Origin of the sequence: Nonomuraea sp. H19 (assembly GCF_052068215.1) — a bacterium.
In the GTDB taxonomy this organism is placed as follows: domain Bacteria; phylum Actinomycetota; class Actinomycetes; order Streptosporangiales; family Streptosporangiaceae; genus Nonomuraea.
On sequence record NZ_JBQHCV010000003.1, the window covers coordinates 115,344 to 228,550 of the forward strand.

The window sequence follows — 113,207 nt, forward strand, 5'->3', positions numbered from 1 at the left end:
ACCTCCTGGGAGGAGCACACGGCACTGATCGACGCCATCGAGGCGGGCGACGAGCGCCGTGCGGCGAAGATCATGCGGGAGCACACCGAGCACACCCGCGCCTCGTACATGGAGCAGCGGGAGAACGAGCCCGCCCAGCCCGCGCCCCAGCCCGTGCGCCGGCGCCGCCGCACCGCGGGATGACCTGATGTTCACAGTAATCGACATGCTCCGAAACACCTCGGGCAGAGGATGGGGAGCAGCACGGATAGGAGGTGCACGACCATGAAGGCGTTCTTCCGCTTTCTCCTTGGTGATCCTCTGGGCCAGTCGGCAGACGGCCGGGCGATCGGCGTCGGCCTGAGCGCGGCGCTCAAGAAGCACTACTCGGCCGACGACGCCGAGCGCTACCTGCGGCAATGGGCCAGCGAGCACGACGTGCGCAAGACCCCGCGGCACTGAGCCGCCGCACGCGACAGCGGCACCGTACGAAGCCGGCGCTGTACCCACGCGAGCGCCGTATCCCCGCAAGCGCAGCACCCACGCGAGCACAGCACCAGAGCGGGTGCCGTACCCACGTGCCGAGCCGCGGCAGGGGCCGACTCGGCACCCCCACCGCGGCGTGGTCAGCGCTCCGCCGGCGCCGGTTCTTTCACCTTCTTCGCGTCGCGGGCCGACTTGAGCAGGCTCAGCACCGTGGTGACGGCGAGGGTGCCGACGATGACGCCGAGAGACACCAGGATCGGGATCTCCGGCGCCCACGACACGCCGTCGTGGTGCAGCGCCTCCAGGATCAGCTTCACCCCGATGAAGGCCAGCACCACCGACAGCCCCTTGCTCAGATAGACGAGCCGGTCCAGCAGCCCGCCGATGAGGAAGAAGAGCTGCCGCAGCCCCATGAGGGCGAAGGCGTTGGCGGTGAAGACCAGATAGGGCTCCTTGGTGAGCCCGAAGATGGCCGGGATGGAGTCGAGCGCGAACAGCAGGTCGGTGGTCCCGATGGCGACCATCACGATCAGCATCGGGGTCACCATCCTGCGTCCGAGGTGCACGGTGAGGCGGGCGCCGTGGTAGGTGTCCGTGGTCGGGAGCACCCGGCGCACCGTGCGCAGGGCGATGTTCTCGGAGAACTCCGCCTCCTCGTCCTCGTGACCGATCAGCTTCCACGCGGTGTAGACGAGGAAGGCGCCGAACACGTAGAACAACCAGTCGAACCTGGTGACCGCCTCCGCTCCTGCCGCGATGAACGCGCCCCGCATGAGCAGCGCCAGGACGATGCCGATGAGCAGCACCTTCTGGCGATACTGCCGTGGCACGCGGAACCGGCTCATGATCAACAGGAACACGAAGAGGTTGTCCACGCTGAGCGAATACTCGGTGATCCAGCCGGCGAAGAACTCCCCGCCGTGCGACGGACCGGAGAGCGCCAGCAGACCGATGCCGAACGCCACGGCCAGGCCGACGTAGAACGACACCCAGCCCACGCACTCCTTGAAGGAGGGCTCGCGCGGGTTGCGTGCCACCAGCCAGAAGTCGAACGCGAGGATGAGACCGAAGCCGCCTATCGTGGCCAGCCAGACCCAGACGGGCAGGTTCAACGCCGGGCTCCCTTCCTCGCGCGCAGTGCCTCGGCGTGCCGCACGTAGGAACCGAGCAGCAACTCGGCGCGCGGGTTGACGCCCGCGCGGCGCAGCAGCCAGTACGGCATGAGGCGTTCGTGCAGCCAGACGAAGCCGATGGCGAATCCGAGAGCCACCATCGCCTGGTAGGCGAGGAAGCCGAACACGCCGTCGGCCAGGCCGATCCCGGTCAGGCTCTCCTGGACCAGCCGGGACAGGGGGAAGGCCGCCATCCAGTACAGGCCCGCGGGGCCGAAGGTGCCCGGCCGGAGCACGCCGTGGCCGAGGAGCACGCCGTGCATCCCGCCGAAGAGGGCGAGCGGCACGGCGAGCGCGAGGGCCGACAGCGTGGCCATACCGGTGGGCGCCCCCGCGAACAGGGTCAGCCCACCGGCCATGGCACCGGCGACGGCTCCGATGGACGCCCCGGGCAGGGCGAGCTCGAGGCTGTGCCGTCCGTCCATCAGCCCACGACCACGCCGAAGGCGAAGAGGCTGTAGAACAGCATCCCGAGGTAGAACACCGCGCCGAACCCGATGATCACGTTGGTCCACCACTTGGGCCGGATCGCTTTGGGCAACATGCGGTTGTTCACCAGCAGCAGCGTCACGCAGTACGCGCCCATCGCGAACGTCGACAGGAACGCCAGCGTGTCCAGGATCCCGCTCGGTCCGTCGGCCGGGCCGAACAGCAGGATGAGGATGCCGAATATGATCACGCCCCAGAGGAAGCCCGCGTACAGATGCGACATACGCAGCTTCTTCGCCCCCGGGACGAAGTTGTAGGTCATGTCGGCCTGGCCACGGGAGAAGGAGTCGAACAGCCCCAGCGTCGCGTTCAACCCGATCAGCGCGATGAACCCGAGGAAGACCGCGCCGAGCACCGAGCTGCCGGCCGAGGAGACGGCGTCGGCCATGGCGGTGAGCGCGACCTCCCGGTCCTCGTTCCTGATGACGTCCTGCACGCCCGGGTTCTGCCGCACCGCCGCCTGCGCGATCACCGTGAAGGAGATCGTGACCAGCATGGTGATGCCCCAGAACAGCAGCAGGGCGTCGAAGGTGACCCAGCGCCGCCAGCCCCGCCACTTGGCCATCTCGGCCGGGTCCTCGGTGTCGAACATGAAGCCGCGCGAGGGCATGGCCTCTTCCTCGCCCGCGTGCCGCAACCCGCGCACCTTCGGGATATGCGCGCCCATGCCGGCCCCGGAGTCACGCAGGTGCAGCGTGTACCACATCTGCTGCATGCCCGAGGGTCCCGCGAACGCGCACGCCCCCACGATCACCGGGAACCAGGCCGCCGACATGGCCTCAGGCGGCAGGTAGCCGATGGAGAACATGCCGGTGATCGTGGAGACCACGTCCGCCCAGGAGCCGACCATGGCCGCGACCACCGCCGTGCCGAGCACGAGCGTGCCGATGAGCAGCGACAGCACGTTCTCCAGCACGTTGTAGATCACCTTGGCCAGGCTGAAGACCACGCCGACCAGGACCAGCCCGATGATCGCGGTCACCATCCAGGGGATCCCGGTGATCTGCTCGAACGCCGCCGCACCCGCCGACAGGTGTCCCGGCCAGATGTAGACGGCGATCGCCACGATGAAGAAGAACCACATCAGCGGCTTGAACACGCGGGCCGCGCCGGAGAAGATGCTCTCCCCCGTGGCCATGGCGTAGCGCGCCATCTCCAGCATGACCACGGCCTGCAGCGTCACCCCGATCAGGAACAGCCACCTGATCTCGGGCCCGAACAGCAGCACCAGCCTGGGCCACATGTACGACTCGCCCATGCCCACGCCCAGCGCGACGAGGAAGACCGTCGGCCCGAGAATGTGCACCGAGGGTGGTGCGTCCGGGAGCTTCCTGATGGGCATCGGCTCGAGCCGGCCCGCTTTCCATACTCGTTGATCCTCGACCGGCGGCGTTGCCGTCACCGGGGGTGTGTTCGATGTGTCCACCTACGGACCTCCTGGGGGGTTGTTGCCTTTCGTGCGCTGCCCCGAATAGCCCCCTCGCCTGATTGCTACGCCTGGCTCTAGCGCAACAGTCCGGCAGCCCTGGCCCAGCGGTATTTCGCACCGAGGACCGCAACGGGCTTCTCCGTCGTGTACGGGTACGCGACGACGCCATGCTCGAACAGGTACTCGCTGGCCTCCTCCACCTCGGTGTCGCCGGCCAGCGACGCCACGACCGGCTTGACGTTGCCCTTCGCCCGTTCCTCCGCCACCACGCGGGCGATCAGCTCGGCGAAGACCATCGGCGGCGTCACGATCGTGTGCCAGTAGCCCAGGACGAGCGCGTGGATGCGCTCGTCGGCCAGGCCGAGCCGGACCGTGTTCGCGTACGTCGCGGGCGGCTCGCCGCCGGTGATGTCGATGGGGTTGCCGGCCGCGCCGAACGGCGGAATGTAGGCGCGGAAGGCCGCGTCCAGGTCCGGCGGGATGTCCATGAGCGTCAGTCCGGCGTCCACGCACGCGTCGGAGAGCAGCACGCCCGAGCCGCCCGCCCCGGTGATGATGACGACGTTCTCGCCCTTGGGCGCGGGCAGGATGGGCAGCGCGCGGGCGTACTCCAGCATGTCGTTGAGGCCCGGCGCGCGCACCACCCCGGCCTGGCGCAGGATGTCGTCGTAGACCTTGTCGTCGCCGGCCAGCGCCCCGGTGTGCGACCCGGCCGCCCGCGCGCCCATCGCGGTACGCCCGGCCTTGAGCACGATGACCGGCTTCTCCTTGACCACCCGGCGGGCCGCATCGACGAAGCCGCGCCCGTCCTTGAGGTCCTCCAGGTGCATGGCCACGGCCCTGGTGTTGTCGTCCTGCTCGAAGAACGTCAGCAGGTCGTCCTCGTCCACGTCGGCCTTGTTGCCGACGCCGACGATGGCGGAGACGCCCATCTTGGTGGTACGGCTGAAGCCCAGGATGGCCATGCCGATGCCGCCGCTCTGCGAGGTCAGCGCCACGCTGCCCTTGACGTCGTACGGGGTGCAGAACGTCGCGCAGAGGTTTTCCGGCGTGTAGTAGTAGCCGTAGATGTTCGGGCCGAGCATGCGCACGCCGTGCCGCTTGGCGATCTCCACGATTTCCTGCTGGCCTTCGACGTTGCCGGTCTCGGCGAACCCGGACGGGATCATGACGGCGCCCGCCACGCCCTTCTTCCCCGTCTCCTCCAGCGCCGCCGCGACGAACTTGGCCGGGATCGCGAACACGGCCACGTCCACGTCGCCGGGCACGTCCGAGATGCTCTTGTACGCGGGCAGCCCCATGATCTCGTCGGCCTTCGGGTTGATCGGGAAGATCTGGCCCTTGTAGCCGCCGTTGATGAGGTTGCGCATGACCGAGTTGCCGATCTTGCCGGTCTCGGCGGAGGCGCCGATCACGGCGACCGAGCGCGGCTTGAAGATCCGCGTCATCTGCCGCAGGATCTCCTCCCGCGGCAGCCGCCGGACCTCGGCCGGCTTGTCGCCGATGAGGATGCGCACGTCGGCGGCGACCGCGCCGTTCGCGTCGGCGAAGACCGGGTTGAGGTCGACCTCGACGATCTCGGGGAAGTCGGTCACCAGTCTGCCGACGCGCTCGATCAGCGCCGCGAGCGCCTCCCGGTTGGCCGGCTCGGCACCACGGGCCCCACGAAGCACCTCTGCTGCCCTGATGTCGTTCAGCATCCCAAGCGCATCATCACCCGAAACCGGGGCAAGCCGGAAGGTCACGTCCTTGAGTACTTCAACGAGGACACCGCCCAGGCCGAAGGCGACGACCTTGCCGAAGGTCGGGTCGGTGACGGCGCCGACGATGACCTCGTGGCCGCCGCCGACGAGCTGCTGCACCTGGATGCCGTCGATCGTGGCGTCGGGGTTGTAGGCGCGGGCGTTGGCCAGGATCGTGTCGTAGCCCTCGCGTACTTCCCCGGCGGTCTTGAGCCCGACCAGCACGCCGCCGGCGTCGGTCTTGTGCAGGATGTCGGGCGAGACGATCTTCAGTACGACCGGGAGCCCGATCTTCTCGGCGATCTCCGCCGCCTCGGCCGCCGACGTGGCGAGCCCTTCGCCGGGGGTGGCGATGCCGTAGGCCTCGCACAGCTTGCGCCCCTCGGGAGCCGTCAGGGCGGTGCGCCCTTCGGCGAGCGCCTTGTCCAGTACGTCCCTGATCACTAGATGACTCCGTTCGACTTGAGCTCCGCCAGCTCGTCGGCGCTCACGCCGAGCTCGCCGTAGATTTCCTGGTTGTGCTCGCCGAGCAGGGGCGGGGTATGGACCTCGACCGGCGAGTCGGACAGCTGCAACGGGCTGCCGACGGTCACGAACTCGCCGCGCTGGGGATGGTCGACCGTGACGACGATGCCCTCGTCACGCAGCGACGCGTCCTCCACCAACTCCTTGGTGGACAGGATCGGCCCGCACGGGATGTTCTCGGCGTTGAGCCGGTCCAGGACCGTCCACTTGTCGTGGCGGATCGTCCACTCCTCGATGAGCTGGAACATCTTGTCCAGCTTCGACAGCCGGGCCTCCGGCGTCGCCCATTCGGGGTCGTCGGCCAGCTCGGGGCGGCCGATGATGCTCGAGATCGGCTTCCAGCCGACCGGCTGGACGATGACGTAGATGTAGTCGTTCGGGCCGCCGGGGGCGCAGCGCACCGCCCAGCCGGGCTGGCCGCCGCCGCTGGCGTTGCCCGAGCGGGGCACCTCGTCGCCGAAGGTCTTGTTCGGGTATTCGCGCAACGGGCCGTGCGCCAGCCGCTGCTGGTCGCGGAGCTTGACCCGGCACAGGTTCAGCACGGCGTGCTGCATGGCCACCTGCACCCGCTGGCCGCGGCCGGTCTGCTCGCGCTGGTAGAGGGCGGCCAGGATGCCGGCGACCGCGTGGATGCCGGTGCCCGAGTCGCCGATCTGGGCGCCGGTGGCCAGCGGCGGGCCCTCCTCGAAGCCGGTGGTGCTCATCGAGCCGCCCATCGCCTGGGCGATCACCTCGTACGCCTTGAACTTGGCGTACCGGCCCGGCCCGAAGCCCTTGATCGAGGCGTAGATCAGACGGGGGTTGAGCTCCTGGAGGCGCTCCCAGGAAAAGCCCATGCGGTCGACCGCGCCCGGGCCGAAGTTCTCCACCAGGATGTCGGCGGTCATCACCAGGTCGGTGAAGATCTGCTTGCCGCGCTCGCTCTTCATGTTGAGGGTGATGCTGCGCTTGTTGCAGTTGAGCATCGTGAAGTAGAGGCTGTCGACGCCGGGCACGTCGCGCAGCTGCTGCCGGGTGATGTCGCCGGTCGGAGCCTCCAGCTTGACCACGTCGGCGCCCAGCCAGGCGAGCAGCTGGGTGGCGGACGGGCCGGACTGGACGTGGGTCATGTCGAGGACGCGGACACCTTCGAGTGCCTTCATGTCGAGATTCCCCTACTTGTACATGGTCTGGTTCATGGTTCCGGGGGCGTAGACCTCCGGATCCACCCATACGTTGATCAGCGAGGGCTTGCCCGACTCCCTGGCCCGCTCCAGCGCGGGACGGATCTCGGCCGGGTCGCGCACCTCCTCGCCGTAGCCGCCGAGGAGCTTGGCGAAGTCGCCGTAGCGGATGTCACCGAGGGTGTTGCCGACGCGGGCACGGTCCTCGCCGTACTTGGCGGCCTGGCCGTACCTGATCTGGTTCATGGACGAGTTGTTGCCGACGACGCCGATGAACGGCAGGTCGAAGCGGACCATGGTCTCGAAGTCCCACCCGGTCAGGCTGAAGGCGCCGTCACCGAACAGGCACAGCACCTCCTTGTCGCGCCGCGCCTGCTTGGCAGCCATCGCGAAGGCCATGCCGACGCCGAGCGTGCCGAGCGGTCCCGGGTCCATCCAGTGACCGGGCGACTTGGGCTGGACCACCTGCCCGGAGAAGGTGACGATGTCGCCGCCGTCGCCGATGTAGATCGTGTCCTCGGTGAGGAACTCGTTGATCTCGTGGACGAGGCGGTACGGGTCGATGGGCTGGGCGCCGGACAGCTGGCGGGGCAGCCGCTTCTCGTACGCCTGGGTCTCGACGGCACGCAGCTCGTCCATCCACTCCTTGCGCTTGGTGGCGGCGTTCTCGATGCGGCCGCTCGCGGCTTGGGTCGCGGCGGAGAGGATGAGGCCGGCGTCGCCGACGACCCCCAGGTCGATGTCCCGATTTTTGCCGACAGTGCGGTAGTCAAGGTCGATCTGGACCACGGTCGCGGTCGGCGAGAGCCGCTTGCCGTAGCCCATCCTGAAGTCGAACGGGGTGCCGACGATGATGATCAGGTCGGCCTCGGTGAAGGCGTACCTGCGGCTGAGCTGGAAGTGGTGCGGATCGCCGGGCGGGAGGGTGCCGCGTCCTGAGCCGTTCATGTACGCGGGCACGTTGAGGCTTCGTACGAAGTCGATGGCCGCGTCGGTCGCCCGGCACGTCCAGACCTGGCTGCCGAGCAGGATGCACGGCTTCTCCGCGTGCGCCAGCAGGTCCGCCAGCCGCTCGATCGCCTCGGGATCGCCCTGCTGGCGGGTCGAGGCCCGGTAGTGCCCGGCCTTCGGGATGCGGGCCTTGTCCAAGGGAACCTTCGCGTCCAGCACGTCCCGCGGGATCTCCAGGAACGACGGTCCCGGCGCGCCGTGGTAGCACTCGCGGAAGGCCATCGACACGATGTCCGCCACTCTTTCCGTGCTGGGCACCGTGGCGGCGAACTTGGTGATCGGGGCCATCATGTCCACGTGCGGCAGATCCTGCAGTGAGCCCATCTTGTGCTGGCTCAGCGCGCCCTGGCCGCCGATGAGCAGCATGGGGCTCTCCGCGCGGAAGGCGTTGGCCACGCCGGTCACCGCGTCCGTCGTGCCCGGTCCGGCGGTGACGACCGCGCAGCCGGGCTTGCCGGTGATGCGGGCGTACCCGTCGGCCGCGTGGGCGGCCACCTGCTCATGGCGTACGTCGATGACCTCGATGCCCTCATCGACGCAGCCGTCGTAGATATCGATGATGTGGCCGCCGCAGAGCGTGTAGATCACTTCCACGCCCTCGGCCTTGAGTGCCTTGGCTACGAGATGACCGCCAGAGATCGTTTCCGACATCATGCCACCCTTTCCCGGCGACTGTCTTCCGCATACTGCATACCGTATGAAGGCAATGGTTACTCCGTCCCGATCGGCCTGTCTAGCCCCCTGAGGGCAACTCGATCAGCTCCACCCGCTCGCCGGTCCACCCCGGCGGGACGACGGCGAGGGCATCCGCCAGCGCCGCTCCCCAGAGGGATCCGGGCCGGTCATGCCCCACGGGCACGGCCCCCCGGCCCGTTCTCCTGACCGGTACGAGACGGGTGTCGCGCGGGTGCGCCCGCACCGTCCCAGCCAGCACACTCATCTCCTTGCCCGCCACCCCGCCCGGCGCGCCGGGCTCCCTTCCCGCCGCCGCGGTCGGCGCGCCCGGTTCCTGTCCCGCCCGTGCCCCCGCCCCGCCCAGGCCGCGCAGGATCGGGGCGAGCAGGGTGAGTGATGCGGCGAGCGCCGCGAACGGGTTTCCCGGCAGGCCGACGACCAGCGGACCGCCCGGAAGCCGGGCGAGCAGTTGCGGATGTCCCGGGCGCACGGCCACGCCGTCGATGAGCACGTCGGCGCCCAGGTCGCCGAGCACGCCGCGCAGATGATCGGCAGGCCCCTTGGACGAGGCGCCGCACACGACGATCACATCAGCGACGGCGATGTCACCAGACGGCGGCGGGGCGGTGGGGAGCAGGGTGGTGAGTGCGGTGCGGAGCGGGGCGGCGCCGTCGGACAGGCGGATCGTGTCCGTGACGCGGCCTACCGCCCACTCCGCCAGGCCCGGCAGGAAGGGGCCGATCGCGTCGCGGACCCGGCCCGGCGCGGGGAGCCCTTCGTGCACGACCTCGTCGCCCGTGACCAGCACCGTCACCCGCGGCCGGGGCCGTACCAGCAGCGCGTCGTGGCCCAAGGCGGCGGCGAGTCCGAGCGCGACCGGCGTCACCACCGCGCCCGCTCCCAGCACCACCGTGCCCTCGGGGATGTCCTCACCCCGCCGCCGGATGTGCCGCCCCGCCTCGGCGGGACCGTCCACCCACACCGGATGGGCGGCATCACGCATCTGCGGCACCCCGGCGGGCCCGGCCGGCGGCGCCCCGCCCGCACGCGCCGGCGGCGGCACCACATCCGCCTGCTCATAAGGCAGCACCGCCGACGTCCCCACCGGCACCGGCGCGCCGGTGGCGATCTCCACACCCTCTCCCGACCGCAAGGCGCCCTCGTAAGCAGCACCCCCGGCCAGGACGCGGCCGACGACCCGCCAGGGACCGGCGCCCGCCACCGCGTAGCCGTCCATGGCCGCCACGTCCACGCCCGGCACGGCCACCAGTGCCGCCAAAGGCTCGGCCAGCCGGCACCCCAGCGCTTCTGACAGCGGCACCGGCAGGGGCTCCAGCGGGCGAGCCGCCCGCTCCGCCACGGCCCGCGCGGACTCCCACGACATTGCTTCCACCAGTGGTCCATGCCGCACAACGGTCATCGGAAACGCTCCTTGACCCGCGTTTTTCCATACTGTATACCGAATACAGATCCGACGCGAGAACGGAGCGCAGCATGAAGGTCGCTGTTCTTGGCGCCGGCGCCATCGGCGCATACGTGGGGGCCGCCCTCCACCGGGCGGGAGTCGAGGTGCACCTCATCGCGAGAGGCGAGCACCTGGAAGCGATACGCCGCGCCGGTGTGCGGGTGCTCACCCCCAGGGGCGACTTCACCGCCCATCCCCATGCCACCGACGACCCCACCGAGGTCGGCCCGGTGGACCACGTCTTCCTGGGCCTCAAAGCGAACAGCTACGCCTCCGCGGGCCCCATGATCCAGCCGCTCCTGCACGAGACCACGAGCATCATCGCCGCGCAGAACGGCATCCCGTGGTGGTACTTCCACGGGCTCAAGGGCCCCTATGAGGGCTACCGCATCGAGAGCGTCGACCCGGGCGGCGCGGTGACGGCCGCGCTGCCGCTGCACCGGGCGATCGGCTGCGTCGTGTACGCCGCCACCGAGATCGAACACCCAGGCGTGATCCGCCACCTGGAAGGCACCCGCTTCTCCATCGGCGAGCCGAGCGGCCTGCCGTCCGAGCGCTGCCTGTCCTTCAGCCGGGCCGCGATCGCAGGCGGCCTGAAGTGCCCCGTCGAGCCCGACCTGCGGCGCGACGTCTGGATCAAACTCATGGGAAACATCGCCTTCAACCCGATCAGCGCGCTGGCCAGGGCGACGATGGCCGGGATCTGCCGCCATGACGGCGCCAGGGAGCTCGTCGTGGCCATGATGCGGGAGACGGTGGAGGTGGCCGGGCGGGTCGGCTGCGATCCGGGGATCTCCATCGAGCGCCGGCTGAGGGGCGCGGAGAAAGCGGGCGAGCACAAGACCTCCACGCTCCAGGACCTGGAGAAGGGCAAGCCGCTGGAGCTGGACGTGCTGCTGGCGGCGGTGGTCGAGCTGGCCGACCTGACCGGCGCCGAGGTCCCGACGCTGCGCGCGATCCACGCGGTGAGCGACCTGCTCAACGAGAACCTTGTCCGCGCGGTCTAGCTCGGAATACCGTAGTCTGTATACAGAATGGAGGGATCATGAGCTATGACCGCCTGACCCATCCACTGGTGCGCGAGAACGGCGTGCTGCGCAGAGCGACATGGGATGAGGCGCTGGAGCGAGCGGCCGAGGGCTTTCGCCGCAACGTCTCCAGGCACGGCCCCGACAGTTTCGCGATGTTGTCGTGCGCCCGCTCCACCAACGAGATGAACTACGTCGGGCAGAAGTTCACCCGCGTGGTGATCGGCACCAACAACGTGGACTCCTGCAACCGCACCTGCCACGCGCCGAGCGTGGCGGGGCTGTCGGCGGTGTTCGGCAGCGGTGGAGGCACCTCCTCATACCAGGAGGTGGAGGACACCGACGTCATAGTGATGTGGGGTTCGGCGGCCCGCAACGCCCATCCCATCTTCTTCCAGCACGTGCTGAAGGGCATCCGCAACGGCGCCCGGATGTTCGCCGTGGACCCGCGCCGCACCGGCACCGCCCAGTGGGCGGACCTGTGGCTGGGGCTCAACGTGGGCACCGACATCCCGCTCGCCCACGCGATCGCCAGGGAGATCATCCACGCCGGGCTGCACAACGAGGCGTTCATCGAGCGGGCCACGGTCGGGTTCGAGGAGTTCAAGGAGTCCATCGAGCCGTGGACGCTGAGCGTGGCCGAGCAGGTCACCGGCGTGCCCGCGGCCGCCATCCGGGAGCTGGCCCACGCCTACGCCCGCGCCGACCGCGCCCAGCTGTGCTGGACGCTCGGCATCACCGAGCACCACAACGCGACGGACAACGTACGGGCGCTGATCAACCTGGCCCTGCTGACCGGCCACGTCGGCCGCTACGGCTCGGGCCTTTCGCCGCTGCGCGGTCAGAACAACGTGCAGGGCGGCGGCGACATGGGCGCCATCCCCAACCGCCTGCCGGGCTTCCAGGACATCCTCGACCCGGACACCAGACAGCGCTTCGAGAGCGCCTGGGGGCGGGAGATCCAGCCCCGCTACGGCTACAACCTCACCCAGATGCTGGAGGCGATGGCCGAGGGCAAGGTGACCACCTGCTACCTGATCGGCGAGAACCCGGTGCAGTCCGAGGCCGACTCGCTGGCCTGCATCAAGCGCCTGTCCATGCTGGACCACCTGGTCGTGCAGGACATCTTCCTCACCAAGACCGCCCAGATGGCCGACGTCGTGCTCCCGGCCAGCGCCGCCTGGTGCGAGGCGGACGGCACCTTCACCAACAGCGAGCGCCGGGTCCAGCGGGTGCGCAAGGCCCTGGACCCGCCGGGCGAGGCCCGCGACGACATCTGGATCATGTGCGAGATAGCCCGCAGGCTGGGCCACGACTGGCGCTACGACGGCGCCGAGGAGGTCTGGAACGAGCTGCGCGCGCTGTCCCCGCAGCACAGGGGCATGACCTACGAGCGGCTGGCGGAGCTGCAGGGCATCCAGTGGCCGTGCCCGTCCGAGGACGCACTGGAACCGCCCTACCTGCACGGGCGGCTGTGGGAGAGCGATCCGGTCAAGCGGGGCATCCCGGCGCCGTTCGCGGTGCTGCGGCACTCACCGCCGGTGGACCTGCTGGACGAGGAATATCCGCTGCGGCTGACGACGGGCCGGCGGCTGGACTCGTACAACACCGGGGTGCAGTCGTCCGGGTTCGCCTCTCCCCTGCGCCGGGGCGAGACGATCGAGCTGTGCCCGGAGGACGCCGAGCGGCTCGGCGTGGTCGCGGGCGAGGAGGTACGCATCAGCTCGCGGCGCGGCACGGTGATCGCGCCGGTGTACATCGATCCCGCGTTGCGCCCCGGGCTGGTCTTCATGACCATGCATTTCCCTGACGAGGTGGACACCAACGCGCTGACGATCGAGGCGACCTGCCCGATCGCGGGCACGGCCGAGTTCAAGGCGGCGGCCGTACGCGTCGAGAAGCTCGTCAAGGCCGGGTGACCCGATGGACTTGAGATTCCGCGGCGCCGATCCGTCCGACGAGGAGCGCGCGGCCGTCGACGCCCTGCTCGGACCGCCCGCCACCGCCTGGGAGGGCGGCACGAGGACCGAGGCGGACCTGCGTTTCGCCGCCCGCGCCGAGCCCCAGCGCGACCTGCTGCTGCCGGTGCTGCACGCGGTCAACGACCGGGTGGGGTGGATCAGCGAGGGCGCGCTCGACTACATCTGCCGCCGGCTCACCGTGCCGCCCGCCGAGGCGTACGGGGTGGCGACGTTCTACTCGCTGTTCTCGATGGAGCCGCGGCCCAAGCGGGTGCTGCACGTGTGCACGGACCTGGCCTGCCAGGCGAAGGGCGCGGAGGACGTACGCAAGCGGGCGCTGGAGCGGTTCGGCCCGCCGGGGACGGCGTGGCACGAGAGCCCCTGCCTGGGCATGTGCGAGCGGGCCCCGGCGGCGCTCGCCCTGGAGGCCGGGCAGCCGCCCGGCGCCCAGGTGTACGCCCCGGCGACCCCCGACACGATCACCACCGTGACCGAGGCCCCGCCTAGCTCCAACGGCAGCGCGCCGAGCGTCACCGTCACCGGCGAGACCCCGGTCAAGGCGGCCGTGCCGCAGGCCGGCCAGGACGGGCTGGTGCTGCTCAGGCGGGTCGGCACGGTCGATCCCGCCAGCCTGGACGACTACCGGGCGGCCGGCGGCTACACCGCGCTCAGAAGGGCGTTCGAGCTGGGCCCGGCCGGGGTGATCCGCGAGGTGCTGGAGTCCGGCCTGGTCGGCAGGGGCGGGGCGGCCTTCCCGACCGGCCGCAAGTGGGACGCCACCGCCCGCCAGCCCGACCATCCGCACTACCTGGTGTGCAACGCCGACGAGAGCGAGCCCGGCACGTTCAAGGACCGGGTCATCATGGAAGGTGACCCGTACGCGCTGGTCGAGGCCATGACGATCGCCGCCTACGCCACCGGCTGCACCAAGGGATACCTGTACATCAGGGGCGAATACCCCCGGGCGACCGCCCGCCTCCAGCACGCGATCGCGACCGCCCGCGCGCGAGGGCTGCTCGGCGACGGCATCCTCGGCAAGGGCCTGTCCTTCGACATCGAGCTGCGCAGGGGCGCGGGCGCGTACATCTGCGGCGAGGAAACCGCGATCTTCAACTCGATCGAGGGGCACCGCGGCGAGCCGCGCAGCAAGCCGCCGTTCCCCGTGGAGAAGGGCCTGTTCGGCAAGCCGACCGTGGTCAACAACGTCGAGACGCTGGTCAACGTGCTGCCGATCCTGGAGCGCGGAGCGCAGGCGTACGCGGCGGCCGAGCCCAAGCTGTTCTGCGTCTCGGGCGCGGTCGAGCGGCCCGGCGTGTACGAGCTGACCTTCGGCACCACGTTGCGGGAATTGCTGGACATGACGGGGACCACCGGCACCACCAGGGCGGTGCTGCTGGGCGGCGCGGCCGGGGCGTTCGTCACCGACCTGGACATCCCGCTCACCTTCGAGGGCACCAGGAACGCCGGCGCGACGCTCGGCTCCGGCGTGGTGCTCGTCATCGACGACACCGTGGACCTGAAACGGCTGCTGCTGCGCATCGCGGAGTTCTTCCGCGACGAGTCGTGCGGCCAGTGCGTGCCCTGCCGGGTGGGCACCGTACGCCAGGAGGAGGCCCTGCACCGGCTCTCGCGCCGGGTCGACGACAGCGATCTCGTGCTGCTGCGCGAAGTCGGCCAGACCATGCGCGACGCCTCGATCTGCGGCCTCGGACAGACCGCCTGGAACGCCGTCGAATCGGCCATCGACCGCCTGGGAGTGTTCAAATGATCCCGCTCCAGCCGCCCCGGCGGCTCATCGACGTCGAGATCGACGGCGAGGCCGTACGGGTTCCCGAGGGCTCGACGATCCTCGACGCCTGCCACACGGCGGGCAAGGACGTCCCGACCCTCTGCTACGGCGACACGCTCACCCCGAAGAACGCCTGCCGCGTCTGCGTCGTGGAGGTGGAAGGCGCCAGGACGCTGGCGCCGGCCTGCTCCAGGAAGGCCGAGCAGGGCATGAAGGTCGGCACCGAGACCGAGCGCGCCAGGCAGAGCCGCAAGGTCGTGCTGGAGCTGCTCGGCTCCTCGGTTGACCTGTCCACCACCCCTCGGGCGGCCGAGTGGGCCGAGGAGTACGGCGCTGACCCCGCCAGGTTCGGCGACGACGCGGCCACGGTCGAGCAGCCCGCCAAGGTGGACAACGACCTCTACGTACGCGACTACAGCAAGTGCATCCTGTGCTACAAGTGCGTGGACGCCTGCGGCGACCAGTGGCAGAACACCTTCGCCATCGCCGTCGCGGGCCGGGGCTTCGACGCGACGATCTCCACGGAGTTCGACGCCCCGCTCACCGACTCGGCCTGCGTCTACTGCGGCAACTGCGTCGAGGTCTGCCCCACCGGCGCGCTGTCGTTCAAGACCGAGTTCGACATGCGGGCCGAGGGCACCTGGGACGAGTCGAAGCAGGCCGAGACCACGACGATCTGCAGCTACTGCGGGGTCGGCTGCAACCTGACCCTGCACGTGCAGGACAACAAGATCGTCAAGGTGACGTCGCCGCACGACAACCCGGTCACGAAGGGCAACCTGTGCGTCAAGGGCCGCTTCGGGTACGGCTATGTCTAGGGGCCGTTGATGTCCAGGGTCGCCGTCAAGCGGCGCATCCTGCGGGTCAAGGCCGCCGCCCGTACGCCCAAGATCGACTCGCTGGCCGCCGAGGAGCCGCTGGAGATCCGCCTCGACGGGACTCCGCTGACGGTCACCATGCGGACCCCGGGTGACGACTTCGACCTGGCCGCCGGATTCCTGGTCAGCGAGGGTGCCGTGGGCGCGGCGGACGACATCGCCACGATCCGCTACTGCGCCGGCGCGACCGTGGACGGCGGGAACACCTACAACGTCCTCGACGTACGCCTCGCGCCCGGCGTCACGCCGCCCGCGCCGCGCAACTTCTACACCACCTCCTCCTGCGGCGTCTGCGGCAAGGCGTCGCTGGAGGCGGTGCGCACCGTGGCCCGCTGGAGCGCCGCCGACGACCCCGTCGAGCTCCGGCAGACCACCGTGGCGAGCCTGCCGGACCGGCTGCGTGCGGCCCAGCGGGTGTTCGACAGGACCGGCGGCCTGCACGCCGCCGGCCTGTTCACGGCCGACGGCGAGCCGTTGTGCGTCCGCGAGGACGTCGGGCGGCACAACGCCGTGGACAAGCTGCTCGGCTGGGCGCTCAGGAACGGGCGGCTCCCGCTGCGGGGCACCGTGCTGATGGTGTCCGGGCGGGCGTCGTTCGAGCTGGTGCAGAAGGCCGTCATGGGCGGGATCCCCGTGCTCGCCGCCGTCTCCGCGCCCTCCTCGCTGGCGGTCGAGCTGGCCGCGGAGGAGGGGCTGACGCTCATCGGGTTCCTGCGGGGCGACTCGATGAACGTCTACGCGGGCGAGCGGCGACTGAACATCACTCCGGGCGCCGGCAATGGCTCTGCCGTCGCACGCCCACCGGGGTGATGGCGGGATGCCGCGCGTGATTCACGTGCGGGCGGGTCGCTGGACGCGGCCCACCGGACGGCGTCACAGAGCCCCCGTGCGCCGTCCGGCATCCCTGCTCATGGCCTCCACTCCGTGGAGGCGGGCTCGGTCGCCCAACGCCGCTGTGTTCATGGCCTCCACTCCGTGGAGGCGGGCTGGATTTTGACAACCGTTTTCATTTTGACGCATACTGACTCACATGATGTCAGGATTTTCCCGGTCGTGTGCTGCCGGTCTGCTGGCCGGAGCCACCCTGCTCACCCTTGCTGCCTGCGGCTCAGGCTCGGCCGAGACCGCCGAGACCACCGAGAGCGCCGCGTCCGGCGGCAAGCCGAATGTGGTCGCCGCTTTCTATCCGCTCCAGTGGCTGACCGAGCAGGTCGGGGGATCCGACGTGCAGATCACGACGCTGACCGCGCCCGGCGTCGAGCCGCACGACCTTGAGCTGGGCCTCCAGCAGGTCTCCGAGATCAAGGACGCCGCCCTCACCGTCTACATCAAGGGCGTGCAACCGGCCGTGGACGACGCGGTCGACCAGGCCAAGAGCTTCGACGCCGCCACCGCCGTCACCACGCTTCCGGCCGGGGATCACGCGGAGGAGGAAGAGGGGCACGCCCACGAGGAGGAGGTCTCCTACGACCCCCACATCTGGCTCGACCCCTCCCGCCTGGCCACCGTCGCCACCAAGCTCGGCGAGCGCATGGCCGCCGCCGACGCCGCGCACGCGCAGGCGTACAAGGACCGCGCCGCCAAGACGGCGGCTGCGCTCGGCGCCCTCGACCAGGAGTTCACCAAGGGCCTGAGCTCGTGCAAGACCAAGACGCTGGTCACCGCGCACGAGGCGTTCGGCTACCTGGCCGACCGCTACAAGCTCAAGCAGGTCGGCATCACGCTCGACCCCGAGACCGAGCCGTCGCCGGCGCGCATCTCCGAGGTCGCCAAGCTGGCCAAGACCGAGGGCGTGACCACGATCTTCACCGAATCCCTGGTCAGCCCGAAGGTGGCCGAGGTGCTCGCGAACGAGGTCGGCGCGAAGACGGCCGTGCTCGACCCGCTGGAGAGCAAGCCCTCCGGGGACTACCTGTCCGCCATGCGCGATAACCTCAAAACCCTACAATCTGCACTGGGGTGTACTGCATGAGTGAAACGGCCTTCGCGATGACCGGTGGCCGGGTCTCCTTCGATGGCAAGCCCGTCCTTCGAGGGATAGACCTGACCGTCCGCACCGGGGAGGTCGTTGCCCTTTTGGGCGCCAACGGCTCGGGCAAGTCGACGCTGGTCCGCGCACTGCTCGGGCTCACGCCGCTGAGCGGCGGCACGACATCGGTGTACGGCACGCCGCCCGCCAAGTTCCGCGAGTGGTGGCGCATCGGCTACGTGCCGCAGCGGCTCCAGGTCGGCGGCGGCGTGCCGGCCACCGTACGAGAGGTCGTGGCCTCGGGCCGCATCGCCCGGCAGCGCCGGCTCCGCTGGACCAGCGCGGCCGACAAGGCGGCGGTGGCCGCGGCGCTCGAGGCCGTCAGGCTGGCCGACCGCGCCGGTGACCCCGTTCAGTCGCTGTCCGGCGGCCAGCAGCAGCGGGTGCTCATCGCGCGCGCTCTGGCCGGGGAGCCGGACACGTACGTGATGGACGAGCCGACCGCGGGCGTGGACGCGGAGACGCAGCAGTTGCTCGCCGACACGCTGTCGGGGCTGGTGCTCGGGGGCAAGACGGTGGTGCTGGTCGCGCACGAGCTGGGCCCGCTGGAGCCGCTCATCACGCGCGGCGTCGTGATCCGCGAGGGGCGCGTCGCGCACGACGGCCCGCCGCCGCGCCCCGAAGGCGAGTGCGCGCGGCCCGGTCACGACCACCAGCATCCGCATGCCGTGGAGACCGTACCGGGACCGCTCACCGGGTGGCAGGGGGAACCAAGGTGATATTCGAGCTGCTCCAGGAGAGCCTCTTCCAGCTCGCGCTGGTGGCGGCACTGCTGGTGGGGTTGTGCGCGCCCGCGGTGGGGACGTTCATCGTGCAGCGCCGGCTGGCGCTGCTGGGCGACGGTGTCGGCCACGTGGCGCTGACCGGCGTGGCGCTGGGTTTCCTGACCGGCACGGCGCCGGTGCTGACCGCCGTGATCGTGGCCGTCATCGGGGCCGTGGCCATCGAGCTGGTCAGGGCGCGCGGGCGGACCAGCGGCGACGTGGCGCTGGCGCTGCTGTTCTACGGGGGGATCGCGGGCGGCGTCATGCTCATGGCCATCGCGCCCGGCGGCAGCAACGCCAAGCTGAACTCCTATCTGTTCGGCGCCATCGCCAGCGTCACGCCGCAGGACATCTGGATCATCGGCGCACTGGCCGCCGCCGTGATCGCGGTGGTCGTGATCTTCGGCAGGGAGCTGTTCGTGCTCTGCCAGGACGAGGAGATGGCCAGGGCCAGCGGCCTGCCGGTGCGCTTCCTCAGCCTGCTGATCGCCGTCACGGCCGCGCTCACCGTCGTCATCGCCATGCGCGTGGTCGGCCTGCTGCTGGTCAGCGCGCTGATGGTGATCCCGGTGGCGACGAGCCAGCAGCTCACTCGCGGGTTCCGCACGACGATGGCGCTGGCCATGCTGTTCGGGGTGCTGGCCTCTGTGGGCGGGTTGCTCGTCTCGACCGTGTCCGCGAAGGTGCCTCCGGGGGCCACGATCGTGCTTCTTGCCCTCGCCGGCTTCGTCCTGGCCCTCGGGGTCGGTAGATTCGTACGGCGAGGCCGTACCGAGGAGTCATCATTGAGCCAGCGACCAGGGATGCGCGTCAAGGAGGTCGCATGACGACCAGACGCGATGCCGTGCACGACACCCTCCGCAGGAGCGAGGGTTTCCGCAGCGCGCAGGACGTCTATGCCGAGATGCGCCTGCACGGCGCCAAGATCGGCCTGACCACCGTCTACCGCGCGCTGCAGGCACTGGCCGACGGCGGCCAGGTCGACGTGCTGCGCACCGACGACGGCGAGTCCGTCTACCGGGCGTGCGCCAGCGACGCCCATCACCACCACCTGGTGTGCCGCCGTTGCGGGCACACCGTGGAGGTGGCCGGGCCGGCGGTCGAGCGCTGGGCGGAGGCGGTCGGCGGCGAGCACGGCTTCACCGAGATCACTCACACGGTCGAGGTCTTCGGCACGTGCTCCTCCTGCTCGGCGTCGGCCAAGGTGGGCTGAGGGCGGCGGGAGCCGTACAACACGCCCAGCACGATCACCGCACACCCGGCGAGCTGCCACGGAGACGGGCGCTCGCCGAGCACGGCCGCCGAGAGCGCCACGGTCGTCATGGGCTGGATGAGCAGCAGCAGGGCGGTGAGCGCGGCCGGCTGTCTGGGCAGCGAAAAACTGATCAGCGACCACCCGAGCACCTGCGGGCCGAGCGCGAGCAGCAGCAGCCACCCGTGCGCCGGCCAGCTCGGCGTGAAGTCGGCGCCCCCGAACAGGGGGCTGAGCACCGCGATCATCACGGTGGCGACGACGGTCGCGTGCGCGAGCGGCCCCGCGGCCCGGTCGGAGCCGCCCTTCATCAGGAGCAGGAACGCCGCGTAGGCGACGGAAGTGGCGATCCCGGCGAGCACCCCCATGACGGGATCGCTGCCGTACGCGGCGCTGTCGAACACCCCGGAGATCAGCACCACCCCGCCGAACACCACGGGGGTGCCGACCATCAGCCGCGCCGACGGCCGCTCCCGGAACAGCGCCCACGCGGCGAACGCCACGATGAACACCTGCAGGTTCCCCAGCACGGTCGCCAGCCCCGCGCCCACGTAGTCGATGGCGTGATGCCAGAACAGCAGGTCGAGCGCGAACGTCACGCCCGCCACCCAGGCGACGGCCACGCCTCGGAACGGCAGCGGGCCCAGCCTGCGCCGCTCCAGCCAGGCCAGCAGGAGCATCGGCGGCACGGCGTACGCGCAGCGGAACAACGCGGACGTCGCCGGCGATACATCGGAGAGCCGGACCAAGGGGCCGGAGGTGGAGATGACGAGCGCACCGATGACCGCTATCAGCACGATACGGCGATGTGCACTCACAGAAACCCCCGAACGCCCACACACCAGATACAGTTCGACCACGCTAGATCCCGGCGCGGACAGGAGTCAACATGCCGTTTGGCCATGACATGGTGCATTCTTTGGCGACCGTTGTCGACCTTGTCAACACCTCGCCCTCCACAGGCGGCGAGGAGGGCCTGGCCGGCCTGGCCGACTTGCGGGCGTTCGTCGAGTCCCGCCAGGTCAGCGGCGTGGGCCGGCTCACGCCGCGCGACCTCGGGCAGGTGCGGATGGTCCGCGAGGCGTTCCACCGCGTCTTCACGGCCCCCGACCAGGCGACCGCCGTACGCACCCTGAACGCGCTGCTGTCCGAGACCCGCATCACCCCCCGGCTCACAGAGCACGACGGCCACGCGCTGCACGTCCACTACTTCGCCACGGACGCCTCGCTGGCCGAGCACGTGGCCGCCGACTGCGGGGTGGCCCTGGCGCACCTGCTGGTGGAGGGCGAGGCCGAGCGCCTGCGCACGTGCTCGGCCCCGGACTGCGAGCGGGTCTTCGTCGACGAGTCCCGCAACCGGTCCCGGGTCTACTGCGACAGCCGCACGTGCGGGAACCGCATGCACGTCGCCGCCTACCGCGCCCGCCGCCGCGCCTGACAGCGGCTTCCCGGGAAGCCGCGCTTCACCCGCCCATGACCTCCGGGAGGCGATTCTGGAAGTCGAGGATGCCTACCCAGGTCGGACGCAGGGCGATGCGGGCCATCGTGGTGTCCGGATGGTCGGCCTGGGCGACGTAACCGGCGCCGCCCTCCTCCCCGAGATGTTGAACCTCGCGCGCCCGGAGCTCGAACTCGGCCGCCGAGACCCGCCGGCTGCCCGTGCAGGCGGTCAGCAGCAGTAACGGCACGAGGAGCAGTGCCCAGATCGTCCTACGCAAGAAACCCCCGCAGTGGCCGCCGTACTGACGCCCCCTTGGTCAGACCTTGTTGGGGACCGCCCCGCCATAGCGCCTGTCGCGCTTGGCGTAGATCTCGCACGCCTCCCACAGGTCCCTGCGGTCGAAGTCCGGCCACAGCCGGTCCAGGAACACCATCTCGGCGTACGCGGACTGCCACAGCAAAAAGTTCGAGAACCGCTGCTCGCCCGAAGACCGCACGAACAGGTCCACCTCGGGGATCTCCGGCTCGTCCAGGTAGCGGGCGAACACCTTCTCGTTGACCTTGGACGGCTTGATCCGGCCAGCCGCGATGTCCCCGGCCAGCTTGACCGCCGCCTCGACGATCTCGGCCTGCCCGCCGTAGTTGACGCAGAACTGCAACGTCAGCTTGCGGTTGGAGACGGTCATCTCCTCGGCGGTCTGCAGCTCGGAGATGACGCTCTTCCACAGCCGCCCCGGCTTGCCCGCCCAGCGCACGCGCACGCCCATGGCGTTGAGCTCGTCGCGCCGCCGCCTGATCACGTCGCGGTTGAAGCCCATGAGGAAGCGCACCTCGTCGGGTGAGCGCTTCCAGTTCTCCGTCGAGAACGCGTACGCGCTCAGATAGGGAACCCCCAGCTCCAGAGCGCCCTCGATGACGTCGAACAGCGAGGCCTCGCCTGCCTTGTGCCCCTCGGTGCGGGGCAGGCCGCGCGCCTTGGCCCAGCGGCCGTTGCCGTCCATGACGATGGCCACGTGCCGGGGCACCAGGTCACGCGGGATCGGCGGCGGCGTCGCGCCGGACGGATGCGGGGACGGAGGTCGTACGTTCACACGGGCTCCCTTTCGACGTGTCGGAGAGAGCGTATTCCGTGTTCGAGGTGCCATTGCAGATAAGCGGCCACAAGGCCGCTGCACTCGTTGCGATGGCGCGCCTCAGAGGCGTCGGCGGTGGCCCAGTCGCCGCGCAGCAGCGCCGTCATGAGCCCGATCGTCTCCCCCGCGGGTACGGCGGAGCCGGCCGGGCGGCACGCCCCGCACACCACGCCTCCGGCGACGATGGCGAACGCCCTGATCGCCGGCGCCCGGCACTTGGCGCACGCGTCCAGCGCGGGCGCGTAGCCGGCCACCGCCAGGGAGCGCAGGAAGTAGGCGTCCAGCACCAGCCTGGCCTCGTGCTCCCGGTCGGCGAGCGTGCGCAGCCCGCCCACCAGCAGCAGGAACTGCCGCAGCGCCGGCTCCTTCTCCCCGTGCGTCAGCCGGTCGGCCGTCTCCAGCATCGCGCTGCCCGCGGTGTAGCGGGGATAGTCGCCAGCCAGCCCTTCGCCGTAGGGCCTGATCGTCTCCGCCTGGGTGACGGCGTCGAGCGTGCGGCCGGTGTGAAGCTGCAGGTCGACGTGCGTGAACGGCTCCAGTCTGGCCCCGAAGCGCGACGTCGTCCTGCGCACGCCCTTCGCGACGGCGCGGATCTTGCCGGTGCGCTTGGCCAGGATCGTGACGATGCGGTCGGCCTCGCCGAGCTTCTGCGTACGCAGAACCACGCCTTCGTCACGGTAGAGACTCACTCGGACATCTTACGGCCACGCGCTATACCGGCGGGGAGGGCGTTACGGGCATGCTCTGTTGACGCGACTTTGCGTGACCCTCACTACACTTTTACGTCTGTCCCGCATTACCCGTTGTTCAACCCCCCGCTTACTGCCTGAAAGGGAGTCATGACCCGCGTGGTCCTGCTGGGCGCCTCGCCCGGCCCCGACACCTCTCCGACCGGCCTGAGGCTGGCCGCGCTGCCCGGCGAACCGACCGTGGCCGAGCGGCTGCGCAGCCAGCTATCCTCCCTGGATCCGCAGCTCGCCACGATCGCGACAGGCGACGTGGCCGCCGCCCTTCGTGCCCTGGCCGACGTCGCGGAGTCCGCAACGGAGAGCCTGCTCATCATTCCGGACAACTCCGTCGTCCACGACGAGCTGATCTACCAGATCACCAAGACCAAGCGCGGCGCGCTGGCGCTCGTGGCGAAAGAGCCGCGTCCGGAGACCGCCGAGGAGGAGGCTCAGGAGGACAGCGTCCCGATCGACGAGGCCGAACCGGAGATCGGGCTCAGCCGCGTCGAGGGACTGCCCGTACGCGCTCGCGTCGGCAAATCCCGCGTGGTGTCGGTGGGCACCGCGCATCACGGCGTGACCCGGCCCAACGCGGTGATGCTCGGCCCGTTGCACATCAGCGCGCGCAACGCGCCCGTGCTGGCGGAGACCTGCCGGCAGCTCGCCGCCATGGCCCACACCTTCGGCGCGGACGACGACCTGGTGCAGCTCGTCGTGTTCGGCCTGGTGCGCAACGGCGTGTCGGTCGGCATCCGCGGCCGCCGCGACCTGTTCTACCGCCGGGTCACGACCCAGGAGGAGGTCAACGAGGCCGGGGCCGAGATGGCCGGCATGGACGAGGACCGCGCCCGGCTCAACAACGCGGTCAAGGGCGCCGACGGCTTCTTCACCACCTACTTCGTCTCCACCTACTCCCGCTACATCGCCCGCTGGGCGGCCCGTCGCGGGCTGACGCCCAACCAGGTGACGCTGATCTCGATCGCGCTCGGCGTGGCCGCGGCCGTCTGCTTCGCCACCGGCGACCGCCCGTGGATGGTGCTGGGCGGCGTGCTGATCTACTTCGCGTTCGTCTTCGACTGCGTCGACGGGCAGGTCGCCCGCTACGCCCGCAAGTTCGGCGTGCTGGGGGCCTGGCTGGACGCCACGTTCGACCGGTTCAAGGAATACGTGGTCTTCGCCGGCCTGTCCATCGGCTGGGTGGTCTCCGGCAACAGCGACAGCATCTGGATCCTGGCGCTGGCGGCACTCGGCCTGCAGTCGGTGCGTCACCTGCTCGACTTCTCCTTCGGCGTCGCCAACCGGCGCAAGCCGCCCGCCAAGCTGCCCACGGTGGCGCTGGACGCCCCCGACGACCGCGATCTGCGCCAGGCGCTCGTACGCCGCAAGGTGGAGCGCAGCCAGGGCCTGCGGGGCGTGCTCAAGATGTGGACCAAGGCGGGCAAGTTCCGCGCCGTTCACTGGGCGCGCAAGATGATCGTGTTCCCCATCGGCGAGCGGTTCGCGGCCATCGCGATCACCGCCGCCTTCTTCGACGCCCGGGTCACCTTCCTCACGCTGGTGATCTGGGGCTCCGTCGCCGCCGCCTACACTCTCACCGGACGCCTCATGAGGTCGCTCGTATGATCACCCAACCGCAGGCCATGGCAACCCCCACGCCGGACCCCGACGAGGAACGCCGCCGCATCCAGACCGCCCGCCTGCTCGCCTATCGCGACGACGGCCCCCTCGTCCACGCGCTGGCCGGCCGGCTGGGCCCGGGCCTGCCGCCCGTGCCGGCCACGCTCGCCGCCCTCCTGGCCGTGATCGCCATCACGGCCACGGGGCTGCTCCAGCCGGGCCCGATCCTGTTGCTGCCTGTGGCGATCGCCCTGCTGCTGATCCTGCCCACGGCGCCACGTAACCATTTGGGGCGCTTCGACTGGCTCACGCCGCCGCTGCTGCGCGGCACCGAGTTCCTCACCGTGATCGTGATCGGCCTCGCGGCCGATGCGCCGAAGTGGTTGCTGTTCGTGCTGGTGTACGTCGTGGGCTACCACACCTACGACACCGTTTACCGGACCCGGCAGAGCATCTGGCCGCCCGCCTGGGTGTTCCACGCGGGGCTCGGCTGGGAGGTGCGGCTGCTGATCATCGGCGTCGGCGCGGCCCTCGATGTGCTGACGCCCGTGCTGGCGGTGCTGACGGCGTACTTGTTCGTGCTGTTCGCGGTGGAGAGCGTGACCAGTTGGGTCCGCCTCGACAAGGCCTCCGCCCAGGCGGGCGCCGACGCCGAACAGGACCTGGAGGCCTCCCCGGAGGACCAGTTGGAGCAGGCCACCGGCGAGGCCGAAAAGGGCTGAGGTTTTCCTTCTCCTCTACGGCGCCGCACGTCTCGTGCGGCGCCGTACGTCTTATCGCACCGGTATCGCACAAGGCGTGCGAGTCCGCCATCCCGGGCAGTGAGCGCTTAGTCTGGGGATTCAGGACACTCGGGCCGGGGCTCCGGTCCGGACCGGAGCCAGGAGACGCGGGATGGCGTTCTTGTCGCGGCTGTTCAAGCGGGGCGATCCGCTGGCCGAGCGCGAGGAGGCGCATCGCCAGGGCATGCGGGACGCCCGGCAGCACCCCTTGGGCGAGTTCACCGATCCCGACTTCCAGCCCGCGTACGTCACGGAGATCCGCGCCCGGGCCCGCGAGCAGATCACCCAGGTCGACCGGCGGCTGGCGGCCACCCGTACGGCGCTGCTGGAGCGGGCGCTGGGGGCGCGCGAGGCGATCCTGCGGGAGCTGGGCAGGAGCGACACACGGCCGGAGCCGGCCGCCCACGTCAACGGGCACTCCCCCGCCGGAGAAGAGGACGGGTTCATCTCGATCGAGGAGGCCAGGGCGCGGCGGGTGGAGGCGCGGCGGCGGGCCCTGGTCGAGGAGACGAACACCGACGTGCAGCGGGCCAGGGCCCGCATCGAGCACCTCACCCAGGAGTGGGAGAGCGCGCTGATGGAGCGCGACCACGAGGTGGAGGCGGTGCACGCCAGGGCCGAGCAGCTCATCGCCGCCTACAAGGGCGGCGTGTTACGGGCGCACCCGCGCAAGGAGGAGATCCCGTCCCTGTGGAAGGGCGAGGTCATCGCCCAGGCGGCCACCGGTGACACGCCTACGGCGATCTCGGGACGGGATGAGATCGGGCGGATCCTGCGTGAGGTCGAGGACCGGATCGAGGTGTGGCATGCGGAGGTCATGCCACGGGAGCTGACCGGCGAGCCGCGGCGCCAGATTTCCCCGCCCCGCGCGGATGAATCGGCCGACGGCCTCGCCCCAGACGACCACGACGCCTCGGCCGACGGCCCCGCCCCAGACGACCACGACGCCTCGGACACTGCGACCGCCCCGGACACCCGGAACGCCTCGGACGCCGGAGACGCCCTGGAAACCCGGAACGCTTCGTACGCCGGAAACACCCCGGACGCCCGGAACGCCTCAGACACCGGGACCGTCGCGAACGCTTCGGATGACACAGACGGTGGCGGGACCTCGGAGCGGCGACAGGAGGGCGTGTGAGGGCGGAGCACGAGGGTGGCGAGGGGACCCCGTGGCGGCGGCCGGGGGCCGCGCGCCGGGTGATGGCGGCCTTGGCGGCGCTGCCGCTGCTCACGGCCGGGATGACGGGGTGCGGGACCGAGGCCCGTGCCGTCTGCGGTGTGATCGTGGATTCCACCAGCTATGCCGATCCCGCCACCTCCAGGAACGACGTCACCTCCAAGCTGCCGCCCTTCGCCCAGGGCTGTGACTGGATCGGGTTCGCGGCCGTCACGGGAAGCTCGGAGAGCAGCACGTGCCGCCAGGACCCGGTGCCCATCGCCGCCACCCAGGCCGAGAACCCCAATGACAATCCCGTCGTCGAGGACCGCGTCCGGGCGCACCGCATCAAGGAGGTGCTGCCGAGGGCGCTCACGTTGTTCGACTGCCCGGCGGATGGCGAGGGGTCGGATGTGCTGGGAGCCCTGCGTTACCTGGTCAAGCAGCTCAGCGCGCAGCGGCAAGCGGACAAGGCGCATCAGATCATGGTGTTCAGCGACCTGATCAACAACCGGGGCGACCTGAACATCAACAAGCTGGACCTGAGCGAGGGCGCCCGCGAACAGAAGATCAAGCAACTGCGGGACGCCCGGCTGCTGCCCGACATGACGGGCTACAGCGTGGTCGTCCACGGCTTCCTGCGCGAGAAGACGTCGAGCCCCGACCGGTTCCCGCTGCTCGAAGGGTTCTGGCGGGAGGCGTTCGAGTCGGCGGGCGCGACCACGGTGGACCTGCTCTGAGCCCACCGGCTGAAAACGCTCTCCAATGCCGCGCTGCCGCACGCTCTTGCGGGAATGTTGACAGCCCGTAAAGGCTGTGCTCACCTTGAGAGAGCGCTCTCTCAAGCGTTCCGCACCCCCCATGGAGCGACGATGACAACAGCAATCGGGCGCAGGCGTCGCCTGGCGTTGGTGGCCGTGGTGCTCACCGCACTCACGGGCCTGCTCGTCCAGGCGGCCGTCAGCGCCTCGGCCGCCGTCCCGCCCACCCCGTCCGGCTGGTCGCTGGTCTGGTCCGACGACTTCAACGGTGCCGCGGGCACCCTCCCCTCGTCGAACAACTGGATCATCGACACCGGGCACTCGTACCCTGGCGGACCGGCCAACTGGGGCACCGGCGAGGTCCAGAACTACACCTCCAGCACCGCCAACCTCAGTCTCGACGGCTCGGGCAACCTGCGGATCACGCCCCTGCGCAGCGGCTCCGGCGAGTGGACCTCAGCCCGCATCGAGACCAGGCGGGCCGACTTCAAGCCCGCCGACGGGCGCATCCTGCGCATCGAAGGCCGGATCCAGATGCCGAACGTGACCGGCGACGCCGCGCTCGGCTACTGGCCGGCGTTCTGGGCGCTCGGGTCGCCCTATCGCGGGAACTACTGGAACTGGCCGGGCATCGGCGAGTTCGACATCATGGAGAATGTCAACGGCATTAACTCCGTCTGGGGCGTGCTCCACTGCGGCGTCAACCCGGGCGGGCCGTGCAACGAGACCACCGGGCTGGGCGCCAGCCGCACCTGCCCCGGCTCGACCTGCCAGTCGGCCTACCACACCTACCGCTTCGAGTGGGACCGCAGCGTGAGCCCCAACCAACTGCGGTGGTACGTCGACGGCCAGCAGTTCCACAGCGTGAGCCAGGCTCAGTTCGACGCGGCGACCTGGACCGGCATGACCGGCCACGCGGGCTACTTCCTGTTGCTCAACGTGGCGATGGGCGGGGCGTTCCCCAACGCTCTCGGCGGCCAGACGCCGACGGCGGCGACCGTGCCGGGCCGGCCCATGATGGTGGACTACGTGGCGGTGTGGCAGAGCGGCACCGGCTCCGGCCCGACCGATCCTCCGGGAGGCGTCGACGCGCGTTCGACCATCCACGCCGAGCGCTACCAGGCCCAGTCCGGCACCATCGTCGAAACGACCACCGACACCGGCGGCGGGCAGAACGTCGGCGCGATCTCCAACGGCGACTGGCTCCGCTACGACGGCGTCGACTTCGGCACCCAGGCGGCCCGGCAGTTCAGGGCCAGGGTGGCTTCCGGGGCGGCCGCCGGGGTGAGCGGGCTGGTCCAGGTGCGGCTGGACAGCCCCACGGCCGCGCCCATCGGCGACTTCGCCATCGCCAACACAGGCGGGTGGCAGAGCTGGCGTACGGTGCCGGCCAACATCTCGGGAGTGACCGGGACGCACACGGTGTACTTGACCTTCAGCAGCGGGCAGCCCGCCGACTTCGTCAACGTCAACTGGTTCACCTTCTCGACTTCCTGACGCCTGCCCTGTGGAGTCCCGCCGCGGCCGCTGCGGGACTCCACGGTCTCGAACTCGCGGTTAGCATCGAAGCAGGATCCGCTGTTGGAGGCCCGATGCGCTTCGTTCGCCGGAAACAGGCCGAATCCTTCGAGCCTGGCGAGGTCACCCGCATCACGCCTGCCGTCGCGTACGACGGCGACCTCTACCACCTGCCCGACTGGCCGCAGCGGCGCGGCGAAGAACGCGAGCTGGGCCGTACGCACGCCGCCGAGGGCCAGATCGACACGCTCACGCTGCAGACCGGCAGCGTGCCTCGCTTCCATGAGCTGGAGGACGAGCGGCTGGCGGAGCTGGCCGAGCTCGACGAGCGCAGCGAGCAGGAGCTCCAGCGGGCGCGCGCCGAGTTCGAGTCCCAGAAGATCAGGCTCGCCGAGTCGCAGCGCACGTTCGCCGAGGCGCGCAAGGCCCTGGAGGACAGCCAGCGCCGGGTCACGGAGCTGGAGCAGCCGAGCAGGCGGCCCGGCGACGGCCGGCCCAGCTCCATCGCGATCTCCGGCAGCCACTGGCCGCTCATCCGCCGCTGGCTGCCCGCCGCGCTGCTGTTATCACTGCTGGTGATCGTCGAGGTGCCGATCCTCTACCAGGTCATCCTGAGCTGGGGCGACAGTGTCGCGATGACCGCGCTGCTCGCCGCCGGCGCCGCGTTGATCATGCTGGTGGCGCCGCATATGTACGGCAGGGCGTTCCGGGCCTGGCAGGAGCACGGCAGCTCGGCCAAGGGCCGGTGGCTGCTGATCGGGGTGGCGCTCGTGTGGCTCGGCCTCATCGTGGCCGTGGCCGTCCTGCGCCGGGACGCGCTGGTCAAGCCGCTGGTCGTGGACGGGCAGGAGATCGGGCCGACCTCGGAGGGCGTGGGCCAGCTGCCCACCATGATCCTGCTGCTGGCCCTGCTGATCGCCACCGCCCTCATCGCCGCCGACCTGGGACGCCGGATGCACAATCCGAACGACCGCCGGCTGCGCGAGTTCCGGGCCAAACGCGACGCCGAGGCTACGGCCTGCGCCGCCGCCCAGGCCGCCTACCAGCGCGACGCTGGATACGCGGAGAGCATCGCCCAATATCTCCAGGCGGTGGACCGCCGCAAGGCCGGCCGCCTGCGCCGGCTGGACAGCGGCTTCGACAGCCTGGCCACCGCGTACCTCGGGGGCGTGGTGGAGGGGCTGCGGGATCCGGAGGCGGCGAGCTGGGCCGAGCGCATCGTCACGCGCCGCCGCACCCGCTCCTGACCGCGTGCGGCTCAGGCGGACTCCCTGATCACGAGGCGGGTCGGCAGCACGACGGACTCGGTGTGGCGGCCCTCCAGCCGGGACAGCAGCAACCGTGCCACCGCCAGCGCCTGGTCGGCGACGGGCACGCGGACGGTGGTGAGCCCGGGCGTGGTGGCCGAGGCGGCGTCGATGTCGTCGAAGCCCACGACCGCCAGGTCCTCCGGCACCCGCCGCCCGGCCTCCCGCGCCGCCTGCAGCGCCCCGATCGCGAGCTGGTCGCCGGCGGCGAAGACGGCGTCCAGCGCGGGATGGTCCTCCAGGAGCTGCCGGGTGGCGGCCGCGCCGGACGACCGGCTGAGGTCCGCGGGCGCCAGGAAAGGCTGCCGCCCGGCGCGCCGCAGTGCCGCCCGGTGGCCGGCCAGCCGGTCCTGCGCGGCGACCAGGTCCATGGGGCCGCAGATCATGCCGATGTGGCGGCACCCGCGGGCGAGCAGGTACTCGGTCGCGGCCTGCGCGCCGCCGGCGTTGTCCACGTCCACGTACGGCACCATCGAGGCGATCTGGGGCTTGCCGAGCAGCACGATCGGCACGCCGGTGCCGGAGAGCCGCTCGGCCAGTGTGTCGCCCCTGTCGGGCGGCAGCAGCACGACGCCGTCGACCAGCCGCGCCTCCACGTGCTGGACGATGCGCCGCCGGCTCTCGGCCGTGTCGGCGACCATGAGGGTGATCTGCTTGCCCGCGCCCTCGAGCATGCTGGTGACGTACTGGACGACGGCGGCCGTCAAATGGTCGCCGCCCTGCCTGGGGACGGACAGGACCAGCGCGATCGTGTTGGTGCGCTGGGTGACCAGGCTGCGGGCGGCCGCGTTGGGGACGTACCCCAGCTCCTTGACCGCCTGCAGCACCGCCGCGCGGACCTCGGTGCTCACCGACCCCTCGCCGTTGACCACGCGCGAGACCGTGGCCCTGGAGACGCCGGCGCGGGCGGCCACGGTCTCCAGGGTGGGGCGCTTGGGGCGGGTCTCGATCAGGCCGTTGCGCCTGATGACGTCGCGGTACCACAGCGCGCTGTCCTTGACCCGCCGCCGCTGCGTGGCGAAGTCGACGTGGACGAGGCCGAACTTGCGCTGGTAGCCGTCGGCCCATTCGAGGTTGTCGAGCAGCGTCCAGACGAGGAAGCCGCGTACTCTGGCGCCTGCCTCGATGGCCGCGCGCACGGCACGCAGGTGCTCTTCTATGAAGCTGATGCGGTCCTGGTCGTGGATGCCGTCACCGGTGACCACGTCGACGAAGTCGGCGCCGTTCTCGGTGATCATCAGGTCGGTCTCGGGGAACTCCGTGGCCAGGCGCCGCAGCAGCAGGGACAGGCAGCCGGGGACGATGGGCCAGCCCATGGCGGTGACCGCTGTCGGGACCGTGCAGAACAGCACGCCCTCGCTGCCCGGGAAGGACGGGTCGGCGGGCTCGCTGGGCTGCGCCTGCACGACCAGAGGGGAGTAGTAGTTGACGCCGAGCAGGTCGACGGGCTGGGCGATGAGCTCCAGGTCGCCGTCGCGCACGTGGCCGAGCCCGGTGGTGCGGTCGATGATCGGCAGCAGCTCCGCCGGGTAGGCGCCGCGCAGCATCGGCTCCAGGAACTGCCGGTTGGCCAGGGTGTCGATCCTGGCCACGGCCTCGGCGTCCTCTTCCGTGAGCGCCCTGCCGAAGTCGCTCACCTGGGCGGGGGTCAGGACGGGCGAGACGTTGACCAAGGCACCCACCTTCGCCGCGCCGGCCGCGTGCAGGGCCTGGGCGCCGAGCCCGTGCGCGAGCAGCAGATGATGGGCGCTCAGAAAAGCGTCGGCGGCCGATTTCCGGCCTGGCGCGTGAATTCCGGAGCCGTAGCCGAGAAAGGCCGCCACCCACGGCTCGTTCACCGTGAACCACGTGCCGACCCGATCCCCGAGCCGCTGGTGAACGGCGGCGGCGTATTCGGCGAAATGGTGGGCGGTATCGCGGTTCGGCCAGCCGCCGGCGTCCTCCAAAGCCTGCGGCAGGTCCCAGTGGTAAAGCGTGGCATAAGGCGTGATACCCGCGCCGAGCAGCTCGTCGAGCAGCCGATCGTAAAAGTCGAGCCCGGCCTGGTTCGGCTTGCCGGATCCGTCGGGGAACACCCGCGTCCAGCTCACCGAGAACCGGTAGGCGGCCATTCTCAGGTCCTTCATCAACCGCACGTCGTCGCGATAGCGGTGGTAATGGTCGCACGCCTCGGCACGGTCGGCGGAAAAGGTGTCCCAAATGGAAAGGCCGCGACCGGCTGCGGACGTGGCGCCCTCGATCTGGAAGGCCGAGGTCGACACTCCCCAAATGAATCCCTCGGGGAAGGTCGCGGTAGTCTTATCGGTGGAGCTCATAACGGCGAATGCCTCCGTGAACGTCAGAGCGTCCAGTCTCCCGCGCGCCGCTCGTCGCGCGCCAGCCAGGTCAAGCGGTATACAAGGCGCGTGGAACTGGACCGGCTCGATCGTGACATCATCGCGGCGCTCGTCGACGACGCCCGCGCGACCTACGCGGAGATCGGCCACCAGGTGGGACTGAGCGCGTCGGCGGTCAAGCGGCGGGTGGACCGGCTGCGCGAGAGCGGGGCGATCACCGGGTTCAGCGCGCGGGTGGCGCCGCAGGCGCTCGGGTGGACGACCGAGGCCTACGTGGAGCTGTTCTGCCAGGGAAAGACCAAGCCATCGGACATCGCGCTGGCGGTGGCCAGGCACCCCGAGGTGGTGGCGGCGGCCACGATCACCGGCGAGGCGGACGCGTTGCTGCACATCAGGGCCACGGACGTACGGCATGTGGAGCGGGTGATCGAGCGCATCGCGGCGGAGTCGTTCGTGGTGCGGACCAAGAGCTCCATCGTGCTGTCGCGGCTGGTGGACACCCCTCCAGGAGCCCGTACGCAATAGATCGCGCCCTCGCGGCCGAGAGACGCAACAGACCCGCGCGGACACGCAATGTCAAGCCCTTGGCCTGCGGAAACATGCGTTCTTAGGCTGTCTCCGTCCCCTCTGAATGGGATATCCACCCATAAACCTCGACGGAGAACTGCATGCCCAAACACTTCCTCATGTGCCGTCCGGAGTACTTCACGGTCGAGTACGCCATCAACCCGTGGATGCACCCCGAGACCGGCGCCGACCGCGACGTGGCGGTCCGGCAGTGGGAGGGCCTGAAAGCGGCGTACGAGGAGCTCGGGCACCAGGTGAGCCTGATCGACCCGATCGAGGGGCTGCCGGACATGGTGTTCGCCGCCAACGGCGCGCTGGTCGCGGGCGGGCGCGTCTACGGCGCCAGGTTCGCCTACCCGCAGCGCGGCGCCGAAGGCCCGGCCTACCTGCGCTGGTTCGCCGAGCGCGGCTACCCGACGCTGGAGCCGCGGCACGTCAACGAGGGCGAGGGCGACTTCCTCACGCTGGACGAGGTCATCCTGGCCGGCACGGGCTTCCGCACGGACGTGGCCGCCCACCAGGAGGCGCAGGAATACCTGGGCCGCCCGGTGATCTCGCTGACGCTGGTCGACCCGCGGTTCTACCACCTGGACACGGCGTTGTTCCCGCTGGACGGGCGCAACGTCGTCTACTACCCGGAAGCGTTCTCCGCGGGCAGCCGCGAGGTGCTGCGCGCGATGTTCCCCGACGCGGTGCTCGCGACCGCCGAGGACGCCGAGGTGCTGGGGCTCAACGCGGTCAGCGACGGCACGAACGTGGTCATCAACGCCGAGGCGTCGGACCTGCAGTTGGAGCTCAAGCGACGTGGGTACGAGGTGATCCCCGTCGAGCTGTCGGAGCTGCGCAAGGCAGGCGGGGGCCCCAAGTGCTGCACACTGGAGATCAGGGGGGAGAACTGACATGACCAGCAGCGCAGAGCTGATCGAATTGAGCGAACGCCGCAGTGCGCACAACTACCACCCGCTGCCCGTCGTGATCCACGAGGCGCACGGCGCCTGGGTCACCGACGTCGACGGCAAGCGATACCTGGACTGCCTGTCCGGCTATTCGTCGCTCAACTTCGGCCACGGCAACCAGAAAATCATCGAGGCCGCGCAGGAGCAGCTCAAACGGCTGACCCTGACCAGCCGCGCCTTCTACCACGACCAGTTCGCGCGATTCTGCGCCGGGCTCGGCGACCTCACGGGCAAGGACCTGATCCTGCCCATGAACACCGGTGCCGAGGCCGTCGAGACCGCCATCAAGGTGGCCCGCAAGTGGGGCTACGAGGTCAAGGGCGTGGAGCCGGACCAGGCCAACATCATCGTGATGGAGAACAACTTCCACGGCCGCACCACCACGATCATCAGCTTCTCGACCGACCCGGAGGCGCACGACAACTTCGGCCCGTACACGCCGGGCTTCCGGCTCGTGCCGTACGGCTCCATGGACGCGATCAGGCAGGCCGTCGACGCCAACACGGTGGCGGTGCTGGTGGAGCCGATCCAGGGCGAGGCCGGGGTGCTGGTGCCGCCGGACGGCTACCTGAGCGAGATCCGCGCGCTCTGCTCCGCCGAGGGCATCCTGATGATCGCCGACGAGGTCCAGTCAGGGCTGGGGCGTACCGGGCAGACGTTCGCGTGCGACTACGAAGGCGTCGTGCCCGACATGTACGTCCTGGGCAAGGCGCTGGGGGGCGGCGTCGTACCGGTGTCGGCCGTCGCCGCGAACCGGGACGTGCTCGGCGTCATCCACCCGGGGCAGCACGGGTCCACGTTCGGCGGGAACCCGCTGGCGTGCGCGGTCGGCATCGCCGTCATCGAGATGCTGAACACCGGCGAGTTCCAGGCCAGGGCCGCCAAGCTGGGCGAGGTGCTGCACACCCGGCTGCGCGAGCTGATCGGCAAGGGCGTGATCGAGGTGCGCGGGCGCGGGCTTTGGGCGGGCGTGGACATCGACCCGTCGCTGGCCACGGGGCGAGAGGTGTCGAGGGCGCTGATGGAGCGGCGTGTCCTGGCCAAGGACACGCACGGGTCGACGATCCGGCTGGCCCCGCCGATCGTCGTCTCCGAGGACGATCTCCTCTGGGCGATCGACCAGCTCGCCGACGCCCTCTACGCCCTCAAAACCCACGACCATTCTTAGTTTTCACGGCGGTGCCGGGCCCATCCGACCGCCATACGTGGCTGGGCCCCGTCCAGGGAGACGGTTCTCCGGTTCACGGGCCCGGGCGCCGTTACGGCGCCCGGGCACCGGCTAATGGGTCACTCGTCGGCCGGAGGCGTTTCCACCGGGTCCTCCACCGACAGCGACTCCGTGGGTCGGTTCTCCGCCGGGCGCGGCGTTACTGTCCGCGTTATCGTCGGCGTCGGGCGCGGCGTTACTGTCCGCGTTATCGCCGGCGTCGGGAACGACTCGTCTGGCGTGGGCGTGCCGGTCGGGGCAGGCGTGGCTTCCGGTTGGATGCGGTCGCAGACCACCGCGCCCTCCGTCAGCGGGGCCTTCGGCAACTCGTCCACCACCGAGACGTTGAGCTGAGCCGTCAGCGCGAGGGTGCTGCCTGCGGGGGCTCCCACGCCCTTGTCCTCCACCACCGTCTGGCGCTCGCCCAGGAACATGTGCGTGGCCGGATCGAAGATGGCCTGCGTGAGCGTGCCCTGCGGGTTCATGCGGCCCAGCGCCACGCCCTTGCGGCCGGCCGAGTCCGCCACCCCCTCCACCGCTTGGACGCCGGGGATCGACTTGGCGGCCTCGAACAGCGCGTCCCGCTGGGCCTCGGGCACGTACTTCTCCCTGACGAGGTCCATCACGTAGATGAACGCCGCCGCGTCCTTGTCGACGTTCTTGCCCTCGCTCACCTGTCCACTGCTCGCCTGGTAGACGTGGTCCCGCATCGCGGCGGGGTCGGCGGGCAGCGTGCTCAAGTAGGCGTAGTCCGTGCGGAACTGCGGGAAGTTGGGGCAGACGGGCAGAACGCTCCAGCTGGAGGGCTCCTTTGTAGCGAACTCGGGCAGCTCCCGGCCCGGCCACGGCTGGGGCTCGCGGTTCTCGATCATCAGCAGCCCGTCCTTGCGGGCGTCCACCGACTGCCAGATCTTCCGGTGTGTCCGGTAGAGGTGGCGGGACTCCTCCCCCTTCTTGCCGATGGAGAACGAGGGGTACATCGTGTCGGACTCGATCATGATGTACTGGCCGGGCTGGGGATTCAGCTCGTCGGCCACGGCGGCCGACTGGGTCAGCGAAGTAGCGGGGCCGCCGGCTCCCTGGTTGGACAGGGTCATGGTCACGCCGCCGACCAGCGCGACCGTCGTTCCGAACGCGGCCGCGGCCTGCCAGCCGAAGCGCGGCAGGCGAAACCGGCCCCCGTTGCGCCGGAGCCCGGCCTCCGCCAGCAACAGCTTCCGCGCCTGCGCGCGGGCCTCGGCGCGGTACGGCGGCGCCGCCGGCCGACCCTCGGCGAACATGCGGATCTCGTCGTCATCCATGCTGGCGCTCCTCTGCTGCGAAGGGGTCGATGCCGCCGAGCGTCCTGCGTAACTTGACGCGGAGCCTGTGCAGCCGGGAGCGGACGGTGCCGACGGGCACGCCGAGCGCGAGCGCGGCGTCCTCGTACGTCAGGTCCGCCCAGGCCACCAGCAGCAGCAGGTCGCGCTCGCTCGCGCTGAGCCGGGTCAGCGCCTGGGCCAGCCGGGGCTGGAGCTGCTCGGCGGTGACCCGCTCGGCGCTGCGGTCGTCGAACGTGCCCGGGCGCTCCACGCTGACCTTGGCCATGGCCGCGGTACGCCGCCGCTCTGCCCTGCGGTGCTGGGCCACGACCTTGGTCGCGATCCCGTACAGCCAGGGCCTGGCGTCCGGCCAGGAGCGGTCGTAGCGGGCCCGCCCCCGGAACGCGACGAGGAACACCTCCCCCGTCACGTCCTCGGCCAGCTCCGCCCCGAGACGCCGGGCCGCGTACCTGTGGATCTCGTCGGCGTGCCGGTCGAACAGCGCCGCGAAACTCTCCGGGTCGCCGATCGAATGCCCGATCAGCGTCGAGTCGTCCAGCGTCTCAGGCACATCCTGAACACCCACCACTGTGCCGGTCCTCTCTCATGCGGTCACCCCGTTCTTGGCCGCAGGAGAGAGGCCGGTTCCCACTATTTCGCCAACCGCCACACTTCCATGCCCTCAGGCCCCTCCTGCCTGGCGAACCCGGCGGCGGCCAGCTCGGCGTACAGCCGATCCCTGACGGCCCAGTGGCTCTCGGAGATCACCTCGTCCTCGCTGATCACCACGCCGCGCTGCCTGATCCGATAGACGAAGCGCGAGGTGACGCTCTCGCCGGTGACGTCCAGGACCTGCCCCGCGATCTCGTATGTGTGCCTGCCGACCCGGTAGGAGCCCATGTCCTGCAGCCCGCCGGGGACCGGCGTGGACCGCTCGCGCCAGTTGAAGGCCAGCAGCCCGCCGGGCGCCAGCTGCCGGCCCAGCACCCGCCACAGCTCGGCCCGCTGCCCGGCATCGAAGCTCTGCAGCACCGAGATCATCACGATGGCTTCGACCGGCTCGTCCACCTCCACGTCCAGCGCCCCGCACGGCAGGACGGTCACCCGGCCGAGCAGCTCCGGATCCTCCGCCAGCCGGTTGACCAGGACGGAGCGCATGCCCAGCGACGGCTCGACGGCGTAGATCTCCGCGGGCGTCTCGCGGGCGATCAGGCGGGTGATCAGGCCGGTGCCCGCGCCGATCTCGATGACGCTCCGCTCCACGCCCTTCAGCAGCGGCGGCAGCAGCTCGCGGACCAGCGGCACGTGCCCGTCTTCGTGCCACAGGTCATAGAAGGGCACGGCGAGAGAGTAGTGATCTTCACTCATAAAGCTGAACGATAACCATTTTCATGACAGCCGTACAGAGTCGATCGGCTTGACCGTGCCGCCGCGCGACTCGTACCAGGTCACCTGGTCGGGGAGAGTCAGGGTGGCGAGGGCGTTCTGGAACCACGGACCCTTGGTGATCCGCCACCTGAACGGCGGCCGCGGGATGCCCGCCAGCCGCGCCAGCAGACCGCCCACCAGCGTGGCGATCGAGAACTGGGTGAACACGTTGGCCCAGCGCAGCAGGCGGCTCAGCGGGTTGCGGATCGGCGAGCAGACGATCTGGTAGACCCGCCCGGGATTGGCCTTGGCCAGGTAGGAGTAGTGGACGTCGCCCGAGAGGATCAGCACCGGCTTGCCGAGCCCGATCAGCAGCCGGGCCAGGTCGTCGAACGAGCGCCGGAACGCGGCCCAGTGCTCCAGGTCGATGGCCTGCCGGAATGCCTCCGACCAGCGCCGCACCGTCGCGCCCCACTTGCCGTCGCTCAGGGCCTCGTTCCAGTTTTGCACCCCGTGCACGCCCTCGGGCAGCAGGAACGGGATCGAGGAGCCGATGATCAGCCGCTCGGCCGGCGCGGACACCTGCTCCTCGAGCCAGGCCCACTCCGCCGGGTCCAGCATGCGGCGCTCGCCGGGCGTGAGCTGCCTGGCGCACCGGGTGTCGACCATGATCAGCCGGGCCGGGCCGAGCTCGCGGGCGTAGCTCCAGCGGGTGCTACTCGGCTCGGCGTCGGCCTTCTCGGCGAAGGCGTCTAACGCGTCGCCCCCATCACGGCCACCGTCGAGCAGCGTGCGCAGCAGCGGGTCGGCCGCGCGCTCGGCGGGCGAGAGGTTGCCCAGGTGCTGATAGATCCAGTACGCCCCCAGCCCCGCGACCACCCGGCGGCGCCACCAGCTCGTCCCGGTCATCCGCTCGCGCCAGGGCTGCGAGGTGTTCCAGTCGTCGCGCAGGTCGTGGTCGTCGAAGATCATCGCGGTCGGCACGGTGGACAGCAGCCAGCGGATCTCGGGCTCGGTCCACGCCAGGCGGTAGAGCTCGGCGTACTCCTCGAAGTCGGCGATCTCCCCCTGCGGCGGGGTGCTCCGGCGCGCCTGGATGTAGGCGAGCATCTCGGGCGAGGGGTTGTCGGCGTAGACCTGGTCGCCCAGGAACAGCAGGAGGTCCGGCCACTCCTCCTCGTCCGCGCCCGCGAGGTGGCCACTGTAGGAGCGCAGCACGTCGTCACCGTGGGTGAGCACGTGCGCGGCGTCGTGCGGCACGCTGGTGCGGCACGATCCGAACGCCAGCCGGCGCGCCCCGTCGGCGGGGAGCAGCCTGATCCGGCTGGGCGGGCGACCCGCCAGGGGCCATACCTGCTCCCCGCCGATGCTGACCGAATAGGAGGCGATATCCTGGGTGAGCTCGGCGAGATCCACGATCGCATAGTGGTGACCGTGCACGGTGAAGGTAGGCGACCGGTAAGCCCTGCCGTCCGCTTCGACGGTGACCGTGCCGGGTTCGGCGGTCTCCACCCAGATCGAGGCGCTGTCGGAATCGACGTATCGCAGCATCGGCCCCACCACGAGTGCGGGCATCCCACCCCCCGGATTCGATGTTTCGGTACACACTTGCCCGCACAGCCTGCCAGAGTGGCACGGTCCACAGCATCTCGATCAACGGCTGGATTTTTACGAACAGCTAGGCAAGGTCAAACGCCCCACCCTAGGATGATCGTCACAACAACGCCCAGAAGTGGAAGGCAATGGCGCTTTCCCTGCAAATAGGGCGTAAATACCAGGGAGGAATCTCTTCCATGAGCATCATGGTGCCGTCAAAGACGCCGGCCCTGATCACCCCGGGCCGCCAGGCCCTCGACTCCGCTCTCCATCAGCTCGGCCAGGCGGCCGAGCACCTCGGGCTCGACGATGGGCTCCGCACGATGCTGGCCACGCCCCGCCGCTCGCTGACCGTCTCGGTCCCGGTGCGGCGCGAGGACGGGCGCCTGGACGTCGTCCAGGGCTTCCGCGTCCAGCACAACGTCTCGCGCGGCCCCGCCAAAGGCGGGCTCCGCTTTCATCCGAGCACCGACCTCCACGAGGTCACCGCGCTCGCGATGTGGATGACGTGGAAGTGCGCGCTGGCCGGCATCCCGTACGGCGGCGCCAAGGGCGGCGTGGCCGTGGACCCGGCCGGGCTCACCACCCGCGAACTGGAGCGGGTGACCCGCCGCTACGTCAGCGAGATCCTGCCGCTGATCGGCCCGGAGAAGGACATTCCCGCGCCCGACGTCGGCACCGACGAGCAGACCATGGCCTGGATCATGGACACCTACAGCGTCAGCGCGGGCTACTCGGTGCCCGGCGTGGTCACCGGCAAGCCGATCACGCTGGGCGGCTCGCTCGGGCGCGCCGGCGCGACCTCGCGTGGCGTGCAGATCGCGGCGCTGTCCGCGCTCGGCCGCTCACCCGAGGGCGTGACCGTGGCCGTGCAGGGCTTCGGCAAGGTGGGCGCCCTCGCGGCGCAATACCTCGCCGACGCGGGCTGCAAGGTGGTGGCCGTCTCCGACCTCACGGGCGCCGTGTACTGCGCCGGCGGCCTCGACGTCTCCCGCCTGCGCACGTGGGCGGCCGAGACCGGCGGCGTGCGCGGCTACCGGCACGCCGACGCGTTGTCCCACGGCGACCTGTTCGAGCTCGACGTGGACGTCCTGATCCCGGCCGCGCTCGAAGGCGCGATCACCGAGGCGAACGCGCCGCGGATCCGGGCCCGGCTGATCGTGGAAGGCGCCAACGGCCCCACGACGCCGGAGGCCGACGAGATCCTGGCCGCGAACGGCACCGTGGTCGTGCCGGACATCCTGGCCAACGCGGGCGGGGTGATCGTGTCCTACCTGGAGTGGGTGCAGAACATGCAGGCCTACTCCTGGAGCTCCGGGGAGGTCGAGGCCAAGCTGCACGACCTCATCGAGAACGCGTTCTCGGAGGTGAAGTCGCTGGCCGCGGCCCGCGGCCTGACGCTCAGGCAGGCGGCGCACGTCATCGGCGTGGGCCGCGTGGCCGAGGCCCACCAGATGCGCGGGCTCTATCCCTGATCGCGACGGGGCCTGACCGCCCGGGGTTCGATGCCCCGGGCGGTCAGGCCTGTTGACCTTTTCAGTAGCGATCTTTGGCTCTAAGGTGCGAAACGCCCCCCGCATTAGGAGCCGTGCATGAGCACAATCGAGCAGTTCGGCTACCGGCAGGAACTGAAGCGTCCCTTGGGCTTCGCCGATCTGATGATCCATGGCTTGATCTTCATGGTGCCGATCGCACCCTTCGGCGTTCGCCGGCGGGCCGTGGCTGCCGGTGCTGACGGCCGTCGCGTGGGCTTCGCCAACTCGCTGGTCGACTTCGGCGCGGCGCACCTGATCGTCCCCGTGCTCGGCTTCATCGTGCTGGTGGCCGTCGTGTTCAACCAGAACGTCCACACCCAGTGGGCCGGCGGCCTCTGGCCGGCCGCCGGCCTGATCATCCTTGCCATCACCTACGCGATCGGCCGCAGGCCCGCCCTACCCACGGAGGTCAAGTGAACGTCGTGTCCTACCGCCCCTCGCCCGAAGAGCTGAGCTACACCTTCGGCGGGCGCCCGCCCCTGGGCAAGGTACGTCCGGGCACGATCCTGGAGTTGTACACCGAGGACTGCTTCGGCGGCCGGGTCCAGAGCGTGGACGACCTGCCGTCGCAGGTGTGCGAGTTCCCCTACCTGAACCCCGTGACCGGCCCCTTCCATGTGGAGGGCGCCGAGCCGGGCGACACGCTGGCGCTGCACTTCGTCAAGATCACACCGGCCAGGGACTGGGCGGTGTCCACGACGTTCCCCCACTTCGGCGCGCTGACCGGCACCCACACCACGGCCACCCTCCAGCCGCCGCTGGAGGAGCGGGTCTGGCGCTACGACATCGATCTGGACAAGGGGGTCGCCGTCTACCACGCCCGCAACAGCGACTTCAGCGTGGAGCTGCCGCTCGATCCGATGCACGGCACGGTCGGCGTGGCCCCCGCCGCCAACGAGGCCCGCATGACCATCACCCCTGACGCGCACGGCGGCAACATGGACACCCCCGAGCTGCGCGCGGGCGTCACCGTCTACCTCGGGGTCAACGTCGAGGGCGGGATGTTCGCGATCGGCGACGGGCACGGGCTGCAGGGACACGGCGAGGTGTGCGGCACCGCGGTGGAGTCGGCCATGAACACCGTGGTCGCGGTCGAGCTGATCAAGGGCGTGGCCACGCCGTGGCCGCGGCTGGAGGACGACCGGCACCTGATGTCGACGGGTTCGGCCCGGCCGCTGGAGGACGCGTACCGGATCAGCCAGCACGACCTGGTCACCTGGACGTCGGAGCTGACCGGGCTGGACACGCTGGACGCGTACCAGCTCGTCAGCCAGGCGGGGCAGGCGCCGGTCGGGAACGTGTGCGACACCAACTACACGATGGTCGCCAAGATCCCGAAGGCCTATCTCGGGAACGCGGCCGTCTACGAGTCGGCCCACTCCCGCCTGCGGGCGCTGGGGGCCGAGTACACGGGCTGATGCCTGCGGGAAACCTGCTCCGCTGCGGCGAGCAGCCGCCAGATCAGCAGGTTTCCCGTTGGTAAACCCGGATGTCGCAGGTCAGGGCACTGATCATCTTCGCCGTACAGTGGGATGGTGCTCAGGTTGGTGCTGTCCCTCGTCCTGATCGATCCAGCCGTCGTCACCGAGGTGTCGCAAAGAAACGTCCCCGTTCCCCGCATACTGACCCCCGACGGCGACCGCCTGGGCTACGCGCCGGTCCCGCGCCCCTACACGGGGCCGCGGCGGCTCACCGGAGTGCTGATCGGCCGCGATCCGGTCACGCGGCGGGACGTGGTGTGCGGGGGCACGGTGATCGGCTCGCGCAGCCGCAGCCTGGTGCTGACGGCGGCGCACTGCCTGTATCACAACGGCAGGCTGCTCAAGCACCTCACCTTCCTGCCCGGCTACGACCGCGGGCGGCCGCGGCTGGGGGTCTGGCCGATCGTGGACACCTGGGTGCCGGCGCGGTGGCGGAGCAGGCCGTACTCGGCCAAGCTGCTGCCGTACGACATCGGCCTGGCCGGGGTCGTACGGCGCAAGGACCCGCTGGAGGAGGTCACCGGGCGGGGCCTGCGGCCACTGCCGACCACCAGGGGGACCGCGCTGCGCGGTCTGGAGCTGCTCGGCTACCCGGCGGGCAAGGGATACCCGGGCCTGCGGCTGTACCGGTGCCTGGCCGACGCGGTCGAGGGCGTCTCCAAAGGACCGGGGCTGATGGTCACCCGCAACTGCCACGCCGCCGCCGGCGGCAGCGGCGGGCCCGCGCTGTACGGCGGCGCGGTGGCGGGCGTGGTGTCGTCGTCCAGCCCGCTCAGCGACGCGAAGGGCTACACCGTGCTGACAAGGCTGGGCGACGGGCCGTTCAAGCGGATGTTCGCCAGGGCCGACCGGGCGATGGAGCTCAGGCCGTCCGGCTGACGATCTCCTCGCAGAGAGCGTGGGAGGCCAGGGCGTCGTCCGCGTCGATCCGGCGCCCCTGGCCGACGGCGGTGAGGAACTCCAGGCAGAGCTGCTCGATGCCGCGCTGCCTGGCCACCGGGACCCAGTCGGGCCGCCTGGTGAGGACCTCGCCCCCGCGGTAGTCGATCACGTCCCCGAGGTTGACCACGCGCCGCTTGACGCCGTCGCCCATGACCTCGCAGGACTCCTCGCTCGCGCCGCTCACCCGGTTCATGACGCCGATGGCGGTGAACCCGTCGCCGGACAGCTCCAGCACGATGTGCTCGATCAGGCCGTCCTTGACGCGGGTCCTGATCGTGGTGCCGGTGACCGCGCCCGGTGCGAGGAACCGGAGGGTGTCCGCCACATGGATGAAGTCATCGAATATCGCCCGGCGAGGGGTGTCGGGGTGGTTGTCGCGGTTCTTCTCCATCAGCACGAGGTGCCGCGGCAGGGCGGCGAGTGCCGCGTATCCGGGGGCGTGACGCCTGTTGAAGCCGACCATCAGCGATCTGTCCTCGGTCTTCGCCAGCCGTACGAGGCGCTCGCTTTCCTGGAGCGTGTAGGCGATCGGCTTGTCGACGTACACGTGGATCCCGGCGGTGAGCAGCGACTCGACGATCTCCGGGTGGGCGTCGGTCGCGGCGTGCACGAACGCCGCCTCCACCCCGGCCTTGATCACCTCGTCCACGCTCGTGAACCGGCGGGCGATCCGGTAGGCGTCGCCGAGCCGGTCCAGACGGGCGCTGTTGCGGGTGCACAGGTGCAAGTCGAGGGCGGGCTGAGCGGCCAGCACTGGCAGGTACGCCTTCTCCGCGATGTCACCCAGGCCGATCATGGCAGTCTTCACACCTCGAGCGTAGCCTTGAGCGCCTGGTCAAGCGGGGTAGGCGCGACACCGAACGTCTCCTGGAAGGCCGAGGAGTCGAGCACGTAGGGCGCGATGAACTGGTATCGGGTGTGCTTGAGCTCGCCGATCATGGGCTGGAACAGGCCGATCGTCCGCACCAGCGGCCAGGGCAGAACGATCATCCGGGGCGCGGGCCGGCCCAGCAGCGCGGCCATCCGCTCCCCCAGCTGGCGGAACGTCTGCGGCTCCGCGGTGGGCACGTGCCAGGCCCGGCCCCAGGCCCGCTCGTCGCGCCCGGCGGTGATCAGCGCGTCCGCCACGTCAGGCAGGTACGTCCAGCTGTGCGGGATGTCGGCGGGCCAGACGAGCTGGACGGTCTTGCCTGCCTTGAGCGGCACGAGGAACCGGTCGCCCAGGTAGGACTGGTCGGTGGCCCCGGGCCCGAAGTAGTCCGAGCCGCGTACCTCGGTGACCCTGATCCGGCCCGCCTCGTGGGCGGCCAGCGCGTCGGCCCACATCTTCGCCCGTACCTGCGCCTTGGGGCTGGTGGAGGCGAGTGGCAGGTCCTCGGTCATGGGGACGGAGACGGGACCGTACGGGTAGAGGTTGCCGAGGATCGTGTAGACGGCGCCGCTCGCCTCGGCGGCGGCCAGGAACGACTCGGCCATGGGCGGCCAGTCGGTGAGCCAGCGGTGGTATTGCGGGTTGACGCAGTTGTAGAGGACGTCGGCCCCCTTGGTGACCTCGATCAGCTTGGCCTTGTCGGCCACGTCGGCGGCCACCCTGACCGCTGCCTCGGGTCCGCTGCCCGAGCGGGTCACGACGATGACCTCGTGTCCCTGTGCGAGGAGTTTGCCGGCGAGGTGTGTGCCGACCTGACCGGAACCGACGACGACGTGCTTGCCCATGATCAGACCTGCTTCCAGACGAGACGGAGTACTGCGTTGAGGATGAAGAGCGCGTAGAAGACGACAGCCGGGGTCACCAGGCCGGAGGCGTAGAGCGCCACGGCGCCGCCGCCGAACCAGAGGATCTCCAGCGCGGCGCGGGCCAGGCCGGTGAGCGGGAACACGGCGTTCGTGCCGCCACCCGCCCCGAACAGCGCCCATGCGGCCACGAACAGCGCCGGGCCGCCCAGGCCGACCAGCAACTTGATCGCCCAGTTGGGGCTGAGCGTGAAACCCCAGTAGCCCACGGAGATCAACACGCCGAGCTCAAGGAAGAACATGAGGGCGGCGTTGACGTTCTTCGCGATGTCGAGCATCGAGGGCCTCCGAGGGGGTGACTGCCGTTCGCTTACGAGAGCAATGCTCTCTCAAGAGAGCGATGTTCGTCAAGAGCGGTGCTCTCGTTTCTTCTCACCGCTCTGGTAACCTCGGGTTCATGACAGCGAGCCGTACCGCCAGAGAACGCGTCAGGGCCGAGCTCACCAGGGAGATCACCGACATCGCGCGCCGCCAGCTCGCCACCGAGGGCGCCGGCGGCCTGTCACTGCGCGCGGTGGCGCGGGAGATGGGCATGGTCTCCTCGGCCATCTACCGCTATTTCCCGAGCCGTGACGACCTGCTCACCGCATTGATCATCGAGGGCTACAACACGCTCGGCGAGGCCGTGGAACAGGCCGACGCCGGCTGCCCGCAGGACGACTTCCTGGGCCGATGGCTGGCCGTCTGCCACGCCGTGCGCGACTGGGCGCTGGCACACCCGCACGAATACGCCCTGCTGTACGGCTCACCGGTGCCCGGCTACCAGGCCCCGCAGGACACGATCGCCGCGGCCCTGCGGGACACGGTCGTGTTCGGCCGCATCCTGTCGGAGGCCCACCAGGCGGCGGCTCTCACCCCCGCACAGCCGGCCCCCTCTTCCCCGCCCTCGCTCCGCGAGGACGCGGCCGCCGTCCGCACCATCATCCCCGACGTTCCGGACGATGTGATCTTCCGCGGCGTGACGGCGTGGACGACGCTGTACGGCTGGCTCAGCTTCGAGCTGTTCGGGCAGTTCAACAACACCATCGAGGATCGCCGCACCGCCTTCGAACACTCGATGCGGCTCATGGCCGCGCTGATGGGGCTTGCTCCGTGAGACTCACTAAGTTCAATGGGCGCCTTCGTCGCGCCGATCACCCTGGCGCCGGTGCTGCCGCTGCCGTCGATCGCGGCACGCGCACCGGCGCCGGCGTCCGCCGCGCGCACCGCCCGCCCTCGCGTGAGCAGCGGCATCAGCAGGAGCCAGGCCACCGCCTTCCCGGGAATCACGCGAATCATGCCGCCAGTTCGCGGACGCGTTATCGGGCGCGGGCTGAAGACCCGTAGGGTTGGCCCGATCTTGTCGGGATGTGGACTGATGGGCATGGATATGCCGAACGTGAAGCCAGCAGTGATCGCTGGGCGCTATGCGCTGGTCGAGCCGATCGGCCGAGGCGGCATGGCCGAGGTATGGCGTGGGCACGACCACAAGCTGGACGTACCCGTCGCCATCAAGATCCTCGATCCACTGGTCGGCGGCATCGCCGCCGCCGAACGGTTCGCCCGGGAAGCCCGTGCGGCGGCCCAGATCATGCACCCCAATGTGGTCACGGTGCTGGATGTGGGCCAGGACGGGAGCCGCCGGTTCCTGGTGATGGAGCTGCTCACCGGTCGCAGCCTGGCCGCCGAGCTGGACGCCCGCGGACCACTGACCGTCACCGAGGCTTGCACGCTACTCGCCCAGGCCGCGGCCGGGTTGGACGCGGCCCACCGCGTCGGTGTGGTACACCGCGACGTCAAACCGGCCAACCTCCACACGACGGGAAACGGCAGACTCAAGGTCGTCGACTTCGGCCTCGCACACGTCGCCGGCGAGGCGGCCCGGCTCACCACGGTCGGCAGCATCGTGGGCACCGCCGCCTACCTGGCCCCCGAGCAGATCGACGGATCCGGCGGGCAAGCCGCCTGCGACCTGTACGCGCTGGGCTGCGTGGCCTACGAGGTGCTGTGCGGACAGCCGCCCTTCACCGGATCGCCGCCAGAGCTGGTCTACCAGCACGTCCACCAATCACCCCGCCCGCCCAGCACCCACCGGCCGGACATCCCGATCGAGTTGGAACGGCTGATCCTGGCCATGCTCGCCAAGAACCCCGCCGAACGTCCAGCCAGCGCCGAGCACGTACGTCAGGTGCTGGCCGCCGTCGCCCACGCGCCACGCGCCGGTGCGTGGCACGCCGGTCAGCCGGAGCGCACGGCACCCGCGCCGGCACCGGTCACGGCTCGCGCCGCAGACACCGCCGTCCTCGACGCCCCGCTGCTCGGCCCACCGCTCGCCGAGCCGCCGTCACCAGAAGGGCGCCGCATGCTCGTGCAGCTCGCAGTGGCCCTCGCGGTCATCGTGATCGCCGCCCTGGGCACGGTGGCCGTCTTCTCCGACTCCGGGGACCGCTCCGCGGTTGCGCCCCCGTCGGCGGCGCCCTCGAATGCCATCCGCGAGTCCGGGCATTCACTTCCGCCGGCCACCGCCACCTCGGCCGCCAAGCCCGCCAGACGACAAACTCCAACTCCAACGCCGACGCGGTCCACCGCACAGGGCCCGTGGAGCTGGCTGGCCGGTCTCGATCGCGCCGTGAGTGCCCAACAGGGCCGCGGCGGAATCGACCCGAAGCTGGCCGACAGGGCGCACAAGAAGATCCGGGAGGCCGCCAAGAAGTTGGCCGAGGGCAAGAACACCGAAGCCCGGGAGAAGATCCAGGAACTGGGCCGCGACCTGATGGAGGCGCGCCGCGAAGGGAAACTCGCCGACGGCCCCTTGATCACTTTCCTCAACCGTTCCGGCCTGACTGCGGATTACGACAACGACGACGACAACGAAGACGACGACGACGACGACTAGCCAAAGCGATCCTTCTGGCCGGGGCCGAACGTTGCGACGGCGGTTCCGCCTTACCGAGCCACCTATCCGAGTTAGTACGCGGCCGACGGTACGACGATGAAAGCACCATGTACCGGCGAGCTTCGCACGCGGGGTCTCCTATGCGAATCAGGTCCTCCCCAGTAAAGGGAATTGGACAGGCAAACCGAGCTGGACATTTCGTGCGATAGCGCCGATTATCGTCCTATAGCCGCTCGCCGCCATATCGCGAGGCAATAAGCGACCAGCCCTTGTTCAACGCACAAGACAGAAAGGACGCGTTGAACGCTCAGAGGCAGTGCAATGGCGGGATCAGCGGCTGTCTCCGCCCCTCAACCGGATGAACAGACTCCTGGCGGAGTGGGCGATTCTCTCGGCAAGGCGAGCTCATCTTACGAAAGGGGGCCAGCATGCACGGCAAGCGAAACTTGATCTTGCTTGGTGCAGCCTTCCTCACCACTCTCACCCTAGGACCAGCCGGGGCCGGCCACGCCTCCGCCTCGGCGGACTCCGCAAAAGCGACGAGCGCCGAGGTCTCCCCTGCCGTACCGGCGGCCGAGATATCGCAGAGCAAACCGTGCAAAAAGGAATGTAGGCAAGGATACAAACTCGGCCACAGCAGAGGCTATCAAGCCTGCCTCAGCGGCGGCCAGATGACACAGATAGGGATAGGCGGGTCGCCCGAGTTCATGCGCGGATACAACATGGGGTTGAACAAGGGGCTTCAAGCCTGCAATCGTTAGCCAGAAGCCAAAAGACTGCTGATCGTGACGCGAATTGGTCCGCATCGAGAGATGAGGGCCAGGCTCTCGGTAGCGTCCACGGTCAGCCTGAACCCATGAAAGGGACGTACGCCGGCGGCCGGCGTACGTCCCATCTGCATGCCGGGGTAGGGCGCTTCCCCGAGCAGGCGCTGAGCACCGAGCCGCCGTCCGTGGGCTATGAGATTGAGTCAGTGCGTGTTCGAGATGGGTGATCAGCATCACCGGACCGCCCGTTGAGCAGGTCCTCCGTAGCCACTCGGCGATTCGATGATCATTTGACATCGGTGTTACCGGGCCTCTTCCAGACTCACCGCAAGGCCGAAGTGGTCGCTGGCCCAGACACCGTTCACAGGCTGGTTGAAGATTTGCCAGCAGTCCTCCGGGCGTAGCGTTGGGCCGTTTCCGCGGCAGCGGACGAAGAGGTAGTCAATGCGCCTACCCGCCTCCAGCGGCCAGTTTCCGCTCTTCACGAGGGGATTGACAGGAGTGAAGGTGTGTCCCGGATCGTGTGGATGGGCCCACTGCCATACATCGCGGTAGGCCACGCTCATCCCCTGAAGGGATTGCAAGCCACTCCAAAAGCGGATGCTTGCCTCCTCTGGCGGCGCGTCGAAGTCTCCGGCCACCACCACGTGCAGACTCCGATCACCAAGCACCTCCTCGATCAGCGTCGCAAGCCTGGACGGCCTGCAGTTCACGCTCAGCTCGACGACCGCGGAGAACGTCGCGGCGGCCACCGCCCTGGGGACCAACGCCGTCCGGTTCCTTTGCTAGGGTGACTTTAGATCTAAACTCAAGGAGGGATAGGCATGACGCGCACGATCGTGGTCAGCGGCGGTGGCACCGGCATCGGCAAGACGGTGGCGGCGCGCTTCGCCGCAGACGGGGACCGGGTGGTGATCATCGGCCGCCGCGCCGACGTGCTGGAGAAGGCGGCCAAGGAGATCGGCGGCACGACGCTACCGGCCGACCTGAGCGAGCCGGCCGAGGTCGAGCGTGTGCGCGCCGACCTGGCCGAACGCTTTGGCACGATCGACGTGCTGGTCAACAGCGCAGGCGGCAACGTCGAAGGACACGGCGGGCTCGACGGCGTCGCGGAGCGGTGGACGGGCAACTTCCGGGCCAACGTCCTGACGTCGGTGCTGGCGACCGAGGCGTTCCGCGACCTGCTGAACCCGTCCGGGCGGATCGTGTTCATCAGCTCGATCGCGGCCTTCCGGGGCTCGGGCGGCACCTCGTACGGCCCGATGAAGGCGGCCCTGCACCCCTACGCGTTCGACCTCGCCGACGCCCTCGGGCCGCGCGGCATCACGGTGAACGTGGTCGCCCCGGGGTTCATCGAGGACACCGAGTTCTTCGGCGGCACCCTGGACGACGAACGCCGCGCGATGCTCATCGCGCAGACCCACACCGGCCGGGCCGGGACGCCGCAGGACATCGCCGAGACCGTGCACTGGCTCGCCTCACCCGGCGGCGGGCACGTCACCGCCCAGATCATCCAGGTGAACGGCGGGGCCGAACGTGGCCGCTGAGCCGCCGCGCGACGGCGCCGACGCCATCCAGGACGCCTGGCGGCGCGAGCTGCCGGGAGTCCCGGTGGAGTCGATCGGGGTCATCACCCGGATCTGGTGGGCCGCCAAGGTCTTCGGCGACGAGCGCCGCCGTCTCCTCGCGAACCTGGGCGTGGACGTCGCGACGCTGGATCTGCTCTCCACGCTGCGGCGCTCCGGCCCGCCGTACCGGATGAGCCCGGGCGAGCTGGCCGATGCGTGCATGGTGACGCGCGGCGCGACCACCCAGCGCGTGGAACGGGCGGTCAGGGCCGGGCTGGTCGAACGGACCACCCCCGGGTCGGGTTACCACGCGCGCGCGATCACCCTCACCGACGCGGGCAACGCCCTGCTCGACCGCGTCGTCGCCGACCTGCTCGCGGCCGAGGACCGCCTCGTCGGCCACCTCGCACCCGAACGCCGCGAGCAGCTCGCCGACCTGCTGCGCGAACTGCTCGCCGGACTCGGCGGCCCGAGTCTGACCGGGCAGGTCGGAGACTGAACCCGCAAGTTCCGGTGTGGCCTCCGTCCGTCGAAACAGCCGTCAGCAGATTCACCGGTCGCCCTGTCGAGCTGGCCCCTGGCGGACGTCGACGATCGGCAGGAGGGGCGTGGTGGCCGCGGCGAGCTGGCAGGGGGTGGGGCCTGCTGGAGTGGGAACGTCGGCTAGGCGCTCAAGAAGCTGATCCAAGAGCGGCTTGACTGTCGTCCACGGCAGCCCGTTCATCATCGGTGACAGGGATGGCAGCAGCATGCGCTGCAGGTTGGACTTTGCCTCGAGGAGTTGTGCTTCGGAGGAGTCCTTCGGGGTGTAGAAGGCCCGCGATGGCTCGGCCGCGTGGTGAGCTCTCGTACGAACACCGCCACGTGCGCACGATTCGCAGTCGCCGGTTCGACGCCCTCACGTTCACAGACCTCGAGATACTCAGCCAGCCCGCGAGCGCCCGCCCCAAGTTCGTCCAGATACGCAGCCACCCCGTGGCCAACTCATGCCGTCGCAGGATCGGCCACTTCTCCTCGGGAACAACAGCTCGCAACAGTTCTCCTTAGCTACCGGCGAGACCGTACCGAACATGATCGCCGGGTAGGCCTGATTCCAAGTAACTGACAGCAGATCCGTGGGCAGGTAGCGCCAGGGACAACCGGAGCGCACCACATACAAGATCGTGTTGACGATCGCCCTGCGCGTCGGTCAGGTCCGAGGGATAGCAACGGAGGCATCCGGCCACCCTGACGGCATCTACACCCGTCGTCACGCCACCACACCGAACATGAATGATCTTCTCAAAAACGCACTCAGGCCGTGCCTTCTGGATCATGGAGCAAGGTCACGGAGCCAACTCCTGCTCGAGGCCACCGTCTATGAGGTTGGGAGGAACAGCCCGGATGGCGCACCAGACGGTACGGCCAAACCCACGGCCGTGCTCTCGCACCCCCCACTCGTGGGAGATCTCACTAATGATCAGCAGTCCGCGGCCGTCTTCCGCCTCCGGCTCCTCCCGGAGGTGGGGCGCGGAGAATATGGAACCGGGGTCACGTACCTCCACGTATACCACTCCTTCCGACGCGGTGACGGTGAGGCCGATGAGGTCGTACGGCCTGGCATTGGAGTGCCGAAGCGCGTTCGTCAGGAGCTCGGACGCGGCCAGCACGACATCGTCGACAGAGGGGTGGTCCTCTCCCAGCCACCTACGCAGTTCGGAGCGTGCGCGCGAGACGGACTCGCGAATGCCCGCCAGATGGATCGAACCGATGACCCTCGGCTCGGCTCTCGCTGATTTCATCACTTCACCCACTCGAAGGAGTCGATCTCGACCTACCTTCCACCATCCCAAGCTTTAGCTACACTCTGTAGTCAGTTGACTTCGACATGCCATCAACCGTTCCAGTGAGACCTGCGTTGAAACGATGGCGATCCCCCGGGAGGTCAGGTGCCGAAGGAAAGCGAGCTATGCCCCGCCGACTCGCCGACTGCACTCTTCGGCTTCGAACTGCGGCGACACCGCAAAGCCCGAGGCTGGTCCCAACTCCGCCTGTCGAAGCAGGTGTCCTACTCCGTCGGCACGATCAGCATGATCGAGACAGCCAGGCGGTCACCGACGGAGGAGTTCGCCCGCCTCTGCGATGAGGCACTGGAGGCAGAGGGAGCACTGATGCGACTCTGGCCGATGGTCAGCCACGCATCAGCTCCGCCGTGGTTCCGGCCATGGCTCGACGTCGAGGCCACTGCGGAGGCGATCCGAACCTGGGAACCGCTCGTCGTCCCCGGCCTGCTCCAGACCGAGGACTATGCCAGAGCCGTGCTGAGCGGCGATGTCGGCGTGACACCTGAACAGATCGAGGAGCATGTGATCGCCCGCATGGAGCGCCAGAGCATCCTCAGGCGCCCAAAACCACCTCTGCTGTGGATCGTGATCGATGAGGCGATCCTACATCGCCCGATCGGAAGCCCCACCGTGATGTCGGCGCAGCTCGCCCGCCTTCTCGAAGCGGGCCAAGCTCCCCGGATCACGATCCAAGTTCTCCCCCTCAATGCCTACTCCACAACCGGTCTTGCCGGCGGATTCGCCATCGCGCAAGCTCATGGGGTCTTCGACACGGCGTACGTTGAATCCGCCGGAATCATGAGCCGAGTAACAGAGCGACCAGAAGACGTTAGCGTCCTAACATACCGATATGAGGCGATTCGCTCCGACGCACTACCCCAACGCGAATCCCTAGATCTGATCAAGGAGACGCTGCAGCGATGGACGAGCTGACCCGGGAACTCAACACAGCCACGTGGCGCAAATCCACCCGATCAGGGCCCGACGGCGGCAACTGCGTGGAGGTCGCCGAACTCTCCGGCGGACGCCGAGGCGTCCGTGACAGCAAGAACCCGACTGGACCAGCGCTAGTCTTCACCCATGGTGAATGGGACGCCTTCATCGGCGGCGTCAAAGCCGGCGAGTTCGACTAACCCATACCGGCCACCCAGCGAGGAAGGCGCCCCCGCCCTCACCCAACACCCTTAGACCTGGGTGAACGGCCAGCAGTTTCTGCTGGCCGTCCGTCCAGCAGTCGACCGTTGAATGCCGCATTCAGCAGGGATGCCCTAGGGCGGCGGCGTACTCATCTGCCACGACTACTTTCCCAAGACTGGTCCTGGGCATCGCGATCAGCCAATGGCGTGTTGTCCCAGTTCTTGAGTGTCTGATCGAACGAAGTGAGCACGACGTCGATGGCGAGCCACAGCCCTTTGGCCTGGCGTTAGCGCGGCCCACCGAGTCGCCCGCCGAAGGATAGGCGTCGGTCTCCGTTATCAGACACGTACCGAGGTCGATGTTCAGCGCCTTGAGCCCGTTCGTCGCATGGGAGAAGGGCACCTCCAGCTTCCTGGCGTATGGCTTGGCCAGTTCGGTGCCGTCATCGTGCGTTGATAGACGTCCGCTTGACCTCCACCACTGCGACCGGCAGGTCGGGCGGTATTCGAGCGCGTTTCACTTGATGTCAACGAATAGCCGCCGGGTTTCACTTTCGTTGAGGAAAGAGATCCACACGCCCCTCCTCTTTTGCAGGAAACCGAAGCCATGCCCTAATCAGGCAAAACACCCCACTCTCGAACAAAACTCGAACATGCCATGCCTTTCACTGCGTTTAAGCTTGTTCTGTTGACGTGATGTTGATTAGCGTGTGAACCCGTGGGAGACGCCGCCTCCTGACCTGTTCTGGTGCAGCGAGCCGTACAAGGGGATCATCGTGGCCGACCTCGACCGCCAGGCGATGCGGGCTGTGGCGGAGCGGATCCAGCGGTTGTCGGACGAACACTGGTGGGCGCTCGATCCCTCCTGCCGCCTGATGGAGAACGACGCGTGGGTGGGGCCAGCGGGTGGCCGGTTCGACGCTCAGGTCCATGCCGACCAGCGGGAGTTGCGGGACATGCTCAGGCAGGCCGTACATAGCGCAAACCAGAAGCTGGCATCGCTTCAGGACACGCCATGACGGAGTTCACCGGGGTCAAGCAGCCCGAATTCGACACGATGGCGAGCAAGCACACCGAGGCCGCCAGGCGGCTGGAGGAACTGGCGCAGGCTCTGCACAGCGAACTGCAGAGCGCTGGGCTCGACACTTCTCCGGCGGCGCGGCTGCGGCAGCTCGCCGGACGGGTGACCACCCAGGCCGAAGACCTGCGGCGGCGGCAGAAACTCGTCCACGAGCTGCAGCGGCAGAAGGTCACCTTCGGCAGGAGCACGCCCACCGGAAGCTTCTTGGAGATGCCTGACAGCCTGGAGGCCGCACAAGGGCTGCTGGACGGAACGCTGGCAGGTCGGACTGCGTTGAAGGCCGCGAACGGGGACGACAAAGCGTGGGCCGAGCTGGAGAAGTACGCATGGCGGACCGGGGACCCGGAGTTCGTCAAAGCGTTCCTCGGCGCGCTAGATACGCGCGGCGTGACACGGCTGCCCGGCTCGCTCGCCGTGCAGTTGCGCGACGCCGCGGACCGCGGGGACTCCAAGCGCGTGGCCCAGCTCTCCAGCCAAGGCAAGAAGGCCCTGCAAATGCTGAGCACCGCTCTGGCCAAAGGAACGGATCCGAAGAATCCCGCTCACGTGGGCGCCGACTTCCTCAAGGCCCTGGTGAAGCAGGGCCGGGCCGAGCACAAGGCCGGTGACACGAAGTACTCCGGTTACCAGGCTCAGGCGCTCATCTGGCGTGCCCACGATGGGAAGCCGCCCTTCTCGAAGGAGTTCATGGAGGTCGTCGGGCGTGACGTGATCGTCTACGAGCACGAGGACCGCAAGGACGAATGGGCGGCGAGGAAGGACGTGCTGGGTCGCGCCTTCGGGGGACATCAGATGCCCATAGTCGACCTGGCCGGTGCGTTCGGCCTCGGCACCCTGCTGAGGCCGGGAACACACGTGAGCAGCCCGGGCGCGAAGGGCACATCGTCGGTGGTGGATGACCTGTTCCACGTGGCGGAGTCCAGCCGCGAGGCGTCGCACGCCCTACTGAACCACACTCCGGCGGGGTGGAAGGAGTCCGTGCTGGACTATCTGCTGACGACCCGGTGGGACGCATCCCGATATCTGGGCGACTACGCGCCATTCAACGACATGCTGGTGACCGCGACGACCGGCCAGGATGCCACCTCAAAGAAGCTCGCCGCCGAAATAACGAAGATCCTCGCCGACGAGGTGCGCGGCGCCTTCGGCAAAGCCGACGACGGCAACCTTGAGATCAGGAACAGGGAGATGTTCGATCGACACGCCTCTCTGAGCTACCCCTTGGCCCGCGCGATCGCGGCCAACGTCGACCAGCTCTCACGGCTCCTCCTGAACCATGCGTCCTTCGGCAAGGTCGCAGCCGAGGATATGTCCTACGCGCTGGCGCTGGCCACCTCTCACGACGCCGGGTTCGAGGCGCTGGTGGCAGCGCAGACCGAACATATGCGAGCGGCGCTTGAGACCGTGCCTCCGGTCGGTCTCGACGCTTCCAACGCCGAGCGCCTCGGTTTCACGAAGGCCGACATCAAAAAATTCGACTTCGACGAGGATGGACGGGTCGACAAGGCCGACATCAAGCAGTTCCTGACGGACCGAACCGTGGCAGAGGCACGTCTCTTCAGCCACATCGTGGAGATCCGCCGCCAGGTGCTGATCGCCCAAGGGCTGAACGAAAAGAAGGCGGACGAGGCGCTGAAGACCATGGTGGCCAACGCGATCGGGCTGTTCCCGGTGCCAGGAGCCAGACAGGTTGGCACGCTGGCCACTGGAGCCTTCGGCGAGCTGGTCGGCAAGGGGTACGACAAGCTCGCCGGAGCCGCGTATGACGAGATGGCCAAACAGGTCGCCCAGCGGATGTCCGAACACGGGCGGAGTCTGGACGAGACGCACCGGACGCTGGCGGGCAATCGGTTAGTGGTGGAGAGGCTGGCGGAGCAAATGCTCGCAACTGCCATGCTGAACAAGGGTTTGCTGGACAAGCTCGACATGAAGGATCGGATGTTCGCGACCGAAACCCCACCGATGATCAAGCCCTTCGCCAAAATGACTCCGCAGGAATACAGTCAGTTCCTTGAATGGGTTCGCCTCACCGGAGGAAGTGACGACCTGCTCGAAAGGTTCCGAGGCACTTTCCGCCAGACCAGTGAGGTGGATGACTATCTCGGCCTTCAGATCCCGTCCTCCTCCGGAGGCGGCAGATGAGGAGTTCACGTCTGTCCGTCGTTCTGACTGCTCTCGTGTTGCTCGCTGCAGCCTGCACCGCCGCAAGGCAGATCGTCTCCACACCAGCCCCACCTCCCCAGCCGGTCGTGGATTCCGCACCATACGTCTGTAAGCTCATTCCCGCACAATCATTTCGCCTCGTCAGTGGGGTGACCGGGCCTCTGGCCGAAAAGACCGATGGTAATGAGAGGAACGGCGACTGCTGGGCTCCTGATACGACCCCTCGGCCTCTGGTTGTGCGGTGGATGCAGGAGGGCCCCGGGATGCCTCGAGAGCAACTGGACTTTGTGCTGGATGACAGGCGTCAGATCTACACAAGGCACGGCGGGGTTACGCTCCCCACTGACCTTGGTGACGGTTTGGCCGCGTACCTGCCCAATACGCCGGTCGCCGATCAACCGTACCGGGTGAGCGCGAAGTTCCTCTGCGGCGGCAAAGAGCGAATGATCGACGTCTTCCTAGCCGGGGTCGCCAAGGGTAGGGATGCGATCAAAGACTTGATCGATCTCATGCGCATCGCCCAGAAACGCTACGGCGATCTGTACGACTGCACACCCGGTACTTGATCTCCTGGCTGCGGCGCTCCCGAGAGAAACGGATGGACCTGCCGCGCCCAGGCCGGTGGAGCGTCTGCTGGGCGCGGCGAAGGCGATGTTCGAGCGGAAGTTCACCACCACGACGATGGAGCGGGTCCGACCTTTCGGATGGTCGGCCCTCAGTCGATGCCCGCCACAACCGACGCCACCAGGCCACCCGCATCGGCACGAGCGATGCGTCTCAATCGGTCAAGATCGCGGGGTGAACGCGGCGGCGTGGTCGCGCACCCACTGAGCGAACGTCCGCGGCGGCTTGCCCGTGACCTCCTCGACCGTCGGCAGCACGGTGTAGCCGACGGCCGGCGGGTTGGTGTTCATCATCAGGAACCAGTCGATGGCCTCGTCGTCGTAGCCGCTCTCCCGCCACAGGGCGACGCGTTCCTCCTTGGACAGCTCGACGTACTTGACCTCGCGGCCCAGCACCTCGGCGATGATCCGCACCTTGTCCGGCACGGTCAGCGCCTGCGGCCCGGTGATGAAGTACTCCTTGCCCGCGTGGCCGTCGGACGTCAGCGCCACGGCGGCCACGGCGGCGATGTCCGCCTCGTGCACCATGGCGCTCTTGAAATCAGGGAACGCCTCGCGTACGAGGCCCTCCTCTCGTACGGACGGGGCCCACTCCAGGGCGTTGGACATGAACTCCACCGGCGACAGGTGCGTCCACTCCAGCTCGCCGGCCTCGACGGCCTGCTCCAGCGAGCCCTTCTCCAGGTCGCCCCTGAGCACCGTCACCTTGCGTACACCGGACTGCTCGGCCACGCGCACGATCTCCTCGGCGTTGTGCAGCGGCGCGTAGTCGTCGCCCGCGAAGCCGATCAGGTGGGCGGCGGTGGTGCCCTCGAAGGCCCTGGTCAGGCCGGCGGTGTCGGCCAGATCGCCTGCGACCACCTCGACGCCTGAGGGCAGGTTGGCCTTGGCGGGGTTGCGGGTGAGGGCGCGCACCTCCTGCCCGCCGGCGAGGAGCTGCTCGACGAGAGCACGGCCGACGGTGCCGGTGGCGCCGGTCACGAGAACGGGCATGAAGATCTCCTTCAGATCGAAAGTTCGTCCGTGAAGCCGACGCTAGAAGGGATCTAGGAAACTTGATTGCCGCAATTGACGGGGCTGAGTGGATGATCCGATTCGCCTCGCGGCTCGAACGCCAATTGAGAAAGCTCCAACCTGTTTCCCAGGTAGAAGGGGATGGCTTGGCGTGGTGAGGTGTGGTCTCCACCGGTGAGCGGCAAGGATCATGGTCCTTGATCATCCGACAGGTGGACAAAAGCGGATCTTCCGCGATTCGACTGCGGCAACCTATCCAGGATCGTTATCGTCCGTGTCCAGATGCTTTCACCAGGTAACCGCCGTGGGTCTGTCAGGGGATACCGTGTCGCTGCTGGACCAGATCACCACACGCCTCGTGGCAGCCGCTGAACGCGCCGATCATCTGCGCACCCGGCTGGCCGAGGCCGAAGACGACCTGGACCGGCTGCGGGTGGCCGGGCAGGTGGTCAAGGGAATCCTCACCGAACAGCCCAGCCGGGAGCCTGCCGAGGAGCCCGCCGGCTTAACCACAGCCTCAGGACACGTAACACAATTTTCGATCGGGACAGGGCGGTGACGGTCCGGCCCGCCGGTCCAGACCGAGTTCGTACCGGCCGGGCGCGATGGCGTTGATCCGCAGCCCTTGCGGCCCGAACTCCTCGCCGAGTGCCTTGCCGAGGTTGGTCGCTCCCGCCGGTGTCGGCCGCCTGGGTGGTGGGCGGCCGACACCGGCGGGGATGGGGTCAGGTCAGGATGCGGGTCGTACTGCTCCAGCCGTGACCGACTTCCCGCGGCTCACCACCCGTATACGGCTGGCCACCGTCACGAACGAAGTTGTTGCTGTACAGCAGCATCTTGCCGCTGGCGTCCACAGCGAGCAGGTCGGTGAACCCATCACCGGTGACATCGGCCGGGATGATCCGGGTCGAACTGCTCCAGCCGTGACCGACTTCCCGCGGCTCACCACCCGTATACGGCTGGCCACCGTCACGAACGAAGTTGTTGCTGTACAGCAGCATCTTGCCGCTGGCGTCCACAGCGAGCAGGTCGGTGAACCCATCACCGGTGACATCGGCCGGGATGATCCGGGTCGAACTGCTCCAGCCGTGACCGACTTCCCGCGGCTCACCACCCGTATACGGCTGGCCACCGTCACGGACGAAGTTGTTGCTGTAGAGCATCATCTTGCCGTTGGCGTCGACAGCAAGCACGTCAGCGTACGAGTCACCCGTCACGCTGTTGCCGACCATTGGCTTGCAGCCGTTTCGGCTCTCGACGTTGCGCCACTCACCGCCGGGAGCGGGGCCGTACGCCTTGCCGTCGAACACGGCCGTGACGCGCTCAGCGCCCTCGAAACCCCAGGAGACGCTCCCGTCGCCGTTGGCGTCATAGCCCTGCTCGTAGTGCAGGTGCGGGCTTCCGTTCGAGGTGGGGCCGGTGTGCCCGACCCGTCCGATGATCTGCCCCTGCGTGACTCTGTCGCCCACGCTCACGGCACGCGACTGCAGGTGAATGTAGGTGGTGAAGTAACCGCCACCATGGTTGATCTGGATCATGTTGCCGGCGTTGCTGTGGTAGTACGACTGGTTCACCGTGCCGGAGGCCGGGGCGACCAGCAACGAGCCTTCGGTTTCCGATTGCGGCTCGCGAACCATGTCCAGGGAGGGGGCGTGCGTGGAGTCCCAGGTGTTCAGCCGCCACTTCTGGCCGCAGGGAAAGGGCAGTTGGTAGTTCGGGGCTGCTGAGGCGGGAGCGGATGTCGCGACCAGACCACCGGTCACTACGGTCAGGAGCATGGCCGCGCTTGCTAAGCGTCTTTTCAGCATGTCGTTCCATTCACGGAGGGGTTGGGGCACGACTTAACACGCGGAGGAAACTCCGTCGTGCGCGTCAAAGCGCTACTCAAAGTAGGCTCTGGCGGTATAGGCCCGGTATGTTGCGGCAATGCCCAGGCCAGAACAGGCAGCAGGCGGAAAGCACAAGCGATCGGGCCCGCTCGAAATCCGGAAGCTACTGTTAGAGGGGGCGCACCCGTCCGCGATTGCGCTCACACAGCGCGGCGTTGTGGTGATCAACACTCGCGAGTTCGCCGAGACGGCGACTCCTCGTTTGAGCAGCGTCCGGTACACGAGCTCGGACAGTACCTGCGCTCTGAGCGCTCCCCATGAAGGAGATCTGATCGATTGCCGCTCACCAGCGGAGACCACACCTCACCACGCCAAGCCATCCCCTTCTACCTGGGAAACAGGTTGGAGCTTTCTCAATGCGGTCATCGCCCGGCTCGAACCGGCGTTCGTACGGTTCTGAGGGGCCTCGGTGCAGTAACGCGCCGGGGCTACCCGGCGAGTGGAGTGCCGCGCAGGAAGCCATTCCGTTCCTCGGCACAAACAACTCGACCGCGCCTCCCCCTGGTCGGGGGGCGCGGTCGAGTGGTCAGTACGTGGCCTTGTGGGCGCGTACGAGATACCGGCCCGGCAGGTCGTGCAGGGCCCGGTTGAAGAGCCTTACGGTCAGCGCGCAGCGCGGTTGACCGCGGAGATCACGGCTTTGAGTGAGGCCGTCGTGGTGTTGGCGTCGATGCCGACACCCCACAGCACCTGCCCGTCGACTTCGCACTCCAGGTAGGAGGCGGCCTTGGCGTCGGTGCCGGCGCTCATCGCGTGCTCCACGTAGTCGAGCACCCGCACCTGGATGCCGACCCTCGCGATGGCGTCGATGAACGCCGAGATGGGGCCGTTGCCTGCGCCCTCGATCTCGCGGATCTCCCCATCGAGCCGGATGTCGGCGCTGATGCGGTCCTTGTCGTCCACGGTGGACTCGTGGCGGTGCGCCATGAGGCTGAGGCGGCCCCAGCGGTTGGCCGGGTTGGGCAGGTATTCGTCCCGGAAGATCTCGAACATCGCGGCCGGGCTGATCTCGCCGCCCTCGCTGTCCGTGCGGACCTGCACAACCTTGGAGAACTCGATCTGCAGCCGGCGCGGCAGGTCGAGCTGGTGGTCGGCCTTCATGATGTAGGCGACGCCGCCCTTGCCGGACTGGCTGTTGACCCGGATGACGGCCTCGTACGTGCGGCCGATGTCCTTCGGGTCGATCGGCAGGTAGGGCACCGCCCAGGTGAAGTCGTCCACCGGCACCCCGGCCGCCTCGGCGTCCTTCTCCAGGTGCTCGAAGCCCTTCTTGATGGCGTCCTGGTGGGAGCCGGAGAAGGCGGTGTAGACCAGCTCGCCGCCCCACGGGTGGCGCGGGTGCACGGGCAGCTGGTTGCAGTATTCGGTGACGCGGCGGATCTCGTCGATGTCGCTGAAGTCGATCTCGGGGTCGACGCCCTGGGAGAACAGGTTCATTCCCAGCGTGACCAGGCATACGTTGCCGGTGCGCTCGCCGTTGCCGAACAGGCAGCCCTCGATGCGGTCGGCGCCGGCCATGTAGCCCAGCTCGGCGGCGGCCACGGCGCTGCCGCGGTCGTTGTGCGGGTGCAGGGACAGCACGATCGAGTCGCGGTGCTTGAGGTTGCGGTGCATCCACTCAATCTGGTCGGCGTAGATGTTGGGGGTGGCCATCTCGACCGTGGCGGGCAGGTTGACGATGACCTTGCGGTCGGGGGTGGGCTGCCACACGTCGTTGACCGCGTCGCACACCTCGACGGCGTATTCCAGCTCGGTGCCGGTGAACGACTCCGGCGAATACTGGAAGTAGACGTCCACGTCGGTCGCGTCGGCGAGCTTCTTGACCAGCTTGGCGCCCTCGACCGCGATGGCCGTGATGCCGTCTCTGTCCTGGCCGAACACGACGCGGCGCTGCAGGGTCGAGGTCGAGTTGTAGAGGTGGACGATGGCCTGCTTGGCGCCCTCGATCGACTCGAAGGTCCGCTCGATCAGCTCCGGCCTGGCCTGGGTCAGCACCTGGATGACGACGTCGTCCGGAACGCGGCCCTCTTCAATGATCTGCCGGACGAAGTCGAAGTCGGTCTGCGAAGCGGCGGGGAAGCCTACTTCGATCTCCTTGTAGCCCATCCGTACCAGCAGCTCGAACATCTTGAGCTTGCGGTGCGGGTCCATCGGGTCGATCAGGGCCTGGTTGCCGTCGCGCAGGTCCACCGCACACCAGCGGGGCGCCTTGGTGATGACCTGGTCGGGCCAGGTGCGATCGGTCAGCCGGATAGGCTCGAACGGTTCATAGCGATGGATCGGCATGCGGCTGGGCTGCTGAGCGGTCATGTCAGATGCTCCTCGTCGGTCGTCGAAGGGAAGCGGCCGACGCGCACGACTGGCTCCGCGGCGAGGGAGCCGGCCTTAGAGGCCCCCGCCGCGGCAGCTAAGAAGCAGTCCGCGCAGCATGCCAAGCACGCTACCAGACGTCTCGGGATGCGCCGTCCTGGATCTCACATCTTGAGAGCCCTGGAGGATCCGGTTCACCCGCCGATCAGGACGCTGAGGCAGGTCACGCAACCTTCCAGCTTCTCAAATTCCGAGATATCAACCGTCGTCACGTTGAATCCGCGCTTTTCGAGCATCGCGGCGGTCCGGGGTGCTGAGGCGGCCATCAGGACGCGGTCGCCGCCCAGCAGCACCACGTGCGCGCCCGCCTCCTCCAGCGGCACCAGCAGCCCTGGCAGGTCCACGTGGCGGGGGTCGCCGATGAGCGTCCCGTCCGGGAGCGCCGTCACCGCCGACTTCAGGTGCAGCACCCCGGTCAGCTCCACGGACACCACCTGCCGGTCCGGCAGCAGGGCCGCGAGCTGGGCGATCCCGTCGTCGTTGGTACGCGCCGACCTGCCGACGTACACCGTGGGGCCGGCCTGCAGCACGTCCCCGCCGTCAAGCGTGCCCGGTGGCGCGATCTCCGCCGCCTTCAGCCCAAGCTCCCGTACGGCCCGCGCCACGGACTCCACCTCGGGCCGCCGTTCCGGCGCCCCGGGCCGGGTCAGCACGGCCAGCCGCCCCGCCACCACGACCGCGTCCTCCACGAACGGCGCGTCGGGAAGCTCGTCGGCGAGCTCGGCGTACGCGGGCCGCCACCCGTTGCCGGCCAGCGCGGCGACATAGGCATCGTGCTGTACGAGAGCCCGCTCGCGGTCCACAGGCTCGCGCTCGACATGGGTGACGATGCCCTCGGCGATCCGCGGGCCCGGCTTCCTTACGAGCGCGATACCAGACATAGGGCGTGTTCTATCACGTAGTGGTTAGAGTCGTGGGCATGCGTGATGACGAGATACTCACCAGGATCAGCGCTCTGGTCGACGAGGAGCACGTACTGCGCAACAGACTGACGGCCGGCGAGGTGACGACGGACGAGGAGCATGCGCGCATCAAGCAGCTGGAGGCGGCGCTCGACCAGTGCTGGGACCTGCTCCGGCAGCGCAGGGCCAGGCGGAACGCGGGCGAGGACCCCGACAACGCCGGTGCCCGCCCGGCCGACGAGGTGGAGAACTACCGGCAGTAAATCGTTCGCCCCGGCCGTTGCGCGTGCGCTTTGCTGGGGCGCATGACCATCCAGTCCATCGACCTCGACCGGCCGGGCGAGCTGGTCGAGGGCCTGTATGACGCGTACGTGGCGGCCTGCTCGGACTACCCCGGCCCCATGATCTCGCTGCCACGCTTCCGCCGCGACGTCTGCACCACCAGGCCCGGTACGCGAGCGGAGGTCTGGGTGGTGGAGGCGGACGGCAAGGTCGCCGGCGGATACGGGCTGGCGCTGTTCGACCTCGACAACACCCACGCGGCGTGGCTGTTCCCGCTGGTGGTCCGGCCGGAGTCGCGCGGGCGGGGGCTCGGCACGGCGCTGTTCGGGCACGCGGTGGACCGGTTGCGCGCGCACGGCAGGCGGCTGCTGCTCGCCGAGACGCCCGCCACCGGCGTGGGCGCCCGCTTCGCCCGGGCGCGCGGCATGACCGTCGGGATCACGGAGGCCCGCCGCACCCTCGACCTGCGTACGGCCGACTGGGCCGCGCTCGAGCGGATGATCCCCAAGGTCGACGGCTACTCCCTGGAGCGATGGGTCGGCCCGGCCCGCCCCGAGCTGCTGCCCGACCTCGCCACGCTGATGGGCGGCATGAACGACGCCCCGCGCGACGCCGACATCGAGGACGAGAACTTCAGCCTCGACCGCGTACGCGACCAGGAGGAGAGCATCCCCGACAGCGGCCGGACCTGCTACACCACGATCGCCCGCCGCGACTCCGACGGCGCTCCCGCCGGTTTCACCCGCGTCTACCTCAACGCCGACCGCTCCGACGGCTGGGGCAGCCAGGCCGACACGACGGTGCTGCGCGAGCACCGGGGCCACCGCCTGGGCCTGCTGCTCAAGCTCAGCAACCTGCTGTGGCTGCGCGAGCGGGAGCCGCACCTCGAACAGATCATCACCTGGAACGCCACCTCCAACGCCCACATGCTCGCCATCAACGAGGCCATGGGCTTCGAGTTCCTGGACGAGTGGAACGAGTGCCGGCTGTCGCTCTAGGCATGGAACACCGGTCGGCAGGGAAGTAACCTGATCCTTTATGACCTTGGAGGCGTTGAGGGACGGGGATCCGCGCCAGGTAGGGCCGTACACCCTGCTGGGCCGGCTCGGCGAAGGCGGGATGGGCGTCGTTTTCCTGGGTCAGGGCCCGGACGGCACGCGGGTGGCGGTCAAGCTCATCCACGCCAGGATGGACTCCGCCGACTTCAGGCGGCGTTTCGCCCGCGAGGTGGCGGCCGCCAAGCGGGTCGCCAGGTTCTGCACCGCTCCTGTCCTCGACGCCGATGTCCAGGGCGAGGTGGCGTATCTGGTCACCGAATACGTCGAGGGGCCGAGTCTGGGGGACGTCGTGCGCGACTCCGGGCCCTTGACGGGCTCGGCGCTGGACGGGCTGGCCGCCTCGATGGCGATGGCGCTGCGTGCCATCCACGGGGCCGGGGTGGTGCATCGCGATCTCAAGCCGTCCAACGTGCTGCTCTCCCAAGTAGGGCCCAAGGTCATCGACTTCGGCATCGCGCAGCTCGCGGGCGCGGAGGCGAGCAGCGCGATCATGGGGACGCCGGCGTACATGTCGCCTGAGCAGGTCTCCGGCGCCCACATCGGGCCGGCCTCGGACATCTTCTCGTGGGGCTGCACGGTCGCCTTCGCGGCCGGCGGCGTCCCGCCCTTCGGCTCCGGCTCGGTGCCCACGGTCCTGTTGCGCATCGTCAACGAGGCCCCGGACCTGCGAGGGCTTTCTGGTCCGCTGCGAGACCTGGTGGTGGCGGCACTGACCAAGAATCCGGCCGCGCGCCCCACGGCCCAGGACCTCATGGATCGCCTCAGCGTCTCCGACCCGTCCCTGCCGGCCTCCGCCTCGGCCGCTGGTGCGGCGGGCGCTGGGACGCCGTCCGCGGGTCCAGGGCCGTCGCCGGCCGCGCCTTCCGGCGCGCGACCACCGGCCGCCAGCCCCACCGGCCCGGGCGCGGCGGGTCCAGATCCTTCCGGGGCCCGCGCGGCGGACGCGCCGGGCGCGGCGGGCGGGCCTTTTGCGCAGGGTGGTGTGACCCATCCCGGTGGGGAGCCCTTAGTCACTGCTCCGAGGGCCGGTGCGCCGAAGGATGCTGCGGCGGCGGCCGGTGGAGACAAGGCCGGCGGGGCGGGGACCGGTGAGCCGGAGGCCCACACGCCGGAGGCCTCCACGGCGGCTGTGCGGCGTAGGCGGTTGATGGCCGCGGCGGCCGCCGTGGTCGTGGCCGTGGCGGGTGTGTCTGTGGCACTCCTCTTGGGTAATCCGGGCAGCCCGTCCGACCCCCAGAGCCCCGCAGCCGATGCCACCACCGGCGACGGCAGCCCAACGGGCGGCACCCGAAGAACGGCCACTGGAACGCCCGCCCAACCCCGGAACCCGCTGAGAGGGCGGGACAACGTCGCGTTCTACGCCCCCGCCGAGCCGGCCGCCAGCCGCCAAGCCGATCTCTGGGCCGCGGACCGGCCCGAGGATGCCGAGCTCATGCGCAAGCTGGCCGCCGTCCCCCATGCCATCCGCCTGGGCGAGCCCGAGGTCAGGTCCAAGGTCGACGACTCCATCACCGCCGCCCGGGAGTCAGGCGGCGTCCCCGTGTTCCTGATCAACTACATGCCCGGCAGCGACTGCCGGCCCATCGGCTCGTTCGACATGGCGGGCTACCGGGAGTGGATCAAGGGCATAGCGAGCCAGATCGGCAGCGCCGAGGCCGTGGTCATCCTGGAGCCGGCCAGCCTGGTCAAGATGCCCGGCACCGAGAACTGCGAGCTGCAAGGCTCCGCTGAGCAGCGCTACCGGGACGTGCGCGACGCCGTACAGACTCTCAAGGGCAATCCCGGCACCGCCGTCTACATCGACGGCAGTCAGGACATCTGGCCGGGCGCCGAGATCATGGCGGAGCGGCTGATCGGGGCGGGGATCGACAAGGCGGACGGGTTCTTCGTCAACGTCAACTCCTTCCACACCACGGACACGAGCGTCGCGTACGGCAAGAAGCTGTCGGCCTGCATCAGCACCCAGCTCGCCACGGGCAGGAAGGGCTGCCCTGCGGACGCGAAGGTGGACCCGGCCAGGATGCCGCATTTCGTCGTGGACACCAGCAGGAACGGCCGGGGCCCGTGGGCGCCGACGAAGCGCTACACGGACCCGCAGGTTTGGTGCAATCCGCCGGGGCGGGGCGTCGGGGAGCGGCCGACCACGGTCACGGGCGAGGAGCTGGTGGACGCGTACCTGTGGATCACCCGGGCGGGCACGTCCAACGGGCGGTGCAGGCGCGGGACCAACGGCGAGAAGGATCCCGAGCGCGGCGTCGTGTCGCCGGAGGCCGGGCAGTGGTGGGGTGAGCTGGCGCTCGAGAGGGCCGAATTGGCCAAGCCGCCGTTGCGCTGAAGTTACGACCGGAAGGCCCTCATGTTAAGCGGACGTTAGATCTGACCCCGACTCCCTTGTCCGAAGAACCTTCTGGGGTGAGGCTCTGGCCTGCAACCACTCCCCCCAGGAGGTTCGAAGTGAGCAAGGCACGCGTGCCGTGGAAGGCCGTCGTCGGCGGCTCTGTCGGCAATTTGGTCGAGTGGTATGACTGGTTTGTTTACAGCAGTTTCGCCGTCTACTTCGCCGCGTCCTTCTTCCCTGAGGGGAACGACACGGCCAAGCTGCTCAACACGGCGGCCATCTTCGCCGTCGGCTTCTTCATGCGCCCGCTCGGCGGCTGGCTGCTCGGCCGCTACGCCGACAGGAAGGGCCGCAAGGCGGCGCTCACGCTCACCGTCACGCTGATGTCCGCCAGCGCCCTGCTGATCGCGATCGCGCCGACGTACGAGGCGGTCGGCTACTTCGGCGCTCTGGTGCTGGTGGTGGCCCGCCTCCTGCAGGGCCTGTCCGTCGGCGGCGAGTACGCGGCCAGCGCCACCTACCTCACCGAGGCCACCCCGCGCGGCCGGCGCGGCTTCGCCTCGAGCTTCCAGTACGTCTCCATGACCGCCGGCCAGCTCGTCGGCCTCGGCCTGCAGATCGTGCTGCAGAACACGATGTCCAAGGAGGCGCTGAACTCCTACGGCTGGCGGATCCCGTTCGTGGTCGGCGCGCTGGCCGCGGCGGTGGTGTTCTACCTGCGCCGCAACCTCCTGGAGACCGACGCGTTCGACGAGGAGGAGCGCGAGGTCAAGGACGCCCGGCGCGGCACGATCAAGGCGCTGCTCGCCCACAAGCGGGAGGCGCTGCTGGTCATCGCGCTGACCATGGGCGGCACGGTCGCGTACTACACCTACACGACGTACCTCACGAAATACCTGTCGCTCACCGCGGGCCTGGCCAAGGAGACGGCCACCCTGGTGAGCTTCTGCGCGCTGTTCATCTTCATGTGCCTGCAGCCGCTGGCCGGGGCGCTGTCGGACCGGATCGGGCGCAGGCCGTTGCTGGTCACGTTCGGGCTCGGGTCGATGCTCGGCACGGTGCCGCTGATGACGGCGCTCGGCGGGGTGACGGGCTTCGGCGGGGCCCTCGTGCTCTCGCTCACGGGCCTGCTCATCATCACCGGCTACACCTCGATCAACGCCGTGGTGAAGGCCGAGCTGTTCCCGACGAACGTGCGCGCCCTGGGCGTGGCGCTCCCGTACGCGATCACGAACGCGCTGTTCGGCGGCACCGCTGAATACGTGGCGCTGTGGTTCAAGGACAGCGGCATCGAGTCCGGTTTCTTCTGGTACGTCTCCGGCTGCGCGGCGGTCTCGCTCGTCGTGTACCTGACCATGCGGGAGACCAGGGACGCGGCACTCTCCCGGGCAGAACGCGCCGCGACCGAGGCGGTGCCCACGCGCGTCTAATGTGACGTCATGCGAGTTCTGCTGGTCGAGGATGACGATCGGCTCGCCGCCGCGCTCACCACGGCCCTCGCCCGCCACGGTCACCAGGTCACCCGGGCCGGGCTGGCCGTCGACGCCCTCCGCCTGGCGGGGGGCGTCGATTTCGTGCTGCTGGACCTGGGGCTGCCCGACATGGACGGGCTCGATGTGCTGCGCCGCCTGCGGCGGGTGTCGGCGGTGCCGCTGATCGTGGTCACGGCCCGTACGCAGGAGCGCGAGGTGCTGCGCGGGCTGCGCTCCGGCGCCGACGACTACCTGGTCAAGCCGTTCCGCACGGTGGAGCTGATGGCCCGCATGGAGGCGGTGGTGCGGCGCGGCACCAGGCCGCGGCCGGTCCGCGACGACGTGGTGAGCGTGGGGGACGTCCGCATCGACCTGGAGTCCCGGCAGGTCACGGTGGGCGGCGAGCCGGTGACGCTGACCAGGCGGGAGTTCGACGTGCTGGCGCTGCTGGCCAGGGAGCCCGGCGTGGTGCGCAGCAGGGAGGAGATCCTCGACGAGGTGTGGGGCGATCCGCTGCTGTCGGCCTCCCGCTCGCTGGACGTGCACGTGGCGGGGCTGCGCTCGAAGACGGGCCGCCCGGGGCTGGTGGAGACCCTGCGCGGCACCGGATACCGGCTGGGCTCGACGGCGTGAACTCGCGGCTGGTGGTCACGTTCACGACGCTGATCGTGTTCCTGATCGCGGCGCTGGCGGTGCCGCTGGGGTTCGCCTACGCCTCCCATCGGACGAACCGGCTGCTCCTCGACCGCCGCGCCGATGCCACCCGCTTCGCGGAGCTGGCCGACCAGGCGGCGCGGGAGGGGGATTACGCGGGGTTGACCGCCGAGATCTCCCGCTACGCCGCCCTGTACGGCGCCGCCGTCCGCGTACGCGACCGCGACGGCTCCATCCGCGCCACCGTGGGCCGTTTCGAGGCCGACGACAGGGAGGCGACCCGCCTGGCCATGTCCGGTCGCACCACCGAGGATCTGCCGACGATCAGCCCGTTCGGCCCGGCGACCGTGCTGCTGGCCGAGTCGGCGGGCCGGGACGCGCAGCTGTCCGGCGTGGTCCTGCTGCAGACCCCCACCGATCAGGCCAGGCTGGACGTCTCGCTGGTGTGGGGCGCTCTGGCGGTCGGCGCGCTGGTCGCGCTGGCCTACTCCGCGCTGGCGGCCAGGCGGCTGGCCCGCTGGATCCTGCGTCCGGTCACCGAGCTGGACCGCACCACCCGGGCCATCGCGAAGGGCCGGATGGACGCGCGGGCGCATCCGGGCGCCGGGCCGTCCGAGCTGCGGCGGCTGGAGGAGCGCTTCAACGCGATGGCCGACGCGGTCGCCGACGCGATGGAGCGGCAGCGGGCGTTCGTGGCGGACGCCTCGCACGAGCTGCGCACCCCGCTCACCGTGCTCGGGCTGCGGCTGGAGAACCTGGAGCCGCACCTGAGCGGCGAGGGCACGGCCGAGTACGCGGAGGCCATGGCGGAGCTGGACCGGCTGGCGCTGCTGGTCGAGGACCTGCTGGCGCTGGCCAGGGTCGAGGCGGGGGCGGGCGTCGAGGGCAAGGTCGTCGAGCTGGAGGCGCGGCTGGGGGCGTGGCGGGAGGTGTACGCGGCGAAGGGCGTCAACCTGGTGACCGACATTCCCGAAATTTCTGAAGTTCCGGAGGCGGCGGCCAGGATCGCGGACATCGCCCTCGACAACGCCCAGAAGTTCGTGCCCGCGGGGGGCACCGTGACCGTCACCTTGGCCGGCGACGTGCTGCGGGTGGCCGACGACGGGCCCGGACTGGGCGAGGAGGAGCGGGCCGACGCGCTGGGGCGGTTCTGGCGCTCCGGCGCCCACGCCAACGTGCCGGGCAGCGGGCTGGGCCTGGCCATCGCCGCCGAGCTGGCCCGGGCGTGCGGGGGCACGATGCGGCTGCTGCCCGCCGTGCCGCACGGGCTGGTGGTCGAGCTGCGGATGGGTCAGCCGTAGACGGAGCGGTAGTAGCGGACGGCGCCCGGGTGGAGCGGGACGATGCCGGTGCCGATGGCGTAGCGCTTGTCGAGACGGCCGCCCGGGGCCGACGGGGCCTGGAGGCGGTCGCGGGCGCGGAAAAGGGTCTCGGTGATGGTGTACGCCACGTCGTCGGCGAGCGTGCTCCGGCACATCAGGTAGCTGGGAGTGCCCACGGTCGGCACCGGTTGCGTGGCGCCGTACGTGCCGGCGGGCACGGACGCGTGCTCGTACACCGGGCCGAAGCCGCGCCGCAGCACCGGCACCAACGGCTCCAGCGGGAGGAGGCGGATGTCGCCGAGCGCGGCGAGCGCGGGCGTGGGCACGCCGCCCGACCAGAAGAACGCCTCGATCGTGCCGTCGCGCAGCGCCTTGATCGACGCGTCCAGCTCCAGCCTGACGATCCCCGGGGGCTTGCGCAGGCCTGCGGCGGCCAGCACGCGGGTGGCGGTCACCGCCGTGCCCGACCCCTCCGCCCCGATGGACACCGCGCGCCCGGCCAGCTCCGTGACCTCGGCGATCCCGGTGTCCTTCGGCACGACCAGGTGGACGTAGTTCATGTACATCCTGGCCAGCGCGGACACCGGCTGATGGCGTACGCGTACGGCGTCGTCGGCGCTGTCGGCCAGCGAGAATCCCGCGTCGGCCCGCCCGTCGGCCATCATGGCGAGGTTCTGCACGCTGGCGGCGGTGCGCAGCACCCGCACGCCCAGCCCGTCGCGCCGCAGCTCCGCGGCGAGCCGGTCCCCGAGCTGCCCGTACGGCCCGCCCGCCAGCCCGGTCGCCAGCCGCAGCTCGGGCCACCCGTCCCGAGAGCCCGAGCACCCGGCCGCCAGCACGGCCAGGCCGAGCAGGGCGCGGCGGGATATAGGCATGAATTCACGCTATCCGGTGCAACAGAATGGATGTTGTGACCGCACGCCTGCGCATCGCCCCAGAGCTGAGGATGTTCCTGCCCGTGATCCGCCGCCAGGAGTGGCAGGAGGTGACCCCTGACGGCACGTCCACGCTGGGCCACCACGTCGAATCGCTCGGCATCCCGCTGACCGAGGTGGGCCCGATGCTCGTGGGCGGGCGGGGCGTGTCGCCCTCCTACCAGCTCGCGCCCGGCGACGTGGCGGAGGTGCACCCGGTGCCCCGGCCGCAGCAGTTGCCCGAGGAGCCGCGCTTCCTGCTCGACGTGCACCTGGGCACGCTGGCGCGGCGGCTTCGGCTGCTCGGGATCGACGCCGCCTACCACAACGACATGGACGACCCCGCGCTCGTGGTGCAGGCCAACGACGAGCGCCGGGTGCTGCTCACCCAGGACCGCGGCCTGCTGCGCCGCCGTGCCTTGTGGATGGGCGCGTACGTGCGCGGCTCCAGCCCCGCCGACCAGCTCCGCGACCTGCTCGAACGCTTCTCACCGCCGCTGCGCCCGTGGACCCGGTGCACGGCGTGCAACGGGGAGCTGGAGCCGGTGACCAAGCAGGAAGTGGCGCCTTTGCTGGAGGCCGGCACGAAACGCCACTACGACGCGTACGGCAGGTGCCGGGACTGCGGCCAGGTCTACTGGCACGGGGCGCATAGCGGCCACCTGGAAGAAATCGTGCAGACGGCGCTCGTCTGGACTGACGGCGCGAATTCTCGCTGATCCGCACCACAAGACAGGGGCACGTTCCGACACGGGCGTGTCCCTGTCTTGTGCCGACATTCAAAATTACCTCTTGTAGTCATGCGACTACTCTATGTATGTATGGAGGTGCTGGCCAGCGCTTATTCCCCGACACCCCTCCGTGAAGGAGCACCAGAATGCGCTTGAAGCGGGTCTCACTCATCGTCGGCGCCGCCGCCATGGCCGCGCTGCCGCTGTCAGGACAGGCCGCGCTCGCCGCGGCTCCCCCACCCGGCACCCCCGGCGGGGGCTGCCTGGCCGACGGCGAGATCGGCCGCTACCTGTCCAAGGAAGGCAGCGCGACGGCCACCTTCTCCAGCGAGTTCCTCGATGGGCTGAACCGGGCGGGCGTCACGATGGAGGCGATCGAGCCCATCAAGATGGTCGATGGCGGCAGGGCCGCCTGGCTGCCGGTGGGCGAGCGCTACGACAACATCGAGACGCCCAGCGGCCGGGTCTGCTACCCCGGCGGCTTCCGGTTCACCAAGCAGTCGACCGGCACGGTCTACGAGATCGACACCTTCTGGGTGCTGTTCGCGGCCGTGGCCGACAGCAAGTTCCTGACCACCCCGTTCGTCAACGGAGAGCGGCGCCCGGGCGGCGAGCTCACCATGGTCAACTTCCGCGTCCCGCAGGCGCTCATGCCGGGCAACTTCGTCCCGCACAACGGCGGTGTCGGCCCGCTCAAGGTCATCCTGTCCATGGACGCCGTGTGGGCCGACGATCTCAACACCGCGCTCGGCACCGGCTTCCGCGGCGGCACGCACTGGGGTGACCTGGACATCGCCTGGCGGGGCGTGCCGAGCAAGCCCATTCCGTCCGGCGCCTCGCTCGGCATGGCCGGACTCAACGTCGTCGCCGACGCGATCCAGCGCGGCGGGACCGCCTCGTCTTTCCCGGGCGTACTGCCCTTCCCCTGACCGGGCGGCGGGTTCTGACCCGTGCCTGCCACAAGCGCCCCGCACGGCGGGGTCGTCCGCTCGGCGTGCCCGTGACATCGCGGGTGTGCCACCTGCAACCCCCATCGATGAAAGGTGAAAGGCATGCGTGTTCTCGTACGCGCCGCGCACATGCTCGCGCTCGGCTCGGCCCTCCTCCTCGCGACGCCGGCGCTTCCCGCCGCCGCCGCCCAGTCGTTCCCGATTCCGGGTGCCCCGTCCATCGACCCGCCCACCGCCGCCTGCTTCAAGCTGCCGTACTTCGGGCCGAAGGGGCACGCGGACTTCGACTTCGGCGACGAGATCATCAGGCTGATGAACGAACGCGGCGTCCGGATCGAAGGCATCGCCCCAATGCAGGCCAAGCCCGGCAACAAGGGCATCCACATGCCCATCGGCTGGAAGCAGGACCACATCGACCCCTGCAACGGCGTCTACTACCCCGGCGGGTTCACGGTGGTCGACGAAAAGAGCGGCCACCGGGCCGCCGTCCACGACATCTATCTGCGCCCCGACGGCGCCCACGCCCAGGTCACGATCGACGGCCAGGCGCAGGGCGAGCAGCTCGTGGCCACGTACAAACTGCACGAGTTCGCTTGGAACGTTCCCACACCACGCCCGTTCGAAGGCGGCGTCGGCCCCAAGATCTGGCCCTTCTACGTCAGCGCCTACCTGTCGCAGAAGCTCAGGGAGTTCACCGGCATCCACCTGAACGAGGGCGACTACCTCGCCAACCTCGACGCGGTCGTCCAGTACGTGCCGTGACGCGCGGCCCCATCTGACAACCCGGCCGCGCCCGCGACCCGCGCCGCGGGCGCGGCCCCCCTGAAGCGAGGAACATCATGCGCCACACCAGAAACCCAAACAGATCCGGCAGGCGGTCCTGGATCACCGTCGGCGTCGCCTCGGCGGCGGTGCTGACGGCCACCGTGCTGCTCGGGCCTGCCATGGCCCCCGGCACGGCGACCAGCCACTGGGACGCCCCCAACACGATGGCGAACAAGCAGATCGACGCCGCCGACCTGTACGCCTTCACCAGCCCCGAGAAGCCCGACACCGTCACCATCATCGCGAACTACGTCCCGTTCCAGTTCGACCACAAGCCTTACCAGTTCGACACGAACGCCCGCTACGAGATCCACGTCGACAACACCGGCACCGGCAAGCCCGCCGTCACCTACCGGTGGACCTTCCGCAACAAGGGCCTGCCGGTGCCCTCGTTCGTCCGCAAGCGCGAGCACCAGGCCGGGCCGGTGGACTCCCTGGTCGAGCAGAGCTTCACGCTGACCAGGCTGCGCCCCGGCAAGCCGGAGGAGACTCTGATCAAGGACGGGTACGTGGCCCCCACCAACATGGGTTCCCTGGTCACGCCCAACTACGGGACGCTGCGCCGCAAGGCCGTGCTCGACCTGCCCGGCGGCGGGAAGGTGTTCACCGGCACCGCCGCCGACCCGTTCTTCGGCGACAACAAGGCGGTCATGCTGCTGCGGTTCGGCCTGCCGTTCCCCGACATCAAGACCGGCGTGCCGATGAACGTCAACGCCATCGCCCTGCAGTTGCCCAAGTCGGAGCTGGCGCTCGGCCGCGACCCGGCGGCCAACCCGGTCATCGGCGTCTGGACGACGGCCGCGCGCAAGTCCACCGGCCTGCTCGGCTCCGGCTCGGGCGACTACAAGCAGCTCTCGCGGCTGGGGAACCCCAACTACAACGAGGTCATCATCCCCAAGCAGTCCCGCGACCGCTTCAACGGCACCATGCCCGGTGGCGACGAGAACGGCGGCATGGTCGTCCCCGCCACGCTCGACCCCGAGCAGGCCAAGGTCGTCGCTCCCAGAGCGGGTGCCACGACCCCGGCGACGCCGCGCAAGGACCTGGAGGAGATCTACCTCACCGGCCTGACCACGCGGCGTGACGGGCCGATCAAGGAGGACCTCAACTCCCAGCTGCTCAACCGGGACGTGTCGGGCATCCAGCGGGCCGAGGAGCTGCGGCTCAACATGAGCACCCCCGTCACCGCCAAGCCCCACCAGTACGGCTACCTCGGAGGCGACAAGCAGGGCTACCCGAACGGCCGCCGCCTCACCGACGACGTGGTGACCATCAACCTGCGGATGCTGCTCGGCGAGCCCGCCGGACGCGGCAAGCCCGACGTGGTGGACGAGAACAATCCCACCTTCCTCACCCAGCCCATCACCGACTCCTTCCCCTACCTGGCGCTCCCCGGCGTCATCGCCTAGACGGAACGAGGACGGCCGAACCGATGACACGCCTACGGAGACTCCTGCCCCTGCTGGTCTGCACGCTGCTGGGCGGCGCGCTGCTGGTCCTGTTCTCTCCCGGCGGCCTGCTGCGCGGGAACGAGCCGCCGCCGCGGCCGGCGGGGCGGTCTCCGGAGGTGTACATCGACCTCGGCCAGGAGCACCTGCGCCGCCACCCGGACGACGCCGCGACCTGGGCGAGCCTCGGCCACGCCTATCTGGAGCAGGCGCGCGGCAGCGGGGACACCGCCTATCACGGCAAGGCGCAGGGGGCCTTCGAGCGCTCCCTGCGGCTGTCCCCCGGCGGCATCGACGCCGTGATCGGGATGGGGGCGCTGGCCAACGCCAGGCACGACTTCGCCGCAGGGCTCCGCTGGGGCGAGCGGGCCCGCGCGGCGGCGCCGTACCGGTGGCCGCTGTACGGCGTGCTCACCGACGCCTACCTGGAGCTGGGCGACTACGAACGCGCCGAGGCCAGCCTGCGGCGCATGCTCGACGGACGGCCCGACCTCGCCTCCTTCACCCGCGTCGCGCGCATGGAGCACCTGCACGGGCACGACGACCGCGCACGGCACGCCCTGGAGCGGGCCCGCGAGATCGCCGCGAGCTCCACCGAATACGCCTTCTGCCTGTGGCAACTGGGCGAGCTGGCCTGGAGCTCGGGGGACGCGCGGGGCGCGGTCGCCGCCTACGATCGGGCGCTGACCGCCGAACCCCGGCACGCGCCCTCCCTGGCGGGCCGGGCCCGCGCGCTGGCCGCGCTCGGGCGCACCGCCGAGGCACTGCGCGACTACGCCGCCGCCGTCGCCCGCGCGCCGTCTTACGTGGTCGAATACGGCGAGCTGCTGGAGCACCTCGGCGACCGGGCCGGGGCGCGGCGGCAGTACGCGGTGTTCGCCGCGCAGGAGAAGCTGCTGGCCGCCGGCGGGGCCGGCGACGACCTGGCCGTGGGGCGGTTCGAGGCCGACCACGGGGACCCGGCCGCCGCCGTGCGCCGCCTGCGGGCGGAGTGGAAACGGCGGCAGAGCGTGGAGGTGGCCGACGCACTCGGCTGGGCGCTGCACCGCGCGGGCCGCCACGCCGAGGCCGCCGGGTACGCCGCGCGCGCCGCCCGGCTCGGCGGGCGCAACGCGCTGTTCGCCTACCACCGCGGGGAGATCGAGCGGGCGCTCGGGCACCCGGATGCCGCGCGTGCCCATCTGGCCGATGCCCTCTCCATCAACCCGCACTTCTCACCGGGCGGGGCAACACGAGCCCGCGCGGCACTCGCCGAATCGGCCCACCCGGCATGATCGCCCGCGCCAACGCCGCTGCCACCGTCCGCTCCAACACCGCCCGCGTCGCTACGGTGCTCGCGGTCGTCGTCCTGGCTACCGTGGTTCCCGCCGTTCCCGCCGCCGGAAGGGCGGCGCATCCTCTGGGGAACTTCAGCGTCAATCGATACGACGGGCTCGTGATCTCCCGGGACCGGGTCGAGGACACCGCGATCGTGGACAGCGCCGAGATCCCCACCCTGCAGCAGCGCCAGAGCGCCCGGCCAGGCGAGCCGGCGAGCGTGTCCGCCCGGCGCGCCTGTGCCGAGCTCAGCGGGGCCGTCCGCGCGCAGGCCGGCGGGCGGCCGCTCACCTGGCGCGTCACCGAGGCGTCCTTCGCCTATCACCCCGGCGCGGCAGGCCTGCCGACCAGCAGGCTGGAGTGCCGCCTGACCGCGCCCGTCCGCGTGGACCGGCCGCTCGCCCTCACCTTCGCCAACCACTACAGGAGCGACGTCGTCGGCTGGCGGGAGATCACCGCGACCGGGCGCGGCGTCCGGATCAGCCGGTCCGACGTGCCCGCGCGCAGCGTGTCGGGGGAGCTGCGCGACTACCCGGCCGACCTGCTCAGCTCGCCGCTCGACATCAGGCAGGCGCGGCTCACGGCGGAGCCGGGCAGCGGGGAACGCGAGACGGCGGTGAGCGTGCCGGGCGTGGACGTGATCACCCGCTACACCGGCATGCTGGCCGACCGGCTCAACGGGCTGCTGGGCGCCGACCGGCTGACCGTGCCGCTCGGGCTGCTGGCCCTGCTGCTGTCGCTGGTGCTCGGTGCCGTGCACGCCGCCATGCCCGGCCACGGCAAGACCGTCATGGCCGCGTACCTGGCCGGGCGGGAGGGGCGGCTCCGGGACGCCTGCACGGTGGCGGCCACGGTCACGCTGACCCACACGGCGGGGGTTCTGGTCTTGGGCGTGCTCGTCACGGTGACCGCCTCGCTCGCGGGAGACGTGGTGCTGGGCTGGCTCGGGGTGGTCAGCGGGGTCATCATCGCGCTGACCGGCACTGCTCTGCTCCGCTCGGCCCTCCGCTCCCGCCATCGAAGCCCTGCCCAAACCCACGACCATGGGCACGGCCACGGCCACGGCCACGGCCACGGGCACGGGCACGGCCACGGGCGTTGGGGGCGGGGTGCGGGAGTGGTGGCGCTGGGGATCGCGGGTGGGCTGGTGCCGAGCCCGTCGGCGCTGGTGGTGCTCCTGGGCGCGATGGCGCTGGGACGCACCGCGTTCGGCGTGCTGACCGTCCTGTGCTACGGCCTGGGCATGGCGCTGACGCTGCTCGGCGCGGCGCTCGCGCTGCGCCGCCTGCGCGACCTGACCCTGACCGGCCGCCTCCAGCGCCTGCGCCCTTTCACCGCCACCATGACCGCCGCGCTCGTCCTGCTCGTCGGCACGGGCGTCACCGTGCGCGCCGTGGCCATCCTGGTCTGACCGACTGTCCCCGCACAGCCCGTCCGGCAACGGCGTGAAATGTGCCATCCTGATCAACGTTCCCTGCCGTACACCTCGCGCAGGCCGCCAAGCCGGCCGCCAGGGCCGCCGCCGAGCAGGCCAGGGGCATCGCCGTCCGGCTCGGCGACCGGCTGCTCGACGCGCACGCGCTGCTGGCCCTGGCCCGGGTGAACCGGGCGGAGGGCGCGCTGGAGCGCTCGCGCGAGCTGGCCGGGACCGCGCTGGAGGTCTTCGAGGAGACCGGCGACCTCCAGGGCGGCGCGAACGCCAGGGCGCTGCTGGCACAGTGAGGACCGCCGGCCGAACAGTTCTGTGAGAAAGGTGACTGCCCGAAATTTCAGGCGCGCATCTCGGGCGTTAATTGGCCATTGCTGCATGTTTCACAAAAACACAAGCCTCGTAATGTACGCGTGCGCCTGGGTGCGAAACCAACACGACATCAACCGGCAACAGCGAGGAAACCGCCGGTTCCTATGGTCCGGCCATGCGGCTTACCTCACACGAGCAGGAGCGCCTGCTCATCCACGTCGCCGCCGGGGTGGCGCGCGAGCGGCAGGCCAGGGGCCTGCGGCTCAACCATCCCGAGGCTACCGCCATCATCGCGTCGTTCCTCATGGAAGGGGCCAGGGACGGGCGTTCCGTGGCCGAGCTCATGGAGTCGGGACGGTCGGTGCTCGGCCGGGCCGACGTCATGGAGGGGGTGCCGGAGATGCTGGAGAGCGTGCAGATCGAGGCCACGTTCCCGGACGGCACGAAACTGGTGACCGTGCACAGGCCGATCCCGTGATCCCGGGCGAATACGTGCACCCCGAAGGCTCGATCGCGCTCAACCCCGGGCGTGAGCGGGTGACGGTGCGCGTGGTCAACACGGCGGACCGGCCGGTCCAGGTGGGCTCGCACTACCACTTCGCGGCCGCCAATCCGGGGCTGGAATTCGACAGGAAGGCGGCCTGGGGGATGCGGCTCGACGTGCCGGCCGGGACGGCGATCAGATTCGAGCCGGGCGTCGAACGCGACGTGACGCTCGTACCCCTCGCAGGCGCCCGGGTGGTCCCGGGACTGCGCTCAGAGTGGGCGGGGCCGCTCGATGGCTGACGGAGCTCGGATGTCCCGCGCCCGCTACGCGGCGCTGTACGGGCCCACCGTCGGGGACCAGATCCGGCTGGCCGACACCGACCTGTTCATCGAGGTCACCGAGGACCTGTCGATGGGGCCCGCCGGGGCCGGCGACGAGGCGGTCTTCGGCGGCGGCAAGGTGATCCGCGAGTCCATGGGCCAGGCGCGCACCACCCGGGCCGAGGGCGCCGCCGACCTGGTCATCACCGGCGCGGTGATCCTCGACCACTGGGGCGTGGTGAAGGCCGACGTCGGCATCCGCGACGGCCGGATCTACGCCATCGGCAAGGCCGGCAACCCCGACACCATGGACGGTGTGGACCTGGTCATCGGGCCGTCCACGGAGGTGCTGGCGGCCAACGGCAAGATTCTCACCGCCGGGGCCGTCGACTCGCACGTTCACCTGATCTGCCCGCAACTGCTCGACGAGGCCATCGGGTCCGGCGTCACCACGATCATCGGGGGCGGGACCGGGCCCGTCGAGGGCACCAAGGCGACCACCGTCACCGGGACCTGGTATCTCGGCAGGATGCTGGAGTCGCTGGATGCGTACCCGCTGAACTTCGCGCTGCTCGGCAAGGGCAACACGGTCAGCTCGGCCGGCCTGCTCGAGCAGCTCGAGGCCGGGGCCTCCGGGTTCAAGCTGCACGAGGACTGGGGCACCACGCCCGCGGCCATCGACGCCTGCCTGAGCGTGGCGGACGCCACCGGCGTGCAGGTGACCATCCACACCGACACGCTCAACGAGGCCGGGTTCGTCGAGTCGACGCTCAAGGCCATCGGGGATCGGATGATCCACGCGTACCACACCGAGGGCGCGGGCGGCGGGCACGCGCCCGACATCATCCGCGTCGCCGCCTACTCCAACGTGCTGCCCTCCTCCACGAACCCGACCAGGCCGCACACCGTCAACACGCTCGACGAGCACCTCGACATGCTGATGGTCTGCCACCACCTGAACCCGTCGATCCCGGAGGACCTGGCCTTCGCCGAGTCGCGCATCAGGCCCTCGACGATGGCGGCCGAGGACGTGCTGCACGACATGGGCGCGATCTCGATGATCGGGTCGGACTCCCAGGCCATGGGGCGGATCGGCGAGACGATCATCCGTACGTGGCAGACGGCGCACGTCATGAAGGCGCGGCGGGGGTCGCTGGGCGGCGGCCCGGCGGACAATCTCCGCGCCCGCCGCTATATCGCGAAATATACGATCTGCCCGGCCATCGCCCACGGGCTGGACGCCGAGATCGGCTCCGTCGAGCGCGGCAAGCTCGCCGACCTCGTCCTCTGGGACCCGGCGTTCTTCGGGGTCAAGCCCGACCTCGTACTCAAGGGCGGCATGGTGGCCTGGGCCCAGATGGGCGACGCCAACGCCTCCATCCCGACCCCGCAGCCGGTGCTGCCCCGCCCCATGTTCGGCGCCTCGCCGGTCACGGCCGCGGCCACCTCGCTCCACTTCGTCGCGCCACTGGCCCTGGAGTCGGGGCTGGCCGACCGGCTGTCCGTACGCCGCCGCCTGGCCCCGGTCGCGGACGTGCGCCGGCGCGGGAAGTCCACGATGCCGCTCAACGACGCCCTGCCCAGGATCGAGGTGGCGCCCGACACGTTCGAGGTCCGCATCGACGGCGACCTCATCGAGCCATCCCCCGCGACCAGCCTGCCCATGGCGCAGCGCTACTTCCTGTTCTGATGAACGCGGCCCTGCTCCTCCTCGCCGACTCTCGCCTCCCGGCCGGGGGCCACGCCCATTCGGGCGGCACCGAACGGGCGGTGGCGTCGGGGGCGGTGTGCGACGTGCCGTCGCTGGCGCGCTTCCTGGGGGGCCGCCTGCGCACCTCAGGCGCCCTCGCCGCCGCCCTGACGGCCGCCGCCCACCTCCAAGCCTCCCGCACGCCTGGCGGCAACGCGGCCGAGGCCGGCCAGGAGTCTCCTTGGATGCGGCTCGATGCCGAGGTCGATGCCAGGACCGCCTCCCCCGCCCAGCGGGACGCCTCCAGAACCCAGGGCAGGCTGCTGCTCAGGGTCGCCCGCCGGGTGTGGCCGTCGGCGGTGCTGGACGAGCTGGCGCGGGACGTACCGAGTCCCCATCACCCGATCGCGCTCGGGGTGGCGGCGCACGCGGCGGGAGCCACCTCCGAGGAGGCGGCCATGGCGGCGGCATACCACGCGATCAGCGGCCCGGCCACGGCCGCGGTCCGGCTGCTGGGCCTGGACCCGGTCGCCGTGCACAGACTGCTGGCCGACCTCGCCCCCGACCTCACCACCGTGGCCGCGGAAGCCCATTCCGCCGCCGCGGACGCCTGCCCGGGCATCCACCTCGCCCCCCGCTGGGAGGCGCTGCCCGCGTACTCAGCACCAGCACTGGACCTCCTGGCCGAGCAGCATGCGCGGGCCGAGGTCAGGCTGTTCGTCTCATAGGAAGGAGCACGACATGGGCGCCGTACACGACGACCATCACCACGCCCCTGACGGCCGCGGCAGAGCGCTGCGGCTGGGGGTGGGCGGCCCGGTGGGCAGCGGCAAGACGGCCCTGGTGGCCGCGCTGTGCCGGACCCTGGGGCCGTCTCTGTCCCTGGGAGTGGTGACGAACGACATCTACACCACCGAGGACGCCGATTTCCTGCGCAAGGCGGGCGTACTCGATGCCGAACGCATCCTCGCGGTCGAGACCGGCTGCTGCCCCCACACCGCCATCCGCGACGACATCGCGGCGAACCTCGACGCCGTCGAGACCCTGGAGCACCGGTTCGGCCCGCTGGACCTGGTGATCGTGGAGAGCGGCGGCGACAACCTGACGGCCACGTTCAGCCGGGGCCTGGCGGACAAGCAGATCTTCGTCCTGGACGTGTCCGGCGGCGACAAAGTGCCGCGCAAGGGCGGCCCCGGCGTCACGACGGCGGACCTGCTGGTCGTCAACAAGACCGACCTGGCCCCGATGGTGGGCGCCGACCTGGGCGTGATGGCCCGTGACGCGGAAGCGGTGCGCGGCGAGCGGCCGGTGCTGTTCACCTCGATCAGGCAGGATCCCACCGCCGAGACCGTGGCCGACTGGGTCTCGGAGCAGGTGTGGGCCTGGTCCCACAGCCACGCGTCCCCCGTCTCCTGATGCCCGCCCAGGCCGCCACACCCCCGCAGCCCGCCGGCACCGCCACACACCGCCGGCCCGCCGGCACCGGGGACGCGGCGGGGCGCCAGAGGCCCGCCGACGCCGCCACACAGCACCGGCCCGGCGGCGGCGCGGCCGAGGAACCGCTGTCGTCGCGAGGGCGGCGGGCGATGCGGGCCAAGGCCGCCGTGGCGACGACCCTGGGTGCGGACGGCAGGACCCTGGTGACCCGGCTGGCCTCGGCGCCGCCGCTCACATTGCGCCAGACCGGCCCGCACACCGTCCACCTCGTCTCGACGGCGGCCGGCCCGCTCGGCGGCGACCGGCTGGCGCTGGATGTCGAGGTCGCCCCGCGTACCACCCTGGAGCTGGGCTCGGTGGCCAGCACCCTGGTCCTGCCCGGCGAGGGCGAGTCGGAGATGCTGATCACCGCCCGGGTGGGCGCGGGCGCGACGCTGCGTTTCACCCCCGAACCCACGGTCCTCGCCACCGGCTGCGAGCACCGCCTGATCGTCCGTCTCGCCCTGGAGCCGGGCGCGAGCGTGCTGTGGCGCGAGGAGATCGTCTTCGGCCGGTACGGCGAGGAGCCCGGCCGCTGCCACGCCCGCTTCGACGCCACCTGCGCCGGCCGCCCCCTGATCAGGCAGGAGTTCACCGTCGGCGACCCGGCGCTCGACACCTCCCCGGCCGTCTACGGGACGGCCCGCTGCGTGGGCACCACGTTCCTCACGGCGACCGCCAAGGGACCGCTCGTCGCCGAGGGGGTCGCCGTCCTGCCCCTGGCGGAGTCCGGCACGCTGGTGTCGGCTCTGGCCGCCGACGCGGTGGAGTTGCGATCGCGACTGGAATGGGGGGAAAGAGCGGCCTGCGTCGATGGTGATGACTCCGTCGCACAAGGTAGGCGAGCGGGCTGACCCGGCATACAGTGATCGTGTGGCCGATGACCTCCAGCCCGCGCCCGTCCGACCGCGCACCCGTCGCGGCTACGCGCTGGCCGTGTCCGTCGCCGGAGCGCTCCTGGTGTGCTGCGCGATCCTGCCCTGGGCGGGGCTGGAGGCGCGCAGTGCCCTGATCGGCGGCGGGGTGGCCAACGACATGCGCGGCATCGACGACGCGTTCGGCGTCTACACGCTGCTCGCCGGGCTGCTCGCGCTGGCGTGCGGCCTGGCCGGGGTGCTCACCCGCCCGCGGCTGGCCGCCCTGGCCCTCGTCCCGGGGGCGGCGGCGGTGCTGGTGGTGGTGATGTTCGTGACCCACGGGAGCGGGCTCCAGGACCGGATCTCCATCGATCTGGGTGAGGTGCTGTCGATCGCGCCGGTGATCAGGATCGGCTGGTTCGCCGCGCTGGCGTGCTCGGTCGCGGTCGTCGTCCTCGCGGCCCTGGCGTTGTTCCGCCGCTCATAGCGGCGCGGCGGGAGATCAGTCGTAGAAGCCCAGCCTGCGCAGCTGCTTGGGGTCGCGCTGCCAGTCCTTGAGCACGCTGATCCGCAGGTCCAGGTAGACGCGCGTGCCCAGCAGCGCCTCGATCTGCTTGCGGGCCCTGGTGCCCACGTCCCGTAGCCGCTCGCCCTTGTGCCCGATGATGATGGCCTTCTGTGAGGGCCGCTCCACGAACAAGTGCGCGTAGATGTCCAGCAGGTCGTCGCGCCCCTCGCGGGGCAGCATCTCGTCGACCACCACCGCGATCGAGTGGGGCAGCTCGTCGCGTACGCCCTCCAGGGCCGCCTCCCTGATCAGCTCCCCCACCAGCACCTGCTCCGGCTCGTCGGTGAGCTGGCCGCCCTCGTAGAGCGGCGGCGACTCGGGCAGGTGCTCGATCAGCACATCCGCGAGCACGTCGAGCTGGTCACCCGACTGCGCGGACACCGGCACGATCGCGGCGAACTCCGCCACCTGCGACACAGCCAGCAGCTGGGCGGCGATCTGCTCCTTGGACGCCAGGTCGCACTTGGTCACCACGGCCACGACGGGCGTCTTCTTCACCGCGGACAGCTTGTCGGCGATGAACCGGTCGCCCTTGCCGATCGGCTCGTTGGCGGGGACGCAGAAGCCGATCGCGTCCACTTCGGTCAGCGTCGACAGCACCAGGCTGTCGAGCCGCTCGCCGAGCAGCGTGCGCGGCCGGTGCAGGCCCGGTGTGTCGACGATGATGAGCTGGGCGTCGGGACGGTGCACGATGCCCCTGATGACGCGCCTGGTCGTCTGCGGTTTGGACGAGGTGATCGCCACCTTGGCGCCGACCAGGGCGTTCATCAGCGTGGACTTGCCGACGTTCGGCCTCCCCACGAAGCAGGCGAATCCGGCGCGATGGCTGTCTGGCGAAGTCACGTACTGCATTGTGTCCCATCAACGAGCGTGCTCACGCCACCAGGCGAATGCCTCGGGCGCCACGCCGGGCGTCCAAGGGGTCGTCGGCAGCCCGGCAAACTCCTCCTCGGTCACCCACCGGAAGCCGTTGATCTCGACGCCGTCGGGCCGCGGGACGCCGGAGACCAGCGCGCAGCCGTAGACCGCGATGACGTAGCCGACCTGGTGGCCGTTCGGGTAGGTGGTACGGAACTCCGGTCCGCCGTAGACGCCGATCAGTCCGCGTACCTCGGTCTCGACGCCGAGCTCCTCGCGCAGCTCCCTGACCACGGCGTCCTGCGGCCGCTCGTCGGGGTCGATGCCGCCGCCCGGCGCCGCCCAGAGCCCCACGTCGCCGTGGCGGGCCGCCAGCAGCCGGCCGTCGTCGTCGAACACGAAGCCGGCCACCGACGGCAGCATGAGCAGCTCGGCGCCCACCTTCTCGCGCAGCCGTGCCAGGAACGGCGACATCGGCATGTCAGCCCCGCAGCGTGCCGTCGGGACCGGCCACGAGCAGCGATTTGACGCCCAGCTCCGCGGCCACGGCCGCGTCGTCCGCGCTCGGCTCGCCGCCGGTCACCAGCGCCACGGCCTCCAGGGACCGTGCGCCGCTGGAGATCGCCATGGCCACCGCCACCTGCACGGCCGACAGGGTGAGCGAGTCCAGCGCCACGTTGGTCGCCGCGTAGGTGCGTCCGGTCTCGTCGCGTACGGCGGCCCCTTCGGCGGTGCCGTTACGCGCCCTGGTCGCCCGCGCCAAGGTAATGATCTTGCTGTCTTCAGGATCGAGAGTCACGTGGACCAGATTAGGCGTCAACCAGGGAGATGGCCGCCTCGACCACCTCTCTGGTGCGGGTGGCGTCCACCTCGTTCATGCCCGTGTGCACCACCGACACCAGCGTGTCGCCCACCCGCGAGAGCACGACGTCCATCGCGTACGGATAGCCGTTCAGCCGGCCCTGCAGCCGCGCGCTCACCGCCCCGTCGCCCGCGCCCTCGACCGGCAGCTCCAGCAGCCGCAGATCGGTGCCGGAGGAGGTGCGTACCGCCCGGCACGACTCCCGAGCCCTGGCCAGCGCGGCGAGATGCTCCTCCGCCTCCCCGGCGGCGTACCGGGCCAGGCCCACCCCGGCCTGCTCCCCCAGCCCGTCGCCGTGGTAGCTGACCGCCGCCTGGGCGGTCAGCGCCTGCTCGGGCGCGCGCCCTCCGGCCGGCGCCAGCAGTGCCCGGCAGCTCTTGTTCCCGGACCCGAACGGCATTCGCCACGCCTGCCCGGGCCGGACCGTGAAGCCGTCCGGCAGCCGCGGCTGCTTCCTGAGCACCTCGTGCAGCTGGGCCATGGCCTGCGTGTCGAGGAAACTCTCCGCTCCCTCGCCCCCGCATCCGGCCAGGGCGCAGGCCAGCAGCACGCAGGCCATGATCCCCGGTTTGCGTCTCATGATCCCCCCTGGATCGCAACTTGCCCCACCCACTAATGCGGCAATCCACGGGAGTTCCCACCCATACGCAAAAAGGGTGCCCTCACCCGGTTTCCCGGATGAGAACACCCTTTACGCCGATCAGCGTCTCGGCCCCCCAGCCGAGGACGCTGTCGTCCCCCCGGGAAGCATCCCCCGCCGCGAACCCCACCCGGCGTACGGACGCTTCCTCTCTGACACCCACCGCACTGGATGTCGTATTTAGAGAGTGCCGGACCCGGCTTGCAGAAAACTTGTAGAACACTTGCGGCATTTGTCGCTGGGTTGTGCGGGTCAGGCCGACGGGCTGATCGCGTTGCGCGGCGGCGAGACCACCTCGTCTTCTGGGGGGATGACGCGGCGGGCGACGACCGTGCTGATGCGGTTGCGGCGGCCCGCGAGGGACTCCGCGGTGAGCGTGAGCCCGGCCACCTCCGCCTGCGACCCGGCGATCGGCACCCGGCCGAGCGCGTGGGCGAGCAGCCCGCCCACGGTCTCCACGTCGTCCACGTCGATCTCGGTGTCGAACAGCTCAGCCAGCTCGTCGACCGGCATCCGGGCCGTGACCCGCAGACCGCCGTCGGGCATGGTCTCGACGCGCGGGGCCTCCTGGTCGTATTCGTCGGTGATCTCACCGACGATCTCCTCCAGCACGTCCTCGATCGTGACCAGCCCGGCGGTCCCGCCGTATTCGTCGATGACGATGGCCATGTGGATCTGTCTGGCCTGCATCTCCCGCATGAGCTGGTCGATCGGCTTGCTCTCAGGAACGTACGCGGCCGAACGCATGATCGACTCGACCGGCTCCTTGCCGCCTCCCTCGCCCGACTCGTGGATCTTGCGGGCGATGTCCTTGAGGTAGGCGATGCCGACGACGTCGTCCTCGTTCTCGCCCACGACCGGGATGCGGGAGAAGCCGCTGCGCAGCGCCAGCGACAGGGCCTGGCTGATGGTCTTGCCGCGCTCGATGTAGACCATGTCGGTGCGGGGCACCATGACCTCGCGCACCAGCGTGTCGCCCAGCTCGAAGACCGAGTGGATCATCTCGCGCTCGTCCGGCTCGATCACCCGGCGCTCCTCGGCCAGGTCGACCAGGTCACGCAGCTCGGCCTCCGAGGTGAACGGGCCGTCGCGGAACCCCTTGCCGGGGGTCAGGGCGTTGCCGAGCAGGATGAGCAGCTTGGGCAGGGGGCCGAAGATGCGCGTCAGGCCGTACACGATGGGGGCGCTGGCCAGCGCGACCGGCTCGGCGTGCTGACGGCCCAGCGTTCGGGGCATCACGCCGACCACGACGTAACTGATCACGATCATCACGACCGCGGCCCAGACGTAGGCCCAGCCCTGGTCGTGCATGACATCGATGAACAGCAGCGTCGCGATGACCGTGGCGATCAGCTCGCAGCTCAGCCTGAGCAGCAGGAGCAGGTTGAGGTAGCGAGACGGGTCGTTCTCGATGGCCTGCAACCGCACCGCGCCGCGGCGGCCCTCGCGCACGTATTCCTCGGCGCGCACCCGGGAGATGCGCGTCAGTGCCGTTTCCGCACTGGCGATCAGGCCACCGATGACGACAAGGACGATGGCCGACAGCAACCAGGCGTTCACCGCGGGTTGCGCACCTCCTGCCAGGACTCGAGGAGCCGAGCCTGCAGTCCGAACATCTCTTTGTGCTCCTCCGGCTCGGCGTGATCGTAGCCGAGAAGGTGCAGGATGCCGTGAGTGCACAGCAGCTCGAGCTCGTCCGCCGTGCTGTGCCCGGCCTCCTCCGCCTGCCTGGCGGCCACGTGCGGGCAGAGCACGATGTCGCCGAGGAGCGCCGGGTCGGTGGGACTCTCGGAGTCGCCGCGCGCGCCGCCACCGGGCCGCAGCTCGTCCATCGGGAAGGACAGCACGTCGGTCGGACCCGGCTCGCCCATCCACTTCTCGTGCAGCTCGGCCATGGCGTCCTCGTCGACCACCACGATGGACAGCTCGGCGAGCGGGTTGATGCCCATCTCGCCGAGCACGTGGGCGGCCAGCGCGACGAGGTCTTCCTCGTCGACGCCGACGCCGGACTCGTTGTTGATCTCGATGCTCACGGTCGCCGTTTCCCTCGGTGCTGGAGGGGCTTCGGCTCCTGAGTGGCCTGCGAGGCGTCGTAGCGCCCGTAGGCGTCCACGATCTCGCTCACCAGCTTGTGACGGACGACGTCGGCGCTGGTCAGCCGGGAGAAGTGGATGTCGGGGATGCCGTCGAGGATCTCCTGGACCACCCGCAGCCCGCTCACCGTGCCCGAGGGCAGGTCGACCTGCGTGACGTCACCGGTCACCACGATCTTGGAGTTGAAGCCCAGCCTGGTGAGGAACATCTTCATCTGCTCGGCCGAGGAGTTTTGCGCCTCGTCGAGGATGATGAACGCGTCGTTGAGCGTGCGGCCCCGCATGTAGGCCAGCGGCGCGACCTCGATCGTGCCCGCGGCCATCAGTTTGGGGATCGAGTCGGGATCGACCATGTCGTGCAGCGCGTCGTAGAGCGGCCGCAGGTAGGGGTCGATCTTCTCGTAGAGAGTGCCAGGCAGGAAGCCCAGCCGCTCCCCCGCCTCGACCGCCGGGCGGGTCAGGATGATCCGGTTGACCCGCTTCTCCTGCAGCGCCCGCACGGCCTTGGCCATGGCGAGATAGGTCTTGCCGGTGCCCGCGGGGCCGATGCCGAACACAACCGTATGGTTGTCGATCGCGTCGACGTAGCGCTTCTGGTTGACGGTCTTCGGCCTGATGGTGCGCCCGCGCGAGGAGAGGATGTCGAGGGACAGCACCTCGGCGGGACGGTCGGAGGTCATGCGCAGCATCGCGATGCTGCGCTCGACGGCGTCGGGGGTGAGCTCGCCACCGCTGCGCAGCACCTCGACGAGCTCTTCGAAGAGCCGCACCACGGTGCCGCTCTCGTCCGGGCTGCCGGTGACGGTGATCTCGTTGCCCCGCACGTGGATGTCGGCCCTGAAGGCGCCCTCGATGACGCGCAATAGCTCGTCACGGGAGCCCAGGAGGCTGACCATCGGGTATTCGTCCGGAATCAGCACCTTGGCTTGAGTGCGCGTGGGAGGTGCCGTTCGGCGGGATTCGTGTAGTTCGGACATGGGCAGGCCAGCGGCCTGATGCCTCCCGGTCTCTTTCGGTGTTCTTCTTCGCCCATGGTAGCCGGGACCAGCCCGATTGCTCGCGCCAATATCAAGCGTTCATGGCCTCGCCCCGTGAGGCGGGCTCGGTCGCCGTTACCCGGGGGGCCACGTCAGCGCGCGGCCGCCCAGGACGTGGGCGTGCACGTGGAAAACGGTCTGACCGGCGCCGGGCCCGGTGTTGAAGACCACGCGGTAGCCGCCGTCGGCCACGCCCTCCTGCACGGCCACCGCGTGGGCGGCCTTGAGCACGTCGTCGGCGAGCCCCCGATCGGCCTCGGCCAGCGCGGCCGCGTCGGCGTGGTGCTCCTTGGGGATGACCAGCACGTGCGTGGGTGCCTGAGGATTGATGTCGCGGAACGCCAGCGCCCTGTCGGTCTCGTAGACGATCTCCGCCGGGATTTCCTTGGCCACGATTTTGCAGAAGAGGCAGTCGTTCACAGCAGTACCCTATCGAGGCGCCTCGTGTCAGCGAGTCCGTTGCGAATCGGTAATCATCGGTGTCGTGCGTGGGAAGATCCACGCGGTTAGGGTGAGTGTGCGACACTTCAAAGAAAAACACGATTCAGGGTCGGGCGAGCGCCACCTGGCGAGGAACACGACTGGGTAATGCACCCTAAGGAACCGGGGAAACCTCAAGAACCGGAAGAGCGTAAACCCTCTGGGAAGCCGGCGCGTCCCACTGATGTGACCACCGAAACCCTCCTGGCCGACAGGTCGATGGGGGCGGTGCCGGTCGGGTGGGATGCCGACATGGCTGTTACCGCGCTCTACAGCGCGCACTTCCGGTCATTGGTGCGTCTCGCTGTGTTGCTCGTACGCGACATAGCAACCGCTGAGGAAGTCGTGCAGGATGCGTTCGTCGCCATCCATGGCGCCTGGCGTAGGCTGCGTGACCCCGACAAAGCACTCGCCTACCTCCGTCAATCCGTCGTCAACCGGTCCCGTTCCGTGCTGCGTCACCGCGCGGTCGTCGAGAAGTACGCTCCCAAGGGCCTCCCCGACGCTCCGAGCGCCGAGAACGGCGCCATCGGGGAGCTGGAACGCTCCGCTGTCATCGAGGCGTTACGTGCCCTGCCGACCCGTCAGAGAGAAGCACTGGTTCTGCGCTACTACGGTGATCTGTCCGAAGCTGAGATCGCCCACGCCATGGGCATCAGCAAGGGCGCGGTCAAGAGCCACACGGCACGCGGTATGGCCGCCTTGCGATCCGTCCTGGAGAAAATGTCATGACCCAGCCCACCGACGAGTACGGCGATCTCCTGCGCCGTGCCCTCCGTGCGGAGGCGGACGGGGTCGTGCCCTCGCCGGACGGACTGGAGATCATTCGTGCCCGCATCGAGCGGCGCGGCGTCCGCAACCTGTTCTGGTGGCGGGCGGGTGCGGCCGCCGCGAGCGCCGTCCTGGTGGCGGGAACGATCGTGATGGCCGTTCCCGAGTTGCGCTCGCAGATCATCGAGCAGAAGCCCGTCCAGCAGATCAACGACGAGAGCTCCAAGATCCCGTCCAACTCCTCCACCACCCGTTCACAGCAGCCGCCGTCGGCTGATCCGACGCACGAGCAGCATCCGAACGTGCTCCCCCCTGAGGTTTCCCGGACCCCGTCCCCGCGGCCCGCCAAGACGGCCGACTCGACCAGCAGGCCGTCGCCGTCGCCGTCGCCGTCTCCCACGCCCACGTCGAGTGAGTGCCCGTCGACCGTGCCAGTGGAGACTGCGGCGGACTGCCCCACGGCCTCGCCCTCGCCGACGCCGACCGACGTGGAGCCGACCGAGCAGCCCTCCGCGTGCCCCCCTGAGGAGTGCCCGCCCGACGACGCGACCGACGGGGCCACCGAACTGGCCAGCCCGCTCGTGGACGTCTCCCCCACGACGCCCTGAATCCCCTCAGCGCGCTTTACCAGCGCCCGGTACGCGTGAGCAGCACGGCCGCCGCCGCCACCCCCGCCGTGGACGTACGCAGGACCGTGGTCCCCAGCAGCACGGGCACGGCCTTGGCGGCTTTGAACCGCTCCAGCTCATCCTCCGTGACGCCGCCCTCAGGGCCCACGACCACCACGATGTCGCCCCCGGCGGGCAGCGCCACGCCCGAGAGCGGCTCGGCCGCCTCCTCGTGCAACACCAGCCCCAGTGCCGCGCCGGCCAGCAGCGCCTCGACCTGAGCTGTGGTGGCGGGTTCGGTCACCTCGGGCAGATGGAACCTGCGGGCCTGTTTGCCCGCCTCGCGAGCCGTCGAGCGCCACTTGTGCAGCCCTTTGGCGACCTTGTCGCCCTTCCACTGCGTGACGCAGCGCGCGGCCGCCCAGGGCACGATCACGTCAACGCCCGCCTCGGTCATCATCTCGACCGCCAGCTCGCCCCTGTCGCCCTTGGGCAGCCCTTGGACGACGACCAGCCGCGGCTGCGGCGCCGCGACCTCGTAGCGGCCGATCACGTCGAGCCTGAGCGCGTCCTTCAGCACCTCGCGTACGACGCATTCGGCGACCGTGCCGACTCCGTCGGTCAGATCGACCCGCTCTCCGGCCCGCAGCCGTCGCACGGAGGCCGCGTGCCGTCCCTCCGGGCCGTCCAGGGTCAGCTCAGCGCCGCCGAGCTCCCGGGCCAGGAACACCGGAACGGTCACGTCACCTGCCGTTAAAAGCGTCGCGCAGGCGGGAGAAAAAACCCTGCTGCCCCGGTGCGAACTTGCCGGGCGGGCGCTCCTCTCCCCGCTGCTTGGCCAGCTCGCGCAGCAGTTCCTCCTGCGCGGCGTCAAGGCGGGTCGGGGTTTCGACATTGACGTGGATCAGCAGGTCGCCCCTGCCGGACTCGTTGAGCCGCTGGACGCCGCGCCCGTACATGGTGATGACCTGGCCGGACTGCGTGCCGGGCCGGACGTCGATCTCCTCGGCGCCGTCGAGGGTCTCCACCGTGAGAATGGTGCCGAGCGCGGCGGCCGTCATCGGGATCTGGACGGTGCAGTGGAGGTCGTCGCCGCGCCGTTCGAAGATCTCGTGGGCCCGCTCGACGATCTCCAGGAACAGGTCTCCGGGAGGGCCGCCGCCGGGGCCGATCTCGCCCTCGCCGGCGAGCTGGATGTGGGTGCCGTCCTCGACGCCCGCGGGGATGCGGACCTTGATCGTACGGCGGGTCCGCACGCGGCCGTCGCCGGAGCACTCCTGGCAGGGGTGGCGGATGATGGAGCCGAAACCGCCGCACTGCGGGCACGGCCGCGAGGTCATGACCTGGCCCAGGAACGAGCGGGTGACCTGGGAGATCTCGCCGCGCCCGTTGCACATGTCACAGGTGTCGGGGTGCGTGCCCGGCGCGGCGCCCGCGCCGTGGCAGACCTCGCAGAGCACGGCCGTGTCGACGACCAGCTCGCGGGTGGTGCCGAACGCGGTCTCGCGCAGGTCGAGCTCGACCCGGATGGTGGCGTTGCGACCCCGGCGGGCACGTGTGCGGGGCCCGCGGGCGCCCGCCGCCGTGCCGAAGAAGGCGTCCATGATGTCGCTGAACGGGAAGCCCGCCCCGAATCCTCCGGCGCCGGCGCCTGCTCCCGCGCCGCCGAAGGGGTCGCCGCCCAGGTCGTACATCTGGCGCTTGTTCGGGTCCGACAGCACCTCGTAGGCCTGCGTGATCTCCTTGAACCGCTCCTGGGTCTCAGGATCAGGATTCACGTCGGGGTGCAGCTCGCGGGCGAGCCTGCGATACGCCTTCTTGATCTCGTCCTGACTGGCGTCACGCCGCACCCCGAGGGTGGCGTAGTAGTCACTGTTTGCCACTTATCGACCTCTTATGATGCAGCCAGGATCTGGCTGACGTAGCGAGCCACCGCGCGCACGGCGCCCATCGTCACGGGATAGTCCATCCTGGTGGGTCCCAGCACGCCGAGCCGGGCCAGTTGGTTGTCGCCAGAACCGTACCCGGTCGCGACGACGGATGTGCCTTGCAGGTAGGGGTTTTCCGAGCCGATGCGCACGGTGAGCGTGGACGGCGCGTCCGCGGACGTCTCGCCGAGCAGCCGCATGAGCACGACCTGCTCCTCCAGCGCCTCCAGCACGTCACGCAGGCCGACGGAGAAGTCGGCGCCCGCGAGGTTGGCCGCGCCGGCGAACACGATCTTCTCGTCGTGCCGTTCGACCAGCGTCTCGAGCAGCACCGACAAGATCGTGGCCGCCGCCGGGCGGTCCGCGACCGGCAGCCGCTCCGGCAGGTCGGAAACCAGCTCGGGCACGGTGCTCAGGCCGCATCCGTCGAGGCAGGCGTTGAGCACCGCGCGCAGGTGCGCGATGCGGGCGTCCTCCACCACCTCGGGCAGCTCGATCACGCGTTGCTCCACGCGGCCGGTGTTGGTGATCAGGACGAGCATGACCCGCCGGTCGCTCAGCGGCACCAGCTCGACGTGCCGGACCGTCGAACGCGTCAGCGTCGGGTATTGCACCACCGCCACCTGCCTGGTCAGCTGCGCGAGCAGCCGGACCGTGCGGGTGACCACGTCGTCGAGGTCGACCGCGCCGGCGAGGAACGTCTCGATCGCCCTGCGCTCGGCCGACGACAGCGGCTTGACCTGCGAGAGCCTGTCGACGAAGAGGCGGTATCCCTTGTCCGTCGGCACGCGTCCCGCGCTGGTGTGCGGCTGCGTGATGTAGCCCTCCTCCTCCAGCGCGGCCATGTCGTTCCTGACCGTCGCCGGGGAGACCTTCAAGTTGTGGCGCTCGGCAAGCGCCTTGGAGCCCACCGGTTCGTTGGTGGACACGTAGTCTTCGACAATGGCGCGGAGCACCGCAAGTTTCCGATCGTCGAGCACGTGCTCACCTCCTGCCTTCGCCTTACTCAGGAACGCGGCGCCTAGCACTCTGTGTTCCCGAGTGCCAAGTGTACGGCTCTCGCCCACAAGGTGCGATAACACCGGTCCCATCCTGTTGCTAGCCACTTACAAGCGACAGCCCTCACACTTGCGCACATGACCGACGATTCTCGTCCGCCGTCGTACGGCCCCCCGCCAGGGCAGGGTCCCTACCAGGGTCAGCCACAACCCGGCTACGGCCCTCAGCCTGGCTCACAACCGGGCTACGGACCACAACCCGGCTCCCAGCCCGGCTACGGCCCTCAGCCTGGCTCACAACCGGGCTACGGACCACAACCGGGATCGCAGCCCGGCTACGGGCCGCCGCCTGGTTACGGTCCGCCACCTCAGTACGATGCGCAGCAGCAGTTCGGCCTGCCTCCTCAGTACGGACAATACGGCCAACAACCCCAATATCCGCCGCGAATTGATACCAAAGCCATCAAGCCCAGCCTGTGGTGGATAGCGCTCGCCTGGGGAGTGGCCGTGGTGTGCGCGGTCGCCGGTGTGGCCGTGTTCATCGGCGGCGTGGGCAGCAGCGTCTCCGACCTGGCGCCGACCAAGACGTTCGCGTCGGGTGAGAGCGTCACCGTGCCGATCGACCCGGCCGACAAGCCGGTCATCTATCTCGCCAGCAACGCCGCCGTCCGCTACGAGTGCGAGATCTCCGGCGGACCTGGCCCGGCCAAGCTCGCCAAGACCACCGGCTCCCAGACGATCACCTTGGGCAGCACCGTGTGGGAGCAGATCCTGGTGATCAATGCGCCCGCCAAGGGTGACTATCAGCTGACCTGCACCAACGAGGAGCAGGCGACCGTACGTTACGGCGTGGGCCGCCCCGTGACCGCCGCCGTGGGCGGAGTCGCCGGGGGGCTGGCCGCGCTGTTCCTGATTCCCGGCGCCGGACTGCTCATCGCCATCATCGGAACCGTTGTCGTCCTCATGCGCCGCAAGGCCTCCCGTAAGCGCCTTGCAGTCGGCGGGTGATTTGCTACGGTCCCCGTGTGTACGAGGGCGATGTGCTTGCGGAGAATTGGCGGCGGCCGGGCAAGGGCAAGATCCCGAAGGTGCCCGCCGAGCTGGACCTCGTCGTGGAGGACGCCGACAGCGGCTTCTGCGGCGCGGTGGTGAGTTGTGACAAGGAAGCCGTCACGCTCGAGGACCGGTTCGGCAGGCGCCGGCTGTTCCCGCTCGCGCCGGCCGCGTTCCTGCTGGAAGGCAAGCCCGTGACCCTGGTACGCCCGGCGGCGGCCCCCGCGGGACCCCGGCGCAGCGCGTCGGGCTCCATCGCCGTGGAGGGGCTGCGGGCAAGGGTGGCCAGGGAGAGCCGGATCTACGTCGAAGGCGTGCACGACGCCGCGCTGGTGGAGAAGATCTGGGGCCATGATCTGCGGGTCGAGGGCGTCGTGGTCGAATACCTGGAAGGCGTGGACGATCTGCCGGCCATCGTGGCCGAGTTCGGTCCCGAGCCGGGGCGCCGGTTGGGGGTGCTGGTGGACCACCTCGTGCCCGGCTCCAAGGAGAGCAGGATCGCCGCCCAGATCACTTCGCCGGACGTGCTCGTGGTGGGGCATCCGTACATCGACATCTGGCAGGCGGTCAAGCCTTCCGTTCTGCGCATCCCGGCCTGGCCGGACGTGCCGCGCGGGGTGCCATGGAAGGAGGGCGTGCTCGCCGCCCTGGGCTGGCGGATGGAGCCCGCGGACGCGTGGCGGCGGATTCTCGGCGCCGTCTCGACGTACACAGACCTGGAGCCGGAGTTGCTCGGCCGGGTCGAGGAATTGATCGACTTCGTTACGGAGGCATCATGAGCCAGGACCCGCCGCAGCCACCACCCGACGACGACGCCACCCGTCATGTGTCCCCTTCGGACATCCCACAGCACGGGGACCCCGGCTTTCAGCAGCCAGGGTACGGTCAGCAACCAGGCTCACAGCCCAGCTACGGCCAGCAACCAGGCTCGCAGCCCGGTTACGGCCCGCCACCCGGCTATGGGCAGCAATACGGCGGATATGGGCAGCAGCCGCCCTCTTACGGCCAGCAGCCGGGATACGGCCAGCAGCCCGGCTATGGCCCGCAGTCGGGCTCCCAGCCCGGCTACGGTCCGCCACCCGGTTATGGCCCGCAGTCAGGCTCCCAGCCCGGCTATGGCCCGCCACCCGGTTACGGCGCCGCGCCACGGCCGCCCGGCTACGGTTACGCCCCGGGCCCGGGAGAGCCGTACGTCCCCGGCAGGTACGGCCCCCGCCCGGGTAGCGACGACACCACGATGGCGATGCTCTCGCACCTCCTCGGCCTGCTGGTCTCCTGGATCGGCCCGCTGATCATCTACCTGATGAAGAAGGACGAGTCCCCCTACGTCAGGGACCAGGCGGCGGAGGCGCTCAACTTCCAGATCACCATGTTCATCGGCTATATCGTCTCCGGCATCCTGATGGTGATCTTCATCGGGTTCTTCCTGATGCCCATCATCTGGATCCTGTCCCTGATCTTCCACATCCAGGCCGCCATGGCCGCCCAGCGGGGCGAGAACTACCGCTACCCGTTCGCCATCCGCATGATCACTTAGACGAGGAGATCTCTGATGAGGGCGTCGGCCAGCAGCCGCCCCTTCAGCGTGAGCACCATCAGGCCCCCCTTGAACGGCTCGGGCTCCAGCAGGCCGCGCGCCAGGGCGCTCGCCACGGCCGTACGCGCCCCGGCCGGCACCTCGGCCAGCGGATAACCGGAGGACAGCCGCAGCTCCAGCATCAGCCGCTCGGCCGCGCGGTCCTCGGCGTCGAGCACCTCGCGGGCGTGGGCGGGCGAGGCGTGCGCGGCCAGCCGCTGCGCGTAGGCGGCCGGGTGCTTGACGTTCCACCAGCGGGTGCCGCCGACGTGGCTGTGCGCGCCCGGTCCTGCGGCCCACCAGTCGCCGCCGGTCCAGTAGAGCAGGTTGTGCCGGCATCGCGCGTCGTCGGAAGTGGCCCAGTTGGACACCTCGTACCAGCGGAACCCGGCCGCCGCCAGCATCTCGTCGGCGATCTGGTAGCGGTCGGCGGCCACGTCGTCGTCGGGCATCGGCAGCTCGCCGCGCCTGATCCTGGCGGCCAGCCTGGTGCCCTCCTCGACGATCAGCGAGTACGCCGACACGTGGTCGGGCCCGGTTTCGATCGCCGCGGCCAGCGAGGCCCGCCAGTCGTCGTCCGACTCGCCCGGCGTGCTGTAGATCAGATCCAGGTTGACGTGCTCGAACCCGGCCTTCCTGGCCTCGCGGACGGCCGCCGCCGCCCTGCCCGGCGTGTGCCCGCGGTCGAGGACGCGCAGCACGTGCTCGCGTACGCTCTGCATGCCGAAGCTGATCCTGTTGAACCCGCCGTGGCGGAGCTTCTCCAGGTAGGAGGGGTCCACGGACTCGGGGTTGGCCTCCGTGGTGACCTCGGCGTCCGGCCGCAGCCCGAACTCGGAGTCGATCGCGGCCAGGATCCTGGCCAGGTCCTCCGGAGGCAGCAGGGTGGGCGTGCCGCCGCCGAAGAACACCGTCTCCACCGGCAGGTCAGCGGCCCCCAGAACGCGGCGCGCCAGGCGGATCTCCGCGACGACCGTGTCCGCGTAGTCCTGATGCGAGGCGCCGGGGCCCAGCTCACTGGCGGTGTAGGTGTTGAAGTCGCAGTAGCCGCAGCGGGTCACGCAGAAGGGCACGTGCACGTAGAAGCCGAACGGACGCTCGCCGAGGCCGCTCATGGCGCTCTCGGGCAGCTCGCCCGAGGTGGGCGCGGGATCGCCGTCAGGCAGGGTCGATGGCACGCTTCCAGTTTGCCTGACCTCAAGAGTGCTCCAAGTCGGTCACAAGAGCGGTGCCGTCCACTGGTGCCTGACCGATCAAAAGGGGGATGACACATGGCAGGCATCGGCATCGTGGGCGCGGGGATCTCGGGGTTGACCCTCGCGCTGCGGCTGCAGCAGCTCGGCGTCGAGGCGACGCTCTACAGCGAGGGCGACGCGGAGTCCATGCGTTCGGGGCGGCTGCCCAACACGGTGGCCAGGACGTGGCTGACCCGGGCGCGGGAAAGGCATCTGGGCTGCGAGCACTACGCCGACCCGGCGTGCCTGATGGACGCGGCCGACTTCGCCATCACAGGGGTGCCGCCGCTGAAGTTCAGCGCGCGGTTACTGGACCCGTCCCACGTGGCCGACTTCCGTCTGCTGCTGCCCGCGCTCATGGAGGATTTCGCCCGCCGCGGCGGGCGGATCGTCGTGACCGGCGCGGCGCCGGATGCGGCGCAGGTGGATCGCTGGTCGCAGGGGCACGAGCTCATGGTCGTGGCGGCGGGGCGGCGCTCGGTGGCCGAGCTGTTCCCGCGCGATGCCGCCCGCTCGCCGTACGACAACCCGCAGCGCAGGCTGTTCGCCGGCTTGTTCCACGGCGTGCGGCCCAGCACGACCTTCGGCTACAACGTCATGTCCGGCTACGGCGAGATCTTCCGCATGCCGATGATGACGCGGCACGGCGTGGTCTCCACGATCGTGGTCGAGGCGATACCCGGCGGGCCGTTCGAGCCGCTCACCCGGATGGACCCGGCCGAGGCCGGTCCCACGCTGCTCGCGACGATCGCCGAGCACGCGCCGCACCTGCGGGAGCTGATCGATGCGGCCGAGTTCGAGCTGACCGGGCCCGACGACGTCTTGCAGGGCGCGATCACGCCGACGGTGCGGGAGCCGGTGGCCAAGCTGCCCAGCGGGCGCATCGCCCTGGCGATCGGCGACGCCTGGATCACCAACGACCCGATCACGGGACAGGGCGCCAACCTCGGCTCGGCCTGCGCCTGGATCGCGGCGGAGATGATCGCGGAGGGCGGTCCGTACGACGTCACCTTCGCCCGCGCCACCGCGGACCGGATGTGGGAGGAGGCGGCCGGGCCGGTCACCGAGTGGACCAACTCGTTCCTGGGGCCGCCCGCCGACCACATCATCGGCCTGCTGTCGGCCGCCGCGACCCGGACGGAGGTGGCCAACCTGGTGCTGGAGCTGTTCACCGACCCCGCGGGCAACTGGGCGGTGCTGTCCAGCCCGGAGGAGATGGGCCGGCTCGTTGACGCCCTGGTCTGAAGCGCTCTACGATCGCCTCAACTTTTAGGAAAGTTTCCTAAAAGTTGAGGCTTCCGGAGACGTTCGGTGAAGAAGATCCTGCTCACCCTCTCACTCATTCTCGGCTTCACGGCGTTCTCCGTGCCCGCCGAGGCCCAGACTGGTTTCAAGCGCGTGGCGTACTTCATCCAATGGGGTGTGTACGGCCGCGACTACCACGTCAAGGACGTGGACACGACGGGTGCCGCGGCCAAGCTCACGCACCTGAACTACGCGTTCGGCTTCGTCAACGCCGAGGGCTCGTGCTACTCGGCCGACCCATGGGCGGACTGGCAGCGGCCGGTGTCCGCCGAGCAGAGCGTGGACGGCGTGGCCGACGCGCCGGGCCAGGCGCTGAACGGCAACCTCAACCAACTTCGCAAGCTCAAGGCCAAGCACCCGGGGCTCAAGGTCCTGATCTCGCTGGGCGGCTGGACCGGGTCGAAGCACTTCTCCGACGCGGTCCTCACCCCCGAGTCCCGCGCCGCGCTCGCCGGCTCGTGCGTCGACCTGTGGCTGCGCGGCAACCTGCCGGGGCTGGAGCCGGGCGCGGCGGACGGCGTGTTCGACGGGATCGACCTGGACTGGGAATGGCCGGGCTCGTCCGGTGCCGACGGGAACGTCATCCGGCCTGAGGACAAGCAGAACTTCACGCTGTTCGTGGAGGAGCTGCGCAAGCAGCTCACGGCGTACTCGGCGGGCGCCCAGCTCACGGCCTTCCTGCCGGCCGCGGCAGCCAAGATCGACGCCGGGTTCGAGGTGCGGCGCGTGTTCAAGGCACTCGACTTCGCCACCGTCCAGGGGTATGACCTGCACGGCCCGTGGGAGCCGCAGACCGGGCACAACGGCAACCTGTTCACCGACCGGCGCGACCCGAACCCGGTCAGGTACAGCGTCGACCAGACCGTCCGCGACTACCTGTCCCGTGGCGCACCCGGGCGCAAGATCGTGGTCGGCGTCCCCGCGTACGGCCAGGGCTGGACCGGCGTCACCGGCGGCGACGGCGTGTACAAGCCGTCCACCGGTCCCGCTCCCGGCAAGTGGGCTCCGGGTTCGGAGGACTACAAGGACCTGGTGAACAAGCCCGGCAAGCGCTACAGGGACGTGCGCACCGGGGCGATGTGGCTGTACGACGGGAACGAGTTCTGGTCGTACGACGATCCGGCGATGATGCTGCAGAAGGCGGCCTACATCCGGCTCAAGGGGCTGGGCGGGTCGATGATGTGGTCGATCGACCAGGACGACGCCCGCGCCTCGCTCACCTCGGCGCTCTACTCGGTCCTGCGCTAGCGGCCCCGGCCGGGTAGGTGCGGAACCCGCTACCTGCGACGGTCCGCTGAACGCGGCCCGTCGCAGGCGTCCCCCTACCCGGCCTCCCGCTCCACGCCCAGCACCCTTTCCGCCACCTCGTCCCACCGGCTTTCGTGCCCGGGAACGGCCAGGATGCGGCGCAGCGCGTCCTGATCCCCGTGGTGGGCGCGGAACCAGTCGGCTACCGTCACTCCGATTGCGGGACGCGAGACGATCTCCACATCGTCGCCGGCGCCCAGCTCACCGAGCTCGACCACCTTCAGGTACGCCCCGGGGCGCGCCGCCGCGGCGAACCGCTTGATCCACCCGCGCTCGTCCATCCAGTTGCGGAACACCACGCACGGTATGCGGGGGCCGGTCACCTCCAGCACGGCGCTGCCCACCCGCCACCGCTCACCGACCACGGCGCCGTTGACGTCGAGGCCGGCGGTCGTGAGGTTCTCCCCGAATCGCCCGTCACGCACCTCCCGGCCGAGCTCGCCCTCCCACCAGTCGTAGTCCTCCCTGGCGTAGGCGTAGACGGCATGCTCGGGCGAACCATGACTTTCCTGGTCGGCCCGCTCGTCCCCGGAGAGCCCGTTGGCGAGCACTCCGACCCGGTGCGCAACCGCCCGCTTGTCGATCGCCGTGCGCCCCATCTTCCCCGCCCACTCAGCCTCGACCGACGTGCCGACGTTCACCGAGAGAATCCGCATACCCGGACGGTAACCGAAAGACTCTCCAAGAGCATCGGGATATCCGTCCTGGGCGGCTCCGTCGGTGAGCAGGCTCAGCGGCACCCCGGCCGGTGCGAAGCGCTCCATGAGAGCACGCTCAACCACCCGAGTTGAGCTGGGACTCGGCGTCGAACCCGGCAAGCTGTAACAGCGTCTCCAGCGCCGCCTGCCTGACCTCCTCGACCGAGTCACCCCGCTCGCCGAAACACTCGGCGGCCACGTCGAGCAGCGCCGCGACGACCGCGGCGTCGGGATAGGGCACATCCACCAGCACCGTCCCGTCGTCCCCCTCCGCTCCTGCCGCATCCACATGAAGTCTCAGCAGCCGCCGGGTCTCCTCGGCCACAGCCACCCCAAGCACCGCGGCCCGCTCGAATCGCTCAGAAGCAATCACGTCACCCTCCAGTCGCACAGGTGTTCGGTAATAGAAAGTAGACGGCGGCACCGACAAAACCCGTACGCCCGCGAGGACCCATGCGTCCACTCCGCGCGATCGCCGGCCCGGCTGGCTACGCTCGAACGGTGTACGACTTGATCATCCATGCCGACGACCTCACGGTCGAGCTCGGCGGCAACCCCGTGCTGCAGGGAATGGAGCTGACCGTGACCCCCGGCGAGATCGTCGCGGTGGTCGGCCCGAACGGTTCCGGCAAGTCCACCCTGCTGCGCTGCCTGGCCGGACTCCAGCCCGCCACCTCCGGCGAGGTCCGGGTCTTCGGAGAGCCGCCCGCCGACGACACCGCCTTCTGGCGCCGCGTCGCGCTCCTGATCGACGAACCCGCCTGGTATCCGGGCCTGACCGCACGCGAGCACCTGGAGCTGATGGCCGCCGTATATCCGCAGGCTCGCCTGACGGTCGAGGCGGCGCTGGAGGTGTTCTCCCTGGGCGAGCGGGCCGACGCGGCGCCGCTGAACCTGTCCACGGGGCAGCGCCAGCGCCTCTCGCTGGCCGCCGCGCTGCTCAGGCCGAGCACGTTGCTGCTGCTCGACGAGCCGGAACGCGGCCTGGACGCCGACTTCCGGGTACGCCTGGCAGACCTGTTCGACGACTACACGAACGAGGGCGGCACCGTGGTCACGGCCACGCACGACCCGGGTCTGGCCGCCCGCGCCCGCCAGATCTCGCCATCAGGGGTGGTCGCATGAGCCTCCGGCCCGCCGCGGCCCGCCCCACGAGCTTCAGGGCGCGCATCACCGGAACGCCCTCCATCAGCCGGCACGTCGGCCTGACGAGCAGCGGGATCGGGGCAGAGGCATGACCGGGTCCGAGGCCGGCGTGCGTTCGGTGCGGGCGTTCGTGCGCTCTCGCGGCCGGGCCGCCCGATCAAACTCAACCATGCTCGATCGTTACATCACCGGCTTCTGTGTGGTGATGGTCCTCGCCGTGGCCGGCCGACCCGTGTCCGGCGTGCTGGCGGAGCTGGCCGGTCCGGTCGATCCGGCGCGCATGAGTGCGGGGGCGGCGCTGGTCGCGCTCGCGCTGGCCGGTTTCCTGGCCGCGGCCCGCGCCGCCGGGCCCGTGGTGCTGTCCCCCGCCGACGCGTCCTGGCTGCTGCTCTCGCCGCTGAACCGGCGGCATCTGCTCGGACGTGCCGGTCGGACGTTGCTCATGGTCGCGGTGGCCGCGGGCGCGGTGCTCGGCCTGGGGGCGCTGGCCGTGCTCGGCGCGCCCGATCAGCTCGTGTGGCGGCTGCTCGGCGCGCTCGCGCTGGGCGTGTCGGCGAGCGTGGCGGCGATGGCGCTGGCGGTGCTCGCGCAGGCGTCCCAGTCATGGCAGGTCTGGCTGACGGCCGCGCTGGTCGCGCTGCTGGTGCTGGCGGCGGTGGCGGTGAGCGGCCAGGCCCGTACGGTGCTGGCCATCGCCGCGAGCGCGCCCCTCCAGGCGGTGACGGCCGCCGCCTCCGCCGCCGCCGTGGTCGCGGCCCTGCTGGTCCGGCAGGCGTCGGCAGCGCTCGACAGGATCCCCGCCCGCGACATCCTGACGACCTCGACCCGGGCGGGACACGCGGCGAACGCGGCCGTCGGCCTCGACCCCGGCGCGCTCACCTGGATCGCCGAGGACAACCACTGGCGGGCCAGGAAGCTCGCCTCGCGACAGTGGCCGCCGCTGCCCGCGCCCCTGGCGCCGGCCTGGCAGGATTGGCGCCGGCTGGCCCGCAGGCCGGGGCGCTTGGCGACGCTGTTCGCGATGGCCGCGCTGCCCGCCGTGCTGGCTCAGGCGGGCGGCGCTCCGGCGCTGCTCGGGGCGGCGCTGCTGGCGGGAGGGCTGGCCGTGGCGGCCGCGAGCGCGTCGGGCGCCCGCCGGGACCGCGACAACCCCGCGCTGGCCCGGCTGATCGGCGTGGGTCACCGCCCGGTGCTGGCGGCCCGCGCGGTGCTGCCGGCGCTGCTCAGCGGCGCCTGGACAGCCGTGGCACTGGGCGCCCTGACCCTGACCGGTGGCGCTGTACGCGACGCGGCAGCAGCGGGTGGGGCGGGATTCGGCGCGTGGGGGTGGCTGTTCGGGTTGCTGGCCGCTCCCGCGCTGGCCGCCGGCGCCCTGCGGATGGCTCGGCGGGGCCCGATCGACCACTCGCTGCCGGTCATCGACACACCGGGCGGCGCGATCCCGACCGGGCCGCTGATCTGGGCGGCCACCGGCGTGGACCTGGCGCTGATCGGGTGCCTGCCCGCCGCGGCGGCATGGGCGCTCCAGCCGGCCGAGCCGGGCGCGTTCCTGGCGGCCCAGGCCGTGCTCGGCGTGGCGGCGCTGGGGGGTTACGTGTGGCGGGCGCGCACGTCCGAGTGAACCCATCGGCGGGGGCTGCCGATTTCGCCTTCAGGCGACGTACACGTCGCTCGGTACGCCCCCGTACGGGATCGTGCGGTCCTTCCGCATCCCCACCCGCTCCGCCACCCTCCGTGACGGCACGTTGACGTCGCGGATCACGGCCACGATCGTCCCCAAACCCTTGCCGAGGCGCAGTGCCGCCTCGGCAAGCTCCAGGGCGTACCCCTGGCCCCACGCCGACGGCCGGAAGCGGTAGTAGAGGTTGAGCACCTCGTTCCCGTCGAGGACGCTGTGGCGCAGCCCGCCGAAGCCGAGCACCTGCGGCTCTCCCAGGGGCCGCGCCGCCCAGTAGCCGAGCCCGCGCTCGTCCCAGTCGGCCAGCCACAGATCCAGCATGGCCCGGCTCGACTCCAGGCCGAGCGTGGGACCGGCGGGGTTGTACACGTTCGTACGGGGATCGGAGTGAATCTCGTGGACGGAGGCAAGATCGTGGACCGTGACCCGGTATAGGAGCATCCGCGCCGTCTGCACCACTTCCATGCATTCAGGCTATCGATACCGCTTGAAAGGCGACACGAAGTGAACCCCTGAACGCTACTTCTTCTTGTCGCCGCCGGAGTCGGTGGACAGTGCGGCGACGAAGGCCTCCTGGGGCACCTCGACGCGCCCGACCATCTTCATCCGCTTCTTGCCTTCCTTCTGCTTCTCCAGCAGCTTGCGCTTGCGGGAGATGTCGCCGCCGTAGCACTTGGCGAGGACGTCCTTGCGGATGGCGCGGATGTTCTCGCGGGCGATGACCCTGGCCCCGATGGCGGCCTGGATCGGCACCTCGAACTGCTGCCTCGGGATCAGCTCGCGCAGCTTCTTCGCCATGTCCACGCCGTACGTGTAGGCCTTGTCCTTGTGCACGATCGCGCTGAAGGCGTCGACGGGCTCGCCCTGCAGCAGGATGTCCACCTTGACCAGCTCGGACTCCAGCTCCCCCGCCGGCTCGTAGTCGAGCGAGGCGTAACCACGGGTGCGCGACTTGAGCTGGTCGAAGAAGTCGAAGATGATCTCGCCGAGCGGCAGCGTGTAGCGGATCTCGACGCGGTCCTCCGACAGGTAGTCCATGCCGAGGAGCTGCCCGCGCCGCCCTTGGCAGATCTCCATGATGGCGCCGATGAACTCGGCCGGCGCCAGGATGGTGGACTTGGTGACCGGCTCGAAGACCTGCGCGATCTTGCCGCCGGTCGGGAACTCCGACGGGTTGGTGACCGTGAGCTCCTTGCCGTCCTCCATGACGACGCGGTAGACGACGTTGGGCGCCGTCGAGATCAGCGACAGCCCGAACTCGCGCTCCAGCCGCTCGCGCACGATCTCCATGTGCAGCAGCCCGAGGAAGCCCACCCGGAACCCGAACCCGAGCGCGGCCGACGTCTCCGGCTCGTAGACCAGCGCGGCGTCGTTGAGCTGGAGCTTGTCGAGCGCCTCGCGCAGCTCCGGATATTCGTCGCCGTCGATCGGATAGAGCCCCGAGAACACCATCGGCTTCGGGTGCTCGTAACCGGCCAGCATCTCGCCGGCCGGCTTGGCCGCCGAGGTGACCGTGTCACCGACGCGCGACTGGCGCACGTCCTTCACACCGGTGATGAGGTAGCCCACCTCGCCGACGCCGAGACCGCGGTCGGAGACCTTGGGCTCGGGCGAGATGACGCCGATCTCCAGCGTCTCGTGGGTGGCCATGGTGGACATCATGAGGATGCGCTCGCGCTTGCCGAGATGCCCGTCGATGACCCGGACATACGTCACCACGCCGCGGTAGGTGTCGTAGACGGAGTCGAAGATCAGCGCCCGGGCGGCCGTGTCGGCGTTGCCGACCGGCGCGGGGACCGTCTGGACCACGTGGTCGAGCAGCTCGCGCACGCCCTCCCCGGTCTTGCCCGACACCCTGAGCACGTCGGAGGGCTCGCAGCCGATCAGCCCGGCCAGCTCCTCGGCGAACTTCTCCGGCTGCGCGGCAGGCAGGTCGATCTTGTTGAGGACCGGGATGATGTGCAGGTCGGCGTTCATGGCCAGGTAGAGGTTGGCCAGCGTCTGCGCCTCGATGCCCTGGGCCGCGTCGACCAGCAGGACCGCGCCCTCGCACGCCTGCAGCGACCGGGACACCTCGTAGGTGAAGTCGACGTGCCCGGGAGTGTCGATCATGTTGAGCACGTGACCGTCCCACGGCAGCCGAACGGCCTGCGACTTGATCGTGATGCCGCGCTCGCGCTCGATGTCCATCCTGTCGAGATATTGGGCGCGCATGGAGCGGTCGTCGACCACGCCGGTGATCTGCAGCATCCGGTCGGCAAGGGTCGACTTGCCGTGGTCGATATGCGCGATGATGCAGAAGTTGCGGATCAACGCGGGGTCGGTCTGGCCAGGCTGAGTGCGCACCGAAGTCCGTTTCGACAGGGTTGAGGTCAAGCGTCTTTCATGGTGACATGCCCGGGTGATTGCCCGAACCGTCATCCGCCGCGGCCTGCGCCTGGTCGCGCTTGCCTTGGTCATCGTGGCGGCGCTGGTCGGCCTCCTCGCCGCCGCGCTCCGCCTTCAGTTTACCGGTGCCCCAGCGGCCTGGGCGAAGAGCACAGGTAACGACGCCCTGTGGCTGGGCCACATGTGGGTGGACGGCCGCCGTACGGAGGGCGATGTCGAGCAGCTGGCCGTACGGTTGCGCGCCACGGGGATCAAGGACGTGTACGTCCACTCCGGCCCTTTCGAGTGGGACGGCAGCTTAGATCCCACTAAATACCCCAACGCGGGAAATTTCGTGAAGTGGATGCATAAGCACCTTCCCGCCGTCCGCGTCTCCGCCTGGCTCGGCCAGGCCGTCAAGAACGGCCTCGACCTCGACGACCCGAAGTCCCGCGAGAACGTCCTGGCCGGCGTCGCCGCCATCATGAAGCAGGGCTACGACGGCATCCACTACAACTTCGAGCCGATCGGCGACGGCGACACGGAATTCCTGGATCTGCTGGACAGGACCAGGCAGCACACGAAGCTTTTGTCCACCTCGGTCCCGCAGATCGAGCCGTACCTGGGAATGCGGCTGGCCGCGAGGGCGATCCTGAGCCACGACAAATACTGGTCCGAGGGCTACTTCCAGCAGGTCGTGCGCCGGGTCGACCAGGTCGCCATCATGACCTACGACTCCTTCACGCCCCTTCAGTCCCTCTACGGCGGCTATGTGGCCAGGCAGACCGGGCTGGCCCTGGACCTCGTCCCCGAGGAGAAGTCCGTGTTCATCGGCGCCCCGGCCTATCACGATCACGGCATCGCCTGGGCCGACAACGCCGAGAGCGTGGCGATGGCGGCCGAGGGCGCCCGCCTGGCCCTGTCGGACCACGGCCGCCGCGAGCGCTTCGGCCTGGCCTTGTACGTGGACTTCGCGGCCACCGAAGAGGACTGGCATGAGTACATGACCCGCTGGATGACCGTACACTGACGGAGAACAGACCCATGTGCCCAGGCTGTTGACTTGAGCAGCCGCCTGGATTATTTGGTAACCTGTTCAACTGCGTGTGGCGCGCCCTCTCTCGAGCCCGCGCGCCCCATCCATCACCCAGACCTTCACCGAGGCTTCTTCGTGGCGAACATCAAGTCCCAGATCAAGCGCAACAAGCAGAACGAGAAGGCTCGTCTGCGCAACAAGGCGGTCAAGTCCTCTCTGAAGACGGCCGTCCGCAAGTTCCGCGAGGCCGCCGAGCAGGGCGACGTCGCGCAGGCCGCAGCGCTGCAGCGGGCCGCGGCCCGCCAGCTCGACAAGGCCGTCAGCAAGGGCGTCATCCACAAGAACCAGGCCGCCAACCGCAAGTCCGCGATCGCCAAGCAGGCTGCGGCGCTGGCCGCCAAGTAAGCACTGCTTTCTAGAAACGCCGCACCCCCATAGGGTGCGGCGTTCTCGTTTTGTGCCAGTTTTTGTCACAGTTTCGATATCACACGGCCGTATCGGCTGCGTCACCGTTCCAGAGATCGTCTTGTTCTCGATCCGCCTCCTGCCAGACAGTGCTCTAAACGGGCGAAGGGGGAGGCATGCGGGGGCCGCTGGTCGTCAAAAGGGCGTTCAGTGAGCCGTTGCTCCTGCTGGCCGCGTTCGGCTCCATCCTTCTGGCCACGACCACGCTGGTCGCGCTGACCATGTACGCCTCCTCCATCGCCGACGCCGGTGTCCGCAGGACGATGGAGACGGCCCCGTACGACCAGACGGCCGCCACCGTCAGCGCCCCCGTCACCGCCGCGACCTTCCCCAAGTACGACCAGGCGGTACGCGCCGAGCTCACCAAGGCGTACACCAAGCCCCCGGCCGTCACCACCAGCTTCCGCTCCGACTCCTACGTCATGCCGGGCCAGGACGGCAAGGAACGGCCCGAGTTGCTCAGGTTCGGCAGCTACGACGGGCTCGACCGGCACGCCGAGCTCGTCTCCGGCGCCTGGCCGCGTCCCGGCGACGGCCCGGTCGAGGTCGCGATCTCGCTTTCGGCGGCCACGGCCACGGGGTTCGAGGTCGGCCGGGAGTTCACCACGAAGGGGCGGCTGGACCCGCGCCCGGTCCCGGTCCGCGTCGTCGGCGTCTTCCAGCTCGACGACCCGTCCGGCCCGCGCTGGACCGGCGAGCAGCTGCTCGGCCGGGGTGTCGAGCGCGGCGAGTTCACCACCTACGGGCCGCTGATGGTGGCCCGCGAGACGTTCATCGCGCGCTTCGCGACCAGCGTCAACGCCACCTGGACCGCGGTGCCGGAGCTGTCCGCCCTGACACCCGCCCAGCTCCGCCCGATGGCGGCGGCGATCGGCCAGGTGGGCGAGCGGCTCAAGGCCGGCGGCTGCCCGAACTGCGTGACCGCGAGCCGGCTGCCCGAGATCCTCACCCAGCTCGACACGGCGTCGCTGGTGGCCCGCTCCACCATGCTGATCCCGGTGCTGCAGCTGCTGTTGCTGGCCGCGTACGCGCTGATGCTGACCGCGCGGCTGCTGGCCGACCACCGGCGCATGGAGGTGGCGCTGCTGCGCTCGCGCGGCGCGGGCACCGCGCGCCTGGCCGTCCTGGCGGGGAGCGAGGCGCTGCTGGTGGCGCTCCCCTGCGCGGTCGCCGCGCCGTTCCTCGGCCCGCCGCTGCTCGCGCTGGTCAACGCGCTTCCGTGGATCAGGGCCTCAGGGGTGCGCCTGGCGCCGTCGGCCGATATTGGCACGTTCCTCGTGTCGTTCGGCGTGGCCCTGGCCGCGGCCGGGCTGCTGGTGCTTCCCGCACTGGCGGGTGCCCGGCGTACCTATGTGGAGGAGCAGTCGGCACGCGGCCGGAGCGGCGGGCGCGGGCTGATCGAGCGGGCGGGCGCCGACCTGGCGTTGCTGGTGGTGGCCGGGCTGGCGATCTGGCAGCTCCAGCGCTACGGCGCGCCGGTCACCGCGACGGCGGGGGGCGGGCTGGGCATCGACCCGCTCATCATCTCCGGGCCCGCGCTGGCCCTGCTCACGGGCGGCATGCTGGGGCTGCGGCTGGTACCGCGGGTCTCGAAGCTGGCCGAGCGGCTGACCTCCAGGCGGCCCACGCTGGCCCCCGCGCTGGGGGCGTGGCAGGTGAGCAGGCGGCCGCTCAAGTACGCCGGTCCGGCGCTGCTGCTGACCATGGCGATCGCGATCGGCGTCGTCTCCATGGCCACCGCCGCCACCTGGCGGGCCTCTCAGCTTGACCAGGCCCGCCACCAGGCCGGGGCCGACCTGCGCCTGTCGGGGGCGCCGGACGGGCCGGAGCTGGGGGCGTTCGGGCGCGGCACGGCGTTCGCGGCGCTGCCCGGCGTCACGGCGGCCTCCCCCGCCTTCCGCGGGCAGGCCGAGGTGAGCGGGGAGAACGCGATGCTGCTGAGCCTGGAGGCGAGCAAGCTCGAGAAGCTGTTCCTGCTGCGTCCCGATCTGTCGGCGCAGCCCGTCGCGGAGATGTCCCGGGCGCTGGCGGGAGGCCGGGCCGGCGAGCTGGAGCTGCCCGGGCGGCCGGTCACGCTCACCGTGCGGGCCGAGGCGGACGCGGCGGTGCCGGTGCGGCTGGTGCTGTCCGACGCACTGGGCGTCTGGCGCGACCTGCCGCTCGGCGTGCTGCGGGCGGGCGGCAACCGGATCGACGTGGATCTGCGGGCCCTGGCCGGGCGGAGCGGGAAGATCACGTACCCGCTGTCGCTGCGCGGGCTCGTCTCGGGCGCGCCGCAGGAAACGGCGAACGTGCGGCTGATCGGCCTGAGCGCCGACGGCCGCGAGGTGGCGGCGCCGGCGCTGTCGATGAAGGCAGCGGCCGAGCTCGGGCCGCTGCCCGTGGTGCTGACCGCCGACCTGGCCGCGGCGCTCAAGATGGGCGTGGGGCAGGTCGGACCGGCCAGCATCGACCGCCGGGTGCTCCAGGTCAAGGTCGTGGCCGTGGTGCACAGCATGCCGACGGCCGCCGCCGGGCAGCCGGCCGTGCTGGTCGATTGGGCGGCGCTGCAGGCGTACGAGCTGGCCGCGGCGCAGCCGCCCAGGCCCGCCACGGAGTGGTGGCTCGCCGCCGCCGACACCGCGGCGGCGCGGGCGGCGCTCAAGGGGCAGCCGGACGTCACCGTGATCGACCAGCGCGAGCTGGCGGCCACGCTGCAGGACGACCCGCTGGCCAGCGGCCTGCAGGGGGCGCTGATGCTGGGGTTCGGTGCGGCGCTGGTGTTCGCGGCGCTCGGGTTCCTGGTGAACGCGGCGGTCGCGGCGCGGGAGCGGCGGGCCGAGTTCGCGATCCTGCGGGCGCTCGGGGCGAGCTCCAGGCAGGTGTTCGGGCTGCTCGCGATCGAGCAGGCGTTCGTCATCGGGCTGTCGCTGGCGGCCGGCACCGGGCTCGCCGTGGCCGTCGGGGTGCTGGTGGTGCCGCACATCGTGCTGACCGGCCAGGCGTCGGCCGTCACGCCGGGCGTGGTCCTCGACATCCCGTGGGCGGCCACCGCCGCGATGCTGGTGCTGGTGGCCGCGGCGCTGTTCGCGATCGTGGCGGGGCTGGCCCGCCACCTGCGGCGCGGGCAGATCTTGGAGGATCGGTGAGGATCTGGCTGCCGGCCCGGGTGCACGCGGGCACGCTGGTCGTGCTCTTCGCGTTGACCGCGGTCGCCTGCCTGCTCGTCGCGGGGCTGCCCAGGGCGACGCAGGCGTCGTTCGACGAGGCGCTGCGCCGGTCGCTGGGCGCCGCCCCCGCCGTGCAGGCCGATCTCACCGTGGCCGCGCAGCGGCACCTGCGCACACGCGGCGAGTTCGACGACTTCGACCGCCGCTGGCGCCGGATCGTGCCGCCGGCGCTGCGCCCGCTGCTCGCAGCCACCGGCCACATGAGCGTCAAGACCACTCTCACGCCGGTCACGGGGACCGGCGGCAAGACGTACATCAACCTCGGCTGGCTGTCCGACGCCGGCCGGTACGTGGAGTGGGTGCGGGGACGGGCGCCCGGCAAACCGTCCACGGCGCGCCACGAGGGCGAGACGATCCCGCTGTTCGAGGTCGGCGTCACGGAAGAGGCCCTGAGCGCGATGAACCTCAGAGTCGGCCAGGTCACGACGCTCGGCGAGAGCGACTACGTCGCCGTGAAGATCGTCGGCGCCTTCACGGCCAAGGACCCCCGCGACCGCTACTGGAGCCACCACGCCGACGTCCTGCACGTCACCCGGCTGCAGCCGCCCGGCGAGCTGGACTTCGAGTTCCACACCACGACGCTGATGTCCGACGAAGGGCTGGCCGCGCTCACCGGCGAGGGACGCAACATGTCCTCCCGCTGGGTCCTGCCGGTCGACGCCCGGTTCGCGAGCGCTCTGGCCGTCTCCGACGCCGACGCGGCCGTCGCCGACTTCGGACGGCTGGTGCAGTTGCAGGGCGGCGTTCTGGACACCGGGCTGCCCAAGCTGCTCGACGACTTCCGCGCCGCGCTCGCCACCGCGCAGACGGTGATGTACCTGGTGCTCGGCGGGCTGCTGGCGGTCGCGCTCGGCGTGATCGCGCTCGGCGTGCGGCTGCTGGCCGACCGGATGGATCATGCGCTGGCGCTGGCGCGGGCGCGCGGCGGGTCGCTGCTCCAGGTGGCGGGCGCCGGAGCGGCGCTGACCGGGCTGGCGGTGGCGCCCGCCGCCCTGGCCGGGTACGCGCTGTCGTACCTCGTGCCGGGGCCCGTGCTCCCGGTCGTGCACCTCGGGCCGGCGCTCGTGGTGGTCACGGCGGTGGGGTTCGCGGCGGCGCGGCTGGCGGGCACGCACCGCACTCCGCTGCACGAGCGCCGCGACGACGTGGCCACCACCCGGTCCTCGGCCCGCCGGGTCACGCTGGAGGTGCTGGTCGTCGTGCTCGCGCTGGCGGGGGCGTACCTGCTGCGGGCCCGCGGGGCAGGGCAGGATCCGTTCCTGCTGCTGGTGCCGGTCGCGCTGACGCTGGCCGCGGCGCTGATCGTCTTGCGCTGCTACCCCTACCCGCTGCGGCTGCTGGTACGGCTGGCCGCGCGGGGGCGGGCGGCGGTGCCGTTCCTGGGGCTGACCAGGGCGGCCAGGGCGAGCTCCGCCAGCGCGCTGCCGGTGCTGATCCTGCTGCCCGCCCTGGCCGTGTCGGTGTTCGCGGCAGTGATCTCCGACGGGATCACGAGCACCCAGCGGGTGGCGTCCTGGCAGCGGGTGGGCGCGCCGATCAAGCTGACCTCGCCGATCGAGATCCCGGCCGACGCGATCGAGCGGGTGCGCGCGGCGCCCGGAGTGGAGCAGGTGGTGCTCGCGCAGACCGGCCGGGTGCAGGTCGGGCACACCACCGAACGCGCCGAGGCCATCGCGGTGGACGTGGCGCAGTGGCGGCAGATCATGGACGGCGCGCCGGTCGGCCTGCCCGCGCTGTCCGGCGGCGCGTCCGCGCTGGTCTCGCCGGAGCTGCGGGGACGGGGAACGTTCGAGATCGGGTGGCAATCGCGGGTGACACTGACCACGCAGGGCG

Annotated in this window: 112 protein-coding genes (2 of these 112 cut by a window edge); 68 read left to right on the forward strand and 44 right to left on the reverse strand. The window is 70.0% G+C overall.

Features of this window, described 5'->3' with window-relative positions:
• On the forward strand, positions 1-183 hold the final stretch of the coding sequence (locus tag ACTMTI_RS07215) for a GntR family transcriptional regulator (RefSeq protein WP_441118983.1). 552 nt of this gene lie to the left of the window's left edge; the window shows 183 of its 735 coding nt (coding positions 553-735); the start codon falls outside the window, past its left edge; the stop codon is at positions 181-183.
• A gap of 81 nt (positions 184-264) precedes the next feature.
• Positions 265-441, forward strand: coding sequence for a hypothetical protein (locus tag ACTMTI_RS07220; RefSeq protein WP_441118985.1), 177 nt, complete (start codon positions 265-267; stop codon positions 439-441).
• A gap of 164 nt (positions 442-605) precedes the next feature.
• Here ACTMTI_RS07220 and ACTMTI_RS07225 read toward each other — a convergent pair whose 3' ends face one another.
• The 7 genes from ACTMTI_RS07225 to ACTMTI_RS07255 form a co-directional block, all read right to left on the reverse strand.
• Complete coding sequence (locus tag ACTMTI_RS07225; protein WP_441118987.1) at positions 606-1,577, reverse strand: TerC family protein; 972 nt, start codon at positions 1,575-1,577, stop codon at positions 606-608.
• Positions 1,574-2,062, reverse strand: coding sequence for a hypothetical protein (locus ACTMTI_RS07230; RefSeq protein ID WP_441118988.1), 489 nt, complete (start codon positions 2,060-2,062; stop codon positions 1,574-1,576). The genes ACTMTI_RS07225 and ACTMTI_RS07230 overlap by 4 nt, the downstream gene beginning before the upstream one ends.
• A complete protein-coding gene (locus tag ACTMTI_RS07235) occupies positions 2,062-3,552 on the reverse strand; it encodes an Nramp family divalent metal transporter (protein WP_441118990.1) in 1,491 nt (496 codons plus the stop codon). The genes ACTMTI_RS07230 and ACTMTI_RS07235 overlap by 1 nt, the downstream gene beginning before the upstream one ends.
• 77 nt (positions 3,553-3,629) lie before the next feature.
• Positions 3,630-5,741, reverse strand: a complete 2,112-nt coding sequence (locus ACTMTI_RS07240; protein WP_441118991.1) for an acetate--CoA ligase family protein — start codon at positions 5,739-5,741, stop codon at positions 3,630-3,632.
• Positions 5,741-6,964, reverse strand: a complete 1,224-nt coding sequence (gene frc / locus ACTMTI_RS07245) for a formyl-CoA transferase (protein WP_441118993.1) — start codon at positions 6,962-6,964, stop codon at positions 5,741-5,743. The genes ACTMTI_RS07240 and frc overlap by 1 nt, the downstream gene beginning before the upstream one ends.
• 12 nt (positions 6,965-6,976) lie before the next feature.
• Positions 6,977-8,650 (reverse strand): thiamine pyrophosphate-binding protein, encoded by a 1,674-nt coding sequence (locus ACTMTI_RS07250; protein ID WP_441118994.1) that lies wholly within the window; start codon positions 8,648-8,650, stop codon positions 6,977-6,979.
• A 79-nt stretch (positions 8,651-8,729) separates the two neighbouring features.
• Positions 8,730-10,091: a molybdopterin molybdotransferase MoeA gene (locus ACTMTI_RS07255; protein WP_441118996.1), complete on the reverse strand. Its 1,362-nt coding sequence runs from the start codon at positions 10,089-10,091 to the stop codon at positions 8,730-8,732.
• A 74-nt stretch (positions 10,092-10,165) separates the two neighbouring features.
• On the opposite strand from ACTMTI_RS07255, the gene ACTMTI_RS07260 reads away from it, so the two are divergent.
• From ACTMTI_RS07260 to ACTMTI_RS07300, 9 genes are all read left to right on the forward strand, one after another.
• Positions 10,166-11,143 carry a 2-dehydropantoate 2-reductase gene (locus tag ACTMTI_RS07260; RefSeq protein ID WP_441118998.1) on the forward strand — a complete coding sequence of 326 codons (978 nt, stop codon included), beginning with the start codon at positions 10,166-10,168 and terminating at the stop codon, positions 11,141-11,143.
• A 38-nt stretch (positions 11,144-11,181) separates the two neighbouring features.
• Positions 11,182-13,083 (forward strand): molybdopterin oxidoreductase family protein, encoded by a 1,902-nt coding sequence (locus ACTMTI_RS07265; RefSeq protein ID WP_441118999.1) that lies wholly within the window; start codon positions 11,182-11,184, stop codon positions 13,081-13,083.
• 4 nt (positions 13,084-13,087) lie between these two features.
• On the forward strand, positions 13,088-14,893 hold the full coding sequence (locus ACTMTI_RS07270; protein WP_441119001.1) for an NAD(P)H-dependent oxidoreductase subunit E: 1,806 nt from the start codon (positions 13,088-13,090) through the stop codon (positions 14,891-14,893).
• Positions 14,890-15,732 carry a 2Fe-2S iron-sulfur cluster-binding protein gene (locus ACTMTI_RS07275; protein ID WP_441119003.1) on the forward strand — a complete coding sequence of 281 codons (843 nt, stop codon included), beginning with the start codon at positions 14,890-14,892 and terminating at the stop codon, positions 15,730-15,732. The genes ACTMTI_RS07270 and ACTMTI_RS07275 overlap by 4 nt, the downstream gene beginning before the upstream one ends.
• Before the next feature lie 9 nt (positions 15,733-15,741).
• On the forward strand, positions 15,742-16,602 hold the full coding sequence (gene fdhD / locus ACTMTI_RS07280; protein ID WP_441119005.1) for a formate dehydrogenase accessory sulfurtransferase FdhD: 861 nt from the start codon (positions 15,742-15,744) through the stop codon (positions 16,600-16,602).
• A gap of 220 nt (positions 16,603-16,822) precedes the next feature.
• Complete coding sequence (locus ACTMTI_RS07285; protein ID WP_441119006.1) at positions 16,823-17,764, forward strand: metal ABC transporter substrate-binding protein; 942 nt, start codon at positions 16,823-16,825, stop codon at positions 17,762-17,764.
• Positions 17,761-18,540 carry a metal ABC transporter ATP-binding protein gene (locus ACTMTI_RS07290; protein ID WP_441119007.1) on the forward strand — a complete coding sequence of 260 codons (780 nt, stop codon included), beginning with the start codon at positions 17,761-17,763 and terminating at the stop codon, positions 18,538-18,540. Before ACTMTI_RS07285 ends, ACTMTI_RS07290 begins: the two co-directional genes overlap by 4 nt.
• Positions 18,540-19,412 carry a metal ABC transporter permease gene (locus ACTMTI_RS07295; RefSeq protein WP_441119522.1) on the forward strand — a complete coding sequence of 291 codons (873 nt, stop codon included), beginning with the start codon at positions 18,540-18,542 and terminating at the stop codon, positions 19,410-19,412. Before ACTMTI_RS07290 ends, ACTMTI_RS07295 begins: the two co-directional genes overlap by 1 nt.
• Positions 19,409-19,798, forward strand: a complete 390-nt coding sequence (locus ACTMTI_RS07300) for a Fur family transcriptional regulator (protein WP_441119008.1) — start codon at positions 19,409-19,411, stop codon at positions 19,796-19,798. Before ACTMTI_RS07295 ends, ACTMTI_RS07300 begins: the two co-directional genes overlap by 4 nt.
• Here the strand turns inward: ACTMTI_RS07300 and ACTMTI_RS07305 are convergent.
• Positions 19,738-20,634 carry a DMT family transporter gene (locus tag ACTMTI_RS07305; RefSeq protein WP_441119010.1) on the reverse strand — a complete coding sequence of 299 codons (897 nt, stop codon included), beginning with the start codon at positions 20,632-20,634 and terminating at the stop codon, positions 19,738-19,740. The two genes, ACTMTI_RS07300 and ACTMTI_RS07305, sit on opposite strands and share 61 nt — an antisense overlap.
• Positions 20,635-20,747: 113 nt before the next feature.
• On the opposite strand from ACTMTI_RS07305, the gene ACTMTI_RS07310 reads away from it, so the two are divergent.
• Positions 20,748-21,275, forward strand: a complete 528-nt coding sequence (locus ACTMTI_RS07310; protein ID WP_441119523.1) for a CGNR zinc finger domain-containing protein — start codon at positions 20,748-20,750, stop codon at positions 21,273-21,275.
• A gap of 25 nt (positions 21,276-21,300) precedes the next feature.
• On the opposite strand, the gene ACTMTI_RS07315 is transcribed toward ACTMTI_RS07310, so the two are convergent.
• From ACTMTI_RS07315 to recO, 3 genes are read right to left on the reverse strand one after another with little or no spacing between them, the layout of a single operon-like run.
• A complete protein-coding gene (locus ACTMTI_RS07315) occupies positions 21,301-21,555 on the reverse strand; it encodes a hypothetical protein (RefSeq protein ID WP_441119011.1) in 255 nt (84 codons plus the stop codon).
• Positions 21,556-21,594: 39 nt separating this feature from the next.
• Positions 21,595-22,422 carry an isoprenyl transferase gene (locus ACTMTI_RS07320; protein ID WP_441119012.1) on the reverse strand — a complete coding sequence of 276 codons (828 nt, stop codon included), beginning with the start codon at positions 22,420-22,422 and terminating at the stop codon, positions 21,595-21,597.
• Positions 22,365-23,099 carry a DNA repair protein RecO gene (gene recO / locus ACTMTI_RS07325; protein WP_441119014.1) on the reverse strand — a complete coding sequence of 245 codons (735 nt, stop codon included), beginning with the start codon at positions 23,097-23,099 and terminating at the stop codon, positions 22,365-22,367. The genes ACTMTI_RS07320 and recO overlap by 58 nt, the downstream gene beginning before the upstream one ends.
• Positions 23,100-23,249: 150 nt before the next feature.
• On the opposite strand from recO, the gene ACTMTI_RS07330 reads away from it, so the two are divergent.
• The 6 genes from ACTMTI_RS07330 to ACTMTI_RS07355 all read left to right on the forward strand — a co-directional run bounded on the left by ACTMTI_RS07330 (position 23,250) and on the right by ACTMTI_RS07355 (position 30,219).
• Positions 23,250-24,761, forward strand: a complete 1,512-nt coding sequence (locus ACTMTI_RS07330; protein ID WP_441119015.1) for a CDP-alcohol phosphatidyltransferase family protein — start codon at positions 23,250-23,252, stop codon at positions 24,759-24,761.
• A complete protein-coding gene (locus tag ACTMTI_RS07335; protein WP_441119017.1) occupies positions 24,758-25,477 on the forward strand; it encodes a DUF5941 domain-containing protein in 720 nt (239 codons plus the stop codon). Before ACTMTI_RS07330 ends, ACTMTI_RS07335 begins: the two co-directional genes overlap by 4 nt.
• A 172-nt stretch (positions 25,478-25,649) precedes the next feature.
• Positions 25,650-26,675 (forward strand): hypothetical protein, encoded by a 1,026-nt coding sequence (locus tag ACTMTI_RS07340; protein ID WP_441119018.1) that lies wholly within the window; start codon positions 25,650-25,652, stop codon positions 26,673-26,675.
• Entirely contained in the window at positions 26,672-27,433 is a 762-nt protein-coding gene (locus ACTMTI_RS07345; RefSeq protein ID WP_441119019.1) for a hypothetical protein, read from the forward strand. Before ACTMTI_RS07340 ends, ACTMTI_RS07345 begins: the two co-directional genes overlap by 4 nt.
• A 132-nt stretch (positions 27,434-27,565) precedes the next feature.
• Entirely contained in the window at positions 27,566-28,951 is a 1,386-nt protein-coding gene (locus ACTMTI_RS07350) for a glycoside hydrolase family 16 protein (RefSeq protein WP_441119020.1), read from the forward strand.
• A 95-nt stretch (positions 28,952-29,046) separates the two neighbouring features.
• On the forward strand, positions 29,047-30,219 hold the full coding sequence (locus ACTMTI_RS07355) for a hypothetical protein (RefSeq protein ID WP_441119021.1): 1,173 nt from the start codon (positions 29,047-29,049) through the stop codon (positions 30,217-30,219).
• An 11-nt stretch (positions 30,220-30,230) separates the two neighbouring features.
• On the opposite strand, the gene ACTMTI_RS07360 is transcribed toward ACTMTI_RS07355, so the two are convergent.
• The gene (locus tag ACTMTI_RS07360) at positions 30,231-32,594 is read right to left on the reverse strand and encodes a GH1 family beta-glucosidase (RefSeq protein WP_441119022.1); all 2,364 of its coding nucleotides are present in this window, start codon (positions 32,592-32,594) and stop codon (positions 30,231-30,233) included.
• Between the two features lie 90 nt (positions 32,595-32,684).
• Between ACTMTI_RS07360 and ACTMTI_RS07365 the strand changes: the two genes are divergently transcribed.
• From ACTMTI_RS07365 to rocD, 3 genes are all read left to right on the forward strand, one after another.
• A complete protein-coding gene (locus ACTMTI_RS07365) occupies positions 32,685-33,140 on the forward strand; it encodes an Lrp/AsnC family transcriptional regulator (RefSeq protein WP_441119023.1) in 456 nt (151 codons plus the stop codon).
• Positions 33,141-33,283: 143 nt separating this feature from the next.
• Positions 33,284-34,081 (forward strand): dimethylargininase, encoded by a 798-nt coding sequence (gene ddaH, locus ACTMTI_RS07370; protein WP_441119024.1) that lies wholly within the window; start codon positions 33,284-33,286, stop codon positions 34,079-34,081.
• Position 34,082: 1 nt separating this feature from the next.
• Positions 34,083-35,306: an ornithine--oxo-acid transaminase gene (gene rocD / locus ACTMTI_RS07375; RefSeq protein ID WP_441119025.1), complete on the forward strand. Its 1,224-nt coding sequence runs from the start codon at positions 34,083-34,085 to the stop codon at positions 35,304-35,306.
• Positions 35,307-35,425: 119 nt separating this feature from the next.
• Here the strand turns inward: rocD and ACTMTI_RS07380 are convergent, their stop codons facing one another.
• From ACTMTI_RS07380 to ACTMTI_RS07395, 4 genes are all read right to left on the reverse strand, one after another.
• On the reverse strand, positions 35,426-36,646 hold the full coding sequence (locus ACTMTI_RS07380) for a CU044_5270 family protein (RefSeq protein WP_441119026.1): 1,221 nt from the start codon (positions 36,644-36,646) through the stop codon (positions 35,426-35,428).
• Positions 36,639-37,217, reverse strand: a complete 579-nt coding sequence (locus tag ACTMTI_RS07385; protein WP_441119027.1) for an RNA polymerase sigma factor — start codon at positions 37,215-37,217, stop codon at positions 36,639-36,641. Before ACTMTI_RS07385 ends, ACTMTI_RS07380 begins: the two co-directional genes overlap by 8 nt.
• An 80-nt stretch (positions 37,218-37,297) precedes the next feature.
• Positions 37,298-38,014, reverse strand: coding sequence for a class I SAM-dependent methyltransferase (locus tag ACTMTI_RS07390; RefSeq protein WP_441119028.1), 717 nt, complete (start codon positions 38,012-38,014; stop codon positions 37,298-37,300).
• A gap of 21 nt (positions 38,015-38,035) precedes the next feature.
• Complete coding sequence (locus ACTMTI_RS07395) at positions 38,036-39,589, reverse strand: alkaline phosphatase D family protein (RefSeq protein ID WP_441119029.1); 1,554 nt, start codon at positions 39,587-39,589, stop codon at positions 38,036-38,038.
• Between the two features lie 218 nt (positions 39,590-39,807).
• On the opposite strand from ACTMTI_RS07395, the gene ACTMTI_RS07400 reads away from it, so the two are divergent.
• The 4 genes from ACTMTI_RS07400 to ACTMTI_RS07415 all read left to right on the forward strand — a co-directional run bounded on the left by ACTMTI_RS07400 (position 39,808) and on the right by ACTMTI_RS07415 (position 43,505).
• A complete protein-coding gene (locus tag ACTMTI_RS07400) occupies positions 39,808-41,085 on the forward strand; it encodes a Glu/Leu/Phe/Val family dehydrogenase (RefSeq protein WP_441119030.1) in 1,278 nt (425 codons plus the stop codon).
• A 117-nt stretch (positions 41,086-41,202) separates the two neighbouring features.
• Complete coding sequence (locus ACTMTI_RS07405) at positions 41,203-41,562, forward strand: hypothetical protein (protein ID WP_441119032.1); 360 nt, start codon at positions 41,203-41,205, stop codon at positions 41,560-41,562.
• Positions 41,559-42,563 (forward strand): acetamidase/formamidase family protein, encoded by a 1,005-nt coding sequence (locus ACTMTI_RS07410; RefSeq protein ID WP_441119033.1) that lies wholly within the window; start codon positions 41,559-41,561, stop codon positions 42,561-42,563. The genes ACTMTI_RS07405 and ACTMTI_RS07410 overlap by 4 nt, the downstream gene beginning before the upstream one ends.
• Positions 42,564-42,692: 129 nt before the next feature.
• Positions 42,693-43,505: a trypsin-like serine peptidase gene (locus ACTMTI_RS07415; protein WP_441119034.1), complete on the forward strand. Its 813-nt coding sequence runs from the start codon at positions 42,693-42,695 to the stop codon at positions 43,503-43,505.
• Here ACTMTI_RS07415 and ACTMTI_RS07420 read toward each other — a convergent pair.
• From ACTMTI_RS07420 to ACTMTI_RS07430, 3 genes are read right to left on the reverse strand one after another with little or no spacing between them, the layout of a single operon-like run.
• Positions 43,489-44,376, reverse strand: coding sequence for a Gfo/Idh/MocA family protein (locus ACTMTI_RS07420; RefSeq protein WP_441119035.1), 888 nt, complete (start codon positions 44,374-44,376; stop codon positions 43,489-43,491). The two genes, ACTMTI_RS07415 and ACTMTI_RS07420, sit on opposite strands and share 17 nt — an antisense overlap.
• Positions 44,373-45,284, reverse strand: a complete 912-nt coding sequence (locus tag ACTMTI_RS07425; protein ID WP_441119037.1) for an NAD-dependent epimerase/dehydratase family protein — start codon at positions 45,282-45,284, stop codon at positions 44,373-44,375. Before ACTMTI_RS07425 ends, ACTMTI_RS07420 begins: the two co-directional genes overlap by 4 nt.
• A 2-nt stretch (positions 45,285-45,286) precedes the next feature.
• Positions 45,287-45,640 carry a YrdB family protein gene (locus tag ACTMTI_RS07430; RefSeq protein WP_441119038.1) on the reverse strand — a complete coding sequence of 118 codons (354 nt, stop codon included), beginning with the start codon at positions 45,638-45,640 and terminating at the stop codon, positions 45,287-45,289.
• Between the two features lie 119 nt (positions 45,641-45,759).
• Between ACTMTI_RS07430 and ACTMTI_RS07435 the strand changes: the two genes are divergently transcribed.
• Together ACTMTI_RS07435 and ACTMTI_RS07440 are read left to right on the forward strand one after the other, a co-directional pair.
• The gene (locus ACTMTI_RS07435; protein ID WP_441119039.1) at positions 45,760-46,458 is read left to right on the forward strand and encodes a TetR/AcrR family transcriptional regulator; all 699 of its coding nucleotides are present in this window, start codon (positions 45,760-45,762) and stop codon (positions 46,456-46,458) included.
• 282 nt (positions 46,459-46,740) lie between these two features.
• On the forward strand, positions 46,741-48,237 hold the full coding sequence (locus tag ACTMTI_RS07440; protein ID WP_441119040.1) for a protein kinase domain-containing protein: 1,497 nt from the start codon (positions 46,741-46,743) through the stop codon (positions 48,235-48,237).
• 1,069 nt (positions 48,238-49,306) lie between these two features.
• Here ACTMTI_RS07440 and ACTMTI_RS07445 read toward each other — a convergent pair.
• Positions 49,307-49,771, reverse strand: a complete 465-nt coding sequence (locus ACTMTI_RS07445) for an endonuclease/exonuclease/phosphatase family protein (RefSeq protein ID WP_441119041.1) — start codon at positions 49,769-49,771, stop codon at positions 49,307-49,309.
• Between the two features lie 57 nt (positions 49,772-49,828).
• Here ACTMTI_RS07445 and ACTMTI_RS07450 point away from each other — a divergent pair, with 57 nt between their 5' ends.
• Both ACTMTI_RS07450 and ACTMTI_RS07455 read left to right on the forward strand, forming a co-directional pair.
• Entirely contained in the window at positions 49,829-50,551 is a 723-nt protein-coding gene (locus ACTMTI_RS07450; RefSeq protein WP_441119043.1) for an SDR family NAD(P)-dependent oxidoreductase, read from the forward strand.
• Complete coding sequence (locus ACTMTI_RS07455) at positions 50,541-51,071, forward strand: MarR family winged helix-turn-helix transcriptional regulator (RefSeq protein WP_441119044.1); 531 nt, start codon at positions 50,541-50,543, stop codon at positions 51,069-51,071. Before ACTMTI_RS07450 ends, ACTMTI_RS07455 begins: the two co-directional genes overlap by 11 nt.
• Before the next feature lie 51 nt (positions 51,072-51,122).
• Here the strand turns inward: ACTMTI_RS07455 and ACTMTI_RS07460 are convergent, their stop codons facing one another.
• From ACTMTI_RS07460 to ACTMTI_RS07470, 3 genes are all read right to left on the reverse strand, one after another.
• Positions 51,123-51,323 (reverse strand): hypothetical protein, encoded by a 201-nt coding sequence (locus ACTMTI_RS07460; protein WP_441119045.1) that lies wholly within the window; start codon positions 51,321-51,323, stop codon positions 51,123-51,125.
• A gap of 171 nt (positions 51,324-51,494) precedes the next feature.
• The gene (locus tag ACTMTI_RS07465; RefSeq protein ID WP_441119524.1) at positions 51,495-51,746 is read right to left on the reverse strand and encodes a hypothetical protein; all 252 of its coding nucleotides are present in this window, start codon (positions 51,744-51,746) and stop codon (positions 51,495-51,497) included.
• Between the two features lie 151 nt (positions 51,747-51,897).
• Entirely contained in the window at positions 51,898-52,365 is a 468-nt protein-coding gene (locus ACTMTI_RS07470) for an ATP-binding protein (protein ID WP_441119047.1), read from the reverse strand.
• Between the two features lie 135 nt (positions 52,366-52,500).
• On the opposite strand from ACTMTI_RS07470, the gene ACTMTI_RS07475 reads away from it, so the two are divergent.
• From ACTMTI_RS07475 to ACTMTI_RS07495, 5 genes are all read left to right on the forward strand, one after another.
• Positions 52,501-53,328 (forward strand): helix-turn-helix domain-containing protein, encoded by an 828-nt coding sequence (locus tag ACTMTI_RS07475; RefSeq protein ID WP_441119048.1) that lies wholly within the window; start codon positions 52,501-52,503, stop codon positions 53,326-53,328.
• Complete coding sequence (locus ACTMTI_RS07480) at positions 53,316-53,528, forward strand: DUF397 domain-containing protein (RefSeq protein ID WP_441119050.1); 213 nt, start codon at positions 53,316-53,318, stop codon at positions 53,526-53,528. Before ACTMTI_RS07475 ends, ACTMTI_RS07480 begins: the two co-directional genes overlap by 13 nt.
• Before the next feature lie 779 nt (positions 53,529-54,307).
• Positions 54,308-54,550, forward strand: a complete 243-nt coding sequence (locus tag ACTMTI_RS07485) for a hypothetical protein (protein ID WP_441119051.1) — start codon at positions 54,308-54,310, stop codon at positions 54,548-54,550.
• Positions 54,547-56,754 carry a hypothetical protein gene (locus tag ACTMTI_RS07490; RefSeq protein WP_441119052.1) on the forward strand — a complete coding sequence of 736 codons (2,208 nt, stop codon included), beginning with the start codon at positions 54,547-54,549 and terminating at the stop codon, positions 56,752-56,754. Before ACTMTI_RS07485 ends, ACTMTI_RS07490 begins: the two co-directional genes overlap by 4 nt.
• 284 nt (positions 56,755-57,038) lie before the next feature.
• Positions 57,039-57,341, forward strand: a complete 303-nt coding sequence (locus tag ACTMTI_RS07495; RefSeq protein WP_441119054.1) for a hypothetical protein — start codon at positions 57,039-57,041, stop codon at positions 57,339-57,341.
• Positions 57,342-57,560: 219 nt separating this feature from the next.
• On the opposite strand, the gene ACTMTI_RS07500 is transcribed toward ACTMTI_RS07495, so the two are convergent.
• Positions 57,561-58,391 carry an NAD(P)H-binding protein gene (locus ACTMTI_RS07500; RefSeq protein WP_441119056.1) on the reverse strand — a complete coding sequence of 277 codons (831 nt, stop codon included), beginning with the start codon at positions 58,389-58,391 and terminating at the stop codon, positions 57,561-57,563.
• Between the two features lie 346 nt (positions 58,392-58,737).
• Between ACTMTI_RS07500 and ACTMTI_RS07505 the strand changes: the two genes are divergently transcribed.
• On the forward strand, positions 58,738-58,971 hold the full coding sequence (locus ACTMTI_RS07505; protein ID WP_441119058.1) for a hypothetical protein: 234 nt from the start codon (positions 58,738-58,740) through the stop codon (positions 58,969-58,971).
• Positions 58,972-59,137: 166 nt separating this feature from the next.
• On the opposite strand, the gene ACTMTI_RS07510 is transcribed toward ACTMTI_RS07505, so the two are convergent.
• The 3 genes from ACTMTI_RS07510 to ddaH (ACTMTI_RS07520) all read right to left on the reverse strand — a co-directional run bounded on the left by ACTMTI_RS07510 (position 59,138) and on the right by ddaH (ACTMTI_RS07520) (position 63,552).
• Entirely contained in the window at positions 59,138-60,220 is a 1,083-nt protein-coding gene (locus ACTMTI_RS07510; RefSeq protein ID WP_441119060.1) for a peptidoglycan DD-metalloendopeptidase family protein, read from the reverse strand.
• Between the two features lie 684 nt (positions 60,221-60,904).
• Positions 60,905-62,611 carry a 2-isopropylmalate synthase gene (gene leuA / locus ACTMTI_RS07515; RefSeq protein WP_441119062.1) on the reverse strand — a complete coding sequence of 569 codons (1,707 nt, stop codon included), beginning with the start codon at positions 62,609-62,611 and terminating at the stop codon, positions 60,905-60,907.
• 194 nt (positions 62,612-62,805) lie between these two features.
• Positions 62,806-63,552 (reverse strand): dimethylargininase, encoded by a 747-nt coding sequence (ddaH, locus tag ACTMTI_RS07520; RefSeq protein ID WP_441119064.1) that lies wholly within the window; start codon positions 63,550-63,552, stop codon positions 62,806-62,808.
• Positions 63,553-63,590: 38 nt separating this feature from the next.
• On the opposite strand from ddaH (ACTMTI_RS07520), the gene ACTMTI_RS07525 reads away from it, so the two are divergent.
• The 6 genes from ACTMTI_RS07525 to ACTMTI_RS07550 all read left to right on the forward strand — a co-directional run bounded on the left by ACTMTI_RS07525 (position 63,591) and on the right by ACTMTI_RS07550 (position 70,678).
• A complete protein-coding gene (locus ACTMTI_RS07525; RefSeq protein WP_441119066.1) occupies positions 63,591-63,836 on the forward strand; it encodes a DUF2630 family protein in 246 nt (81 codons plus the stop codon).
• 42 nt (positions 63,837-63,878) lie between these two features.
• Positions 63,879-64,853 carry a GNAT family N-acetyltransferase gene (locus tag ACTMTI_RS07530; protein ID WP_441119068.1) on the forward strand — a complete coding sequence of 325 codons (975 nt, stop codon included), beginning with the start codon at positions 63,879-63,881 and terminating at the stop codon, positions 64,851-64,853.
• Between the two features lie 40 nt (positions 64,854-64,893).
• Positions 64,894-67,248 carry a glycoside hydrolase family 6 protein gene (locus tag ACTMTI_RS07535; protein ID WP_441119070.1) on the forward strand — a complete coding sequence of 785 codons (2,355 nt, stop codon included), beginning with the start codon at positions 64,894-64,896 and terminating at the stop codon, positions 67,246-67,248.
• 119 nt (positions 67,249-67,367) lie between these two features.
• A complete protein-coding gene (locus tag ACTMTI_RS07540) occupies positions 67,368-68,681 on the forward strand; it encodes an MFS transporter (protein WP_441119071.1) in 1,314 nt (437 codons plus the stop codon).
• A gap of 9 nt (positions 68,682-68,690) precedes the next feature.
• On the forward strand, positions 68,691-69,356 hold the full coding sequence (locus tag ACTMTI_RS07545; protein ID WP_441119072.1) for a response regulator transcription factor: 666 nt from the start codon (positions 68,691-68,693) through the stop codon (positions 69,354-69,356).
• Positions 69,353-70,678, forward strand: a complete 1,326-nt coding sequence (locus tag ACTMTI_RS07550) for a sensor histidine kinase (RefSeq protein ID WP_441119074.1) — start codon at positions 69,353-69,355, stop codon at positions 70,676-70,678. Before ACTMTI_RS07545 ends, ACTMTI_RS07550 begins: the two co-directional genes overlap by 4 nt.
• Here the strand turns inward: ACTMTI_RS07550 and ACTMTI_RS07555 are convergent.
• Positions 70,669-71,574 carry a TAXI family TRAP transporter solute-binding subunit gene (locus ACTMTI_RS07555; RefSeq protein WP_441119076.1) on the reverse strand — a complete coding sequence of 302 codons (906 nt, stop codon included), beginning with the start codon at positions 71,572-71,574 and terminating at the stop codon, positions 70,669-70,671. The genes ACTMTI_RS07550 and ACTMTI_RS07555 overlap by 10 nt on opposite strands.
• A gap of 26 nt (positions 71,575-71,600) precedes the next feature.
• Here ACTMTI_RS07555 and ACTMTI_RS07560 point away from each other — a divergent pair, with 26 nt between their 5' ends.
• From ACTMTI_RS07560 to ACTMTI_RS07625, 14 genes are all read left to right on the forward strand, one after another.
• Complete coding sequence (locus tag ACTMTI_RS07560; protein WP_441119078.1) at positions 71,601-72,332, forward strand: Mut7-C RNAse domain-containing protein; 732 nt, start codon at positions 71,601-71,603, stop codon at positions 72,330-72,332.
• 158 nt (positions 72,333-72,490) lie between these two features.
• Positions 72,491-73,273 carry a hypothetical protein gene (locus ACTMTI_RS07565; RefSeq protein ID WP_441119080.1) on the forward strand — a complete coding sequence of 261 codons (783 nt, stop codon included), beginning with the start codon at positions 72,491-72,493 and terminating at the stop codon, positions 73,271-73,273.
• A gap of 123 nt (positions 73,274-73,396) precedes the next feature.
• Positions 73,397-74,056, forward strand: a complete 660-nt coding sequence (locus tag ACTMTI_RS07570; protein WP_441119082.1) for a hypothetical protein — start codon at positions 73,397-73,399, stop codon at positions 74,054-74,056.
• Positions 74,057-74,133: 77 nt separating this feature from the next.
• Complete coding sequence (locus ACTMTI_RS07575; RefSeq protein ID WP_441119083.1) at positions 74,134-75,528, forward strand: DUF4331 domain-containing protein; 1,395 nt, start codon at positions 74,134-74,136, stop codon at positions 75,526-75,528.
• A 23-nt stretch (positions 75,529-75,551) separates the two neighbouring features.
• Positions 75,552-76,841, forward strand: coding sequence for a tetratricopeptide repeat protein (locus tag ACTMTI_RS07580; RefSeq protein WP_441119084.1), 1,290 nt, complete (start codon positions 75,552-75,554; stop codon positions 76,839-76,841).
• Positions 76,838-78,295 carry a High-affinity nickel-transporter gene (locus ACTMTI_RS07585; protein WP_441119086.1) on the forward strand — a complete coding sequence of 486 codons (1,458 nt, stop codon included), beginning with the start codon at positions 76,838-76,840 and terminating at the stop codon, positions 78,293-78,295. The genes ACTMTI_RS07580 and ACTMTI_RS07585 overlap by 4 nt, the downstream gene beginning before the upstream one ends.
• A 188-nt stretch (positions 78,296-78,483) precedes the next feature.
• On the forward strand, positions 78,484-78,606 hold the full coding sequence (locus tag ACTMTI_RS07590) for a hypothetical protein (RefSeq protein ID WP_441119087.1): 123 nt from the start codon (positions 78,484-78,486) through the stop codon (positions 78,604-78,606).
• Positions 78,607-78,800: 194 nt separating this feature from the next.
• Positions 78,801-79,103: an urease subunit gamma gene (locus tag ACTMTI_RS07595; protein ID WP_441119088.1), complete on the forward strand. Its 303-nt coding sequence runs from the start codon at positions 78,801-78,803 to the stop codon at positions 79,101-79,103.
• On the forward strand, positions 79,100-79,411 hold the full coding sequence (locus ACTMTI_RS07600) for an urease subunit beta (RefSeq protein ID WP_441119090.1): 312 nt from the start codon (positions 79,100-79,102) through the stop codon (positions 79,409-79,411). The genes ACTMTI_RS07595 and ACTMTI_RS07600 overlap by 4 nt, the downstream gene beginning before the upstream one ends.
• Before the next feature lie 10 nt (positions 79,412-79,421).
• A complete protein-coding gene (locus ACTMTI_RS07605) occupies positions 79,422-81,122 on the forward strand; it encodes an urease subunit alpha (RefSeq protein WP_441119091.1) in 1,701 nt (566 codons plus the stop codon).
• A complete protein-coding gene (locus ACTMTI_RS07610; RefSeq protein WP_441119092.1) occupies positions 81,122-81,850 on the forward strand; it encodes an urease accessory protein UreF in 729 nt (242 codons plus the stop codon). Before ACTMTI_RS07605 ends, ACTMTI_RS07610 begins: the two co-directional genes overlap by 1 nt.
• Positions 81,851-81,863: 13 nt before the next feature.
• Complete coding sequence (ureG, locus tag ACTMTI_RS07615) at positions 81,864-82,538, forward strand: urease accessory protein UreG (RefSeq protein ID WP_441119093.1); 675 nt, start codon at positions 81,864-81,866, stop codon at positions 82,536-82,538.
• A complete protein-coding gene (locus tag ACTMTI_RS07620; RefSeq protein ID WP_441119094.1) occupies positions 82,538-83,452 on the forward strand; it encodes an urease accessory protein UreD in 915 nt (304 codons plus the stop codon). The genes ureG and ACTMTI_RS07620 overlap by 1 nt, the downstream gene beginning before the upstream one ends.
• A gap of 19 nt (positions 83,453-83,471) precedes the next feature.
• Positions 83,472-83,942 carry a hypothetical protein gene (locus ACTMTI_RS07625; protein ID WP_441119095.1) on the forward strand — a complete coding sequence of 157 codons (471 nt, stop codon included), beginning with the start codon at positions 83,472-83,474 and terminating at the stop codon, positions 83,940-83,942.
• Positions 83,943-83,957: 15 nt separating this feature from the next.
• Here ACTMTI_RS07625 and era read toward each other — a convergent pair whose 3' ends face one another.
• From era to ACTMTI_RS07665, 8 genes are all read right to left on the reverse strand, one after another.
• Positions 83,958-84,875, reverse strand: coding sequence for a GTPase Era (era, locus tag ACTMTI_RS07630; protein WP_441119096.1), 918 nt, complete (start codon positions 84,873-84,875; stop codon positions 83,958-83,960).
• A 9-nt stretch (positions 84,876-84,884) separates the two neighbouring features.
• Complete coding sequence (locus tag ACTMTI_RS07635; protein WP_441119098.1) at positions 84,885-85,361, reverse strand: NUDIX domain-containing protein; 477 nt, start codon at positions 85,359-85,361, stop codon at positions 84,885-84,887.
• A 1-nt stretch (position 85,362) separates the two neighbouring features.
• A complete protein-coding gene (locus tag ACTMTI_RS07640; protein WP_441119099.1) occupies positions 85,363-85,680 on the reverse strand; it encodes a cytidine deaminase in 318 nt (105 codons plus the stop codon).
• 10 nt (positions 85,681-85,690) lie between these two features.
• Positions 85,691-86,323 carry a hypothetical protein gene (locus ACTMTI_RS07645; protein ID WP_441119100.1) on the reverse strand — a complete coding sequence of 211 codons (633 nt, stop codon included), beginning with the start codon at positions 86,321-86,323 and terminating at the stop codon, positions 85,691-85,693.
• A 312-nt stretch (positions 86,324-86,635) separates the two neighbouring features.
• Positions 86,636-87,943 (reverse strand): hemolysin family protein, encoded by a 1,308-nt coding sequence (locus tag ACTMTI_RS07650; RefSeq protein ID WP_441119101.1) that lies wholly within the window; start codon positions 87,941-87,943, stop codon positions 86,636-86,638.
• Positions 87,940-88,416, reverse strand: coding sequence for an rRNA maturation RNase YbeY (ybeY, locus tag ACTMTI_RS07655; protein ID WP_441119102.1), 477 nt, complete (start codon positions 88,414-88,416; stop codon positions 87,940-87,942). Before ybeY ends, ACTMTI_RS07650 begins: the two co-directional genes overlap by 4 nt.
• Entirely contained in the window at positions 88,413-89,453 is a 1,041-nt protein-coding gene (locus ACTMTI_RS07660; RefSeq protein WP_441119104.1) for a PhoH family protein, read from the reverse strand. The genes ybeY and ACTMTI_RS07660 overlap by 4 nt, the downstream gene beginning before the upstream one ends.
• A 135-nt stretch (positions 89,454-89,588) precedes the next feature.
• Positions 89,589-89,933, reverse strand: coding sequence for a histidine triad nucleotide-binding protein (locus tag ACTMTI_RS07665; protein WP_441119106.1), 345 nt, complete (start codon positions 89,931-89,933; stop codon positions 89,589-89,591).
• A gap of 279 nt (positions 89,934-90,212) precedes the next feature.
• On the opposite strand from ACTMTI_RS07665, the gene ACTMTI_RS07670 reads away from it, so the two are divergent.
• Together ACTMTI_RS07670 and ACTMTI_RS07675 are read left to right on the forward strand one after the other, a co-directional pair.
• Positions 90,213-90,725, forward strand: coding sequence for a SigE family RNA polymerase sigma factor (locus tag ACTMTI_RS07670; RefSeq protein WP_080047132.1), 513 nt, complete (start codon positions 90,213-90,215; stop codon positions 90,723-90,725).
• Complete coding sequence (locus ACTMTI_RS07675) at positions 90,722-91,372, forward strand: hypothetical protein (protein ID WP_441119108.1); 651 nt, start codon at positions 90,722-90,724, stop codon at positions 91,370-91,372. The genes ACTMTI_RS07670 and ACTMTI_RS07675 overlap by 4 nt, the downstream gene beginning before the upstream one ends.
• A 16-nt stretch (positions 91,373-91,388) precedes the next feature.
• Here ACTMTI_RS07675 and ACTMTI_RS07680 read toward each other — a convergent pair whose 3' ends face one another.
• Genes ACTMTI_RS07680 through hrcA form a run of 3 tightly spaced genes read right to left on the reverse strand, consistent with a single transcriptional unit; the run spans position 91,389 to position 94,280 of the window.
• A complete protein-coding gene (locus tag ACTMTI_RS07680) occupies positions 91,389-92,114 on the reverse strand; it encodes a 16S rRNA (uracil(1498)-N(3))-methyltransferase (protein WP_441119110.1) in 726 nt (241 codons plus the stop codon).
• 1 nt (position 92,115) lies between these two features.
• Positions 92,116-93,255, reverse strand: a complete 1,140-nt coding sequence (gene dnaJ / locus ACTMTI_RS07685; RefSeq protein ID WP_441119111.1) for a molecular chaperone DnaJ — start codon at positions 93,253-93,255, stop codon at positions 92,116-92,118.
• 11 nt (positions 93,256-93,266) lie between these two features.
• Positions 93,267-94,280 carry a heat-inducible transcriptional repressor HrcA gene (hrcA, locus tag ACTMTI_RS07690; protein ID WP_441119112.1) on the reverse strand — a complete coding sequence of 338 codons (1,014 nt, stop codon included), beginning with the start codon at positions 94,278-94,280 and terminating at the stop codon, positions 93,267-93,269.
• A 525-nt stretch (positions 94,281-94,805) separates the two neighbouring features.
• On the opposite strand from hrcA, the gene ACTMTI_RS07695 reads away from it, so the two are divergent.
• The 3 genes from ACTMTI_RS07695 to ACTMTI_RS07705 are packed head-to-tail and all read left to right on the forward strand — an operon-like array spanning position 94,806 to position 96,888.
• Complete coding sequence (locus ACTMTI_RS07695) at positions 94,806-95,306, forward strand: hypothetical protein (protein WP_441119113.1); 501 nt, start codon at positions 94,806-94,808, stop codon at positions 95,304-95,306.
• A 17-nt stretch (positions 95,307-95,323) separates the two neighbouring features.
• Positions 95,324-96,130 carry a DUF3097 domain-containing protein gene (locus tag ACTMTI_RS07700; protein ID WP_441119114.1) on the forward strand — a complete coding sequence of 269 codons (807 nt, stop codon included), beginning with the start codon at positions 95,324-95,326 and terminating at the stop codon, positions 96,128-96,130.
• Positions 96,127-96,888, forward strand: coding sequence for a DUF4870 domain-containing protein (locus ACTMTI_RS07705; protein ID WP_441119115.1), 762 nt, complete (start codon positions 96,127-96,129; stop codon positions 96,886-96,888). Before ACTMTI_RS07700 ends, ACTMTI_RS07705 begins: the two co-directional genes overlap by 4 nt.
• On the opposite strand, the gene hemW is transcribed toward ACTMTI_RS07705, so the two are convergent.
• Positions 96,885-98,105, reverse strand: a complete 1,221-nt coding sequence (gene hemW, locus ACTMTI_RS07710) for a radical SAM family heme chaperone HemW (RefSeq protein ID WP_441119116.1) — start codon at positions 98,103-98,105, stop codon at positions 96,885-96,887. The genes ACTMTI_RS07705 and hemW overlap by 4 nt on opposite strands.
• A gap of 93 nt (positions 98,106-98,198) precedes the next feature.
• Here hemW and ACTMTI_RS07715 point away from each other — a divergent pair, with 93 nt between their 5' ends.
• On the forward strand, positions 98,199-99,407 hold the full coding sequence (locus tag ACTMTI_RS07715) for a styrene monooxygenase/indole monooxygenase family protein (RefSeq protein ID WP_441119117.1): 1,209 nt from the start codon (positions 98,199-98,201) through the stop codon (positions 99,405-99,407).
• Positions 99,408-99,473: 66 nt separating this feature from the next.
• The gene (locus ACTMTI_RS07720; RefSeq protein ID WP_441119118.1) at positions 99,474-100,715 is read left to right on the forward strand and encodes a glycoside hydrolase family 18 protein; all 1,242 of its coding nucleotides are present in this window, start codon (positions 99,474-99,476) and stop codon (positions 100,713-100,715) included.
• A 74-nt stretch (positions 100,716-100,789) separates the two neighbouring features.
• Here the strand turns inward: ACTMTI_RS07720 and ACTMTI_RS07725 are convergent, their stop codons facing one another.
• Together ACTMTI_RS07725 and ACTMTI_RS07730 are read right to left on the reverse strand one after the other, a co-directional pair.
• The gene (locus ACTMTI_RS07725) at positions 100,790-101,539 is read right to left on the reverse strand and encodes an MOSC domain-containing protein (protein WP_441119120.1); all 750 of its coding nucleotides are present in this window, start codon (positions 101,537-101,539) and stop codon (positions 100,790-100,792) included.
• 10 nt (positions 101,540-101,549) lie between these two features.
• A complete protein-coding gene (locus tag ACTMTI_RS07730; RefSeq protein ID WP_441119122.1) occupies positions 101,550-101,846 on the reverse strand; it encodes a hypothetical protein in 297 nt (98 codons plus the stop codon).
• A gap of 128 nt (positions 101,847-101,974) precedes the next feature.
• Between ACTMTI_RS07730 and ccmA the strand changes: the two genes are divergently transcribed.
• Both ccmA and ACTMTI_RS07740 read left to right on the forward strand, forming a co-directional pair.
• Positions 101,975-102,598 (forward strand): heme ABC exporter ATP-binding protein CcmA, encoded by a 624-nt coding sequence (gene ccmA, locus ACTMTI_RS07735; protein WP_441119123.1) that lies wholly within the window; start codon positions 101,975-101,977, stop codon positions 102,596-102,598.
• 190 nt (positions 102,599-102,788) lie between these two features.
• Positions 102,789-104,240 (forward strand): DUF6297 family protein, encoded by a 1,452-nt coding sequence (locus ACTMTI_RS07740; protein ID WP_441119124.1) that lies wholly within the window; start codon positions 102,789-102,791, stop codon positions 104,238-104,240.
• Between the two features lie 30 nt (positions 104,241-104,270).
• Here ACTMTI_RS07740 and ACTMTI_RS07745 read toward each other — a convergent pair whose 3' ends face one another.
• Complete coding sequence (locus tag ACTMTI_RS07745; protein WP_441119126.1) at positions 104,271-104,762, reverse strand: GNAT family N-acetyltransferase; 492 nt, start codon at positions 104,760-104,762, stop codon at positions 104,271-104,273.
• Positions 104,763-104,816: 54 nt separating this feature from the next.
• Positions 104,817-106,643 carry a translation elongation factor 4 gene (gene lepA, locus ACTMTI_RS07750; protein WP_441119128.1) on the reverse strand — a complete coding sequence of 609 codons (1,827 nt, stop codon included), beginning with the start codon at positions 106,641-106,643 and terminating at the stop codon, positions 104,817-104,819.
• A gap of 55 nt (positions 106,644-106,698) precedes the next feature.
• Between lepA and ACTMTI_RS07755 the strand changes: the two genes are divergently transcribed.
• The 4 genes from ACTMTI_RS07755 to ACTMTI_RS07770 all read left to right on the forward strand — a co-directional run.
• Positions 106,699-107,694, forward strand: a complete 996-nt coding sequence (locus tag ACTMTI_RS07755; protein WP_441119129.1) for a hypothetical protein — start codon at positions 106,699-106,701, stop codon at positions 107,692-107,694.
• 141 nt (positions 107,695-107,835) lie between these two features.
• Positions 107,836-108,105 (forward strand): 30S ribosomal protein S20, encoded by a 270-nt coding sequence (rpsT, locus tag ACTMTI_RS07760; RefSeq protein ID WP_441119130.1) that lies wholly within the window; start codon positions 107,836-107,838, stop codon positions 108,103-108,105.
• Positions 108,106-108,281: 176 nt separating this feature from the next.
• On the forward strand, positions 108,282-111,293 hold the full coding sequence (locus tag ACTMTI_RS07765) for an FtsX-like permease family protein (protein ID WP_441119132.1): 3,012 nt from the start codon (positions 108,282-108,284) through the stop codon (positions 111,291-111,293).
• Positions 111,290-113,207, forward strand: partial view of an FtsX-like permease family protein gene (locus ACTMTI_RS07770; protein ID WP_441119133.1) — the 5' portion only. It continues 623 nt past the right edge of the window; only the first 1,918 of its 2,541 coding nucleotides appear in the window; the start codon lies at positions 111,290-111,292; its stop codon lies beyond the right edge, outside the window. The genes ACTMTI_RS07765 and ACTMTI_RS07770 overlap by 4 nt, the downstream gene beginning before the upstream one ends.

Coding starts and splice junctions, on each gene's coding strand:
- ACTMTI_RS07570 (WP_441119082.1), top strand. CDS start 73,397: ATGCGTGTTCTCGTACGCGCCGCGCACATGCTCGCGCTCGGCTCGGCC.
- ACTMTI_RS07340 (WP_441119018.1), top strand. CDS start 25,650: ATGGCGTTCTTGTCGCGGCTGTTCAAGCGGGGCGATCCGCTGGCCGAG.
- era (WP_441119096.1), bottom strand. CDS start 84,875: ATGCAGTACGTGACTTCGCCAGACAGCCATCGCGCCGGATTCGCCTGC.
- ACTMTI_RS07530 (WP_441119068.1), top strand. CDS start 63,879: ATGACCATCCAGTCCATCGACCTCGACCGGCCGGGCGAGCTGGTCGAG.
- ACTMTI_RS07555 (WP_441119076.1), bottom strand. CDS start 71,574: ATGCCTATATCCCGCCGCGCCCTGCTCGGCCTGGCCGTGCTGGCGGCC.
- ACTMTI_RS07660 (WP_441119104.1), bottom strand. CDS start 89,453: ATGTCCGAACTACACGAATCCCGCCGAACGGCACCTCCCACGCGCACT.
- ACTMTI_RS07765 (WP_441119132.1), top strand. CDS start 108,282: ATGCGGGGGCCGCTGGTCGTCAAAAGGGCGTTCAGTGAGCCGTTGCTC.
- ACTMTI_RS07260 (WP_441118998.1), top strand. CDS start 10,166: ATGAAGGTCGCTGTTCTTGGCGCCGGCGCCATCGGCGCATACGTGGGG.
- ACTMTI_RS07425 (WP_441119037.1), bottom strand. CDS start 45,284: ATGGGCAAGCACGTCGTCGTCGGTTCCGGTCAGGTCGGCACACACCTC.
- ACTMTI_RS07725 (WP_441119120.1), bottom strand. CDS start 101,539: ATGGAGCGCTTCGCACCGGCCGGGGTGCCGCTGAGCCTGCTCACCGAC.
- ddaH (WP_441119024.1), top strand. CDS start 33,284: ATGCCCAAACACTTCCTCATGTGCCGTCCGGAGTACTTCACGGTCGAG.
- ACTMTI_RS07610 (WP_441119092.1), top strand. CDS start 81,122: ATGAACGCGGCCCTGCTCCTCCTCGCCGACTCTCGCCTCCCGGCCGGG.
- ACTMTI_RS07745 (WP_441119126.1), bottom strand. CDS start 104,762: ATGGAAGTGGTGCAGACGGCGCGGATGCTCCTATACCGGGTCACGGTC.
- ACTMTI_RS07670 (WP_080047132.1), top strand. CDS start 90,213: ATGGGGGCGGTGCCGGTCGGGTGGGATGCCGACATGGCTGTTACCGCG.
- ACTMTI_RS07705 (WP_441119115.1), top strand. CDS start 96,127: ATGAGCCAGGACCCGCCGCAGCCACCACCCGACGACGACGCCACCCGT.
- ACTMTI_RS07510 (WP_441119060.1), bottom strand. CDS start 60,220: ATGCTGAAAAGACGCTTAGCAAGCGCGGCCATGCTCCTGACCGTAGTG.
- ureG (WP_441119093.1), top strand. CDS start 81,864: ATGGGCGCCGTACACGACGACCATCACCACGCCCCTGACGGCCGCGGC.
- ACTMTI_RS07300 (WP_441119008.1), top strand. CDS start 19,409: ATGACGACCAGACGCGATGCCGTGCACGACACCCTCCGCAGGAGCGAG.
- ACTMTI_RS07525 (WP_441119066.1), top strand. CDS start 63,591: ATGCGTGATGACGAGATACTCACCAGGATCAGCGCTCTGGTCGACGAG.
- ACTMTI_RS07335 (WP_441119017.1), top strand. CDS start 24,758: ATGATCACCCAACCGCAGGCCATGGCAACCCCCACGCCGGACCCCGAC.
- leuA (WP_441119062.1), bottom strand. CDS start 62,611: ATGACCGCTCAGCAGCCCAGCCGCATGCCGATCCATCGCTATGAACCG.
- ACTMTI_RS07250 (WP_441118994.1), bottom strand. CDS start 8,650: ATGATGTCGGAAACGATCTCTGGCGGTCATCTCGTAGCCAAGGCACTC.
- ACTMTI_RS07580 (WP_441119084.1), top strand. CDS start 75,552: ATGACACGCCTACGGAGACTCCTGCCCCTGCTGGTCTGCACGCTGCTG.
- fdhD (WP_441119005.1), top strand. CDS start 15,742: ATGTCCAGGGTCGCCGTCAAGCGGCGCATCCTGCGGGTCAAGGCCGCC.
- ACTMTI_RS07285 (WP_441119006.1), top strand. CDS start 16,823: ATGATGTCAGGATTTTCCCGGTCGTGTGCTGCCGGTCTGCTGGCCGGA.
- ACTMTI_RS07330 (WP_441119015.1), top strand. CDS start 23,250: ATGACCCGCGTGGTCCTGCTGGGCGCCTCGCCCGGCCCCGACACCTCT.
- ACTMTI_RS07430 (WP_441119038.1), bottom strand. CDS start 45,640: ATGCTCGACATCGCGAAGAACGTCAACGCCGCCCTCATGTTCTTCCTT.
- ACTMTI_RS07405 (WP_441119032.1), top strand. CDS start 41,203: ATGAGCACAATCGAGCAGTTCGGCTACCGGCAGGAACTGAAGCGTCCC.
- ACTMTI_RS07560 (WP_441119078.1), top strand. CDS start 71,601: ATGGATGTTGTGACCGCACGCCTGCGCATCGCCCCAGAGCTGAGGATG.
- ACTMTI_RS07620 (WP_441119094.1), top strand. CDS start 82,538: ATGCCCGCCCAGGCCGCCACACCCCCGCAGCCCGCCGGCACCGCCACA.
- ACTMTI_RS07230 (WP_441118988.1), bottom strand. CDS start 2,062: ATGGACGGACGGCACAGCCTCGAGCTCGCCCTGCCCGGGGCGTCCATC.
- frc (WP_441118993.1), bottom strand. CDS start 6,964: ATGAAGGCACTCGAAGGTGTCCGCGTCCTCGACATGACCCACGTCCAG.
- ACTMTI_RS07400 (WP_441119030.1), top strand. CDS start 39,808: ATGAGCATCATGGTGCCGTCAAAGACGCCGGCCCTGATCACCCCGGGC.
- ACTMTI_RS07320 (WP_441119012.1), bottom strand. CDS start 22,422: ATGGCACCTCGAACACGGAATACGCTCTCTCCGACACGTCGAAAGGGA.
- ACTMTI_RS07490 (WP_441119052.1), top strand. CDS start 54,547: ATGACGGAGTTCACCGGGGTCAAGCAGCCCGAATTCGACACGATGGCG.
- ACTMTI_RS07460 (WP_441119045.1), bottom strand. CDS start 51,323: ATGCTGCTGCCATCCCTGTCACCGATGATGAACGGGCTGCCGTGGACG.
- ACTMTI_RS07635 (WP_441119098.1), bottom strand. CDS start 85,361: ATGCCGATGTCGCCGTTCCTGGCACGGCTGCGCGAGAAGGTGGGCGCC.
- ACTMTI_RS07270 (WP_441119001.1), top strand. CDS start 13,088: ATGGACTTGAGATTCCGCGGCGCCGATCCGTCCGACGAGGAGCGCGCG.
- ACTMTI_RS07585 (WP_441119086.1), top strand. CDS start 76,838: ATGATCGCCCGCGCCAACGCCGCTGCCACCGTCCGCTCCAACACCGCC.
- ACTMTI_RS07350 (WP_441119020.1), top strand. CDS start 27,566: ATGACAACAGCAATCGGGCGCAGGCGTCGCCTGGCGTTGGTGGCCGTG.
- ACTMTI_RS07290 (WP_441119007.1), top strand. CDS start 17,761: ATGAGTGAAACGGCCTTCGCGATGACCGGTGGCCGGGTCTCCTTCGAT.
- ACTMTI_RS07595 (WP_441119088.1), top strand. CDS start 78,801: ATGCGGCTTACCTCACACGAGCAGGAGCGCCTGCTCATCCACGTCGCC.
- rocD (WP_441119025.1), top strand. CDS start 34,083: ATGACCAGCAGCGCAGAGCTGATCGAATTGAGCGAACGCCGCAGTGCG.
- ACTMTI_RS07565 (WP_441119080.1), top strand. CDS start 72,491: ATGCGCTTGAAGCGGGTCTCACTCATCGTCGGCGCCGCCGCCATGGCC.
- ACTMTI_RS07645 (WP_441119100.1), bottom strand. CDS start 86,323: ATGAGACGCAAACCGGGGATCATGGCCTGCGTGCTGCTGGCCTGCGCC.
- ACTMTI_RS07265 (WP_441118999.1), top strand. CDS start 11,182: ATGAGCTATGACCGCCTGACCCATCCACTGGTGCGCGAGAACGGCGTG.
- ACTMTI_RS07545 (WP_441119072.1), top strand. CDS start 68,691: ATGCGAGTTCTGCTGGTCGAGGATGACGATCGGCTCGCCGCCGCGCTC.
- ACTMTI_RS07275 (WP_441119003.1), top strand. CDS start 14,890: ATGATCCCGCTCCAGCCGCCCCGGCGGCTCATCGACGTCGAGATCGAC.
- ACTMTI_RS07380 (WP_441119026.1), bottom strand. CDS start 36,646: ATGGATGACGACGAGATCCGCATGTTCGCCGAGGGTCGGCCGGCGGCG.
- ACTMTI_RS07480 (WP_441119050.1), top strand. CDS start 53,316: ATGGACGAGCTGACCCGGGAACTCAACACAGCCACGTGGCGCAAATCC.
- ACTMTI_RS07535 (WP_441119070.1), top strand. CDS start 64,894: ATGACCTTGGAGGCGTTGAGGGACGGGGATCCGCGCCAGGTAGGGCCG.
- ACTMTI_RS07575 (WP_441119083.1), top strand. CDS start 74,134: ATGCGCCACACCAGAAACCCAAACAGATCCGGCAGGCGGTCCTGGATC.
- ACTMTI_RS07605 (WP_441119091.1), top strand. CDS start 79,422: ATGTCCCGCGCCCGCTACGCGGCGCTGTACGGGCCCACCGTCGGGGAC.
- ACTMTI_RS07495 (WP_441119054.1), top strand. CDS start 57,039: ATGCCTCGAGAGCAACTGGACTTTGTGCTGGATGACAGGCGTCAGATC.
- ACTMTI_RS07360 (WP_441119022.1), bottom strand. CDS start 32,594: ATGAGCTCCACCGATAAGACTACCGCGACCTTCCCCGAGGGATTCATT.
- ACTMTI_RS07435 (WP_441119039.1), top strand. CDS start 45,760: ATGACAGCGAGCCGTACCGCCAGAGAACGCGTCAGGGCCGAGCTCACC.
- ACTMTI_RS07675 (WP_441119108.1), top strand. CDS start 90,722: ATGACCCAGCCCACCGACGAGTACGGCGATCTCCTGCGCCGTGCCCTC.
- ACTMTI_RS07500 (WP_441119056.1), bottom strand. CDS start 58,391: ATGCCCGTTCTCGTGACCGGCGCCACCGGCACCGTCGGCCGTGCTCTC.
- ACTMTI_RS07390 (WP_441119028.1), bottom strand. CDS start 38,014: ATGAGTGAAGATCACTACTCTCTCGCCGTGCCCTTCTATGACCTGTGG.
- ACTMTI_RS07450 (WP_441119043.1), top strand. CDS start 49,829: ATGACGCGCACGATCGTGGTCAGCGGCGGTGGCACCGGCATCGGCAAG.
- ACTMTI_RS07255 (WP_441118996.1), bottom strand. CDS start 10,091: ATGACCGTTGTGCGGCATGGACCACTGGTGGAAGCAATGTCGTGGGAG.
- ACTMTI_RS07715 (WP_441119117.1), top strand. CDS start 98,199: ATGGCAGGCATCGGCATCGTGGGCGCGGGGATCTCGGGGTTGACCCTC.
- ACTMTI_RS07395 (WP_441119029.1), bottom strand. CDS start 39,589: ATGCCCGCACTCGTGGTGGGGCCGATGCTGCGATACGTCGATTCCGAC.
- ACTMTI_RS07740 (WP_441119124.1), top strand. CDS start 102,789: ATGCTCGATCGTTACATCACCGGCTTCTGTGTGGTGATGGTCCTCGCC.
- ddaH (WP_441119064.1), bottom strand. CDS start 63,552: ATGTCTGGTATCGCGCTCGTAAGGAAGCCGGGCCCGCGGATCGCCGAG.
- ACTMTI_RS07220 (WP_441118985.1), top strand. CDS start 265: ATGAAGGCGTTCTTCCGCTTTCTCCTTGGTGATCCTCTGGGCCAGTCG.
- ACTMTI_RS07355 (WP_441119021.1), top strand. CDS start 29,047: ATGCGCTTCGTTCGCCGGAAACAGGCCGAATCCTTCGAGCCTGGCGAG.